This window comes from Pseudomonas plecoglossicida NBRC 103162 = DSM 15088, assembly GCF_000730665.1.
Taxonomy (GTDB): Bacteria; Pseudomonadota; Gammaproteobacteria; order Pseudomonadales; family Pseudomonadaceae; genus Aquipseudomonas; species Aquipseudomonas plecoglossicida.
This window is the reverse complement of record NZ_BBIV01000002.1, coordinates 112,366-227,708: the sequence shown is the minus strand read 5'-3', so window position 1 is coordinate 227,708 and position 115,343 is coordinate 112,366. Positions and strand designations below refer to the sequence as shown.

Genomic DNA, 115,343 nt, shown 5'->3' with positions numbered 1-115,343 from the left:
TCGCCTGTATGTAGCAAAGTGCCACGGTCGACCTTTGCCTTTTAGGGATGAGTTCATCGAGCGCAATTCTGCTTCCGACATAAGGGATCTGCAGCTGACCATCGCTGAGCGCGATCAAACGGTCGAGCGTCATCGAGGCATCGATCATGGTTGGCAAGTCCTTGACTGCGACCTCGAGCAAGCCTCGCGCGCGCGCAAGCAACGCGGCCTTCTGCGGCTGAGGTGCGGCTTCGTACGCGTCCATTGCCGGCCCAAACTGCCCGAAGCTTCCAAGGCTCACCGTCTCGTCGATGATGATCATTTCATAGGCGATCAGATTCTGTCGCAGTCCTACCAAGGTTTCGCGTTCGCTTTTAGCCCGCGATGGCGTCGGGATGTAGTTGGGGTTGTCGCGCAACGACACCAAGGCCTGCTCAGCGCCGAGGTGATCGCTTTCCAATTGCTTCACCAGTTCCAGCCGCTCACGGCGCTTGCTCAGGATGCGTTCTTCAAGTTGCGCCTGCTTGTCGCGGTAAAGCGTCTGGAGCTTGTCGAAACGCTCGCGCTCGACAGCCTGCAGTGGTGGTTCCTGCTCAAGCAGAGGCTGGAGCTTTCTCAGCGAAGCATGTAGTTCATTCAACTCGCTGGAAAGCGTTTCATAGCCCGCTTCCCGTTGCTTGATGGCCTCTATGTGGCGCTGCAAAGCTTTGAGCGGGCCGGTCACGTGCTGCTCAAGCTTGCGACTCAAACGCTCCCTCGCGCCCCTGCCACTGCCGCCGAACAGCCCGGTCTTGATTCGCCAGACGCCGTGCTCGCCTACCAGTGCCGGGCCGGCATTCCGGTCCCTGTCGATGATGCGCACGTCTTCCTCCTCGATCCCCACTTCGTACACATCGCCTTCCAGCTCCGCATAGAAACGCTCCCCTTGCTGATACAACTTCGCCCCACGGCTTGGGTGCACAGGCACCAGCCCGGCGAGTGAAACCTTCGCGCTGAGTTGGCGCAATCTGCCGCGCTGAGAGGGCGACAGTCCATTGATTCCGCCTACCCCGCGCCATGAAAAGTCCAGCACTGTGTCGGCCTTGGCCTGCAGCTCGTTCAGTGATGCGATTGCACCCGACGCAGGCGCTGGCAGCGGGCGCACGCCCGGGCTGTCGGCGCCTGGCAGTGCATCCAGCCAGGGCTGCAGGGACGGCCCCTTTCCTGCAACAGCGCTTACGGTCGGTACTTGCAGTTGAACCAAAGCCATCAGACTGCTGCTCAGCACATCGATGATCGCCTCAAGCGCTTGCTCACCACCTTCACTCAAGACTTGCACATCGCTGATCACCTGCTCGATACCGGCATACAACCAGATCACCGTTGCCAACGGCCCCGGCAATACAGGGGTGACAATGTGGAACAGGCTCCATGCAAATTTGCCAATCAGCCCCCAGCGTTCCTGGCTGTTACTCACGGCGCTGCGATCGGCGATCTCGAGCAACAACGACTGCCGAGCGTTGAACAGGCACGTGTCCAGCGCCTCGCCCCAATAGTCGAGTTGCAGCACCGCGGGTCCAGGCTTTTCCGAAGGGTTGAACGGGTCGAGGGACAAGTTCGGTAGATGCGGTTCCTCGAACCCACCATTGTCGTAAATCGACCGCATTGACTGGTCAAGCCACACCAGCACCGCATGCTGCAGTCTGCCGGGCTCACGGATGGCGACCAGCAAGGCTTCGGCATCCTCGAACTGGTAGAGGCTGTTCGGCAACAGCGGGCAATACAGCAATAAAGCCGGCACATCACGCAGTTCGATCACATACATGCCGTGCACACACTCGACCTGGTGGGAGGTCAGTGAGCGCTTGAATGCCAAGGGCGCGATCCTGACGTCGGCACCGTCGTCAGCACCCTGCCGGCAGAAGCGCCCGAGCGCGTGATAAGCGGCCTGATCGAGCTGATTGACCACCCGCGCGCGCAGAGCATCGAACAGTAGCGTCAAGCGCCAGTGACCGGCAAAGGTGGCGATGCGCTGCCCGCGTAGCGCTTCGTCATCCAGCAACCCTTTGACATGAAGCGGATAAGTACGGCCGATGTCGATCCGGCTCACCAATTCGCGTACGTAGCGCGTGTTCATCCAACCCATGATCAATTGATTTTCACGGTGCCCGATGTGGGTGATGACACCGTCATTGGTCGCCGTCAGCCGAGCGATGGCCAATTCGGTCAAGGTGATCGTCTTGCTTTCGATCTTTTGACCGATACCCAGGTCATGCAGATCGTTGGCGAACGTATCGATCGTCAGCAGCAGGTCATCGGAAAAATAGTTGGCATCCACCGGATGATCGGCAAGCATCTCTTCGCGCAAACGACGCGAGGCGTAGTCGTGCAGGTCTTCGACAAGCAGCCGGTCGTCACCAGGCTTGAACATCGACTGCAGCACAGTAAGGTCGATCAAGCCCTGGGCAAAGGCTGTTCGTACTTGTTGCTCAGCCATCGTGAGCTTGCTCGGGAAGCGCAAGGGTGGCATTGCCCTGGCCTCGGAGGCAAACGATGCAAAAAACCGTGCGGGCTCGCTGGCCTGGGCATAAAGCTGCTCCAACTGCGCAACCGTAGCTATCCGGCTGCGCCGCAACCGTGCCACATCTGCCAGCAGGCTTTCCAGCAGCAACGCACTCTGCAGCGCGAACGCATCACCATCACCGGCAAACAGGTCCCAGCTCATGCTGTCGAAGACGAAGCGCTGGCCCATCAGCCGCTGCAAGGCGGCCGCCCATTGGTCCAGGGACTCGAAACGGCGGATCTCGCCGGCCGGTGTACAGGCCAGGATCATCCTGCTCACTTCGTCACTGGCAGTGATCAGCAAATCGGGGAGGATCTCGCTATATTTCGTTGGCCCTGCGTACAAATGCACGCGCACGGCCTGCACGGTAATACCCGTCAGCCTGCCCAGCAATACATCCTGCAGGCAGGTGCGTGCGTTGGGCTCGAGGTTGGCGGTGCGCATGCCATCGAACAGGCTTGCACGCAACATCTGCTGCAGCCAGAGGTCCCGGTCGATGTCCTCGCCGCGACCATTCCAGAAGGCAATCTGCGCCTGGTAAAAATGCTCGGGCAGCAATGGCAGCAATTGATTGAGGCTGGCGGCAAGTACCTTCGGTTCGAGAACGACTTCCTCAGCCGGCCCAGCCTTGAAGCTGTAGCCGCCACCATCGACGCTGGAAAAATCCAGCGGCCTGCCATCGAGCATGGCTTGCAGCACGATATCCACCAAGGGCCGTGCAGGTGCGTTCGGCGCATGCAGCAGCAACGCCTCGGCCGAGGTCAATTGAGGCAGATGCCTGACGATCGACGGGTAGCGCGCCCGGATCAGTTTCACAAGTTGCAGGTCGACCACCTGGCGCAACGTCGGGCGGCTGGCGAACATGGCCCGGACACAGCCGCGAATGTCCACCTGCGGGGTGATGGGGTGATTCATGAGTGCAACTCCTCGTGCGTGGAAATGCACAAGGGTGGGGGTATTCGTACTTGCCTGGCGGTATCTATTTCAGTCGGGGTCAGCACAAATGGAATTGAAGGCAGGCCCCGCCTGATACAGGCGGGGCCGCTTTTCGAGTCTTGTCAGGTGAGGGAAATGATGCCCTGTATATCCTCGGCAGTCAGGCGCCCACGGTGCACCCGGTTGCCACTGGCCGCTTCGTACTGCCTGCCCAGATAGCGCTGGCTCCAGAGCTTCAGGTGCGCATACGTGAATGTATCGAGTGTCGAAGCCTGGCCTTCCAGGTGAAAGTGAGCCGCCCAGATGGCGCGCCCGTTTGCGGCGCCAGAGGCGTTGAGGCGGGTAATCCTGAACTCATCGAAAGGACTGCTCGCGACCGATGTGTCTCGCCGGGAGTAGTCGACCTTGATCAATCCTTGGTCGTGCAGGAAGCGCAAACCATGCGCAGTCGGGTAGTGGGTCTTGCTGTACAACTCGGTCAGCAGAAGGACCTGCCGGGCTTGCATGCTGGTGACTGCGGTGTCCAGCAGGTGGATTTGCTGCGCATCCGCGCCGTCCTTGGTCAGGGTCTTCATGGTTTCGCGCAAGCGTCTGATCTGCCGCTGTAACAGACGTTCCAGCACCTGGCCGTTCGCATCATCTCTGACATAGTCTTCGGCGATCGCCAACACGTCCTTGTTATCTTCGAGCAGCGCCTTGATCAGCGTGTCAGCCTCTGTGGCTCCCTGGTACACGGGCTCAGGCAAATCATCCTCACGCTGGACCCATTCGCCATCCTTCAGATCGAAAATCTGCAGGCTCTCCCTGCTGATAGGGTCTTGGACTTCCAGCCCTCCCCGGGCTTGGGTGGCGATCACCAGCAAACCGTCACGGTTGCGAATAGCCCGCTGCGGCGCGCTGCTTCTGGGATAGGGTACCCTCTTGCGGCCATCTTCCAGTCCATCCTCCTCTGCAAGCGCATCTACCAGAAGCCTGCCGGCGTCATCCTTGAGCAATTGAAGGTGCTTGCGGTAGCGCTCGAGCTTGGAAACTTCGACCAACTTGCCTCCTGTGCGCTCCAGGTGCAGCGCGTCGATGATCGCGACCGCGTAGGCGTCCCAGGCCTCCTGGAGGATGCTGATCCGATCGGCCACGCTCAGGTTCGCCATCAGCGACTCACCATGGGCCGTGCCGGCGCTCCTGAGCGCATCGCTGGCAAGCGCTTCCCGATACCTGAGCAACTTAGGGTTGCCGCCGTCCAGGTGCAACGCAAGGTCAGCCAAGTTCATGACATGATGAAAACGCAGGTCGACTGTGGTGAAAAGGCGCCCGGCAATCAACTGACCTACGGTACGAGGAGCGTTTGCCATGCTGATATCGAACGTATCCGGAACTTGCACCAGCACTTGATCCAGCCCGCCCTGGGCAACCAGCATCCGCTCTTGAAGCTCCACGGCGGTTTCAAGCTCACTGCGAAAAGCCCGGTACTGCCCATGCAACTGTGGCGTTACGCCGCCATCGAACTGAGCTGCCAGCTCTCGCATCCGGGGAAAGTTCGCCAGGTATTGCAGGTCTTCGATGATGAATTCGCTGTGACGTATCACACCAGCCATGAGCGTGTCCCACTGTTCCTGCAATGCCCTTTCGAATCCGGCCTTGCGGTAGGTCCCATACTTAGGCTCGAGCATCGACTGCAGGATCTCGCATTGTTCGCGATCCAGGGCTACCAAGCGTTCGGCCTGGGTTACCGCCTGCAGGCGCTTGGCATCCTGCGCGAGATCAAGATCAGCGATGCGCTTTTCGTAGGCGTCCATGATCTTGTCCGAGGCGGCCTTGTCGAACGCTTCATCCTTGTCCTGCTCGGCCTTCAGACGCCTGCCTTGTTCCGCAGCCTTGAGCGCGCCCAGCTGTTCGATCCTGGTTTCCATCTCGATTACCTCACGGCTGAGGGTGGAGAACGTGCCCTGCACTTCTTTAGCCTCAGCGGTCAAGCGGTCCGCACGCACTTCCATCTTCTTGTACTGTTGCTCCAGACGCACCTTGGGCGCCCCTCCCATCAGACGCAGACGGCTGTCGACCCGCCAGGCCCCCTGTTCACGGACAAGCCAAGGTCCCGACTTGCCGGCGGCATCGACTATCTGGACACCTTCCTCCGTTTCATTCACGGCAAACACTTCGCCAAGCAGGGTGATGTACTGCTGCCCGTCCCGCTCATACATACCGGATGGCGAAGGTTCCAGTCCCTCCAGAACGATATTCGAGCGCATCGCCCGCAACGCTTCGCGCTGAAACGGGGCAAGCCAATTGAAGCCTTGATTGCCGCGCCAACTGAAATCGAGTTCGACCTCGCCAGGCAGCTTCAGCGGCCCCGGTATCCCCACCTTGCCTTGCACCGGCTCGACCCAAGCGGAGGCAAAGCCACCGTCCTGGGCGAGCGGCCCATCGAAGGCGGCAGCGCGAGGCAATGCCTGTCCCTGAGCGCTTGTCACACCAGGCACATGCGCATGCAGCAGCGTCATGCCCAGGTTGACAATCAGATCGACAATGGCTGCCTCCCGCTCGAACTCACTGCCATGCGTCACACCCTCGCTCTGCAAGCTTTTTTCCACCTGCACCAGCCATGCGGCTGCGGCAATCGGGCCTCTTGCCAACAGCGAGACCGTGTTGAACAACAGCCAGGCACCTTTGCCGAGAATGGCCCAGCGACTCTCGGCATTCGATGTACTCTGCCGGTCAGCCAGTTCGATCAACAGATCCCGATTTGCCCCATACAGGCGCTCGTCCGTTTGCTTCAGCCACAGCTGCAGGTCGAGCTGCGCGGGTTCAGGCTTGTCAGGTATCTGATACGGATCCAGACCGATCTGGATGATATGAGGTTCAGCGAAACCACCATGGTCATACACCGAACGCACCCCTGTATCCATCCAGGTCAGAATGCTCTCCTGCAGGGCGCCAGGTAGGCGGATCGCTGCTATCGCGTCATCGAAACTGGAAAACTGCCGCAAAGGATCTGTCGGATAGAGAGGGCGATACAACAACACGACTGAAGGTTCCGTTGAAAACAAAAGGTACATCCCTTGGACCAGGTCATGCCGGGTACTTGTCGACGAGCGCTTGAAAGAAAGCGGTAACAGCCCACCGTCCTGTGGTGCCGCGAAGTTGCCTTTGCACAGGTCAACCACACATTGCAGACCGGCTTCGGTGATCTTCCTGTCGAGCTTCGCCTGCAAGGCGCTGAAACGTAGCGACTGTCGCCATTCCCGGGCAAAGAGCCGGCAGCGCTCGACGCGCCCCTGCGGATCATCGAAGGCATCAGCGACGTAGCGTGGGTAACGGCCACCGATATCGATCCGACTCACCAATGCCTTGATGTATTTGGCATCCAGCCAAGGCATGATCAACTGATCCTTGGAATGGCTGATACGCGTGATGATTTCACCATCAAGGGCGCTCAGGTTGGCGATCGCGAATTCGGTCAAGGTTTTCGTGCCTGTCGACACCAACGGCTCACCGCCACCGGTTCCGGTGCCGGCGCCACCCGGAATGCCCTGGGCGATATCGAGGTGCACGATCACGTCGTCGGGAAGATAGTTGGCCTCTGTCGGATAATCCTTCAACAATTGCTCGCGTAGCGCTTGGCGGGCATAGCTGTGCAGGTCAAGGATGCCGTCTAGCGCAGACTTACCGCCTGCATCAGCCTGATCCAGCGCCAAATCGAGTAGCGCATCCTGATAGGAAAAACTGTCGATCGGCTTGGCCGCGCCAATCCCGGGCGGCACGATTTGCCTGGCAGAGGGTTCAATGAAGTAGCCGGCGATCCACCATTGGGCAGGGTCGCTCAAGGTGTCGTACATCCCCTCGAACGCCTCGAGCGTCAGCCCCTTCAGGCGCAGCTGGCCAATCCGTTCGAGCATACCGTCAAGCAACAATGCGACCCACTGGGAGAAAGCATTGCCTTCCAGTTCGTATCGCTCCCAGCTCATGGCACTGAAATGGTAGCGAAGGGCAAGCTGATCACGTAACGCGCCGGCAAAATCATCCATGGAATCGAAAGCCAGGATCTGGCTGGAGGGCGAGCACCACAGAATGACTCCACGCTCGTCCCATTCGCCGGTCACCAGCAATCCAGACTGTGCCTCGGTAAACACCTGCTCGCCCCAGCTCAGCGTCGCCTGCACCACGAACACTGAAGGCTGGTCGCTGCCGCCACGGAGCAGCCCGCGAATGCAAGCTTGCTGTTGTTCGTCCAGGCTTTGCAAAGGCATGTTGCTGATCATGGCCATCTTCATCAGAAGTTGCAGCCATTGATCACGGCTCTTGCCGCTCGAACGCGACTGACCACGCCAATAGTTCACCTGAGCCTGATAGTAATGGCCTGGCAGTTGCGCGATCAGTCTGTTCAGCGCGGGCGAAACGCCCGTCAGCGAGCGCGTGTCCAGCTCGCTGTGCGAGCCGGCGAAACGGTGGGTGCTGACCAAGCCAAGGTTGTGGCTGCGCCCACCGCTGGTTTCCAGATCGAGAGGCATGCCTTCGAGCATCGCCTGCAGCACCACCTCCACCAACGGCGCGGTAGCCCAGTGGTCGGTACCCGCTACCGGGCTGTCCAGGATCAACGGATCCGCCGTTGTGAGCCTAGGCTCCACGAATGAAAGCCAAGACAGTTCCTTGATCAGCACCGACAGGAGCTGCTCGCTCACAACTTGACGCAACGTCGGTCGGTCAGCGAACTGCGCTGCGACGTCATACTTGAAATCGAGAATGGGGGTAGTGGGGTTTGCCATGGCACGCATCCGCTTGTTGACGAATGCGCACCATGTATTTGCCGCTCCCCCCACGGGTGTTAAACACTTATGCCATCAGCGACCGTAGTCATGGACCGATGCGGCAGCGCCCTGGCTCCAGGTCAGCTGTAAACGCGACCCAGCAACTGCCGGTGGCTTTCGAACTGGTCGAGCACGTCACGCACGATCTGCTCAGGCGCAAAGCCCATCAGGTCGTATTCCTGGCTACCATCGTGCAGGTACACCTCGGCACGGTAGAAGCGCTGGCGCACTTCGGGCTCGCCCTCGACCGGCGCCTCGCTCGGCGCGGCCATGTAGCCATCCAGGCTCACTTCGTAGACGAAGGGGTTGCCCTCTTCCATCATCACCCGCAGGCCCATCATGTTGCGCGACTGGCCAACGCGGCTTTCCACCTCGAAGCCCAGGGTCTGCAATTGCGCGGCAGCTTCTTTCAGCGCCGGGCTGACGTGCCTGTCCATGAAGCGCTGGACCACGGCCTGGGTCGGCTGCAGTTCCAGCTGGCTGAGGCGTTCGCTGAAGCCGCGGCGGCCACGGGCGGCCAGTTCGGCGCGCTCGCCTTCCACCGCCACGTCCTGCTTCATGGCCTTGTACAAGCCGAACATGAACAGCACCAGCACCACCGAGAACGGCAGGCCGGCCAGCACCACCATGGTCTGCATGGCTTCGAAGTTACCGGCGAACAGCAGGCCGATGGTGACCAGGGTGATGACCACCGACCAGAACACCACCATCCAGTGCGGGGCATCTTCGTCGACCTTGCCGCCTTTGCACGACAGGTTGGCCATCATCACAGCGCCCGAGTCGGCCGGGGTGAGGAACAGCACGAAGCCGACGAACACCGCCACACCGATCACGATCTTGGCCGCCGGGAAGTATTCCAGCAGCTGGTAGATCGACATCGACGGTTGTTCCAGCGCGGTCTTGCCCAGCTCCACGGCGCCCTGGTTGATCACCAGGTCCAGCGCGGTGTTGCCGAAGATCGACAGCCAGGCCAAGGTGAAGCCCAGCGGGATCAGCAGCACGCCGCTGACCAACTGGCGCACGGTGCGGCCCTTGGAGATACGGGCAATGAACATGCCGACGAACGGGCCCCAGGAAATCCACCACGCCCAGTAGAACACGGTCCACAGGCCCAGCCAGCGCTCGGACTTGCCGGCCTCGCCCTCATACACGTAGAGGTCGAAGGTCTTCAGCACGATGCCGTTGAGGTAGTCGCCGACGTTCTGCACGAAGCCGTTGAGCAGGTGCAGGGTCTCGCCGCCCAGCAGGACGAAGATCAGCAGGCCGCTGAACAGCATGATGTTCAGGTTGGACAGACGGCGGATGCCGTTTTCCACGCCCGACACCGCAGCCACGGTGGCCACGCCGGCCATGACCAGGATCACCACCAGCAGGTTGGTCTTGCTGTGGTCCATGCCGAACAGATACTCGAGGCCCGAGGACACCTGCATCGAGCCGATCCCCAGGTTGGTCACCAGGCCCAGCAGGGTGACGAACATGCCGAAGATGTCCACGGCATTGCCCGCGGCACCCTTGACCCAGCGCTCGCCGACCAGCGGGTACAGCGCCGAGCGCAGTGCCAGCGGCTGGTTGTGGCGGTAGGCGAAGTAACCCACGGCCAGGCCGACCAGGGCGTAGATCGCCCAGCCGTGCAGGCCCCAGTGCAGGAAGGTCAGCTGCAGGCCCTGGCGCGCAGCCTCGAGGCTGGCTGGGGAACCTTGCGGCGGGTTGAAGTAGTGGTCCAGCGGCTCGGACGCGCCGAAGTACAGCAGCGAAATGCCGATCCCGGAGGAGAACAGCATGCCGGCCCAGGCGCCGTAGCTGAAGTCAGGCTGGTCATCCTTGCCGCCAAGCTTGAGCTTGCCGTAGTCGGAGAAGGCCAGGTAGACGACGAACACCAGGTAACCGCAGATCACCAGCATGTAGTACCAGCCGAAGGTGCGCGTCAGCCACTTCTGGGCCACGCCCAGCACTTGGCCGGCGGTTTCGGGTACAGCGATCAGCAAGGCAGTCAGAACGAGGATCATCAGCGCGGAGGTGAGGAACACCACGCGGTTGACCCGTACCCTCTCGGCGGGGGGTTTGGTAAGGGAGGCAGAACTCATTGCACGAATGCTCCGGGCAGTACGGCTTTGGAGGCTAATCAGTCTTGTCCCGAGCAATTGGTGCAATAGCCCCACTGCTACAGGTGTTATAAAAGCACCCTGGAAACCGTGATCCCGAATCGAAACGTTGCAAGAATCCAGACAGGTGGTCTGCAGGCCAGCGCAAAAACCGTTCATGGTGCGCGCATTCGCCACAGAGCACCCCGCCCGCTCCAAGGGCCTGCCGCAGGGTCGGTGACCGTTCGGCAGAATCTGTATTTCGCATCGCTCTAGCCCGTCAACGCCTTGTATTCCGGGGGTTAGCACGATTTCCTGGGGTGTCGATTCGTGCTCGAAAAACAGCCTGAAAACTGTCAATGGCACAAATTGTCGCAGAGCTTATTCTTTATTGATTGAACGTTCAATCAAAACAAAATAGACTGGCCTTCGCCGAGTCAGCCGCCCGTCGTCTGCTCACAGGCCTGAGGAGATAGCAAGATGCCCAAGGTCGGTATGCAACCCATCCGCCGCCAGCAGTTGATCGAAGCCACATTGCAGGCGGTCGATCAGGTCGGACTGGGGGACGCCAGCATTGCGCTGATTGCCCGTTTGGCCGGGGTGTCGAACGGCATCATCAGTCACTACTTTCGGGACAAGAACGGCCTGATCGCAGCGACGATGGGTTACATCATGAGCATGCTCAACGAAGGCGTGAGGGCGCGTCGTCAGGCGCTGACCGACGACAGTCCGCGAGCCCACCTGAAAGTGATCATCGAGGGCAACTTCGATGCCAGCCAGGTGAATGGCCCGGCAATGAAAACCTGGTTGGCCTTCTGGGCTTCCAGCATGCACCAGCCCGATTTGCACAGGTTGCAGCGGATCAACGACCACCGCCTGTATTCCAACCTGTGCTGCCAGTTCCGCCGCGTCCTGCCGCATTACCATGCGCGCAAGGCAGCCCGCGGCCTGGCGGCCCTGATCGACGGCTTGTGGCTGCGTGGAGCGTTGTCGGGCGATGCGTTCGACACCGACCAGGCGATACGGATTGCTTACGAATACATGGATCTACAACTGGCTAAGCAGCACACCCTGGCAACAGACGACCAGGCTGCTGAACAATCGCGCACGGCGCTTGCCAACTCGGCAGGAACGTGACGCGCAAGCCAATCACACACTGCACTTGCGAGGACACTATGGCCCGTTTCGGAACGCAAAAACTCTACATTGATGGCGCTTACGTCGACGCTGGCACCGACGCCACCTTCGAAGCCATCAACCCGGCCACCGGCGAAGTCCTCGCCCACGTGCAACGCGCTACCCAGGCCGATGTCGAGAAAGCCGTCGAAAGCGCCGAGCGCGGCCAGAAGGTCTGGGCTGCGATGACCGCCATGCAGCGTTCGCGCATCCTGCGCCGCGCCGTCGACATCCTGCGCGAGCGCAACGACGAGCTGGCCATGCTGGAAACCCTGGACACCGGCAAGTCGTACTCGGAAACCCGCTACGTCGACATCGTCACCGGCGCCGACGTGCTGGAATACTACGCAGGCCTGGTGCCGGCCATCGAAGGCGAGCAGATCCCGCTGCGTGAATCCTCCTTCGTCTACACCCGTCGCGAGCCGCTGGGCGTGACCGTCGGTATTGGCGCGTGGAACTACCCGATCCAGATCGCCCTGTGGAAATCCGCCCCGGCCCTGGCCGCCGGCAACGCGATGATCTTCAAGCCTTCGGAAGTCACCTCGCTGACCACCCTGAAACTGGCCGAGATCTACACCGAAGCCGGCCTGCCGAACGGGGTGTTCAACGTCCTGACCGGCAGCGGCCGCGAAGTCGGCACCTGGCTGACCGAGCACCCGCGCATCGAGAAAGTCTCCTTCACCGGCGGCACCACCACCGGCAAGAAAGTCATGGCCAGCGCCTCCAGCTCCTCGCTGAAGGAAGTGACCATGGAACTGGGCGGCAAGTCGCCACTGATCATCTGCGCCGACGCCGACCTGGACAAGGCCGCCGACATCGCCATGATGGCCAACTTCTACAGCTCCGGTCAGGTCTGCACCAACGGCACCCGCGTGTTCATCCCGGTCGAGATGAAAGCCGCCTTCGAAGCCAAGATCGCCGAGCGCGTTGCCCGCATCCGCGTTGGCAACCCGGAAGACGAGAACACCAACTTCGGCCCGCTGGTCAGCTTCCAGCACATGGAAAGCGTGCTCGGCTACATCGCCAAGGGCAAGCAAGAAGGTGCTCGCGTGCTGTGCGGCGGCGAACGCCTGACCGCCGGTGACTTCGCCAACGGCGCCTTCGTGGCCCCGACCGTGTTCACCGACTGCAGCGACGACATGACCATCGTCAAGGAAGAGATCTTCGGCCCGGTGATGAGCATCCTCACCTACGAGACCGAAGAAGAAGTCATCCGCCGAGCCAACGATACCGACTACGGCCTGGCCGCCGGTGTCTGCACCAACGACATCACCCGCGCCCACCGCATCATCCACAAGCTCGAAGCCGGTATCTGCTGGATCAACGCCTGGGGCGAATCGCCGGCCGAAATGCCGGTCGGCGGCTACAAGCAGTCGGGCGTCGGCCGTGAGAACGGCGTCAGCTCGCTGGCTCAATACACTCGCATCAAGTCGGTCCAGGTCGAGCTGGGCGGCTACAACTCGGTCTTCTGACCGATAGCTTCAAGCCGCTAGCTGCAAGCTGCAAGAGAGAGCCGGTCGGCGTCATGCCACCGGCCCTTGCAGATCCCATCCATTCGCAAGCTTCGCACGACTGCTTTTTCTCGCAGCTTGTAGCTAGAAGCTTGCCGCTGCATTTCGGAGAAATGCCATGGAATACGATTACATCATCGTCGGAGCAGGCTCCGCCGGTAACACCCTGGCCACCCGCCTGACCGAAGACGCCGGCGTCACCGTCCTGCTGCTGGAAGCCGGTGGCCCCGACTACCGCTTCGACTTCCGCACCCAGATGCCAGCCGCCCTGGCCTTCCCGCTGCAAGGCCGCCGCTACAACTGGGCCTACGAGACCGACCCGGAGCCGCACATGGACGGCCGCCGCATGGAATGTGGCCGTGGCAAGGGCCTGGGTGGTTCTTCGCTGATCAACGGCATGTGCTACATCCGCGGTAACGCCATGGACTTCGACGGCTGGGCAGAACTGCCAGGCCTGGAAGACTGGACGTACCTGGACTGCCTGCCGTATTTCCGCAAGGCGGAAACCCGTGACATCGGCCCGAACGACTACCACGGTGGCGAAGGCCCGGTCAGCGTGACCACGCCCAAGGCCGGCAACAACCCGCTGTTCCACGCCATGGTCGAAGCCGGCGTACAGGCCGGCTACCCACGTACCGAAGACCTCAACGGCTACCAGCAGGAAGGCTTCGGTCCGATGGACCGTACCGTGACCAAGCAGGGCCGTCGCTCCAGCACCGCCCGTGGCTACCTGGACCAGTCCAAGAAACGCCCGAACCTGACCATCGTCACCCATGCCCTGTCTGACCGCGTGCTGTTCGACGGCAAGCGCGCCATCGGCGTGACCTACCTGGTTGGTGACAGCGAAGAGCGCGTCGAAGCCCGCGCCCGCAAGGAAGTCATCGTCAGCTCCGGCGCCATCGCTTCGCCGCAACTGCTGCAGCGCTCCGGCGTCGGCCCGCGCGCCCTGCTGGAAAGCCTCGACATCCCGGTGGTGCACGACCTGCCAGGCGTCGGCGAGAACCTGCAGGACCACCTGGAGCTGTACCTGCAGTACGCCTGCACCCAGCCCGTGTCCCTGTACCCGTCGCTGCTGTGGTGGAACCAGCCGGCCATCGGCGCCGAGTGGATGTTCAAAGGCACCGGCATCGGCGCCAGCAACCAGTTCGAGGCCGGTGGTTTCATCCGCACCCGCCCTGAGTTCGAATGGCCGAACATCCAGTACCACTTCCTGCCGGTAGCCATCAACTACAACGGCTCCAACGGCGTGAAGGAACACGGCTTCCAGGCGCACATGGGCTCGATGCGTTCGCCAAGCCGTGGTCGCATCCAGGCCAAGTCCAAGGACCCGCGCCAACACCCGAGCATCCTGTTCAACTACATGGCCACCGAGCAGGACTGGCAGGAATTCCGCGACGGCATCCGCCTGACCCGCGAGATCATGGCCCAGCCGGCGCTGGACCCGTACCGTGGTCGCGAGATCAGCCCGGGCGAGCACGTGCAGACCGATGAACAGCTGGACAAATTCATCCGCGAGCACGCCGAAACCGCGTTCCACCCGTCCTGCTCGTGCAAGATGGGCAGCGACGACATGGCGGTGGTCGACAACGAAGGCCGCGTGCATGGCATGAAGGGCCTGCGTGTGGTCGATGCGTCGATCATGCCGATCATCATCACCGGCAACCTCAACGCCACCACGATCATGATCGCCGAGAAGATCTCGGACAAGATCCGTGGCCGCAAGCCACTGGCGCGCAGCACTGCCAAGTACTACGTGGCCAATGGTGCACCGGTGAAGGGCAAGCCGATGCGGGAAGTGAAGCAAGGCTGACCTGCCCCGGGCTCATCGCCGGCAAGCCGGCGATGAGGCCCACCCAGGCACCACCTGAAAAGGCACCCACCCGGGTGCCTTTTGTACATCTGCAGAAACGCTTTACAGCCTGCCAATTCATCAGGTTAGAATCGATTGGCACGCGACCTGCTAGTTCATTCTCGCAAGTCCCTTTCCCCGCGATGTACCGGAGTACCTGCCTTTGGATGCCAGCACCATCAACAGCCTGTTCCTGATCGGCGCATTGCTGGTGGGCGCAAGCATCCTGGTCAGCTCGCTGTCGTCGCGCCTGGGCATTCCTATCCTGGTCATCATCCTCGCCGTCGGCATGGTCGCCGGGGTCGATGGTGGCGGCATCATCTTCAACAACTACCCGACCGCCTACCTGGTGGGCAACCTGGCACTGGCGGTGATCCTGCTCGACGGCGGCCTGCGCACGCGGGTGGCAAGCTTCCGCGTGGCGCTGTGGCCGGCCCTGTCGCTGGCCACCGTCGGCGTGATGATCACCACCGCCCTGACCGGCCTGGTCGCCGCCTGGCTGTTCAACCTGAGCCTGATCCAGGGCCTGCTGATCGGCGCCATCGTCGGCTCCACCGACGCCGCGGCAGTGTTTTCCCTGCTCGGCGGCAAGGGCCTGAACGAACGGGTAACGGCCACGCTGGAGATCGAGTCGGGCAGCAACGACCCGATGGCGGTGTTCCTCACCGTCACCCTGATCGACATGATCGCCAGCGGCCAGACCGGCCTGCACTGGAGCCTGCTGACCCATCTGCTGCGCGAGTTCGGCATTGGCGGCCTGCTGGGCCTGGGTGGAGGCTGGCTGATGCTGCAGCTGGTCAACCGGATCAACCTGGCCGGCGGCCTGTACCCGATCCTGGTGGTGGCCGGCGGCCTGGTGGTGTTCTCGCTGACCAACGCCCTGCACGGCAGCGGCTTCCTCGCCGTGTACCTGTGCGGCCTGGTGCTGGGCAACAAGCCGATCCGCAGCCGCCACGGCATCCTGCACATGCTCGACGGCATGGCCTGGCTGGCGCAGATCGGCATGTTCCTGGTGCTGGGGCTGCTGGTCACGCCCCACGACCTGCTGCCGATCGCCCTGCCGGCGCTGGGCCTGGCACTGTGGATGATCCTGGTCGCGCGGCCGCTGTCGGTGGTCGCCGCGCTGCTGCCGTTCAAGGCCTTCCATGGCCGCGAGAAGGGCTTCATTTCCTGGGTCGGGCTACGCGGCGCAGTACCGATCATCCTGGCGGTGTTCCCGCTGATGGCCGGCCTGCCGGATGCGCAGCTGTTCTTCAACCTGGCGTTCTTCATCGTGCTGGTGTCGCTGCTGGTGCAAGGCACCAGCCTGCCGTGGATGGCCAAGCTGCTGAAGGTCACGGTACCGCCGGACCCTGCGCCGATCTCGCGTTCTGCGCTGGAAGTGCACGTCACCAGCGAATGGGAGCTGTTCGTCTATCGCCTGGGCGCCGAGAAGTGGTGCATCGGCGCCGCCCTGCGCGAACTGAAGATGCCCGAAGGCACGCGCATCGCCGCCCTGTTCCGCGGCGAGCAGTTGCTGCACCCGTCCGGCAGTACCGTACTGGAAGTCGGCGACATGCTTTGCGTGATCGGCCACGAACACAACCTGCCGGCCTTGGGCAAGCTTTTCAGCCAGGCGCCCCAGCGCGGCCTGGACCTGCGTTTCTTCGGCGACTTCGTGCTCGAAGGCGATGCCGAACTCGGTGCGGTGGCAGCACTTTATGGCCTCAAACTGGACGGCCTGGACGCGAAAATGCCGCTGGCGCAGTTCATCCGACAGAAGGTCGGAGGCGCTCCAGTAGTAGGCGACCAGGTCGAATGGAACAGCACGATCTGGACCGTGGCGACCATGGACGGGAACAAGATCCAGAAAGTGGGCGTCAGATTCCCCGAAGGAACGCGACCCGGACCAGGATTGTTCCTCTAAACTGCGATTTCGCCCGAGTCTCAAGTAGTCTGCCTATGTCCCTGCGCGTGTACCTTCGCACAGCCCTGTTCGGGCTGTGCCTGTCCCTTTCGTTCGCGGCTGCCGCGACCGAAACTCCGACCACTGCCAGCATCCAGAACAGCCTCGACAAGATCGCCGAGCGCAAGCTGCCCGAAGCCGATCAGAAAGCCCTGCAGCAAGTGCTGGAGCAAACCCTCACGCTGCTTGCCAGCAAGGAAGACAGCGAGAAGAAACTCGCTGCGCTCAAGCAACAGCTGGCCACCGCCCCGAAGGAAACCAGCGACAGCCAGAAAGAGCTGGCCAAGCTCAAGGACAGCAAGCCGCAACCGGTCGCCCAGCGCTATGCCAACCTCAGCGTGCCGCAGCTGGAGCAGATGCTCAGCGAGCGCAACATCCAGCAGGGCGAGCTGCAAAAGGCGCTGTCGGAAGCCAACAGCCTGATCATCAACTCGCAGACCCGACCCGAGCGCGCCCAGGCCGAGATCAGCAACAACCAGACCCGCTCCCAGCAGATCAACAACATCCTCAAGAGCGGCAAGGACGGTGGCAAGGCGATCAATGCCGATCAGCGCAACCAGCTCGCCGCCGAGCTGGCCTCGCTCAACGCCCTGACCCTGCTGCGCCGCCAGGAGCTGGCCGGCAACGGCCTGCTGCAGGACCTCGGCAACGCCCGCCACGACCTGGTGATCGAACGCGCCGCGCGCCTGGAGCAGGAAATCCAGGACCTGCAGACGCTGATCAACGAGAAGCGCCTGGCCCAATCGCAGCAAACCGTCACCCAGCAGTCGATCGAAGCACAGAAGGCCGGCGGCAGTGCCCTACTGGCCAGCGAGAGCGCCGCCAACCTCAAGCTCTCCGACTACCTGCTCAAGAGCACCGACCGTCTCAACGAACTCACCCAGCAGAACCTGCGCACCAAGCAGCAGCTCGACAGCCTGACCCAGGCCGACCAAGCCCTGGACGAGCAGATCAGCGTGCTCAAGGGCAGCCTGCTGCTGTCGAAGATCCTCTACAAGCAGAAGCAGGCCCTGCCGCACCTGAAGCTCGACCGCGACCTGGCCGACCAGATCGCCGACATCCGCCTGTACCAGTTCGAGGTCAACCAGCAGCGCGAGCAGATGAGCAGCCCGGTGACCTACGTCGACAAATTGCTCGCCAACCAGCCCCAGGAAGACGTGACCCCGGCGCTGCGCAAGGCCTTGCTGGAAGTCGCCATCACCCGCAGCGACCTGCTCGAACGCCTGAACCGCGAGCTGTCGGCGCTGCTCAACGAATCGATCACCCTGCAGCTCAATCAGAAGCAGCTGCTGGGCACCGCCCAGGGCTTGCGCACCACCCTGGACGAGCAGATGTTCTGGATCCCCAGCAACAAGCCGCTGGACTGGGACTGGCTGCGCTATGTGCCAGAGCGCTTCGCCGCCCAGGTCGCCGACCTGCCCTGGGGCTCCGGCCTCAAGGAGCTGACCGACGGCCTGAGCCAGCGGCCGCTGCTGTTCCTGCCCCTGCTGCTGGTGATCGGCGCCCTGCTGTGGCGGCGCAAATACCTGTACCAGCGGCTGAGCAAGGTGCACCAGGACATCGGTCACTTCCGCCGCGACAGCCAGTGGCACACGCCCCAGGCCATCCTCATCAACATCCTGCTGGCGATGCCGGTCAGCCTGGGCCTTGCCCTGTGCAGCTACGCCTTGCAGATCGACGCCCGCGAGCAGAACGCCAACCTCGGCGCGGCATTGTGGCAACTGGCCCAGGCCTGGCTGGTGTTCTACACCGCCTACCGCATCCTCGCCCCCGGTGGCGTGGCGGAAATCCACTTCCGCTGGCACAAGCCCCAGGTCGAGTTCCTGCGCGGCTGGGTACGCCGGCTGGGCACCGTGGTGCTGGCGCTGGTCGGCGTGGTGGCGGTGGCCGAGCACCAGCCCTCGGCGCTGGCCGACGATGTGCTGGGCATCGGCGTGGTGCTGACCTGCTACGCACTGATGGCCTGGCTGCTCAGCCGGCTGTTGCTGAGCAGCCCGGCGCACCGTGACACTTCGCTGTTCCGCAGAGCCGTCGGGGTGGCCTTCACCGCCTTGCCGATCGCCTTGTTCGTGGCGGTCTGCTTCGGCTACTACTACACCGCGCTGAAGCTCACCGACCGGTTGATCTACACCCTGTACCTGCTGCTGTTCTGGCTGGTGATCGAGGCCGCGTTCGTGCGTGGCCTGTCGGTGGCGGCGCGGCGCCTGGCCTATCAGCGCGCTCTGAGCAAACGCGCGGCGGCCAAGGAGGGGCTGGATGGCGAGGTCATCACCGAAGAGCCGACGCTGGACATCGAACAGGTCAACCAGCAGTCGCTGCGCCTGATCCGCCTGGCCTTGCTCGGCGGCTTCATCGCCGGCCTGTACTGGGTATGGTCGGACCTGATCTCGGTGTTCGCCTACCTCAACAACTTCACCTTGTACGAGTACACCAGCGGCACCGGCAGCGCCGCCAGCATGGTGCCGATCAGCCTCGGCGACCTGCTCGGCGCACTGGTGATCGTCGGCATCACCTTCGCCCTCGCCCGCAACCTGCCGGGCTTGCTCGAAGTGCTGGTGCTGTCGCGGTTGAACCTGGCCCAGGGCAGCGCCTATGCCACCACCACACTGCTGTCGTACATCATCGTCGGCATCGGCATCGTCAGCACCCTGTCGACCCTCGGGGTGAGCTGGGACAAGCTGCAGTGGCTGGTGGCGGCGTTGTCGGTGGGCCTGGGCTTCGGCATGCAGGAAATCTTCGCCAACTTCATCTCCGGCATCATGATCCTGTTCGAGCGCCCGGTGCGCATCGGCGACACCATCACCATCGGCAACCTGTCGGGCACGGTGAGCAAGATCCGCATCCGCGCCACCACCATCACCGACTTCGACCGCAAGGACATCATTGTCCCCAACAAGACCTTCATCACCGGCCAGCTGATCAACTGGTCGCTGACCGACACGGTCACCCGGGTGACGCTGAAGCTGGGCATCGACTACGGCTCGGACCTTGACCTGGTGCGTGACCTGCTGCTCAAGGGGGCCCATGAAAACCCGCGGGTGCTCAAGGACCCGGAGCCGATCGTGTACTTCCTCAACTTCGGCGAGAGCTCGCTGGACCACGAATTGCGCATGCACGTGCGCGACCTGGGCGACCGCAACCCGACGCTGGACGAAATCAACCGCTACATCAACCGCGAGTTCAAGGCGCACGACATCAAGATCTCCGTGCGCCAGGTCGAGGTGTTCCTGATGGATGCCAAGGGCGGCAAGCAGCAGTTGATTCCGTTGGAGCCGCCGAAAACGGATGGCACTCAAGCGGTGTAAGTGGACTCCATAGGGCATGAACGCCCAGAATGCCTGCGAGGGCTTCGCCCTCGATCGCCGGCAAGCCGGCTCCTACAGGGACCGCGCTGGACCTTGTGGGAGCCGGCTTGCCGGCGATGGGCCGCAACGCGGCCCCAGTACTTCATGCCCAGGAGCCGGCCCCGTGAAAGCCCTCGACCAACTCAGCTTCGACAACCGCTTCGCCCGCCTGGGCGACGCGTTCTCCACCCAGGTGCTGCCCGAGCCCATCGCAGACCCTCGCCTGGTGGTCGCCAGCGAGTCGGCCATGGCCCTGCTCGACCTCGACTCGACCGAAGCCCAGCAGCCAATCTTCGCCGAGCTGTTCAGCGGACAGAAACTCTGGGAAGCAGCCGACCCTCGGGCAATGGTCTATTCCGGCCACCAGTTCGGTGCCTACAACCCCCGCCTCGGCGACGGACGCGGCCTGCTGCTGGCCGAAGTGCTGAACGACGCCGGCGAGCACTGGGACCTGCACCTCAAGGGCGCCGGCCAGACGCCCTACTCGCGCATGGGCGATGGCCGCGCCGTGCTGCGCTCGTCGATTCGTGAATTCCTCGCCTCAGAAGCCCTGCACGCACTGGGCATCCCGACCAGCCGGGCGCTGTGCGTGATCGGTTCGAGCACCCCAGTATGGCGGGAGACCCGCGAGAGCGCGGCGATGCTTACCCGCCTGGCACAGAGCCACGTGCGCTTCGGGCATTTCGAATACTTCTACTACACCAAGCAGCCCGAACAGCAGCGCGTGCTGATCGACCACGTGCTGGAGCAGCACTACCCCGAGTGCCGCGATGCCGAGCAGCCCTACCTGGCCATGTTCCGCACCATCGTCGAACGCAATGCCGAACTGATTGCCCGCTGGCAGGCCTACGGCTTCTGCCATGGGGTGATGAACACCGACAACATGTCGATCCTGGGCATCACCTTCGACTTCGGCCCCTACGCCTTCCTCGACGACTTCGACGCCAACTTCATCTGCAACCATTCCGATGACCGCGGCCGCTACAGCTACGCCAACCAGGTGCCGATCGCCCACTGGAACCTCAGTGCGCTGGCCCAGGCCCTGACCACGGTGATCGAGGTAGAGCCGCTCAAGGAAGCCCTGGGCCTGTTCCTGCCGCTGTACCAGGCGCATTATCTGGACCTGATGCGCCGGCGGCTGGGCCTGATCACGGGCGAAGACGACGACATGGCGCTGGTCGAGCGCCTGTTGCAGCGCATGCAGAGCGGCGGCGTGGACTACACCCTGTTCTTCCGCAAGCTGGGTGATCAACCGCTGGCAGCGGCCCTGAATGCGGTACGCGACGATTTCATCGACCTCGCCGGCTTCGATGCCTGGGCCACAGACTACCAGGCCCGCTGCGAGCGCGAAGCCGGCAACGCCGACGGGCGGCGCGAGCGCATGCATGCGGTGAACCCGCTCTACGTGCTGCGCAACTACCTGGCGCAGAACGCCATCCAGGCGGCCGAGGCGGGCGACTACAGTGAAGTGCGGCGGCTGCACCAGGTGTTGAGCCGGCCGTTCGACGAGCAGGCCGGGATGCAGGCCTATGCCGAGCGGCCGCCGGAGTGGGGCAAGCACCTGGAAATCAGCTGTTCTTCGTGATGGGAAAAGGGCCAAGCATCGGTTGGGGTACGATTGCAGGGCGGCAAGAGGGTACATGGCGGGAGGTTTTGACGTCCTTGAGATCGAGCGCCGCCCGCGCGGCGCTCGGTTTACGCCTCACCCAAGAAACCAAGCCGTACTCTAGGCGTTTTCTTCGAGCAGCGAATGCAACTCGACGAACTGCTGGGTCAGCTTGTGCCGCGGTTCCAGGTGGATCAGCGGCAAGTTGGCATGGTGCGACTCGCGCATCTTCACCGAGCTGCCCAGGTACACCGGTAGCACCGGCAAACCCTCGGCGAGCAACTCGTCCAGCATCTGCTGAGGCAGGCTGGCACGGGACTGGAACTGGTTGACCACGATGCCTTCGACCACCAGGTCTTCGTTATGGTCGTCCTTCAGTTCTTCGATTTCCGCCAGCAGGCCATACAGTGCCTGGCGCGAGAAGCTGTCGCAGTCGAAGGGAATCAGCACGCGATCTGCGGCGATCAGTGCAGAAACCGCATAGAAGTTCAGCGCCGGCGGCGTATCGATGTAGATCCGCTCATAGTCTTCGTCCAGCTCGTCGAGCAACTTGCGCAGCTTGTTGATCTTGTGCTTGGCCTCGAGCTTGGGCTGCAGGTCGGCCAGCTCTGCCGTGGCGGTGACCACATGCAGGTTGTCGAATGGGGTTTCGTAGATATCGACCTTGTTCTTCTTGCTGAACGGCCCACTGGACAGGCTCTGCTTGAAGAAGTCGGCAATGCCCATCGGGATGTCATCGCCGGTCAGCCCGGTCAGGTACTGGGTGGAGTTGGCCTGGGCATCCAGGTCGATGAGCAAGGTCCGATAGCCTTCGCTGGCGCTGACCGCCGCCAGGTTGCAAGCAATGCTCGACTTGCCCACACCACCCTTCTGATTGAACACCACGCGCCGCATGAGAGACCTCCGTGCATCAACGAATGACCGAGTATGTGGCGAGGCGACGGCAATGGCCAGCGGCATTTGCCGGACGTTGGCGGATACCGGCCGCTGTCGCTCAGCTGGCACCGGAAGTGGCATCGGTAACCAGTTCGGCGAATGCCTTGGCCATCGCCGAGCTGCCGCGCTCGCGTTGCACCAGCCACACGGCTGACGTCGCGCCCTCGTCGAGCAAGGTCCGGTAGACCACGCCCTCGATGCGCATGCGCTGGAACGAGGCCGGCAACACCGACACGCCCAGGCCCGCGGACACCAGCCCGATGATGGTCATCGCCTCGCCCGCTTCCTGGGTGAAGTGCGGGCTGAACCCTGCCTGGCGCGCCAGACTCAGCAGCTGGGCGTACAAACCGCTGCCGTAGCTGCGCGGGAAGAACACGAATGGCTCATGGGCCAACGCGGCCATGTGCACACCCTGCTCGGTACCGGCGGCCAGCGGATGCGATGCATTGATCACCGCTACCAAGGGCTCGCGGAACAGCTCGGTGGCGACCAGGCCTTCGGGCAGTGGCATTGGCCGCATCAGCCCGATTTCGATGGACTCGTCGAACACACCCTCTGCCACATCGCGGCTGCTCATTTCCTTGAGACTCAGGTGCACGGCAGGAAAACGCTGGCGAAACGCATGGATCGCCTTGGGAATCTTCGAGGTGAAGGGTGCCGATGCGGTAAAGCCGATCTTCATCTCGCCCAGCTCGCCCAATTGCGCACGGCGTGCCACGTCGGCCGCTTTCTCCACCTGCGCCAGCACCTGGCGTGCCTCGTCGAGAAACAACCTGCCCGCCTCGCTCAGCTCGACCCGACGATTGGTACGCTCGAAAAGACGTGCGCCCAGCTCCTGCTCCAACGCCTGGATCTGCTGGCTCAGCGGCGGCTGAGAGATGCCCAGTTGCTGGGCCGCACGGCCAAAGTGCAGCTCTTCGGCAACGGCGATGAAGTAACGCAAATGGCGCAGTTCCATGATCAGCTCCGAGTATGTCGCAAAACCTATCAAACAGGTCGAACAATATATTGGATCTAATCATTAGCCAGCTATAAGCTTTTTTCATTGCACCAGAGGTAGCCACCGTGAAAACTGCTGTAGCCCCCCTTCCGGCCGACCCCGAACCTGCCCCGCTTAACGACATCTGGATCGAAAAAGGCACCCCCGCCTTCATGAAGACCGTGCTGGCGCTGTTCAGCGGCGGCTTTGCCACCTTTGCCCTGCTCTACTGCGTACAGCCGATGATGCCGTTGCTGTCCCAGGAGTATTCGATCAATGCCGCGCAAAGCAGCCTGGTGCTGTCGGTTTCCACCGCCATGCTGGCGTTCGGGCTGTTGATCACCGGGCCGATTTCCGACCGCATCGGGCGCAAGCCGGTGATGGTGTGTGCCCTGCTCTGCGCAGCACTGTCGACCATGCTCAGCGCGGTCATGCCTACCTGGGAATGGGTACTGGCCACACGGGCGCTGGTCGGCCTGTCGCTCAGCGGCCTGGCAGCCGTTGCGATGACCTACCTGAGCGAAGAGATCCATCCCCAGCACATCGGCCTGGCCATGGGCCTGTACATTGGTGGCAATGCCATCGGTGGCATGAGCGGGCGCCTGATCACCGGCGTGCTGATCGATTTCGTCAGCTGGCACACGGCGCTGCTGACCATCGGCGGCCTGGCCCTCGTGGCAGCGCTGGTGTTCTGGAAAGTGCTGCCGGAATCGCGCAACTTCCGCTCGCAGTCGCTCAAACCGCGCAGGCTGCTCGATGGCTTCGTCATGCACTTCAAGGATGCCGGCCTGCCCTGGCTGTTCCTCGAAGCGTTCCTGCTGATGGGCGCCTTCGTCACGCTGTTCAACTACATCGGCTACCGCTTGCTGGCAGGGCCCTACCACATGAACCAGGCGCTGGTCGGCTTGCTGTCGGTGGTGTACCTGTCCGGCATCTACAGTTCGGCGCAGGTCGGCGCCCTGGCTGACAAGCTGGGCCGGCGCAAGGTGTTCTGGGCCAGTATCGTGGTGATGGCGGGCGGGTTGCTGATGACCTTGGCAACGCCGCTGGTACTGGTGATCTTCGGCATGCTGGTGTTCACCTTCGGCTTCTTTGGTGCCCATTCGGTGGCCAGCAGCTGGATCGGGCGGCGGGCACTGAAGGCCAAGGGGCAGGCCTCGTCGTTGTACCTGTTCTGCTATTACGCGGGGTCGAGTGTCGCCGGTACGGCGGGCGGGATGTTCTGGCACCACTGGGGCTGGAATGGCATCGGGCTGTTCATTGGCAGCTTGCTGGCGGTGGCGTTGATGGTGGCGCTGCACCTGAGCAGGCTTGAACCCAAGAAAGCCTGAGCGTTGGGGCTGCCTTGCAGCCCAATCGCCGGCAAGCCGGCTGCCACAGAGAGCAGCAGTGCACTTCCCCTGTGGGAGCCGGCTTGTCGTGGCGACGAACCGCGGCGATGAGGCCTTCGGATCAGTTCACGATCTCGACGATATCCACATCCACTTCACGGCTCATCAGGTGCTTCTCCACCTCGCCGGTCAGCTTGACCTTGGTCTTCTCGTTGAACGGCGTCGCCGGCAGGTCTTCGTTGTCGATCTCGACCGTGATGGTGCCAGTGTTGTCCTTGAACTCGTACTTGTCGTCGTTGTTGATCTTCTTGGTGACAAAGCCCTGCAGCACCACCGGCGTGTCGTCAGCAGCATCCTTGGCGGCAGAGACAGTGGTGACTGGCTGGGCACCCGGGCCGGTGTAGCCGACGGCCAAGGCAGCGGTGCTGAACAACGGGGCGAGGATCAGGGCGAGGTAACGTGCTTTCATGGGGATCGGGTCCTGTTTCGGTTTCGATGGGACCAGATTAACGACGATCGCTGAATTGAAACTTAATGCAAAAAAAACCCGGCGCAAGGCCGGGTTCTGGTGTCTGCCATCAGCTCACTGATGGTACTGCGCCGAGAGCTCGTGCACGGCGTTGATGAACACGCCCGCATGCTCTGGGTCGACTTCCGGGGTGATGCCATGGCCCAGGTTGAACACGTGCCCACTGCCTTTGCCGTAGCTGGCCAGGATGCGGCCGACTTCGGTGCGGATCGCTTCCGGCTTGGCATACAGCACGGTCGGGTCCATGTTGCCTTGCAGGGCCACCTTGTCACCGACGCGACGGCGCGCATCGCCGATATCGCAGGTCCAGTCCAGGCCCAGTGCATCGGCGCCGGCTTCGGCAATGCTCTCCAGCCACAGGCCGCCGTTCTTGGTGAACAGGATCACCGGCACCTTGCGGCCGTCATGCTCGCGGATCAGGCCACTGACGATCTTGCGCATGTAGGCCAGGGAGAATTCCTGGTAGGCCGCCGCCGACAGGTTGCCGCCCCAGGTGTCGAAGATCTGCACAGCCTGGGCGCCAGCGAGGATCTGGCCATTGAGGTAGCTGGTGACCGACTGGGCCAGCTTGTCCAGCAGCAGGTGCAAGGCTTGCGGGTTGTCGTAGGCCATCGCCTTGGTCTTGCGGAAGTCCTTGGACGAGCCGCCTTCGACCATGTAGGTGGCGAGGGTCCAGGGGCTGCCGGAGAAACCGATCAGCGGCACGCGGCCATTGAGCTCGCGGCGGATGGTGCTGACCGCGTCCATCACGTAGCCCAGGTCTTTCTGCGGGTCGGGGATCGGCAGCGCTTCGATGTCGGCCGGGGTGCTGATGACCTTCTTGAAACGCGGGCCTTCGCCGGTTTCGAAGTACAGGCCAAGGCCCATGGCATCAGGGATGGTGAGGATGTCCGAGAACAGGATCGCCGCGTCCAGCGGGTAGCGGTCCAGCGGCTGCAGGGTGACCTCGCAGGCGAACTGGGGGTTCATGCACAGGCTCATGAAGTCGCCGGCCTTGGCGCGGCTGGCGCGGTATTCCGGGAGGTAGCGGCCAGCCTGGCGCATCATCCACACCGGGGTGACGTCTACGGGTTGCTTGAGCAGTGCACGCAGGAAACGATCGTTCTTCAGGGCAGTCATGTCGGCATCCGGCAAAAAAGTGCGGGCATTTTCTCAGACGCCAGCGCAAAAGGCACGGATGTGACCATGCGTTTTGTCTATTGGATGCGTTGGATCAAGCGATTTTGTATACAACTCGGGGGGACAGGTTGTTGCGCAGGGCCTAATCGCCGGCAAGCCGGCTCCCACAAGTACCGCACAGAACCTGTGGGAGCCGGCTTGCCGGCGATGGGGCCGGTTCAGCCAAAATCAGACTTCCAGGTAGTCCAGGATCCCTTCGGCAGCGGTCCGCCCTTCAAAAATGGCAGTCACCACCAGGTCCGACCCACGCACCATGTCACCGCCGGCGAAGATCTTCGGGTTGCTGGTCTGGTGCTTGAACTTGCCCTTCTCCGGCGCGACCACGCGCCCCTGGCTGTCCATCTGGATACCGTACTGTTCGAACCATGGCGCCGGGCTCGGGCGGAAGCCGAAGGCGATCACCACGGCATCGGCCGGGAGGATCTCTTCAGAACCCGGGATCGGCTCGGGGCTGCGACGGCCACGGGCATCCGGCTCGCCGAGACGGGTCTCGACCACCTTCACGCCTTCGACCTTGTCTTCACCAACAATGGCGATCGGCTGGCGGTTGTAGAGGAACTTCACGCCTTCTTCCTTGGCGTTCTTCACCTCTTTGCGCGAACCCGGCATGTTGGCTTCGTCACGGCGATAGGCACAGGTCACCGATTTGGCGCCCTGGCGGATCGAGGTGCGGTTGCAGTCCATCGCGGTGTCGCCACCGCCCAGTACCACCACCTTCTTGCCCTGCATGTCGACGAAATCTTCCGGCGACTTCTCGAAGCCCAGGTTGCGGTTGACGTTGGCGATCAGGAAGTCCAGCGCATCATGCACGCCCGGCAGGTCCTCACCCGGGAAGCCACCTTTCATGTAGGTGTAGGTGCCCATGCCCATGAACACCGCGTCGTACTCGGCGAGCAGCTGTTCCAGGGTGATGTCCTTGCCCACCTCGGTGTTCAGGCGGAACTCGATGCCCATGCCGGTGAAGACTTCGCGGCGATTGCTCAGCACGGTCTTTTCCAGCTTGAACTCGGGGATACCGAAGGTCAGCAGGCCGCCGATCTCCGGGTTGCGGTCGAACACCACCGGCGTGACGCCAGCGCGCACCAGCACATCGGCACAACCCAGGCCAGCAGGGCCTGCACCGATGATCGCGACGCGCTTGCCGGTCGGCTTGACCTTGGACATGTCCGGGCGCCAGCCCATGGCGAACGCGGTGTCGGTGATGTACTTCTCCACCGAGCCGATGGTCACCGCGCCGAAGCCGTCGTTCAGGGTACAGGCACCCTCGCACAGACGGTCCTGCGGGCACACGCGGCCGCACACTTCCGGCAGGGTGTTGGTCTGGTGCGACAGCTCCGCCGCGGCCAGGATGTTGCCTTCGGACACCAGCTTCAACCAGTTGGGGATGAAGTTATGGACCGGGCACTTCCACTCGCAGTACGGGTTGCCGCAGCCCAGGCAGCGGTGCGCCTGCTCCACCGATTGCTGTGGCTTGAAGGGTTCGTAGATCTCCACGAACTCCTTCTTGCGCTGGCGCAGGAGCTTTTTCTTCGGGTCCTTGCGGCCCACTTCGATGAACTGGAAGTCGTTGTTCAGACGTTCAGCCATTTTTCAAAACCTCTTAACAGCAGCTGCAAGCTACAAGCTGCAAGCCGCAAGACGATCACTTAAGCCGGGCAAGCCTCGAACTGCTTTTTACTTGCAGCTTGAGGCTTGCCACTTGCAGCTGTTTTTACTGCGGGTTGGCACGGGTGCTGGACAGCAGTTGCTTGAGGTTGGCCGCCTTCGGCTTGACCAGCCAGAAGCGCCGCACGTAGTCGTCCAGGTTCTCCGAGAGCTCACGCCCCCACTCGCTGCCGGTCTCTTCCACGTACTCGGCAAGAACCCGCGCCAGGTGGCTGCGGTAGGCCTCCATCGCCTCACCACTGATGCGCTGGATTTCCACCAGCTCGTGGTTGAGTTTGTCGACGAAGGTGTTGTCCATGTCGAGCACGTAGGCGAAGCCGCCAGTCATGCCAGAACCGAAGTTGTAACCGGTCTTGCCCAGGACGCAGACAAAGCCACCGGTCATGTATTCACAGCAGTGATCGCCAGTACCCTCGACAACGGCGTGGGCCCCGGAGTTACGCACAGCGAAGCGCTCGCCCGCGGTGCCGGCGGCGAACAGCTTGCCGCCGGTGGCGCCATACAGGCAGGTGTTGCCGACGATGGCGCTGAGCTGGGTTTTGAACGGGCTGCCGGCGGGCGGCACGATGGTGAGCTTGCCACCGGTCATGCCTTTGCCGACGTAGTCGTTGGCGTCGCCTTCGAGCAGCAGGTTCAGGCCACCGGCGTTCCACACGCCGAAGCTCTGGCCCGCAGTGCCCTTGAAGCGGAAGGTGATCGGCTTGTCGGCCATGCCCTGGTTGCCGTACAGCCTGGCGATTTCACCAGAGATACGGGCACCGATGGAACGGTCGCAGTTGCAGATGTCGAGCGCGAACTCGCCACCGGCCTGGTCGCGAATGGCTGGCAGGGCCATCTCGACCATCTTCTCGGCCAGCTCGCCCTTGTCGAACGGCGGGTTCTTGTCGACTTCACAGAACTGCGGCTTGTCGGCCGGGATGTGCGAGCTGCCCAGCAGCGGCGTCAGGTCCAGGTACTGTTGGCGCTCGGTGTCGCCCGGCAGCACGTCGAGCAGGTCGGTGCGACCGATCAGCTCGCCCAGGCTGCGCACGCCCAGCTTGGCCAGCCACTCACGGGTTTCCTCGGCGACGAAGGTGAAGAAGTTGATCACCATGTCGACGGTGCCGATGTAATGGTCCTTGCGCAGCTTGTCGTTCTGGGTGGCCACGCCGGTGGCGCAGTTGTTCAGGTGGCAGATGCGCAGGTACTTGCAGCCCAGGGCAATCATCGGCGCGGTACCGAAGCCGAAGCTCTCGGCGCCGAGGATGGCCGCCTTGATCACGTCCAGGCCGGTCTTCAGGCCGCCGTCGGTCTGTACCCGCACTTTGCCGCGCAGGTCGTTGCCGCGCAGGGTCTGGTGGGTTTCGGCCAGGCCCAGTTCCCACGGGGCGCCGGCGTACTTGATCGAGGTCAGCGGCGAAGCGCCGGTGCCGCCGTCGTAGCCGGAAATGGTGATCAGGTCGGCGTAGGCCTTGGCCACGCCCGCGGCGATGGTACCAACGCCAGCCTCGGCAACCAGCTTGACCGATACCAGGGCCTGCGGGTTGACCTGCTTGAGGTCGTAGATCAGCTGCGCCAGGTCTTCGATCGAGTAGATGTCGTGGTGCGGCGGCGGCGAGATCAGGGTCACGCCCGGTACCGCATAGCGCAGCTTGGCGATCAGGCCATTGACCTTGCCGCCCGGCAACTGGCCGCCCTCACCGGGCTTGGCGCCCTGGGCGACCTTGATCTGCAGCACTTCGGCGTTGACCAGGTATTCCGGGGTGACGCCGAAGCGGCCGGTGGCCACCTGCTTGATCTTGGAGCTCTTGACGGTGCCGTAGCGCGACGGGTCTTCACCGCCCTCGCCGGAGTTGGAGCGCGCACCCAGGCGGTTCATGGCCTCGGCCAGGGCTTCGTGGGCTTCTGGCGACAGAGCACCCAGCGAGATGCCGGCGGAGTCGAAGCGCTTGAGGATCGCGTCCAGCGGCTCGATCTCATCCAGTGCCAGGGCCTGGTCGGCCACTTTCACTTTCAGCAGGTCGCGGATCATCGACACCGGGCGCTGGTCGACCAGCGTGGTGTATTCCTTGAACTTGGCGTAGTCGCCCTGCTGCACGGCAGCCTGCAGGGTGTTGACCACATCCGGGTTGTAGGCGTGGTATTCGCCGCCGTGGACGAACTTCAGCAGGCCACCTTGCTGGATCGGCTTGCGCGCGCTCCAGGCTTCGGCTGCCAGCAGCTTCTGGTCGCCTTCCAGGTCGACGAAGCGAGCACCCTTGATGCGGCTGGGCACGCCCTTGAAGCTCAGGCCCACCACTTCCTCGGCCAGACCCACGGCTTCGAACAGTTGCGCGCCGCGGTACGAGGCGATGGTGGAGATGCCCATCTTCGACAGGATCTTCAGCAGGCCCTTGGAGATGCCTTTGCGGTAGTACTTGAAGACTTCGTCCAGGTCGCCCAGCACTTCGCCGGTACGGATCAGGTCGGCCAGCACTTCATAGGCCAGGTACGGATAGACGGCCGAGGCACCGAAGCCCAGCAGCACGGCGAAGTGGTGCGGGTCACGGGCGGTGGCGGTTTCCACCAGGATGTTGCTGTCGCAGCGCAGGCCCTGCTCGGTCAGGCGGTGGTGTACCGCGCCGACGGCCAGCGAAGCGTGCACCGGCAGTTTGCCAGGGGCGATGTAGCGGTCGCTCAGCACCAGCTGGGTCTTGCCACTGCGCACCGCTTCTTCGGCCTGGTCGGCGATGTTGCGGATGGCCGCTTCCAGGCCCACGCCCTCTTCGTAGTTGAGGTCGATCAGTTGGCGGTCGAAGCCTTCGCGCTCCAGGTTCATCAGCGAGCGCCACTTGGCGGGCGAGATGACCGGCGAGCTGAGGATCACCCGCGAGGCGTGCTCCGGGGACTCCTGGAAGATGTTGCGCTCGGCACCCAGGCAGATCTCCAGCGACATGACGATCGCTTCGCGCAGCGGGTCGATCGGCGGGTTGGTGACCTGGGCGAACTGCTGGCGGAAGAAGTCGTAAGGCGAGCGCACGCGCTGGGACAGCACCGCCATCGGCGTGTCGTCACCCATCGAGCCCACCGCCTCCTGGCCCTGCTCGCCGAGCGGGCGCAGTACCTGGTCACGCTCTTCGAAGGTGACCTGGAACATCTTCATGTATTGCTTGAGCTGGTCAGCGTCATAGCTGGCCGCGCCCTGGTCGTCGGTCAGGGTCGCCTGGATGCGCAGGGCGTGCTGACGCAGCCAGCGCTTGTACGGATGGCGCGACTTGAGGCGGTCATCGATGGCATCGGTGTCGAGGATCTGGCCGGTCTCGGTGTCCACGGCAAGAATCTGGCCTGGGCCGACTCGGCCCTTGGCCAGGACGTCCTCAGGCTGGTAGCCCCACACGCCGATTTCCGAGGCGATGGTGATGTAGCCGTTGGTGGTGGTCACCCAACGCGCCGGGCGCAGGCCGTTGCGGTCGAGCAGGCACACCGCGTGGCGGCCTTCGGTCATGACGATACCGGCCGGGCCGTCCCACGGCTCCATGTGCATGGAGTTGTATTCGTAGAAGGCACGCAGGTCGGCGTCCATGGTCTCGACGTTCTGCCAGGCTGGCGGTACCAGCATGCGCACACCGCGGAACAGATCGATGCCACCGGTGACCATTAGCTCCAGCATGTTGTCCATGCTCGAGGAGTCGGAACCGACGCGGTTGACCAACGGGCCGAGCTCTTCGAGGTCGGGGATGAGGTCGTTGGCGAACTTGGTGCGACGGGCCATGGCCCAGTTGCGGTTGCCGGTGATGGTGTTGATCTCGCCGTTGTGGGCGAGGAAGCGGAACGGCTGCGCCAGCGGCCATTTCGGCAGGGTGTTGGTGGAGAAGCGCTGGTGGAACACGCAGATCGCGGTTTGCAGGCGCTCGTCACCCAGGTCTGGATAGAAGGCCGCGAGATCGCGCGGCATCATCAGGCCTTTATAGATGATGGTCTTGTGCGAGAAGCTGCAGATGTAGTGGTCGGCGTCGTGGGCGTTGGCCACGGACGAACGGCGACGGGCACTGAACAGCTTGATGGCGAATTCCTGGTCACTCAGGCCTTCACCGCCGATGAACACTTGTTCGATCTGCGGCAGGCGCTCCAGCGCCAGGCGGCCCAGCACGCTGGTGTCGATCGGGACTTTGCGCCAGCCCACCAGCTTGAGGCCGGCGTTGACGATCTCGCGGTCCATGTTGGCACGCGCGGCTTCGGCTTTGACCGGGTCCTGGTTGAAGAACACCATGCCGACGGCGTACTGCTTGGGCAGCTCGACGGCGAAGTGTTCCTGGGCCACGGCACGCAGGAATCGATCGGGCTTCTGCATGAGCAGACCGCAACCGTCACCGGTCTTGCCGTCGGCGTTGATGCCGCCGCGGTGGGTCATGCAGGTCAGCGCCTGCATGGCGGTTTGCAGAAGGTGGTGGCTCGGTTCGCCCGTCATGTGGGCGATCAGGCCAAAGCCACAGTTGTCCTTGAATTCTTCGGGATGGTACAGACCTGTTTTCATAGACACATTCTCACCAGGTTCACCTCTCAACGGAGGTAAATCTCTTTTTAGTACAACCACTTACCATCCACGCCGATCAAATGCCAGCTTTTTTGCGGTGGCCATGGAAAACCATTGTTGCACAGCGACAGCGACTCTCACAAATTTTCATGTCTCACCATTGAAAATTTATGTCGCATTTTTGAATGTTTTTGCGCCATGCGCCGTGATAGCGGCTCGGCTCGAGTCTGAAGCGTTTCAGCCATGACTGCAACAAGGGCTTGTGGCCGGCAGCCTGGGACAGAAAAGCCTGCCGCGCTCAGGCGCAGCAGGCTAGACGAAAGTCAGTAATCGCTCAGCAACTGGGCGGCGGGGTGATGCCGCCCGGAAGGTATCAGCGGGCCGAGGCCAGCTCTTGTTGGACGCTGGCGACGGTACGTGGCCAAGGTTTACCAGCCTGGACCTTCGCTGGCAAGTTCTTGATTGCAGCGACCGCTGCGTCACGGTTGGCGAAGCTGCCATAGGTGACCACGTACAGCGGCTTGCCCTGCAGGTTTTTCTTGAAGTAGCGATAGTCGCCACCCTGCGCCTTGACGAAGGCCTGGGCCGACGCTTCGGAGCTGGTGCCAAGGATCTGTACCACATAATTGCCTGGCTTCTGCCCTGCATACCAGCCACCGCCGCCAGTACCACCGGCTGCCGGCTTCTCGGCCGGTTTGGCGGCAGGCTTGGCTGTGGCGACCTGGGTCGGCGCAGGGGTGGGCTTGGCTGTCGCGACCGGTTTGGCCGGCTGGGTTGCGACAGGTTTCGGCGCAGGTGCAACTGGCTGCGAAGGTGCTACCGGCGTCGCCTGGGCCATGCCAGGCGTCGGCCCGGCCACTGCGCCTTGCGGTGGGGCGGTGGTGGTCACAGTCGGTGGCGGGTTGCCTGGTTGCAGCGCGGTATTGTCGGCCGGACCGCCTTCCTCGCCATCACCCATGCCTGCCGCCTGGGCCAGGGGCTCACGCATCACCGGCTGCGACTGGCCAACCAGCGGCAGCGGCATGGGCTGCGACTGGCCGGAGAATTCGATGGCCGGGTTGCCGTTGTTCGAGTTGTCGCCCAATGGCAGCTGGGCCTGGGCCGTTGGCGCCTCGGCAGGAGCCTTGTCGCCTTTCTTGGGCATGAGCACCGCGGCAGCGACGGCGACCACGACGACAGCGGACAGCGCGAGCACGTGTTTCTTTGGCATTTTGAACCCCATGGATGGTCGCTTGGCCGTAGTACGACTGGCGATCATGGCTTCGATCAAGGTATCGCGGGCGACCTGGTTGATGTTGCCAGGCCAACCGTCGGAGTTTTCATGGATATCGACGAGCTGCTCACGGGTGAACACCTCGATGCCTCGGCCGGCGCCTTCCAGGCGCTGCTCGAGGTACTCGCGGGTCTCTTCCTCGCTGTAGGGGGCAAGTTCGATGACATGGAAGCGCTCTTCCTCGACATGGATCTCGTCCAACCCGGCAATCAGCGACGGCTCACCGAACAGGAACACGTGCGGACGCCCTTCCGGGACACCTGCCGCCAGTTCCAGCAACGCTTGGAGTGCCGACTCGTCGAGTTGTTCCGCGTCGTCCACCAGCAAATAGACTTCCTGCCCTGTCAGGGCAAGCTGTACGACCTTGGAGAGAATCGCCTGGACTTCCGGCTGGGCCACTTCCAGCGACTGTGCCACCTGACCCAGGACACTGGCAGCATCGCTGGCGCCACGGGCGGAGACCACCACGCTCTGCACCGACTGCTTGTTGGTGCTGGCCACCAGTGCCTGGCGCAGCAAAGTCTTGCCGCTGCCGACAGGGCCGGTGACCACCAGCATCAGCTGGCTGTAACGAGCCAGGTGATGCAGCTGACCGAGCACAGGCTTGCGCTGGGCGGGGAAAAACTTGAAACCGGGCACACGCGGCGCGAACGGATCGTGGCTCAACTGGTAATGGTCGAGAAACGCCTCATCGGCATGCAAACTGGTCATTGCGCTGTCACAACCTCAAAGCTGGGCCACGATCGCGCGGTAGTCCGCCGACAGCGTGGCCTGAAGAATCTCTTTCGAATAGTCGTCGGTGACCACGGCTTCGCCCAACTGGCGCAACAGCACCAGCCGCAGGCGACCGTCGAGCACCTTCTTGTCGACCGCCATATGCTCCATGAAATGCGCCGGGGTCATTTCCTGTGGTGGCACCACCGGCAAACCTGCGTCCTGCAGCAGGCGGATTGCACGATCGCGCGCGGACTGGTCGATCCAGCCCAGGCGCATGGACATCTCCAGGGCCATCACCGTGCCAGCCGCCACGGCTTCGCCGTGCAACCAGACACCGTAGCCCATGTGCGTTTCGATGGCATGCCCGAAGGTATGGCCGAGGTTCAGTGTCGCCCGCACGCCGGACTCGCGCTCATCGGCGCCAACCACTGCGGCCTTGGCTGCGCACGAGCGGCGGATCGCTTCGGTCAGGGCCGCGGGTTCCAGGGCGCGCAGGGCCTGGATATTGTTTTCGAGCCAGCCGAGGAACGGCTTGTCGCAGATCAGGCCGTACTTGATCACTTCGGCCAGGCCCGCCGACAGTTCGCGCTGCGGCAGGGTCTTGAGCGTGGTGGTGTCGATCAGCACTGCGTTGGGCTGATAGAACGCACCGACCATGTTCTTGCCCAGCGGGTGGTTGATACCGGTCTTGCCGCCCACCGAGGAGTCGACCTGGGACAACAGCGTAGTGGGCACCTGGATGAAGTCGACACCGCGTTGGTAGCAGGCCGCGGCGAAACCGGCCATGTCACCGATGACCCCGCCGCCGAGGGCGACCACCGTCGTGCGGCGGTCATGCCGTGCAGTGAGCAGACCGTCGAAAATCAGTTGCAGGGTTTGCCAGTTCTTGTGGGCTTCGCCATCGGGCAGGATCACCGGCAGTACCGAATAGGCACCGAGGGTCTTGCCCAGGCGCTCGAGATACAAGGGTGCGACGGTCTCATTGGTAACGATGGCAACTTGCCGCCCAGCGATGTGCGGCGCCAGCAATTCGGGTTGCTCCAGCAGGCCTTCGCCAATGTAGATCGGGTAGCTGCGCTCGCCCAGGTCGACCTTTAGTGTCTGCATGTATCCCCACAATGTACTTGGACGCGGTGTCGACTGAACGACCCACGCGGTAACGTTGAACCTCGCCTCGACGCTGGCCGAGAATAGTCCCGGCCTATCGGGGCGGCAACTGCTGCAAGCGCTCGAGAATATCGAGCACCACCATGCGTGGTGGCCGTTCGTCGGTTTCCACCACCAGGTCGGCGATCTCGCGGTAGAGCGGGTCGCGCGCTTCCAGCAAGGCGCGCAGGGTCGCCTCCGGATTGGCGGTGCGCAGCAACGGACGGTTGCGATCGCGCGCGGTGCGCCCGACCTGCTGCTCCACCGAAGCGTGCAAATAGATCACCCGGCCGCCCTGGTGCAGTGCCTGGCGGTTTTCCGCACGCATGACTGCACCGCCACCGGTCGCCACGACCACGCCATCGAGCGCACAGAGCTCGGCGATCATCGCCTGCTCACGGTCACGGAAGCCCGGTTCGCCTTCCTTGTCGAAGATCCACGGGATATTGGCGCCGGTTCGCAGTTCGATTTCCTTGTCGGAATCCTTGAACAGCAGGCGCAGCTCTTTGGCCAACAGGCGCCCGATGGTGCTCTTTCCAGCGCCCATGGGCCCTACAAGTATCAAATTTCGCACAGAATCAACGACTCACAGCAATCGCCTGGTCACTCATGATACGCGGAGTCAGGAAGACCAGCAGCTCGGATTTTTTCTCTTGTAATGCATCGCGTCGAAACAGCCGCCCAACATACGGCAGATCGCCAAAAAATGGCACCTTGTCGACCACATTGTTTTGCGTGGTCGAGTACACGCCACCTATGACGATGGTTTCACCGTCGGCCACACGGACCTTGGCATTGACCTCGTTCTTGCGAATCGGTGGCACATCGTTCAAGGCATTGACGAAGTCCGGCTCGTCCTTGGTTACCCTGACCGTCATGATGACCTTGCCGTCCGGGGTAATCTGCGGGGTGACTTCGAGCGACAGCGAGGCCTCCCGAAAGGACACGGAGGTGGCGCCGCTCTTGCTGGTTTCCTGGTAAGGCACCTCGGTACCCTTGAGGATCCTGGCCGTCTCCTTGTCTGCGGTGACCACCTTGGGCTGGGAAATGATCTCGCCGTTGCCGCTCTTCTCCATGGCGCTGAGTTCAAGATCCAGCAGCACGCCGCCACGCAACAGGCCCAACCCCACCCCGGCGCCGGCACGCTCTACCCCAAGATCAATGAACACATCCTTGCCCAGCCGCGCGGCTTCCTCGTGCAGGGCACCTCCCCAGCGCACACCCAGGCTCTTTTCATAATCGACATTGGCCTCGACGATACGTGCCTCGATCGCCACCTGACGCACCGGCACATCCAGCTGCGCCACCAGTTTGCGCAACTCCGCCAGGCGGTCACCGGGCTGATGCACCACCAACGTATTGGTTCGAACGTCGACACTCAGGCTGCCCCGTCCGGTGAGGATGCCGTCGTCGGCCAGCGTCGCCAGCAATACGTCAGCCAGCTCCGCGGCATCGGCGTGGTGGATGGGCAACAATTCCCGGCGCAACGGTTGCAACTGAGCCTCGAGGGCATGCCCATACGACTGGCCGAGGGATTGCTCGACCAGTTCTCCCGCAGGCGCCACCAACAGCACGTTGCCTTCCTCCCGCCGCGCCAGCCCTTTGCTGCGCAACACCAGCGCCAGGGCCTGATCCCAGGGCACGTCCTGCAGACGCAAGGTGATGTTGCCTTGCACTTCGTCACCGACCACCAGGTTGATGCCTGCATAATCAGCCAGGATCTGGAGCACCGCACGCACCTCGACATCCTGAAAGTTCAGCGAAACAGGCTCGCCCTTATAGGGTGCCGCCAGCCCCCATTGAATCGGTATCAGCATCCCCGCCATCAGTATCGCCAGCCACTTCATGACCACCCGCCTCCCTGCCTGCGCCCTTCCTGAGCACCAAGAATGTGGTGCGCTCGTGCCACTCGCCGGCGACGAACAACCGTTCGCGCACCTCCACTTGCTGCTCGTCGATCCTCACCACCACGCCGTCGTCGCGCCCCAGCCGCTCGCCTCGGCGCACGCGATAAAGCCTGCCGGCAACTGCCAGCAGTGCTTCATGCTCCCCCCTGCGCGAAAGACTGCCGACCATTTCCAGTTGCGCCAGCGGGATCTCGCCAGGCCCTTTCAGGGCGGCGCGCCCCGACCAGTCGGCAAACGGGTCGAAATCTCCAACCTGAACCTGTGCCCGGGCGGGGATCTGTGCCAGCGAAGCGGGTTGCGGAACTTGCGCATCGGCCTGGTAGGCGTTCGCGCGCAACCGCAGCCGTACAAGCCCGGGACTGCCCTCGGCGCCCCCCCAATGCATCTGCTCGACACGCAACAAGCGAAGCTGCCCGAGCCAGTCGTCGAGCCACACGCGCAACGCCGGATAACGCCCAACCACTTGAACTTCCATGGGGGTTTGCCGATATCCAGGCCCTTGCACCTGCTCTAGCACATTCAAGTGCTCGAACCGCAGCCCCAGCGCATGCCCCGATAACGACAACTGCTCCAGCAGGTCACTCATGCGAGTACCTGCCGCCAACGCCCAGCGGGCGCCCTGCAACACCTGCTCTGCCCTGGCCAGGGCTTCACGGCCTTGGTCAAGGGTCTGTACCTGGCCGACCCTGGTTGCCAGCTCCGCCTCCAACGCCTCCTGCCTTGCCTGCTCCACCGCCTGAAGCTGCCTCCACTCAGGCAGGCGCACCAGGGTGCCGAGCGCAAATACCAGGCATGCCGTGAGCACGGGCAGCACACGCCAGGGAATGGGGGAGCGCTCGACGTAGTGCTGCCACGCAATCACGACCAGCCCGCTGACACTCGGGCCACCAACAGAAACTCTTCACCACCTGCAGTGCTTCTGAGGTGCTCGAGCTCAAGGTCGAGCAGGACGCTGGAGCGCTCGAGCTCGCGTATCAACTGCGCCACCACTGCGCCCGAGGCGGCCAGGCCGACAAGTCGAAGCTGCGAGCGCTCAAGCTTGAGTTCAGTCAGCTGAATGCCTTCCGGCAAAGCCCGCTCCAGGTCGGCGAGAAGCACACTCTCAACACCCTGGCCTACGCGCAGAGTGGCCAGCACAGCCGCCTGCGCTCGAACTGCCGCATGAGCCTGATCGACATGCGCGACCTGCTCCAGCTGCGCATCCAGTGCTGCGATGGCCGCCTGGCGATTGCTGCTGTCGACGGCCTGGCGTTGAGCACGCTCGCGCACCAGCTGATCCATCAGCAGCACCGCACAGAGCGCCAGGAACAGGCTGCCAAGCAGCATCAGTCGCAATCGCCGCAACGCCGCCAGGCGTTGCCGCTCGCGCCACGGCATCAGGTTCAGACGCACCATCATCGAAGCCCTCCCAGCGCCAGTGCGCAGGCCAGGCTGCTGTCACTGCAGTCGAGCCCCGCCACTGCTGGCAGAGGGCGGCACGGCACCGTCAACTGCTGGCTCAGCTCCATGAGCCGGCCGTGATCACCCCGCGCGGCGCCACAAACGAGCACGTCATCCACCTGCAGCTCGTCAACGACCCATTGCGCCAGGCGATCCACGCAGGCGTGCCCAGGCAAGTCGCGCCGCTGGGGCAGCCCATCCGGCATCCAGCCATGCAGGGTCATTGCGTCAGGCTCCACACGCAGCAGCGCCGAAGCGCCTGTGCCCTGCGGCGGCAACAGACGCCGCAGGGCGATGCTGTCGACTTCCACCGCGTCCAGCTGCAGCCCGGCCGCCTCGAACAACGCCTCGAGCGGCTGCAAGGTACTTTGTCGACAGGCGGCGACGATGACATCCCGATAGCCAGGCCGGCCCGTCGACGCGCCCATGGCATGGAAGTCGATCACCAGGTCGTCCAGGGGAAACGGGAACAAGGTGTCAGCGTCGGCCAGCAGTTGCGCCTCCATCTGCGCCGCCGTCTGGCTCGCGGGTAACTGGCAGCGTTTGCAGATCACCTGCGAGACGGGAAGCGCTACCGCCACTCGACGCTGGCGAGTGCCACTGCGTCGATACGCATCACGCAGGGCAAGCTCGACGCGCCCCGGGTCCTGCCACCAGTGCCCCGCAGCGAGCGGCTCGAAGGTCTCATGCACCCACGCCACCCGCTCGCAGCGCCCACCGCGCTTGCGCACCTGCAACATCTGTATCGAGTCGAGGGCAATCTCCACCCCCAGCAATGAACCGGCATCCCTGCCCCAGTGTCCCAGCATCCTTGCCCCCTCGTTTCAGTCAAAACCCGCGCGGTGCCAGTCATTGACGGCCAGGCGGTACAGTGGGCCGCCCGGCCGGTCACCCGGCAAGGCGAAAAATGCTTATAATGCCCAGCGTTTTTTCGTCCGCCGGTCCCGTGCGCAATTCACTTTTCAACCTGGACACCCAAAAGCCTTGATACGCCTGCTGAAGTTCTTCTGGTGGTCTTTCGTCGCCGTCATTTGCGCGCTCGTACTCGGTGTGAGCGGCGCGTTTCTGTATCTTAGCCCCAGCCTGCCGTCGGTCGATTCGCTCAGAAGCATCCAGTTGCAGATCCCCCTGAGGGTGTACAGCAGCGACGGCAAGTTGATTGCCGAGTTTGGCGAAATGCGCCGCTCGCCAATCCGCTTTGCGGAAATTCCCCCACAATTCATCCAGGCGCTTCTGTCTGCCGAGGACGACAATTTCCTCAACCACTATGGGGTCGATCCCAGCAGCCTGATGCGCGCCGCGACCCAGCTGGTGAAAACAGGTCACATCCAGACCGGCGGCAGCACCATCACCATGCAGGTGGCGAAGAACTTCTTCCTGACCAGCGAGCGCAGCTTCTCGCGCAAGACCAACGAAATCCTGCTGGCCCTGCAGATCGAACGTGAGCTGACCAAGGACGAGATCCTCGAGCTGTACGTCAACAAGATCTACCTGGGTAACCGCGCCTACGGTATCGACGCGGCGGCACAGGTCTACTACGGCAAGTCGATCCGCGATGTGAGCCTGGCGCAGATGGCGATGATCGCCGGCCTGCCCAAGGCGCCCTCGCGCTTCAACCCGCTGGCCAACCCGGTGCGGGCAAAGGAGCGCCGTGACTGGATCCTCGGCCGCATGTACAAGCTCGGCAAGATCGACGAAGCCAGCTACCAGGCCGCGTTGGCCGAACCGCTCAACGCCAGCTATCACGTGCCGACCCCGGAAGTGAACGCGCCCTACGTTGCCGAAATGGCCCGCGCCGAGATGGTCGGCCGCTATGGCAGCGATGCCTACACCGAAGGCTTCCGCGTGACCACGACGGTGCCGAGCGACATGCAGGAGATGGCCAACAAGGCCGTCCTCGACGGGCTTTCCGACTACGATGAGCGCCACGGCTATCGCGGCCCCGAAGCGCGCTTCCCAGGCAAGTCCCACGCGGCCTGGCTGCAGGAACTGAACAAGCAGCGCACCCTGGGCGGGCTGGAGCCGGCAATCGTCACCCAGGTCGAGAAGAGCGCAATCACGGTACTGACCCGCAGCGGCCAGGAAGAGCACGTGGCCTGGGACACCATGAAATGGGCCCGCCCGTTCATCAACAGCAACGCCCAGGGCCGTTCGCCGCAATCGCCGGCCGATGTGGTCCAACCTGGTGACCTTGTACGCCTGCAGCGCCTTGACGACGGCAAACTCAAGTTCAGCCAGGTTCCGGGGGCGCAGAGCGCACTGGTCACGCTTGACCCTTACAACGGTGCCATCCGCGCCCTGGTCGGCGGCTTCTCGTTCGAGCAGAGCAACTACAACCGCGCCATGCAGGCCAAGCGTCAGCCAGGCTCCAGCTTCAAGCCGTTCATCTACAGTGCTGCACTGGACAGTGGCTATACCGCCTCCAGCCTGGTGAACGATGCGCCGATCGTGTTCGTCGACGAGTACCTGGACAAGGTCTGGCGGCCGAAGAACGACACCAACACCTTCCTTGGCCCGATCCGCATGCGCGAAGCGTTGTACAAGTCGCGCAACCTGGTGTCGATCCGCTTGCTGCAGGCCATGGGCGTGGGCCGCACCATCGACTACATCACCAAGTTCGGCTTCAACAAGCAGGACCTGCCGCCAAACCTGTCCCTGGCGCTAGGCACCGCGACCCTGACGCCGATGGAGATCGCCACGGGCTGGAGCACCTTTGCCAACGGCGGCTACAAGATCAACCCGTATCTGATCGAGCGCATCGAAAGTCGCAGTGGCGAGACGCTGTTCACCGCCAACCCGGCGCGCGTGCCGCAAGGCAGCGAAGACCAGGCAGGCCTGGCTGCGCCGGAACAGCCGATCAGCACGGCGTCGCTGCCTGGCGAAGCGCCTTCGGCCTTTGGCCAGGTCGCACCTGCCCTGCAGGTACCAGTGACGGCCGAGCAGATCATCGACGGGCGCACCACCTACATCCTCACCAGCATGCTGCAGGACGTGATCAAGCGTGGCACCGGGCGTCGTGCACTGGCCCTGGGCCGCACCGACCTGGCGGGCAAGACCGGTACCACCAACGAGTCCAAGGACGCCTGGTTCTCCGGTTACAACGCCGACTACGTCACGACCGTGTGGGTCGGCTTCGACCAGCCGGAAACCCTCGGCCGCCGCGAATACGGTGGCACGGTGGCGCTGCCGATCTGGATGAGCTTCATGGGCGCGGCGCTCAAGGACAAGCCGAACCACCCGCCAGCCGAACCGGAAGGCATCCTCAGCCTGCGCGTGGACCCGATCAGTGGCCGCGCAGCTTCGCCGAGCACGCCGAATGCCTACTTCGAGCTGTTCAAGGCCGAGGACTCGCCGCCGTCGGTGGATGAGCTGGGCAATGGTGCGGCACCGGGCAGCCCGCTGCCGGCGGATGAAGCGGCGCCGATGGACCTGTTCTGACAGCGACCTTCCTGTAGGCCCTATCGCCGGCAAGCCGGCTCCCACAGGGGAGGGGCAGCGCTGTACTTGTGGGAGCCGGCTCGCCGGCGATAGGGCCGGTACAGCCCCCAAAAAAGGCAGGCAAACAAAAAGCCCCGACTCTCACGAGCCGGGGCTTTTTTGTGTCGCTACGGCTGGGCTCAGCCGTTGAACACTTCGTCCACACTCTTCAGCGGGTAGTGCTTCGGATACGGCAGGGTAGCTACGCCGGATTCGATGGCAGCCTTGGCAACGGCGTCGGAAACGACGGTGATCAGGCGAGCATCCAGTGGCTTCGGAATGATGTACTCACGACCGAACTCCAGACCCTCGACGCCGTAGGCATCGCACACTTCCTTCGGCACCGGCAGCTTGGCCAGGTCTTTCAGGGCGATGGCGGCAGCGATTTTCATCTCTTCGTTGATGCGCTTGGCGCGAACGTCCAGGGCACCACGGAAGATGAACGGGAAGCCCAGCACGTTGTTGACCTGGTTCGGGTAGTCGGAACGACCGGTGGCCATGATCACGTCGCTGCGAGTGGCGTGGGCCAGCTCAGGCGAAATTTCCGGGTCCGGGTTCGAGCAGGCGAACACGATCGGGTTGGCAGCCATCGACTTCAGGCCTTCCGGGCTCAGCAGGTTCGGGCCGGACAGGCCAACGAACACGTCTGCACCGTTCAGCGCATCGGCCAGGGTGCGCTTGTCGGTCGCGTGGGCGAACTGGGCCTTGTACTGGTTCAGGTCGTCGCGGCCAGCGTGGATCACGCCGCTGCGGTCGATCATGAAGATGTTCTCGACCTTGGCACCCATGCTCACCAGCAGCTTCATGCAGGAGATGGCGGCAGCGCCGGCGCCCAGGCAGACGATCTTGGCGTCTTCGAGTTTCTTGCCAGCGATTTCCAGGGCGTTGATCATGCCGGCCGCGGTCACGATCGCGGTGCCGTGCTGGTCATCGTGGAAGACCGGAATGTCGCACTGCTCGATCAGGGTGCGCTCGATTTCGAAGCACTCTGGTGCCTTGATGTCTTCGAGGTTGATGCCACCGAAGGTGATCGAAATGCGGCGAACGGTGTCGATGAAGGCCTGCGGGCTTTCCGACTCCACTTCGATGTCGAACACATCGATACCTGCGAAACGCTTGAACAGAACGCCCTTGCCTTCCATCACAGGCTTGGAGGCCAGTGGGCCGAGGTCACCCAGACCGAGGATGGCGGTGCCATCGGAAATCACCGCAACGAGGTTGCCCTTGCCGGTGTATTTGTAAGCCAGCTCTGGATCACGGCCGATTTCGCGCACGGGCTCGGCAACGCCTGGGCTGTAGGCCAGGGCGAGGTCACGGGCAGTGGCGGTGGGCTTGGAGAGTTCGACGCTCAGTTTCCCCGGACGAGGTTGGGCGTGATATTCGAGAGCGGCGGTTTTCAGGTCTGACATGGTGGGCATTCCGCTATTTACTGTTCTGACGGACCGCCGAGGATACGCAAAGAGCCGGGGAGCCACAAGACTGGTCGGTCACTTGTGTCAAGGCCTTTAGCCTACGACTTTACGCTATAACCCGCGGGGGCATTGGAATTGACAGTGTGTACAATCCAATAGCGAAATGTCTACATCTTTTCAGCCTGAAACGCGCTCCAGCATGCTTGGATCGGTCAACGGCAAGAGCCAGCGTCGCTGCCCAGGCTTGAGCCCACCCTTGCGGGAACGGTCCAGCACCCAGCCGCGCGCTTCAACCTGGCGTCCCTTGAGGTTATCGAAGAAGCTGGCGGGGAAGTTGCGTTGCAGACGAGCGGGAACCTGCAGCACCACGCCGCTATCCAGTTCCAGCCAGATGCCGGCGCGATTGCGCTCGATGTTGCCAACCCGGCCGCCGATCACGGCGAAGCCCGACTGCCTGACATCCGCGGCGCGCACCACCGGCGAACGCTGCCACAGTCCCAGCCCCGCCTGGCGCGCCGCTTGTTCGGCCGCTTGCTGGCAACCCGCCAGGCGCACATTGGGCGCCACTGCCACGCGGTAACCCAGCCCTTCACTGAGCAGCCGCGCCTCGAGATTGTCGCCATTTTCGCTATACACATGCGCCAGCGTGCGGCCGTACTTGTCTTTGCCCTCTTTGCCCGGCACCAGCCCGACGCGCCCATCGCTGGCCTTGACCAGGTCCTGCAGGCGACGCCTGGCCGCTTCGGCATACGGCTCGCTGGTACGACCCTTGCGGCCGATTTCAGGTGCATTGATGCCGATCATGCGCACGCTGCGGCCATCGCTCAGGCGCAGGGTGTCACCGTCCACCACCTGGCGCACGGCCACCGGTTGCGGCGTGTCCGGCAACGGGCAGAATGCCAGGGCCGGAATGTGCCAGATGGCGCCCACAAAAAAGGCGCCCACAAGGGGCGCCTTTTTCAGCAACAACGCGAAGCCCGAAGGATTCGCCATGCGCATGATTACTTCTTGGTACCGAACATGCCGAAGCGGTCGGCGAACTTCTGTACGCGACCACCGGTGTCCAGAACTTTCTGCTTACCGGTGTAGAACGGGTGGCACAGGTTGCAAACGTCGATCGCCAGGATGTTGCCCAGGGTCGAACGGGTTTCAAACTTGTTGCCGCAGCTGCAGGTGACTGCAACTACTTCGTAGTTCGGATGAATATCTGCTTTCATGGTCACTTCCTCGAGCTGCGTGCCGCCACCCAACACCAATTGTTGAATACCGCACGTAATTAGGCGGCGAATAATACCAGAGCATGAGGCCAACGCAAGTTGTCGCTTGCACCGACCGTCGTCTGCTAGGCTCGCCAGTCTTTGAAACGCCCTCCGAGATCTTCCGCGTGTCCGACGTCATCCTGCGCCTTGCCCTGCCCTCCCCCCTGCGTCGCCTGTTCGACTATCGGGCGCCGGCGGGCATGGCGCGCCAGGCTCTGGCACCGGGCATGCGGGTGCGCGTGCCGTTCGGTCGCCGCGAGATGATCGGCGTACTGGTGGAGGTGTGCGACCACAGCGAAGTCCCGGCCGACAAGCTCAAGCCGGCCATCGCCCTGCTCGACCCGGTGACGCCGATACCCGCCGCGCTGTTCAAGCTGTGCCTGTGGACCGCCCAGTACTACCAGCACAGCTTGGGCGACACCCTGAGCTGGGCGCTGCCGACCCTGCTGCGCCAGGGGGAACCGGCCGAGATGCGCCAGGAGCGTTTCTGGCACGTGACGCCCGGCGCCCGTCTGGATGACCCGCGCATCGCCCGTGCGCCGCGCCAGCGCGATGCCTTGAAGACGCTTTCCCAGCACCCCCATGGCGTGGCTCACAGCCTGCTGACCAAGCTCAACCTGAACAAGGACAGCCTCGACCTGCTGCTGGCCAAGGAGCTGGTGCAGGTGGAAGTCCGCCGCCAGCGGCCGGCAGCACGTCATGAGCACTGGCTGGCACAGCCGGAGCTGCCGCTCAACGAAGAGCAGCGCGACGCCTTCGATACGGTGCGCGAGGGCTTTGGCGGTTTCAGCGCCTTTCTCCTGGCTGGGGTCACCGGCAGCGGCAAGACCGAGGTGTACCTGCAGCTCATCCGCGAAACCCTCGAAGCCGGCAAGCAGGCACTGGTGCTGATTCCCGAGATCAACCTCGGCCCGCAGACCCTGGCGCGCTTCGAGCAGCGCTTCAACGCGCGCATTGCCCTGCTGCACTCGGCCGTGAACGATCGCGAGCGCCTCGATGCCTGGCTGGCGGCACGTGACGGCGAAGCCGACATCATCATCGGCACCCGTTCCGCGCTGTTCACGCCCATGAAAAACCCAGGCCTGATCATCATCGACGAGGAGCACGACGGCTCCTATAAACAGCAGGAAGGCCTGCGTTACCATGCCCGCGACCTGGCGCTGGTGCGCGCCCACCAGGAAAACATTCCGATCCTGCTAGGCTCCGCCACCCCGTCGCTGGAAACCCTGCACAATGCCCTGACCGGCCGCTACCGCCTGCTGCGCATGAACCAGCGCGCCGGTGGCGCACACCCACCACGCATGCTGCGCCTGGACGTGAAGAGCCTGCCGCTGGACAGCGGCATCAGCGGCCCGCTGCAACAGGCCATCCGCCAGACCCTGGAAGCCGGCCAGCAAGTGCTGGTGTTCCTCAACCGCCGTGGCTTCGCCCCGACCTTGCTGTGCCATGACTGTGGCTGGCTGTCCGAGTGCCCTCGTTGCGATGCACGCATGACCGTGCACCAACGCTCCGGCGTGCTGCGCTGCCACCACTGCGGCTACGACGAGCGCTTGCCGCATCAGTGTCCCAAGTGCAACCACGTGGACCTGCGCCCGGTCGGCGCTGGCACGGAACGCGCCGAAGAGCGCCTGAAGGTGTTGTTCCCCGACTATCCGATCCTGCGTGTCGATCGCGACAGCACCGCACGCAAGGACGCCATGCACACCCTGTTCAGCACCATCCAGCGCGGCCAGCCGAGCATCCTGGTCGGCACCCAGATGCTGGCCAAGGGGCACCACTTCCCGCGGGTAACGCTGGTGGCGATCCTCGATGCCGACGGCGGGCTGTTCTCCGGCGACTTTCGCGCCAGCGAGCGCATGGCCCAGCTGATCGTCCAGGTCGCCGGGCGTGCCGGTCGCGCCGAAGAGGCCGGCAAGGTCATCATCCAGACCCACCTCTCCGACCACCCACTGCTGGTGCAATTGACCGAGCAAGGTTACTTCGCCTTCGCCGAGCAGGCGCTGGACGAACGCCGCGCCGCCGGCCTGCCGCCGTACTCGCACCTGGCCCTGCTGCGCGCCGAAGCACACAAGCCTGGCCAGGCCGAAGGTTTCCTCGACGAAGCCTGCAGTGCGGCGGAGCGGCTGGTGGCGCAGCAACAGCTGGCGGGCATCGAACTGCTGGGGCCGGTACCCGCTCCGATGGAGCGCAAGGCCGGGCGTTTTCGTGCACAACTGTTGATCCAGGCCAACACCCGGGCACCCTTGCATCGACTGATCAGCGCCTGGTTGCTAGTGTTGGAACAGATACCGAGCGGGCGCCAGGTACGTTGGTCGCTGGATGTGGATCCGGTAGACCTGTACTGAAGTCACTGGCCCTATCGCCGGCAAAGGTTGGCAACCTGGCTCCAGCAACGGATAATGCCCAGTTTTTCCACCTGCGCATCCAGGCGCCCTACCGCGCTTGCGGTCGAAAAGAGATCCCCATGAAAGACACCATTCGCCAGCTGATCCAGCAAGCCCTCACCCAACTCGTCGCCGACGGTGTGCTGCCTGAAGGGCTGTCGCCGGCGATCCAGGTGGAAAACGCCCGGGACAAGACCCACGGCGATTTCGCCAGCAACATCGCCATGATGCTGGCCAAGCCGGCCGGCATGAAGCCGCGCGACCTGGCCGAGAAACTGATCAATGCCCTGCCGGCCAGCGCCGACATCAGCAAGGTCGAAATCGCCGGCCCAGGCTTCCTGAACTTCTTCCAGAACACCGAAGCCCTGGCCAACCGCCTGGACGCCGCCCTTGCCGACGCCCACCTGGGTGCGCGCAAGTCGAGCCCTGCGCAGAAAGTGGTGATCGACATGTCGGCACCGAACCTGGCCAAGGAAATGCACGTCGGCCACCTGCGTTCGACCATCATCGGTGACAGCGTCGCCCGCGTCCTGGAGTTCCTCGGCGACCAGGTCATCCGCCAGAACCACGTGGGCGACTGGGGCACCCAGTTCGGCATGCTGATGGCCTACCTGGAAGAGAACCCGATCACCAGCGACGAGCTGTCGGACCTGGAAAACTTCTACCGCGCGGCCAAGAAGCGCTTCGACGAGTCCGAGGAATTCGCCACCCGCGCCCGCGGCCTGGTGGTCAAGCTGCAGGCCGGCGACCCTGAGTGCCTGGCGCTGTGGACACGCTTCAAGGACATTTCGCTGTCGCACTGCCAGAAGACCTACGAGCTGCTCAACGTCAAGCTGACCATGGCCGACGTGATGGGCGAGAGCGCCTACAACGACGACCTCGCCAACGTGATCAACGACCTCAAGGCCAAGGGCCTGCTGGTCGAGGACCAGGGCGCCCAGTGCGTGTTCCTCGACGAGTTCAAGAACAGTGAAGGCGAGCCGCTGCCGGTGATCGTGCAGAAGGCCGACGGCGGCTACCTGTACGCCACCACCGACCTGGCAGCCGTGCGCTACCGCAGCAATGTGCTCAAGGCCGACCGCGCCCTGTACTTCGTCGACCAGCGCCAGGCACTGCACTTCAACCAGGTGTTCGAAGTGGCCCGCCGCGCCGGCTTCGTCGGCCATCCGATGCAGATGGAACACATGGGCTTCGGTACCATGAACGGCGCCGACGGCCGTCCGTTCAAGACCCGTGACGGCGGCACCGTCAAGCTGATCGACCTGCTCACCGAGGCCAAGGACCGCGCCTACGCGCTGGTCAAGGAAAAGAACCCGAGCCTGGCCGACGAAGAACTGCGCCACATCGGTGAAGTGGTCGGTATCGGCGCGGTAAAATACGCCGACCTGTCCAAGCACCGCACCAGCGACTACAGCTTCAACTTCGAGCTGATGCTCAATTTCGAAGGCAACACTGCGCCTTACCTGCTGTACGCCTACACCCGCGTGGCTGGCGTGTTCCGCAAGCTGGGCAAGGGCTTCGACGAAGTCGAAGGCAGCATTGTCCTGCAAGCGCCTCACGAACAGGACCTGGCCGCACGCCTGGCGCAGTTCGGCGAGATCCTCAACAACGTCGCCGATAAGGGCACGCCGCACGTGCTGTGCAGCTACCTGTACGACCTCGCCGGCCTGTTCTCCAGCTTCTACGAGAACTGCCCGATCCTCGCCGCCGAGACCCCGGAGCAGCAGCAGAGCCGTCTGCGCCTGGCTGCCCTGACCGGCCGCACCCTCAAGCAAGGTCTGGAGCTGCTCGGCCTGGAAACCCTGGAGCGTATGTAAGTTGGCTGCCAAGAAAAAACCAGCACCCAAGCGCGGCGCAAGCCGCACCCAGGCACCGGCCAAACAGCCGATTCCCGGCTGGGTATGGTTGGCGGTCGGCCTTACCGTCGGCGCCTTCATCGTCTTTCTGATGAAGCTCGAACCTGGCGGTGGCGACATCCAGCGCACCAAGCCCGAGCAGCAGAAACCGGAGAAGGTGACCGAGGCCAGCAAATCCACGCCTGCCACGCCACAGCAGCCGGTGAAGCCGAAGTACGACTTCTATACGCTGCTGCCGGAGTCCGAGGTCATTGTTCCGCCAGAGGCGGTACCTGAGAAAACGCCGCCCGTGCCAGCCCAACCGGTAACCCCGGTCACCCCGGCAGAAGCTGCGAAGATCGACACCGCCCGCGCCCAGGCTGCACTGCTGGGGCAGACGCCGCCTCCGGCACCACCGGTGATCAAGCCGGCGGCGACCACGCAGTTCTTCCTGCAGGCGGGTTCGTTCCGCAAGCAGGCGGATGCCGACAAGGTTCGTGCGCAGATCATCCTGCTTGGCCAGGCGGTAAAGGTCGAATCGGGGACGGTCAAGGATGAAACCTGGTACCGCGTGCTGGTCGGCCCGTTCAGCAACCGCGAACAGCTTACCGGTGCGCAAAAGCAGCTGGCAGGCGCAGGCTTCAGCAACTTGCTGCTGCAACAGCGACAAACCCGCCAGTAATGAAAAAGGCCTTGCCGCTCGATGCGACAAGGCCTTTTTTCTGCCTCAGCGGCGCTCGGCGTTGGCTTGGGAGACCTGTCCGTTCAGCGTCCAGAAGTCATACAGCACCCCCACCAGGAACAGGCCGCCGGTGAAGAAGTAGATGATCGCGCTGATCCATTTGCCCTGGTACAGCCGGTGCGCACCAAAGATGCCGAGAAAGGTCAGCAGGATCCAGGCGATGTTGTAGTCGATACGCCCTGACTGGAAACGCAGGTCAGCCTCGCGGTCCATCGACGGAATCAGGAACAGGTCGATCAGCCAGCCGATGCCGAGCAGGCCCAGGGTGAAGAACCAGATCGTTCCGGTGATGGGCTTGCCGTAGTAGAACCGGTGCGAGCCGGTGAACCCGAAGATCCACAGCAGGTAGCCGATCACCTTGCTGTGGGTGTCGTGATGCGGCACTCCTTGTTGATAACTGTTCATTCGTAGCCCTCTTGGGTTATCCAAAAATTTTCTAAAAAAAAATGTGACTTTTCTGGCGCCGACCGACGTATGGCAGCATGACAATCGACCAACGGATCAAAAAGTGATCAAAAAGCTGTTATAAAGTTGCCCGCCAACACACATAAAACATTCATAAAGAGCTTCATCTATGCCGCCTTTGTTCAAGACATGGCTGACCCTCTGTCTATTATTGCCCCTGGCCGCCCACGCCACCAACCGTGAGCAACGTCTTCCAAATGGTTTCACCGGCTACACCAGCAACACGCAGGTGAAACATGCACCGGTCAAACAGACCACGCTGCGCGCACGCCAGACCGCTTCGGCCAAGGCTCACAACCTGCCTGCCGTCGCCGCGATGTCGCCCAAGCAGAGCAGCGACGTGCTCAGCCGCGCCGTCAACGTGCTCGGCACCCCGTATGTCTGGGGGGGCAGCAGCCCGAAAAAGGGCTTCGACTGCAGCGGGCTGGTCAAGTACGCCTTCAACGACGTGGCTGACGTCGACTTGCCGCGCACCTCCAACGCCATGGCCCAGGGTCATGGGGTGAAGGTGGCCAAGAGCGATCTCAAGCCAGGCGACCTGATCTTCTTCAACATCAAGAGCCGACGGGTCAACCACGTTGCCATCTACCTGGGCAACGACCGCTTCATCCACGCACCGCGTCGCGGCAAGCGGGTGAGCATCGACAACCTGAGCAAGCCTTACTGGCAGAAGCATTATGTGGTTGCCAAGCGGGTGTTGCCGAAGGAACAGCAGCAGCTGGCGCTGGCCAAGCGCTGATCGCGCCGCCCCTATCGCCGGCAAGCCGGCTCCGACAGGGACCTGTAGGAGCCGGCTTGCCGGCGATAGGGCCAGCAGCCTTCACCCAAGCTCAATCAGCCCTTCGCTCTTCAGCTGTTTCATCGCCCCTTCCATCGTCAGCATCCCCTCCGCCGCCCCCGCCTGCATCACCGAACACAACTGCGCCATACGCCCCTCGCGAATCAGGTTGCGCACAGCCGGCGTCGCCACCAGCACTTCCCTCGCCGCCACCCGCCCACCACCCCCACGCTTGACCAGCACCTGCGCCACCACCATGCGCAGCGACTCCGCCAACATGGCCCGTACCAATGGCTTTTCCTCTGCCGCAAACACATCCACCAGACGGTCGATGCTGCTCACCGCCGAGCGCGTATGCACCGTTGCCAGCACCAGGTGCCCCGTTTCCGCCGCCCGCAGCGCCAGGCGTATCGTCTCGAGATCTCGCAACTCGCCGATCATGATCACATCCGGGTCCTGACGCAGCGCACTGCGCAAGCCCTGGGAAAAGTCCCGGCAGTGTCGGCCGATCTCGCGTTGGTTGACCAGGCTGCGCTGACCGCTGTGGATAACTTCCACAGGGTCTTCGAGGGTGATGATGTGCAGACAGCGCTCACGATTGAGCTGATCGATCAGGGCCGCCAAGGTGCTGGACTTGCCGCTGCCGGTTGGCCCCCCGATCAGGACCAGCCCATCGGTATACCGCGCAATAGCTCGATACACTTCTTCCAGTGCCAGCTCACCCAGTGTAGGGATGCGCCTGGGAATGAGGCGAAAGGTCGCCGCAGGGCCATTCAACTGGCGAAACAGATTGAGACGAAAGCGTCCCAATGGCGCCAGCTCCAGGGCCAGATCCTGCTCATCACCCTTTTCCCAGCACTGGCGCCGCCCCTCGTCGAGCAGAGGCGCCATGCCATCGTTCAACGCAGCAGGCTGCAGGCACGGCAGGTCCAGCCGCTGCAACTCGCCATCCAGGCGCAGCATCGGTATTTCGCCCGCAGCCAGGTGCAGGTCGCTCGCCCCTGCCTCCACAGCCCGGGCCAGCAGGTCGGTCACGTCCATGAGACTCCCCAAAGGCCATCAAGCAGGTAGAATGCCGCAGACCCCAGAGCCGACGGCATCGATCAATGTCCACCATAGCAGACAACCTTTCCGCCCTTTCTGCGCGCATCGACAGCGCGGCCCGGGCCGTTGGACGCGACCCGGCCAGCATCCAGTTGCTGGCGGTGAGCAAGACCAAACCGGCCAGCGCCATTCGCGAAATCCATGCCGCCGGCGTGCGCGATGTGGGTGAAAACTACCTGCAGGAAGCACTGGCCAAACAAGTCGAGCTGGTCGACCTGCCCTTGATCTGGCACTTCATCGGCCCCATTCAGTCGAACAAGACCAAAGCGATTGCCGAACATTTCGACTGGGTACATTCCGTGGACCGCCTGAAGATCGCCCAACGCCTGTCCGAACAGCGCCCCGCCGGGCTGCCCCCGCTGAACATCTGCCTTCAGGTGAATGTCAGCGGCGAAGACAGCAAGTCGGGCTGCGCGCCGGCCGACCTGCCGGCACTGGCCAACGCCGTGGCCGCACTGCCGAACCTGCGCCTGCGCGGGCTGATGGCGATTCCCGAGCCGACCGACGACCGTGCCGAGCAGGAAGCGGCCTTCGCCAGCCTGCGGCAGTTGCAGCAGGGCCTGAATCTCGGCCTGGACACCTTGTCCATGGGCATGAGCCACGACCTGGAAGCCGCGATTGCACAGGGCGCGACCTGGGTACGTATCGGTACCGCCCTGTTCGGTGCCCGCAACTACGGCCCCGTCTGATTCCATGCTTTACTCACTCTTTCCCTCAAGGACCTGACATGAGCAAGACACGTATTGCCTTTATCGGCGCCGGCAACATGGCCGCCAGCCTGATCGGCGGCCTGCGTGCCCAAGGCCTGGACGCAGCGCAGATCCGCGCCAGCGACCCGGGCGCCGAAGCCCGCGCCCGGGTGCAGGCCGAGCACGGAATCGAAGCGTTCGAAGACAATGCCAGCGCCATCGCCGATGCCGATGTGATCGTCCTGGCAGTCAAGCCGCAAGTGATGAAAGCCGTCTGCCAGGCCCTGCAGCCCAGCCTGCAGGACGGCCAGCTGATCGTTTCCATCGCCGCCGGCATCACCTGCGCCAGCCTGCAAGCCTGGCTCGGTGCCCGCCCGGTCGTGCGCTGCATGCCCAACACCCCGGCCCTGCTGCGCCAAGGCGTCAGCGGCCTGTACGCAACCGCCGAGGTTTCCGGCGAACAACGCCAGCAAGCCGAGCAATTGCTGTCGGCCGTCGGCACCGCCCTGTGGCTGGAACAGGAGCAACAGCTCGATGCCGTCACTGCTGTCTCCGGCAGCGGCCCGGCCTATTTCTTCCTGCTGATCGAAGCCATGACCGCTGCCGGTGAAAAGCTCGGCCTGCCGCGCGAAACCGCCTCGCAACTGACACTGCAGACGGCCTTGGGCGCTGCACACATGGCGGTGGCCAGCGACGTCGACGCCGCCGAGCTGCGCCGCCGCGTCACCTCGCCAGCCGGCACCACCGAGGCGGCGATCAAGTCGTTCCAGGGCAACGGATTCGAAGCCATCGTCGAGCAGGCGCTGGAGGCTGCGGCCAGGCGTTCTGCCGAGCTGGCCGAGCAATTGGGCAAATAAGGAGTTCTTGATGAATGCACTGTCAGGCGCCGCGATCTTCGTGGTGCAAACCCTGGTCAGCCTGTACCTGGTGATCGTCCTGCTGCGCTTCGTGCTGCAGCTGGTGAAGGCCAACTTCTACAACCCGCTGTGCCAGTTCGCCGTACGCGCCACCCAGCCACTGCTCAAGCCGATCCGCCGGATCATCCCCAGCGTGGGCGGCCTGGACACCTCGTCGCTGCTGCTGGCGGTCGTCATCCAGGCCCTGCTGATGGGCTTCGTGCTGATGGTCACCTACGGCACCTTCGGCGACATCCTGCACCTGCTGATGTGGGCAATCATCGGCATCACCTCGCTGTTCCTGAAGATTTTCTGGGTGGCGATGATCGTCATGGTGATCGTCTCCTGGGTCGCGCCGAACAGCCACAACCCGGCAGCGGAGCTTGCCTACCAGATCAGCGAACCGGTGCTGGCACCGTTCCGGCGCATTGTGCCGAACCTGGGCGGCATGGACATTTCGCCGATCTTCGCCTTCCTGGCGATCCAGGTGCTCCAGTCGTTCGTCATGCCACCGCTGGCCGCCTATGCCGGCATGCCACAGGAACTGTGGCGGATGATCTGACCCCGCTACCCCCAGCGGCAAGCCTTCGCTTGCCGCTGGGGGTAGCGCTCTTTAGACTTACGCCTCCGTCAAGCGTGAGCAGGGTCGATGTCCACTGTCCTTCCCGAAGATTCCGTCGGTCTGGTAACACCGCAAACTGCCCGGTTCGAAGAACCGCTGGCCCTGGCCTGTGGCCGCTCCCTGGCGAGCTACGAACTGGTCTACGAGACCTATGGCAGCCTGAATGCCAGCGCGAGCAATGCCGTGCTCATCTGCCATGCCCTGTCCGGCCATCACCATGCCGCAGGCTACCATGCCGCCACCGACCGCAAGCCGGGCTGGTGGGACAGCTGCATCGGCCCTGGCAAGCCGATCGACACCAACCGCTTCTTCGTGGTCAGCCTGAACAACCTCGGCGGCTGCAACGGCAGCACCGGTCCGAGCAGCATCAACCCAGCCACCGGTAAACCCTATGGCGCAGACTTCCCGGTACTGACCGTGGAAGACTGGGTGCGCAGCCAGGTGCGCCTGGCCGACCGTCTGGGTATCCAGCAGTGGGCCGCCGTGGTCGGTGGCAGCCTGGGCGGCATGCAGGCACTGCAGTGGACCATCACTTACCCGGACCGTGTGCGCCATTGCGTCGACATTGCCTCGGCCCCCAAGTTGTCGGCCCAGAACATCGCCTTCAACGAAGTGGCGCGCCAGGCCATCCTGACCGACCCGGAGTTCCACGGCGGCTCGTTCCAGGACCAGGGCGTGGTTCCCAAGCGCGGCCTGATGCTGGCGCGCATGGTCGGCCACATCACCTACCTGTCGGACGACTCGATGGGCGAGAAATTCGGCCGTGAGCTCAAGAGCGACAAGCTCAACTACGACTTCCACAGCGTCGAATTCCAGGTCGAGAGCTATTTGCGCTACCAGGGCGAAGAGTTTTCCGGCCGCTTCGACGCCAACACCTACCTGCTGATGACCAAGGCGCTGGACTACTTCGACCCGGCCGCGGCCAATGGCGGCGACCTTTCCGCGACCCTGGCCCACGTCACGGCAGACTACTGCATCATGTCCTTCACCACCGACTGGCGCTTCTCCCCGGCACGCTCGCGCGAGATCGTCGATGCGCTGATGGCCGCACGCAAGAACGTCTGTTATCTGGAGATCGACTCGCCCTACGGGCACGACGCCTTCCTGATCCCGACGCCTCGCTACGTGCAGGGCTTCTCGAACTACATGAACCGCATCGCCATCTGAGGACAGCATGAGAGCCGATCTGGAAATCATCCACGACTGGATTCCCGCCGGCAGCCGGGTACTCGACCTGGGCTGCGGCAGTGGCGAGCTGCTGGCTTCGCTGCGCGATCGCAAGCAGGTCACCGGCTACGGCCTGGAAATCGACGCCGACAATATCGCCGCCTGCGTGGCCAAGGGCGTCAACGTGATCGAGCAGGACCTCGACAAGGGCCTGGGCAACTTCGCCAGCAACAGCTTCGACGTGGTGATCATGACCCAGGCCCTGCAGGCCGTGGAGTACCCTGACCGCATTCTCGACGAGATGCTGCGGGTGGGTCGCCAGTGCATCATCACCTTCCCCAATTTTGGCCACTGGCGCTGCCGCTGGTACCTGGCGACCAAAGGCCGCATGCCGGTATCGGACTTCATGCCGTACACCTGGTACAACACGCCGAACATCCACTTCTGTACCTTTGCCGACTTCGAAGAGCTGTGCCACGAACGTCGCGCCAAGGTGCTCGACCGCCTGGCCGTCGACCACCTGCACCGGAACGGGTGGGGTGGCCGGCTTTGGCCTAATCTTCTAGGTGAAATCGGCATTTATCGCGTCAGCAGCCCTGGCCTGCAGGAGCACCAGCTCGCGGTCTGACGCCCACCGGAGGAATCGCACCATGCGTCGACTAGCCCTGTTCCTGATCAGCCTGTGCCTGGCCCTGCCAGTACTGGCTGCCGATGCCGCCAAGCCCGATCGCAAGGAAGTTTTCGGTGACGTGACGGTGCACTACAGCGCCTTCACCTCGAGCATGCTGCAACCGGATATCGCCGCCGCCACGGGGCTTACTCGCAGCAAGAACCAGGGTGTGCTCAATGTTGCCGTGCTCAAGGCCAGCAAACCCACCATGGCGGTGGTCAGCGGCACGGTAGAGGACCTCACCGGACGCAGTAGCCCGCTGTCGTTCAAGCAGATTTCCGACCAAGGGGCGATCTACTACATCGCCCAGTTCAAGATCGATCAGGCCGAGACGCTGACCTTCAACCTGAATGTCGAAACCGGCGGGGTCAGTAATAAACTCAGCTTCAACCAGGAAGTGTTCCCAGGCGAATGATGAATTTCCAGCAACTCGTATTGGCCAGCCACAACGCCGGCAAACTCAAGGAACTCCAGGCCATGCTCGGCCAGTCGGTGCAACTGCGCTCGATCGGCGAGTTCAGCCAGGTCGAGCCTGAAGAAACCGGCTTGTCGTTCGTCGAGAACGCGATTCTCAAGGCACGCAACGCGGCCCGCATTTCCGGCCTGCCGGCGCTGGCCGACGATTCGGGCCTGGCCGTGGACTTCCTGGGTGGCGCGCCGGGCATCTATTCGGCGCGCTATGCCAACGGCAAGGGCGATGCAGCGAACAATGCGAAGTTGCTCGAAGCGCTCAAGGATGTGCCGGAAGATCAACGCGGCGCCCAGTTCGTCTGCGTGCTGGCCCTGGTGCGGCATGCCGATGACCCGCTGCCGATTCTCTGCGAAGGCCTGTGGCAGGGGCGCATCCTGTTCGAAGCCAGCGGCGAACATGGCTTCGGCTACGACCCGCTGTTCTGGGTGCCTGAGCGCAACTGCTCCAGCGCCGACCTCGCGCCCCTGGACAAGAACCAGCTCAGCCACCGCGCCCGCGCCATGGCCCTGCTACGTCAACGTTTGGGCCTGGCATGATCGCAACGCTGTCTCAACCAGGCGCGGTAGCCTTGACCTCGCTGCCGCCCTTGGCGCTGTACATCCACATTCCGTGGTGCGTGCGCAAATGCCCTTACTGCGACTTCAATTCCCACGCCGCCGGCCCCGAGCTGCCGGAAGAGGCTTATGTCGACGCCCTGCTGACTGACCTCGACCAGGAACTGGCGGCCGTGCAGGGTCGGTCGATTTCGTCGATCTTCTTCGGTGGCGGTACGCCCAGCCTGTTCAGCGCCAATGCCCTCGGACGCCTGTTGCGCGGTGTGGAAACACGCATTCCGTTCGCTTCGGACATCGAAATCACGCTCGAAGCCAACCCCGGCACGTTCGAGCAGGAGAAGTTCAAGGCGTACCGGCAAACGGGCATCAATCGGCTGTCCATCGGCGTGCAGAGCTTCCAGCCTGCCAAGCTCGAGGCGCTGGGCCGCATCCACAATGGCGACGAGGCCATCCGCGCAGCGGCCATGGCGCGCGCCGCCGGCTTCGACAACTTCAACATGGACCTGATGCACGGCCTGACCGAGCAGTCGCTGGACGACGCTCTCGGCGACCTGCGCCAGGCCATCGACCTGGGGCCGACGCACCTGTCGTGGTACCAGCTGACCGTGGAACCGAACACGGTGTTCTGGAACCAGCCGCCGGAGCTTCCGGAAGACGACATCCTCTGGGACATCCAGGAAGCTGGCCAGGCCCTGATGGCCGAGCATGACTTCAAGCAGTACGAAGTGTCGGCCTACGCCCAGCCCGGCAGACCGGCACGGCACAACCTCAACTACTGGCGCTTCGGCGACTTCATCGGCATCGGCGCCGGTGCCCACGGCAAGCTGACCTTTGCCGATGGCCGCATCCTGCGCACCTGGAAGACCCGCCTGCCGAAGGACTACCTGAACCTGGCCAAGCCCTTCAAGGCTGGCGAGAAGCTGCTGCCGGTCGACGAGCTGCCGTTCGAGTTCCTGATGAACGCCCTGCGCCTCACCGAGGGGGTGGAAGCCGAGCTGTTCACCCAGCGTACCGGTCTGCCCCTGGCGCAACTGGCCGAAGCGCGCCGCGCCGCCGAACAAAAGGGCCTTCTGCAGGTCGAACCTGATCGGTTGGTGGCCACGCCGCGCGGCCAGCTGTTCCTCAATGACCTGCTGCAGTATTTCTTGACATAAGGATGACCCATGGATCTGGTACTTGATCTGCTGGCCACGGTTTCCCGCTGGAGCCGTAGCAACCTGTCGGAGATTTCCCTGGCCCTGGTAGGCTGCCTGCTGGTGCTGTTCGGCACCGATATCAAGGCCTGGGTGGAACAACGCCTGGGCGGCCTGGCAGGCGCCCTGCGCGTGCCGTTCATGGCCCTGCTGGTGATGATCGGCAGCGGTGCGGCGTTGATCTATGCCACGCCTTGGGTGGTGAAGGGGCTGAGCCAGTTCAACAACTATGCGCTGGCACCGGTGTTGTTGGTGGTACTGGTGTTGATTGGCGTGGTGGCCGATCGGCGGGGGTGAGATTGCTAAAAACTGCCCCGGAGAACCAGGGCAGCCCTACCACCTGACTAGCCCTTACTGGGTATCGTCGAAGTGATCGCGCATGAAGTCCCGAACGGTCTTGAGTACAAACAAGATCCGGATGAGTTTCCAAACGCGGCTCAGCGCATCAAGCAGACGCTTCATATGCCATGGCCTCCGTGTTGGCGGGCCAATCTTCCAGCATCTAACCGGTACTTCGATGCCTTCGAAAAATCGTGTGGATCTTTCAGTGAAGTGGCCGGGCTAATGGCCCTTCGAAAGCAATCACCGGCACGGTTCTCAAGCCGTGTCGAAGGGGCCGGAAAGCAAAATTCTTCTTCTAACCGGCCCATCACTGAACAGCTCCACACGTGAGCGGCGCACTGATACTGCGATTGGCGCTTTTAGACTGTTAACAGCGCCGACACACGTAATGCGACATGTTTCGGGACATTGACGCATCGCCTGACGCTACCTATGATCTCGACACCGTGTGGATCTTTCAGTGAAAGTCCGAAGCGAATGGCTCTCAACCTTTTCGCTTCAATAAAAAAACCGCCCTTCTCAAGGCGGTTTTTTTTCGCCTGCATTTCTGCAGGCTCTCGCGGCACGACGGGCTCAAACAGCCAATCAGTCCACCTTCTCGAACTTCAGATCCCAGACGCCATGCCCCAAGCGCTCACCACGGCGCTCGAACTTGGTGATCGGCCGTTCTTCCGGACGCGGCACGTAGGCCCCATCCGCCGCCTGGTTACGGTAACCCGGCGCAGCGCTCATCACTTCCAGCATGTACTCGGCATACGGCTCCCAGTCGGTCGCCATGTGGAACACGCCGCCCGGCTTGAGCTTGCGCCGTACCAGCTCGGCAAACGCCAGCTGCACGATGCGGCGCTTGTGATGGCGCGCCTTGTGCCACGGGTCGGGGAAGAACAGCATCAAGCGGTCGAGGCTGTTGTCGGCCACGCAGCGGTTGAGCACTTCGATGGCGTCGCAATCGTATACCCGCAGGTTCTTCAGACCCTGGGTCAGCACGCCGTTGAGCAGTGCGCCTACACCCGGACGGTGCACTTCGACACCGATGAAGTCCAGCTCCGGCGCGGCGGCGGCCATCTCCAGCAGGGAATGCCCCATGCCGAAACCGATCTCCAGGGTACGTGGCGCCGAACGGCCAAACACCTGGTCGTAGTCCACCGGGCTGTCGGCCAGCGGCAGGATGTACAGCGGGCCGCCCTGGTCCAGGCCGCGTTGCTGGCCTTCGGTCATGCGCCCTGCGCGCATCACGAAGCTCTTGATGCGGCGGTGAGGGCGCGCTTCGCCGTCAGGGGTGGTCGGCGTATCTTGCGGTTCAGTCATCGGGGGCTCTTACTTGATCAGACCATCCAGCGGCGAAGAGGCGCTGGCATAGAGTTTCTTCGGCATGCGCCCGGCCAGGTAGGCCATGCGGCCGGCAACGATGGCGTGCTTCATGGCCTCGGCCATCAGCACCGGCTGCTGGGCGTGGGCGATGGCCGAGTTCATCAGCACGGCTTCGCAGCCCATTTCCATGGCGATGGTGGCATCGGAGGCGGTACCTACACCGGCGTCGACCAGCACCGGCACCTTGGACTCTTCCAGGATGATCTGCAGGTTGTACGGGTTGCAGATACCCAGGCCGGTGCCGATCAGGCCGGCCAGCGGCATCACCGCAATGCAGCCGGCTTCGGCCAGCTGACGGGCAATGATCGGGTCATCGCTGGTGTAGACCATCACGTCGAAACCGTCCTTGACCAGCACTTCGGCAGCCTTGAGGGTTTCGATCACGTTGGGGAACAGGGTTTTCTGGTCGGCCAAAACTTCCAGCTTGACCAGGTTGTGGCCATCGAGCAGCTCACGGGCCAGGCGACAGGTGCGCACGGCTTCGACCGCGTCATAGCAGCCGGCGGTGTTCGGCAGGATGGTGTAGCGATCCGGCGGCAACACGTCGAGCAGGTTCGGCTCGCCTGGGTTCTGGCCGAGGTTGGTGCGGCGCACGGCGACGGTGACGATTTCAGCACCCGAGGCCTCGATGGCCAGGCGGGTTTCTTCCATGTCACGGTACTTGCCGGTGCCGACCAGCAGGCGCGACTGGAAAGTGCGTCCGGCCAGGGTAAAGGGCTTGTCGCTACGAACGTTGCTCATCGTTGTTCCTCGGGAAAAGGTTGCTGGGCTGCAGGTTAATCGCCGGGACGGAATCAACCGCCACCGATGGCGTGGACCACTTCGACCTGGTCGCCTTCGCTCAGCTGCGTGCTGTCGTGCTGGCTACGTGGCACGATGTCCAGGTTGAGTTCCACCGCGACCCGGCGCCCGGTCAGTTCCAGGCGCGTCAGCAAGGCCGCGACGCTTTCGCCAGCGGGCACTTCGTAAGGTTCACCGTTCAGTTGAATGCGCATGCGCACGGCCACCATTGTTCTTTGGGGCCCGCATTCTAGCGCCGATCAACGCGTTTACCCAAGGGTGGCGGGCGCCATTAGTCGCGATTGTGGACCGTTTGGTCAGCCCAGGCGCCAGGCTGCCAGCCCCAGGCACAACCAACCGGCAAGGAAGCACAGGCCGCCAATCGGGGTGATGATGCCCAACTTGCCAATGCTGCTGAGGGTCAGCAGGTACAGGCTGCCCGAGAACAGCACGATGCCCAGGGCGAACAGGCCGCCTGCCCAGCCCACCAGTCGCCCCGGCAGATGCGCTGCCAGCACCGCCACACCGAAGATCGCCAGGGCATGCACCAACTGGTAGGTGACACCGGTCTGAAAGATCGCCAGGTAGTCGGCTGACAGGCGGTTTTTCAACCCGTGCGCGGCGAACGCGCCCAAGGCGACACCGGTAAAACCAAAAAAGGCGGCGAGCATCAGGAAGCTGCGAAGCATGGGACGACTCCTTGGATCGGGTCTGTATAATGGCCCCTTCCACTGGTCCGGCCAAGCCATCACCATGCTTTCATCCCTCATTCGCCGCTTCGCCCGCGCCCTGCTCTGGTTCGCTGCCGGCAGCATCGTGCTGGTGCTGGTGTTTCGCTGGGTGCCGCCACCTGGCACGGCGTTGATGGTGGAGCGCAAGGTGCAGTCGTGGGTAAGCGGCGAATCGATCGACCTGCAGCGCGACTGGGAACCGTGGGAGAACATCTCCGACGAACTCAAGGTCGCGGTCATCGCCGGAGAGGACCAGAAATTCGCCTATCACTGGGGCTTCGACATCCCGGCCATCCAGGCCGCGCTGGCCTTCAACGAGCGCGGTGGCAGCATTCGCGGCGCCAGCACGCTGACCCAACAGGTGGCCAAGAACCTGTTCCTGTGGTCCGGGCGCAGCTGGTTGCGCAAGGGTCTGGAAGCCTGGTTCACGGCGCTGATCGAACTGTTGTGGTCGAAGGAGCGCATCCTCGAGGTCTACCTGAACAGTGCAGAGTGGGGCAAAGGGGTTTTCGGCGCCCAGGCTGCAGCGCGCTATCACTTCGGCATCGATGCCAGCCGGCTGAATCGACAGCAGGCGGCGCAATTGGCTGCCGTGCTGCCCAGCCCGATCAAGTGGAGCGCCAGCAAACCAAGCGCCTATGTGGCCAGCCGGGCAGGCTGGATTCGCCGGCAGATGAGCCAGCTGGGCGGGCCGAGCTACCTGGTGCAGTTGAATGCTTCGCGCAGGCCTTGAGCTGATTTTCTGATTGTTCTGGCCCTATCGCCGTGGCGACGAACCGCGGCGATAGGGCCAGTAAAGCCCATGCAAATAGAAAAGCCGCCAACCCTCTTCAGGCCAGCGGCTTCTCAGTACAGCCAAGCAGTGGTCAGATGGCAATCAACGCCTTGACCTTGTTCATCGCGTTCTTCTCCAGCTGACGAATACGCTCGGCCGAAACGCTGTACTTGTCCGCCAGCTCATGCAAAGTCGCTTTTTCCTCGGCCAACCAGCGCTGGTAGAGGATGTCACGGCTGCGGTCATCCAGCCCTTGCAGTGCTACATGCAGGTTGCTGGTGGAGTTGTCGCTCCAGTCGGCGTCTTCGAGCTGCACGGCCGGGTCGTAGCGATGGTCTTCCAGGTAGTGCGCAGGCGACTGGAAGGCGCTGTCGTCATCCGCTTCGGCTGCCGGGTCGAAGGCCATGTCCTGGCCGCTCAGGCGGCTTTCCATCTCGCGCACTTCACGTGGCTCGACGCCAAGGCTTTCCGCCACGCGATGTACTTCGTCATTGTTCAGCCAGGCCAGACGCTTCTTCTGGCTGCGCAGGTTGAAGAACAGCTTGCGCTGGGCCTTGGTGGTGGCCACCTTGACGATGCGCCAGTTGCGCAGGATGAACTCGTGAATTTCTGCCTTGATCCAGTGCACGGCGAAGGACACCAGGCGCACACCCATTTCCGGGTTGAAGCGCTTGACTGCCTTCATCAGGCCGACGTTGCCTTCCTGGATCAGGTCGGCCTGGGCCAGCCCGTAGCCTGCATAGCTACGCGCGATATGTACGACGAAACGCAGGTGGGCCATCACCATTTGCCGAGCGGCCTCGAGATCCTGCTCATAGTAGAGACGCTCGGCCAGATCACGCTCCTGCTCGACAGACAGCAGCGGGATGCTGTTGACCGTGTGCACGTAGGCTTCCAGGTTTGCACCAGGAACCAGGGCATAGGCAGGTTGCAACGATGTGGTCATTCAAGAACCTCCGACTTACAAAACTCGCACCTTGTGGGCGCTGCCAACATTGACCCGGAACGACGGTACAAGTTCCAAAATGAAAAAAATGTCAATGCTGGCACAGAAAAAACTATCGTGGTGCCAGTTCGTTCAAGTGACGGGCCACCGCGATCCATGCACCGATATACCCCAACAGCACCGCCCCGATCAAGAGCGACAGACCATCGGCTGCCGGCACCCCGGCCAGGGCGAAGTCGCTGTCATACAGCCCGGAAAGCCCTACCACGGCCTCGTTCAGCCAGTTCAGGCCAAACGCCAGGATACCCCAGGCCAGCACGCCCGCACCCAGGCCGTACAAGGCCCCCATGTACAGGAATGGCCGCCGTACGTAGCTGTCGGTGCCACCTACCAGCTTGATCACCTCGATCTCGACCCGGCGGTTTTCAATATGTAGACGAATTGTGTTACCGATTACTAACAGCAAGGCCGAAATCAGCATGACCGCGAGCCCGAACACGAACCGGTCGCCCAGTTTGAGGATCGCCGCCAGGCGCTCGACCCACACCAGGTCAAGTTGCGCATTCTCCACCCGCGGCAGTTCCGACAGGCGTTGGCGCAACGCATCGAGTGCCGGCTTGTCGACTTCGGTCGGTGTCACCACCACCACGCCTGGCAAGGGGTTGTCAGGCAGCTCGCGCAGGGCTTCGCCCAGTCCGGACTGCTGCTGGAACTCCTCGAGTGCCTGCTCGCGACTGACGTACTGGGCATCCGCCACACCCGGCATGCCCTTGATCTCTTCGCGCAGGGCCTCGCCTTCCTTGCTGCTCGCGTCGAGCTTCAGGTACAGCGATATCTGCGCCGCGCGCTGCCAGGAGCCGCCCAGCTTCTCGACGTTCTTCAGCAACAGCGACAAGCCCATGGGCATGCTCAAGGCGACCGCCATCACCAGACAGGTGAAGAAGCTGCCGATCGGCTGCTTGCCCAGGCGCCGCAGGCTATCGGCCAGGCTGGCGCGGTGGCTTTCCAGCCAGGCCTGCAAGAGGGTACGGAAGTCCGGACCGTCATCGTCATGTTCGCCGCGCTTTTTCTTCGCGGGCTGCACGTCGGCAGCCTTCGGCGCCACCCGTTCGGAGACTTTTGGTGTACGTGCATTGCTCATTGCCCGGCCTCCCCATCGCCGATCAGACGGCCGCGCTGCAAGGTCAGCATGCGGTGGCGCATGCGCGCGATCAGTGCCAGGTCGTGGCTGGCAATCAATACCGTGGTGCCCAGCCGGTTGATGTCTTCGAACACGCCCATGATTTCCGCGGCCAGGCGCGGGTCAAGGTTACCGGTGGGTTCGTCGGCCAACAGCAAGGCTGGCTGGTGCACGATGGCACGGGCGATACCGACCCGCTGCTGCTGCCCCGTGGACAGGTCGGCCGGGAACAGGTCGCCCTTGTCGGACAGCGAGACCCGCTCCAGGGCCGAGTCCACACGCTTGGCGATCTCGGCCTTGGACAGCCCGAGAATCTGCAGCGGCAAGGCAATGTTGTTGAACACCGTGCGGTCGAACAGCAGCTGATGGTTCTGGAACACCACCCCGATCTGCCGGCGCAGGAAGGGGATCTGCGCATTGCTGATCTGCCCCAGGTCCTGCCCGGCCAGCAGCAGCTTGCCGCTGGTCGGTCGTTCCATGGCCAGCAGCAGGCGCAGCAAGGTGCTCTTGCCGGCACCGGAATGGCCGGTGACGAACAGGAATTCGCCCCGGCGCGCCCGGAAACTCAGCTCATGCAAGCCGACATGGCCGTTGGGATAGCGCTTGGCAACCTGTTCGAATCGGATCATGGATGCTCTCGCTCGGCAAACAGAGCCTTGACGAACGGCTCGGCTTCAAAGGTGCGCAGGTCGTCAATGCCTTCACCGACACCGATGAAGCGGATCGGGATGTTGAACTGCTTGGCCAGGGCGAAGATCACGCCGCCCTTGGCGGTGCCGTCCAGCTTGGTCAGGGCCAGGCCGGTCAGCTCGACGCTCTGGTTGAAGTACTTGGCCTGGCTGATGGCGTTCTGCCCGGTACCGGCGTCGAGTACCAGCAGCACCTCGTGCGGCGCCTCGGCATCGAGCTTGCCGATCACCCGACGGACCTTCTTCAGCTCTTCCATCAAGTTGTCCTTGGTGTGCAGGCGACCGGCGGTGTCGGCGATCAGCACATCGACGCCACGGGCCTTGGCGGCCTGCACGGCATCGAAGATCACCGAAGCGGAGTCGGCGCCGGTGTGCTGGGCAATCACCGGGATGTGGTTGCGCTCGCCCCACACCTGCAGCTGCTCGACGGCGGCGGCACGGAAAGTGTCACCCGCAGCCAGCATGACCTTCTTGCCCTCGAGCTGCAGCTTCTTGGCCAGCTTGCCGATGGTGGTGGTCTTGCCAGCGCCGTTCACGCCTACCACGAGGATGACGTAAGGCTTGTTGGTTGCTTCGACTTTCAGCGGCTGCTCGACCGGGCGCAGCAATGCGGCCAGTTCTTCCTGCAGCGACTTGAAGAGGGCGTCAGCGTCGGCCAGTTGCTTGCGGGCGACCTTCTGGGTCAGGTTCTGGACGATGGCCGAGGTGGCTTCCACGCCGACGTCGGCTGTCAGCAGACGGGTCTCGATGTCGTCGAGCAGGTCGTCGTCGATGACTTTCTTGCCCAGGAACAGGCTGGCCATGCCTTCGCCGATGCTGGCACTGGTCTTCGACAGCCCTTGCTTGAGGCGGGCGAAGAAACCGGGCTTGGCCTGTTCGGCGGTGGCAGACGCTGCAACCACCGGGGTTGGCTCGGGCTCGACCACTGCCGGGGCTGGGGCTACGACAGCGACGGGCTCCGGCGCAGGACGCTCGGGGATCGCCGGCGGCGCCTTGGGCTCGAGGTCCGGCACCAGCGCGACAGGTTCCTCGGCAACCGGCAGGACCAGGTTGCTGACGGGAGGCTCGACCGGAGGGGCAACCGGGATTTCCGGGACCACAACGACCGGTGCCGGGGTCTCGACCTGTACCTGGACAGGTGCCGCTTGCGCGGGCAAGCCGGCGCCCACAGGGGCCTGCGGTACAGGCTCAAGGGGGGCGGCCGGCTCAGGGATGATGGCTGGCTCAGGCTCAGGGACCGCGAGCGGCTCAGGTTCAGCAATCGCGATCGGTTCAGGCTCGACAACCGCGACCGGTTCCGGCTCGGCACCACGCGGTGCCTCGGCGACAGCAGGCGCCTCAGGGGCCTGGGCAACCGGCGGCTCTGCCGGAGCGGCTGCGGGCTGCTCGACGGTGGGCTGCGCAACTACGGGCTCGGCAGCTTGAGCATCAGCTACGGGTGGCTGTTCGGCGACAGGTTGCTGCGGCTTCTTGCGAAACCAGCTGAACAGGCCTTTTTTCTCGCCAGCCTCGGCCGGCGCTTTTTTGTCGTCGTTGGAACCAAACATGGAAGACGGCTATCTCAGGGTAGCGATGGGCCAGCAGTGGCGCATCGGGAATTCTCTAAACGCAGAACAGACTATTTTGAATCCGGCTGGTTCATGCGCAATGTTTGTCTATATAGGCCTGGAGGCCAGAACGGCGACAGGCATGGTCGCCAGGCAACCGGATCAGTATCCTAGCACCTCCTGGCCCGCCGACGCTAAACCAGCGGGCCGCCGAACAGGTTAATCTCCGTATGAATGCTCTAGCCCGCCGCGCCGCTGGCCTGTTGTTCAGCACGCTCTGCCTGCCACTGATGGCCTTCGCCGCCGATGTGCAACCTACCCACGAGTTCATCCTCGACAACGGCCTCAAGGTGGTCGTGCGGGAGGATCACCGCGCGCCGGTGGTCGTTTCACAGATCTGGTACAAGGTCGGCTCCAGCTACGAGACGCCGGGCCAGACCGGCTTGTCCCACGCCCTCGAGCACATGATGTTCAAGGGTAGCGCCAAGATCGGCCCCGGCGAGGCCTCGCGCATCCTGCGCGACCTCGGCGCGGAAGAGAATGCCTTCACCAGCGACGACTACACCGCCTATTACCAGGTGCTGGCCCGCGACCGCCTGCCGGTGGCCTTCGAGCTCGAGGCCGACCGCCTGGCCAGCCTGCGCCTGCCGGCCGACGAATTCGCCCGCGAAATCGAGGTGATCAAGGAGGAGCGCCGCCTGCGCACCGACGATCAGCCCAGTTCGAAAGCTTTCGAGCTGTTCCGCGCCATGGCTTTTCCGGCCAGTGGCTACCACACGCCGACCATCGGCTGGATGGCTGACCTCGAACGCATGAAGGTCGAGGAGCTGCGCCATTGGTACGAGTCCTGGTATGCGCCGAACAACGCGACCCTGGTGGTGGTCGGCGATGTCACCGCCGACGAGGTCAAGGGCCTCGCGCAGAAGTACTTCGGTGCCATCCCCAAGCGCAGCGTGCCGCCGGCCAAGCTGCCGCTCGAACTCGCCGAACCGGGCCTGCGCCAGCTGACCCTGCACGTGCGCACCCAACTGCCGAGCCTGATCTACGGCTTCAACGCACCTGGCCTGGCCACGGCCAAGGACCCGCGCACCGTGCAAGCCCTGCGCCTGATCTCGGCGCTGCTCGACGGCGGCTACAGTGCCCGCCTGCCGGCACGCCTGGAGCGTGGCCAGGAACTGGTGGCCGGTGCTTCGTCCAGCTACAACGCCTTTACCCGTGGTGACAGCCTGTTCCTCATCTCGGCCACGCCGAACGTGCAGAAGCAGAAGACCCTGGCCGATGTCGAGAAAGGCGTCTGGCAACTGCTCGAAGAGCTCAAGACCACCCCGCCCAGCGCCGAAGAGCTGGAGCGCGTGCGCGCCCAGGTGATCGCCGGTCTGGTCTACGACCGTGACTCGATCAGCAGCCAGGCCACCACCATTGGCCAGCTGGAAACCGTCGGCCTGTCCTGGAAGCTGATCGACAGCGAGCTGGACGAACTCAAGCGCGTCACCCCCGAGGACATCCAGAACGCCGCACGCACCTACTTCACCCGCGAACGCCTGAGCGTTGCCCATGTACTGCCCGAGGAGTCCGCTCATGAGTGATCGCAGCGCACCACGCTACACCCTGATCGGCACAGGCATCATCGCACTGGTGGTGGCCGTGGCCGCGGTCCTCGCCCGCCCGGCCCATTCCGAGGCCGACAGCACTGCAGCGCGCCCGGCCAACACCCTGCAATCGCTGGCCGAGCTGGATGGCAAGGCGCCGAGCCGGCGCCAGCTGAACATCCAGAACTGGACCACCGCCGAAGGTGCCCGGGTACTGTTCGTCGAGGCCCGCGAGCTGCCGATGTTCGACCTGCGCGTGACCTTCGCCGCCGGCAGCAGCCAGGACGGCAACACGCCGGGCCTGGCCGCCCTGACCAACGCCATGCTCAATGAGGGCGTGGCCGGCAAGGACGTGACCGCCATCGCCGAAGGCTTCGAGGGCCTCGGTGCTGACTTTGGCAACGGCTCCTACCGCGACATGGCCGTGGCCTCGCTGCGCAGCCTGAGCGTCAAGGACAAGCGCGAGCCCGCGCTCAAGCTGTTCGCCGAGGTGGCCGGCAAGCCGACCTTCCCGGAGGACGCGCTCAAACGCATCAAGAACCAGCTGCTGGCCGGTTTCGAGTACGACAAGCAGAACCCTGGCAAGATCGCTGGCAAGGCGCTGTTCGCCAATCTCTATGGCAACCATCCCTACGGCCAGCCCAGCGATGGCAGTGCCGAAAGCATCCCGGGCATCACCCTGGAGCAACTGCGCGCCTTCCACGCCAAGGCCTATGCCGCTGGCAACGCCGTGATCGCCCTGGTCGGCGACCTCAGCCGCGAGGAAGCCGAAGCCGTCGCTGCCCAGGTGTCCGCCGCCCTGCCCAAAGGTCCGGCGCTGGCGAAACCCGCCCAGCCGGTCGAACCCAAGGCAGGCATCACCCACATCGACTTCCCGAGCAAGCAGACGCACCTGATGCTCGCCGAGCTCGGCATCGACCGCCAGGACCCGGACTGGCCTGCCCTGTCGCTGGGCAACCAGATTCTCGGCGGTGGCGCTTTCGGCACCCGCCTGATGAGCGAAGTACGGGAAAAGCGCGGCCTGACCTATGGCGTGTACTCGGTCTTCAGCCCGATGCAGGTACGCGGCCCGTTCATGATCAACCTGCAGACCCGCGCCGAACTCAGCGAAGGCACATTGAAGCTGGTTGAAGGTATTCTTGCCGACTACCTGAAAAGCGGCCCGACCCAGCAAGAGCTGGACGATGCCAAGCGCGAGCTGGCAGGCAGCTTCCCGCTGTCCAACGCCAGCAACGGCAGCATCGTCGGCCAACTGGGCGCCATCGGCTTCTACAACCTGCCGCTGACCTGGCTGGAAGACTTCATGCAGCAGTCCCAGGCGCTGACCGTCGAGCAGGTCAAGGACGCCATGAACAAGCACCTGGCAGCCGACAAGCTGGTGATCGTCACCGTTGGCCCGAGTGTGCCGCAGAAGCCACTGCCAGCCCCCACAGACAAACCCGCCGAGCAACCGCTTGGCGTACCGGAGCACTAATGCCTAGATCCACCCCTCCTGCCCGCCCGCAGCCGGGCCAAAGCAAGGGCCAGGGTCACCTGCGCATCATCGCCGGCGAGTGGCGCAGCCGCCGCCTGGCGGTACCTGAAGGCGAAGGGCTGCGACCGACGCCCGACCGTGTGCGCGAAACCCTGTTCAACTGGCTGGCGCCCTACATCGAAGGCGCCCGGGTGCTGGATGCCTTCACCGGCAGCGGCGCCCTGGTGCTGGAGGCGCTGTCCCGCGGCGCCGAGGATGCCGTGGCACTGGACAGCAACCCGGCAGCGATCGGCAACCTGAAGAACAACCTGGAACTGCTGCGCTGCCCGCGTGGGCAGATCCTGCAGACCGACGCCCTGCGTTACCTGCAAGGCCCGGCCAAGCAACAGTTCGACGTGGTCTTCCTCGACCCGCCGTTCCACCAGGACCTGCTGGCCAACACCTGCAACCTGCTGGAGCAGAACCAGTGGCTGCGCGAACAGGCCTGGATCTACACCGAAAGCGAAGCGGCGCCATCGACGCTGCAGTTGCCCGGCAACTGGCACCTGCACCGGGAAAAGAAAACCGGCCAGGTGTACTACGCCCTCTGGCAAAGGGGCTGACTCAATGGCTTGCCGGGAGACGTAAGTAACACAGACAGGCCTTGCGACTAACCGAAGCTGCTCCGGTTCATAACCCACCGGAGCACTTCGTTCATGCACACAAATGCTTCCTCACCGCTACAGCACTTCACACTCGACAACGGCCTTGCGGTCTACCTGCGTGAAGACCATCGGGCACCACTGGCGTCCGTCCAGCTTTGGTATCACGTCGGATCGAGTCAGGAGGCGACGGGGCAGTCCGGCCTTTGTCACCTGGTCGAGCACCTGATGTTCGAGGGCAGCAGCAAGCTTGCCCCTGGCCAGTACAGCAAGATGATGACCCGCCTGGGGGGTGATCCGAATGCGTTCACGGCACCTGACGCCACCTTCTTCCCGGTGACGCTACCGGCAGATCGCCTTGAGGTGGTGCTGGAAATCATGGCCGACTCCATGGTCAGCGCCACCTTGGGCGAAGCGGTCTTTGCCCGCGAGCTGGAGGTGGTCAAGGCCGAACGCCGCGAGCACGTCGCCAATATCCCGCTGAGCCTGGCCCGGGAACGCTCGACGATGCTCGCCAACAGCCGTTCTCCCTACGCCACGCCGACGATAGGCCATCCGGCTGACCTCGAGCACCTGGACATCGCTGCCGTGCGCGCCTGGTACAAGGATTGGTATCAGCCCAACAACGCCACGCTGGTCGTGGTTGGCGACAGCGACCTGCAAACCGTGCGCACGCTGGTCGAACGCCACTTCGGCTCGATTGCCCGCGCCAGCCTGCCCGAACGCTGGACTGCGCAGCGCAACACGCACTTCAGGCACCGTTGCCAGACCATCGCGGCGCCGGGCCTTCGGCCGGGCGCCATCCTGGCTTTCAACACCCCGAGTCTGGCCACTGCCGCCAGCCCCTCACAGGCACAGGCCCTGCGCTTGATTCCCCAGCTCCTGGCCAATGGCAGCAGCTCACGTTTGTACTTGCGCAAGGTGCGGGACGAAGCGCTGCTGCTGCATGTCCATGCGGACTATCAACCCTTGCAGCGTGGCGACAGCCTGCTGACGTTCGAGTTGGCTGCCAACCTCGAAAAAGCGACGACGCAATCGGCAGCTGAGGCAGTCCTGCAGGAAATCGAGCGCTTGCGTTCCAGTGCGCCAAGCGCAGAGGAACTCACGCGGGCAAAGAACCGCTTGCTGGCGGGCCTGGTATTCGATCGCGACGACATTGCCAAGCAAGCGCAAGCGATTGGCTGGCATGCGGTGACCGGCGTCGATCCACGCCTGATCGATCAGCAACCCCAGGAAATCGAGCAGGTCACCGCCGAAGACGTGCGTGCCGCGGCGCACGAGTTCCTCAATCACGAACGCCTGACCATCACCTACCTGCAAGACGAGCCAGCAAATCCGACACCTGCAGCCGAAATCATCCGGGATGATAGCCAGCCGGCCCTGGGCTCTCTGCAAGGACTCGACCTGACAAGGACCGTGTTGGCCGCACCCGCAGTGCAAGCCTGGCAAACCGACGAAGGCGCGCATGTCAGATTGGTCCAGGCGCACGGCGTGCCCATGGTCGACCTTGTCCTCAGCTTCGATGCCGGCAGCCGGCTGGACGCGGGCAAACCCGGGCTCGCCGCGCTGACGTTGTTCATGCTCGATGAAGGCACCCATGGCCTGGATGCAGGACAATTTGCCGAGCACATCGAGCAACTTGGCGCGATCTACAGGAAAGACATCAAGATCGATCGGGCGATCATCAGCTTGCGCAGCATGAAAGGGTCGGTACTGGAACCTGCCGTCGACCTGATTACCGACATGGTTGCACGACCGGCCATGAATGCGGCGCAGCTGATTGCACTCAAGGCCAACCTGCTGGCGTCCAACAGGCACCAGCAGGCATATCCGATACTGCGAGCCCGCCAGGCAGCGTTCGCCCACCTGTACGGCAATCATCCCTATGGTGCGCCCGTACGGGGAACGGCCGAAGGGATCGAGGCGATCTCCACGCAAGACCTGGCGGATTTTCACCAGAAAGCCTATTCGGCGAACAATCTGCAGATTTCGCTGGTTGGCGACCTGACACGCAACGAGGCCGAGGCACTTTGCCAGAGGATTTGCCAGGCTCTGCCGCAGCACTGGGCCTCCACGAAGCCGGCACACCTGCCCGCGTTCGAAAGTGCCCACCTTGCCCTGGAGCACAAGGGCCTCAGCGATACGCTGTTGATGCTGATGCCGGCAACTGCAATACCCGGCGATCCTGACCACCCGGCCCTGCTCCTGGCCAATCACGTGCTCGGGGAAGGCATCGATTCACGTCTTTACACTCGGCTGCGCCAACGCCAGGGACTGACCTATTCGATCACCTCCGGGCTTTCATCGTTGAACAAACTGCTCTACATCGAGTGGGAAGTCGCTGCGGGCCTGCAGGAAGCTTCACAGAAGCAGGTCGAGGAGGTACTCCACACCTACATGAGCGAAGGCCCAAGTGCTGCCGAACTTGATCTGGCCCGGCAAGCCGTGCTTGGTGAGCTGCGGCGCAAATTGGCGAGGAACGGGGCACTGGCGAAGCTCATCGCCGAGCACGGCCATCTCGGGCTGCCTGCCGACGCATTGCCCACTTACATTGACCAGCTGTTGGCCGTGACCCCGGAAATGGCACACGCGGCGTTCAAGTCCCATGTGGATCCTTCTCGAACACTCATCGTCAGCGTCGGACCGACTGCCGACCAATAGCGCAGGTACAGTGGCGGTGTTTCATGGCACTCTAGGCAGGCACAACACGAGTCGCCCAGCATGCCCAGCCTTACCGCCACATTCCGCCCGGCCATCGGCCTGTCCAATCCTCACCTGCAGACCCTGTGGGGCCCGCTGTGGCGCAAGCTGCCCGCCCTGGAGCGCAACCGCGAGCGTCTGTGGCTGGCCGATGGCGACTTCCTCGACCTCGACTGGCACGGCCCGCACCAGGCCGATGCTCCGCTGGTGCTGGTACTGCACGGCCTGACCGGCTCATCCCATTCACCCTATGTCAAAGGCTTGCAGCAGGCACTGCAGGCTCGCGGCTGGGCCAGTGTGGCGGTGAACTGGCGCGGCTGCTCGGGCGAGCCCAACCTGCTGGCGCGCAGCTACCATTCCGGCGCCAGCGAAGACCTGGCCGAAGTGGTCACCCACCTGCGTGCCGAGCGTCCGTTGGCACCGCTGTATGCGGTCGGCTATTCGCTAGGCGGCAATGTGCTGCTCAAGTACCTGGGTGAGAGCGGCGCGGCAAGCCAGCTGGAGGCAGCGGTGGCGGTTTCGGTGCCCTTTCGCCTGGACCAGTGCGCGGACCGCATCGGCCAAGGGTTTTCCAAGGTGTACCAAGCCCACTTCATGCGCGAAATGATGGCCTATGTGCAGGTGAAGCAACGGCACTTCCAGGACAAGGGGCATCATGAAGGGCTGGCCGCGCTCCACCGCCTGGGCCCCTTGCGCAACCTGAAGACCTTCTGGGATTTCGACGGCAGGATCACCGCGCCGCTCAATGGCTTCGACGACGCCCACGACTACTATCGCCGCTCGTCGAGCCGCTACTTCCTCGGGCAAAACCGGACGCCGACACTGATCATCCACTCCACCGACGACCCGTTCGTGCACGGCAACAGCCTGCCCGCCGCCAGTGAACTGGCGGCGCAGACGCACTTCGAGCTGCATCAGCGGGGCGGGCATGTGGGGTTTGTCGAGGGCAGCCTGCGAAATCCTGGGTATTACCTGGAGCGACGGATTCCGCAGTGGCTGATCGAGGGCGGCTAAACCATGACCGGCCTCATCGCCGGCAAGCCGGCTCCCACAGATGGACTGTGGGTGACCAGCCTGCTCACTCGCCTGTCGCTACACCATGTTTCGGATCATTGATCCACTCGCTCCATGAGCCGGCATACAGCCTGCCCAACGGATACCCGGCCAGCGCCAGGGCGAACAGGTTGTGGCAGGCCGTCACCCCCGACCCGCAATACGCGACCAACTGCTCAGGCGTGCGCCCGCCCAGCTTTTCGGCAAAGCGCTGCTCGAGCTGCGCCGGCGCCAGGAAACGCCCCTCGGCATCCAGGTTGTCGGTGAACGCCGCACATTGCGCGCCCGGGATATGCCCGGCCAGCGGGTCGATCGGCTCCACTTCACCGCGAAACCGCGGCAAGGCACGCGCATCGATCAAGGTCAGCTCAGGGCTGCCCAGACGCTTGACCAGGTGCTCGGCATCGATCAGCAACGTGGCGTCCGGCTCGCCGGTGAACGACCCCTCGCGCCTGATCGGTGCATCCAGGCTCAACGGCAGATGGGCCGCGTGCCAGGCCTTCAGACCGCCATCGAGAATGGCCACGCCGCTGCGCTTGCCCAGCCAGGCCAACAGCCACCAGGCACGTGCGGCAAAGGCGCCCGGGCCATCGTCGTAAAGCACGACCTCGCTGTCATTGTCCAGGCCCCACTCGCGCAAGCGCTCGACCAGGCGATGCGGATCGGGCAGCGGATGGCGCCCGGTCCGGCCCTTGGTCACAGGGCCGCTCAAATCCTTTTCCAGGTCGGCAAAATGCGCCCCGGCGATGTGCCCCAAGGCATAGCTGCGCTGGCCGTAATCCACATCTTCCAGGGCAAAACGACAATCCAGGATCACCAGTCCGGGCGAGTCCAGACGCTCGGCCAGCTGTTGCGGCGTGATCAACTGCGCAAGGGGCATGACAATCTCCTGATCGATGGCAAGAAGGCCCTGGGCTATTGCTCCAGAGCCTGGTTGAACGGTACGTGGAATTCCTGGCACAGCGCATCGACGGCGCTACGGGCGCCGCCGGTGACGAAACCGAGCTCCAGCACCAGCACCTGGTAGACGCCGCGCTTGAAGGCTTCTTCACCCAGATGGGCAGAATGCTCGCGGGTGGTGCTGAGAAAGCGTACCCATGAGGTCAATACGATCCAGGCGTTGATGGTCAGCGATTCGATCTGCGCGGGCTCCATGGCCAGGATTCCGGCATCGACAAAGCCGCGGTAGATCGCCTGGCCCTGGCGCAGGCAACGCTCGGAAAAACGCCGGTAGCGGGCAGCCAGTTCAGCATCGCTGTCCAGCAGGTGCTCCAGGTCGCGGTGCAGGAAACGGTAGTTCCACATCGCCGCCAGCAGCGCCTTGAGGTAGAAGCGCTTGTCTTCCACCGTGGCCGCGCGCCCCTGCGGCGGGCGCAGGAAACTGTCCACCAGGGCTTCGTACTGGCTGAACAGCAAGGCGATGATCGCTTGCTTGTTGGGGAAGTGGTAGTACAGGTTGCCGGGCGAGATTTCCATGAACGCGGCAATGTGGTTGGTGCTGACGCTGCGCTCACCCTGCTGGTTGAACAGCTCCAGGCTGTTCTGCACGATGCGTTCTCGGGTCTTGATGCGCGGTGCCATGCTCAGCTCTCGGTCTGCAGGCGTTCGATAAGGGCTCATCTTACGGCTTAACACGCCTCGGATGCACGGGCGGGCGGCAGGAAAAAAGTCCCACCACGGCGCGAATTAGAGTATAGGCTCTAGGGATTCTGAAATCAGAGGGTATGCCACCGTGACCTCGCCCATTGCCTTGCCTCCTGTGTACTCCGACACCGACCTGGCAGCGACGTTCGCCGCCCAGCGCGCGGCGTTCAGCGGCAACCCGATGCCACCGGCGGCGCAAAGGCTGCAGTGGCTGAAGAGCTTGCGCGAAGCGTTGCTGGAGGGGCAGCAGGGGCTGATCGAGGCGATCGATGCGGACTTTTCCGGGCGCAGCGCAGATGAAACCTTGCTCGCCGAGCTGCTGCCCTCGGTACAAGGTATCCGCCACGCCGAACGCCACCTGCGGCGCTGGATGCGCCCGGTGGCAAGAACCGTCGGCATGGCCTTCCAACCCGCCTGTGCACGTGTGTTGTATCAACCGTTAGGGGTGGTTGGCATCATTGTCCCCTGGAACTACCCATTGTTCCTCGCCATCGGCCCACTGACCTGCGCCCTGGCCGCCGGCAACCGGGTGATGCTCAAGCTCAGCGAGGCCACGCCAACCAGCGCCCAGGCGCTGAAATCGCTGCTCGAGCGCGTATTCCCGCAAGACCTGGTCAGCGTGGTGCTGGGGGAAGTCGAAGTGGGCCAGGCATTTGCCAGGCTACCTTTCGATCACCTGTTGTTCACCGGCGCCACCAGCGTCGGTCGCCAGGTCATGCTGGCTGCAGCGCAGAACCTCACCCCGGTGACCCTGGAGCTGGGCGGCAAGTCGCCCGCCATCGTTTCCGCCAGCGTGCCGCTGGACGCCGCCGCCGAGCGCATCGCCTTCGGCAAGACGCTCAACGCCGGCCAGACCTGCGTGGCCCCCGATTACGTGCTGGTACCCCGCGAGCGCCTGGAAGCCTTCAGCGACGCCTACACCAACGCCGTGCGCCGCTTCTACCCGCGGATCGCCGACAACCCCGACTACAGCGCCATCATCAACCCGCGGCAGTTGCAGCGGCTCCAGCAATTGCTGGATGACGCCCGCGCCAAGGGGGCGCGGGTCGTCGACCTGTACCCCGACGAGCCGCGCCAGGGCCGGCGCCTGCCGCCACACCTGCTGCAGCAGGTGAACGACGACATGCACGTGATGCAAGACGAGATCTTCGGCCCGCTGCTGCCGCTGGTGCCCTATGACAGCCTCGACGAGGCGCTGGCCTACATCAACCAGCGTCCGCGCCCGTTGGCGTTGTACTACTTCGGCTATGACCGAGCAGAGCAGCAGCATGTGTTGCAGCGCAGTCACTCCGGCGGCGTCTGCCTCAACGACACCCTGCTGCATGTGGCCCAGGACGACCTGCCCTTCGGCGGCATCGGCCCTTCCGGCATGGGCCATTATCACGGTCACGATGGCTTCCTGACCTTCAGCAAGGCCAAGGCGGTGCTTGCCAAGCAGCGCCTGAACGCTGCGCGACTGATCTACCCGCCATACGGCAAGGCCTTGCAGCGCCTGGTCTACAAACTGTTCATTCGCTGAGGCCTGGGCCATGCACCGCCGCGACTTGCTGCGTTTGGGCCTCGGCGCCAGTGCCTTCCTGGCCACCGCCAGCCTGGTCGGCTGCAGCCCCCAGGCACCAGCCAGTGGTTATCAAGTGCTACGCGCCGATGACCTGCCACTGCTAAAGGCCCTGATCCCGGTTGTCCTCGCCGGCACGGCGGCCAGCGACGCGCTGGTACTGCAGAGCCTGGACCACAAGCTGGCAGCGTTGTCCCCGGAAATGCTCAAGCTCACCCGGCAGCTGTTCGATGTGCTCGGCATGCCCCTGACCCGGGGCCCGCTGACGGGGGTCTGGGGTGCCTGGGAGCAGGCCGATGCCGGGCAAGTGACGGCGTTCCTGCAGCGCTGGCAGGACAGCTCGCTGAACCTGCTGCGCATGGGCCATGCCTCGCTGCTGCAACTGCTGCAGATGGCCTGGTACGAATGCCCGCAGGCCTGGGCCGCCTGTGGCTATCCCGGCCCACCGAAAATCTGACCCCCGACAAGAGCCTCTTCAATGCCTGTCATCGACCCGTTTCGCCAAGGCCTCGAGCGCGGCTGGATCACCCACGACGGTTCTCGGCTCGAGCAAGACCTCACCCTGCAGGCCGACATCGCCGTGATCGGCAGCGGCGCTGGCGGTGCCACCAGCGCGCAGCTGCTCAGCGCCGCCGGGTTCAAGGTGTTGCTGATCGAGGAAGGCCCGCTGAAGACCAGCAGCGACTTCAAGCTGCTTGAAAGCGAGGCCTACGCCAACCTGTACCAGGAGGGCCTCGGCAGGATGAGCAAGGATGGCGCCATCACGATCCTGCAGGGCCGGGCCGTGGGCGGCACGACCTTGGTCAACTGGACTTCGAGCTTTCGCACCCCCGCGCAGACCCTGGCGCACTGGGCCACCGTGCACGGTGTGAAAGACATGGGCGAAGCCGCCATGCGCCCCTGGTTCGAGCGCGTGGAACAGGAGCTGGGGATCACTCCCTGGGCCATGCCGCCCAACGCCAACAACGACGTGCTGCGCCGTGGCTGCGAACAACTGGGCTACCGCTGGGCAGTGATTCCCCGCAACGTGCGGGGTTGCTGGAACCTCGGCTATTGCGGCATGGGCTGCCCGGTCAATGCCAAGCAGTCGATGTTGGTGACGCGCATTCCCGCACTGCTCGAGAAGGGAGGTGAGCTGCTGTACCTGGCGCGGGCCGAGCGCTTCGAGCATGACGGCGAACGCATTGCCCAGCTGCACTGCCAGGCCCTCGATGCCCAAGGCATACAGCCAACGGGGCACAGCATCAAGGTGCGCGCCCGCCATTACATCCTTGCCGGTGGCGGCATCAACAGCCCCGCCCTGCTGCTTCGTTCCAAGGCCCCCGACCCTCACGACCGTCTGGGCAAGCGCACCTTCCTGCACCTGGTGAACTTCAGCGCGGCCCGTTTCGACGAACGTATCGACCCTTATTACGGCGCGCCGCAATCCATCTACAGCGACCACTTCCAGTGGCAGGACGGAGTCGATGGCGCAGTTGGCTACAAGCTCGAAGTACCGCCCCTGCACCCGGCCCTCGCCAGTACCCTGCTCGGTGGGCATGGCCACGACAATGCCCAGCGCATGGCCGAGCTGCCTAATACCCACGTGATGCTGGCACTGCTGCGCGACGGCTTCCACCCGCAAAGCCCTGGCGGCGCGGTGCAGTTGCGCGGCGACGGCTCGCCGGTGCTCGATTACCCGGTCAGCGATTACTTGCGCGACGGCCTGCGCCGGGCCTACCGCAGCATGGCGCAGATCCAGTTCGCGGCTGGCGCCACCCACGTGACCCCCGTGCACAGCGATGCACGCGCCGCGACCAGCCTGGCCCAGGCGCAAAGCATGATCGACGCCCTGCACCTGGCGCTGTTTCGCACACGATTGGGCAGCGCCCACGTCATGGGCGGCTGCGCCATGGGCGAAGACCCGCGCCAGGCGGTGTGCGACAGCCTGGGCCGCCACCACCAGCTGGAGAACCTGTCGATCCATGACGGTTCCCTGTTTCCCACCAGCATCGGCGCCAACCCACAGTTGTCGGTCTACGCCCTCAGCGCGAAGCTCAGCGATGCCCTGGTCGCCCGCCTGGCACACAGTGCATGACAACGAATACACCGCCTGTCTATAGTGCCATCAGCCGGCCGCATGACTTGGCCGGGCGCAATCGCTGCGCTACCATCCGACTCCCCAACGCACTCCAGCCAGGACGACGCGATGAACCGAGTGTTGTACCCGGGTACTTTCGACCCCATTACCAAAGGCCATGGCGACCTGGTCGAACGCGCCTCGCGGCTTTTCGACCACGTGATCATCGCGGTGGCGGCCAGCCCCAAGAAAAACCCCCTGTTCCCGCTGGAACAACGGGTGGCGCTGGCCCGTGAGGTCACCAAGCACCTGCCCAATGTCGAAGTCATCGGCTTCTCTTCGCTGCTGGCGCATTTCGCCAAGGAGCAAGGTGCCAATGTCTTCCTGCGTGGCCTGCGTGCAGTGTCGGACTTCGAGTACGAATTCCAGCTGGCGAACATGAACCGGCAACTGGCGCCCGACGTCGAGAGCCTGTTCCTCACGCCTTCGGAGCGTTATTCGTTCATTTCCTCGACACTAGTGCGGGAAATTGCCGCGTTAGGCGGCGATATCAGCAAGTTCGTCCACCCGATCGTGGCCGAGGCCTTGACCGAGCGGTTCAAGAAGTAAGCCTGCGCGCCTGATTATCGCGCCCGCGTGCACTGCGGGCGCGAATGCGGCACAATTGTGCCCATTGCGTTGAACATGCCCGGGCGCAGAGCCCCGGCCGGAGTCCCCATGTCCCTGATCATCACCGACGATTGCATCAACTGCGACGTCTGCGAACCCGAGTGCCCGAACGAGGCCATCTCCCAAGGCGAAGAGATCTACGTGATCGACCCGAACCTGTGCACCCAGTGCGTGGGTCACTACGATGAGCCGCAGTGCCAGCAGGTCTGCCCGGTCGACTGCATCCCGCTGGATGAAGCGCACCCGGAAACCCAGGATGAGCTGATGGCCAAGTACCGCCGGATTACCGGCAAGGGCTGATTTCAGCAGCGCCTTCATCGCCGGCACGCCGGCTCCCACATGGATCACACCGAACCCTGTGGGAGCCGGCTTGCCGGCGATAAGGCCCTCGAATTCAGCGCTGGCAGCGCGGGCAGTACACGCTGGCCCGCTGCCCCAGCTTCACCTCGCGCAAGGTCGTGCCGCACAGCTTGCACGGCATCCCGCCGCGCCCATAGGCGAACAGCTCCTGCTGGAAGTACCCCGGCTGCCCGTCGCCACCAATGAAATCGCGCAAGGTGGTGCCACCCTGCTCGATGGCTGCCGCCAGCACGCGCTTGATCTCGATGGCCAGCTTCAGATAGCGCGCCCGCGAAATGCCACCCGCCTCCCGCCGTGGGTCGATACCCGCCGCAAACAACGCTTCGGTCGCATAGATGTTGCCCACCCCCACCACCACCGCGTTGTCCATGATGAACGGCTTGACCGCCATCGACCGCCCGCGCGACAGCTGGAACAGGCGCTCGCCGTCGAACAGGTCGGTCAGCGGCTCGGGCCCCAGGCGCAGCAGCAGCTCATGGTTGAGCGGATCGAGGCTCCAGAGCATGGCGCCGAAACGCCGCGGGTCGGTGTAGCGCAGCATCAGCCCCGACTCCAGCTCGATGTCGACGTGCTCATGCTTGCCCGCCGGCAGCCCCACCTCGACCAGCCGCAAGTTGCCCGACATGCCCAGGTGGCTGATCAGCGTGCCCACTTCGGCATTGATCAACAGGTACTTGGCGCGCCGATCGACGCTCACGATGCGCTGCCCGGACAGGCGCACGTCCAGGTCCTCGGGGATCGGCCAGCGCAGGCGCCGGTCACGCACCACCACGCGGCTGACGCGCTGGCCTTGCAGGTGCGGCGCGATACCGCGCCGGGTAGTTTCGACTTCGGGTAGTTCTGGCATGGATCAGTGCCCGCCCAGCTCGCGAATGTTCTGTTTGAGGTTCTCGAAGTCGTACTCCGACAAGCCGATATAGTCGAGTACCAGCGGGCCGACCACTTGCCATTCACGGTCGACGCTCTGGTTGCCCAGCACGCGATACGAGGCGCAGATGTGCTCGGCCATCTTCAGCACCGCCAGCAGGTTCTTCAGCTGATTCTGGGTGTTGCGCGACGATTCCTCGCGGAACACGGCCAGTGCGTTGTGATGGTTGGCGATGGCTGCGCTGATGTGCTCCGGCAAGCGCCACGACTTGGCGGTGAAGTAGCCGACCACCGAATGATTGGTGTTGAAGACGCGGTTTTCGGTGTCGACTACCCGGGTCTGCTCGCCCGCATTGGCGTAGGCGTCTTCCAGCACCTGCATGTAGTCGGGAAAGCGCTTGAGCATCAGCGGCACGCCGCAATCATGGAACAGGCCGAGGGTGTAGGCCTCGTCCGCCGCCTGGATACCGGTGCGCTTGGCCAGGGTCAGGCAGGTCATGGCCACATCCTGGGCGGTGTCCCAGAAGCGGTTGAGGGTGACGATGGTCTCGTCGCTCATCTCGCCCTTGATCGACTGGGCGTTGATCAGGTTGATGATCGAGCGGCTGCCCAGCAAATTGACCGCCCGCTGGATCGAGCCGATCTTGTTGGCCAGGCCGAAGTGCGGCGAATTGACCAGCTTGAGCAATGCGCCAGACAGGCCGGGGTCCTGGGAAATCAGCCTGGCGATGGTTTCCAGGTCCGGGTCGGGCATGTACTGCTCGAACTGCAGGTCGACCATGATCTGCGGTTGCGGCGGAATGGTGATGCCTTGCAGGGCTTGCTGGATCTGTTCGGCGCTGAGTTCTTGGGACATGCGTGCACACTCCTTGAGGACGCGGGATTCTAGCATCGGTGAAGCCGTGGGAGCCGGCTTGCCGGCGATCAAGCCAGCACTTTGTCGAGCCCTGCCCCACTCCAGGGGCCAACCCGTTATACTCCCGCTCTTTTTTCCCGGAGCGACGTCATGTCCCTGCCCAGCCTTCGCCTCAAAGCCAATGCCGACCGCCGCCTGCGCGCCGGCCACTTGTGGGTCTACAGCAACGAAGTCGACGTCAGCGCGACCCCGCTGCAAGGCTTCCAGGCCGGCCAGCAGGCGATCCTCGAGACGGCCGGTGGCAAGCCGCTGGGCGTCGTGGCGCTGAGCCCGAACAACCTGATCTGCGCCCGCCTGCTGTCGCGCGACGTCAAGCTGCCGCTGGACAAGTCGCTGCTGGTGCACCGGCTCAACGTCGCCCTGTCGCTGCGCGAGCGCCTGTTCGACAAGCCGTGCTACCGCCTGGTCTACGGCGATTCCGACCTGCTGCCCGGCCTGGTGGTCGACCGCTTCTTCGACATCCTCGTGGTCCAGCTGGCCTCGGCCACCATGGAGCTGCACAAGGATGACGTGATCGCCGCCCTGGTCCAGGTACTCAAGCCAAGCGGTATCCTGTTCAAGAACGATTCCGCAGCTCGCGATGCCGAAGGCCTGCAGCGCTACGTCGAAACCGTCTACGGCGAAGTGCCGGACTGGGTGCCGCTGGAAGAGAACGGCGTGAAGTTCGAAGCGCCGGTCCGCGAAGGGCAGAAGACCGGCTGGTTCTACGACCACCGCATGAACCGCGCGCGCCTGGCGCCCTATGTCAAAGGCAAGCGCGTGCTCGACCTGTTCAGCTACATCGGGGGCTGGGGCGTGCAGGCCGGCGCATTCGGCGCCAGCGAAGTGTTCTGTGTCGACGCCTCGGGCTTCGCCCTGGACGGCGTCGAGCGTAACGCCGCGCTCAACGGTATCAGCGAGAAACTGACCTGCATCGAAGGCGACGTGTTCGAGGCCCTGCGCGAGCTGAAAGCGGCCGAAGAACGTTTCGACGTGATCATTGCCGACCCACCCGCCTTCATCAAGCGCAAGAAAGACCTGAAGAACGGTGAAGCGGCCTACCGTCGCCTCAACGAGCAGGCCATGCGCATGTTGAACAAGGACGGCATCCTGGTCAGCGCCTCGTGCTCGATGCACCTGCCTGAAGACGACCTGAACAACATTCTGCTGACCAGCGCTCGCCACCTGGACCGCAACCTGCAACTGCTCGAGCGCGGTGGCCAGGGCCCGGACCACCCAGTGCACCCGGCGATTGCCGAGACCCGCTACATCAAGAGCATCACCTGCCGCTTGCTGCCCAACAGCTGAGTCTTGGCCACGGGGCCGCTTTGCGGCCCAATCGCGGGCAAGCCCGCTCCTACAGGCCAGCGCACGCAATGAGACTTGCGCTGAACCTGTAGGAGCGGGCTTGCCCGCGATTGGGCTGCAAAGCGGCCCCATGGACACCTCAGATATCCAGCACGTACGAAGCGATCCCGAAGTACACCAGCACCCCCGCCGCATCGGCGATCGAGGTCACCAACGGCCCACTGGCTGTCGCAGGATCCAGTTTAAGCTTGGTAAACATGAACGGCAGGCTCATGCCGATCAGACTGCCCAGCAACACGATCACCAGCATGCTGCTGGCGACGATCACGGCAATTTCCGGCCCACCGCGCAGTGCCCCGAGCGATGCCACTGCCAGCGCCATGGTGCCACCCAGTGCCAACGCGACCCCGCACTCACGCCCCAGCATGCGCAGCCAGTCGCGCATCACCACTTCCCCCGTCGCCAGGCCGCGCACCATCAGCGTCGCCGACTGCGCCCCGGCATTGCCACCGCTGTCTACCAGCAGCGGCAGGAAGAACACCAGGACGATATGCGCAGCGATAGTCTCTTCGAACGCCGCGATTCCCGCCCCCGAGAACAGGTTGCCGAACACCAGCAGCACCAGCCACAGCACGCGCTTGCGGTACAGCAGACTGACCGTGGCATCGCGCAGGTTGCCGACATGATTGGTGATCGACGCACCCTTGTGGAAATCCTCGGTGGCTTCTTCCACCACCACGTCGAATGCTTCGTCGCAGGTGACAATGCCCACCAGGCGCCCTGCCTCATCCAGTACCGGCACGGCCAGCAGGTCATGCTCACGGATCTTGCGCGCCACCTCTTCCTGGCGGGTAGTGATGCAGACGCAGATGAGCTTGCGCACCATGATGCGCTCGATGGGTTCGTCCGGCGCTGCCAGGATGAGTTCCCGCAAGGACAGCGTGCCAAGCAGGTTGCGCTGCCCGTCGAGCACGTAGGACTGATAGATGGTTTCGGCATCCGCCGCCTCCCGGCGCAGCATGTCGATGGCCTGGCTGGCGGTCAGGCCGGCGTCGAGGCTCGAGTACTCGCTGGTCATCAGACTGCCAGCCGTACCTTCGCCGTAGCCGTCCGGGTGCAGGAAATCATCGCGCCGGGCCTGGGCGGCCTGGCGCAGGGCCTGTGGGGTATCACGGAAATCGGAAACGTGTTGCATGAGGTTCTCCAGGCGCCGACGCAGGCGCCCACAGACCTCAGTCACATCGACTCAAGCCCTCGGTAGCCCTGGCGGCGGCGTGCTCAGTGCCAGATTGTGGGTTCATGTCGAACCAAAAACTGGGAAGGTCCATTAAGGGTGCTTCTCGTCAAGCCGCACATGCGGCGCGGGTATAATAGGCAAGGTTGCAAGTGGCGTCAGCTGGGAAAGCGGCAGGTAAAGGCTTTTCAGAGCCTTCCTACAAATCACTTCCCTAAATCATGCAAAACGTGATGGTTGTTGGCGATGATGTTGGCAATCAGCGACTCTCCCGGGAAGTCCGCCATGATAATGCCTACGGTTCTTTTGCTCGTTCCCCATGCATTGAGACCCTTCAGGTCATCCCGTGTCAGAACGTTGGTTCCTTCGAAGGAAATGGTGCATAGCCCGAGCACGCAGGTCGTCCGCGGAAAGCTCGTGTACCAGGCCACGTTATCTACGGAAACCAGCCCGGTAGAGAGCCTGGGTGCATCCGTGGCAGGCGACACATGCCCACTGGCGACGAAGTAGGGAAAAGCCCCCCCACTTCCTGACAGATAATTCACGTAGAACCTGTTCGGATCCCCCGCTGCCGCCCGATACAGCTGGTGCATGACCTTGATGTACTTGTCGTGCAAGTCCCAGTTGGTAGTCAGCGCGTAGGCATCCTGAACGTCGAAGTTGCCATAGCTGAGCCCGTAGGGGTTCAGGTTGGACACATTGGATAGCACCACGAACTTCCCACGTGCCTCACCCAGCGTGACATTGCTGCGCGGGGCCTTCAGGTGGGTACTGGAAAACTGCTTCATGTAGCGGTCGAACACGTCCACCAGACTGGCAGTTACATTGCTGTCCGCCTGGTGTTCCTCCCTGACCCTGAACAGCACTGTTTCACTGGGGTTGGCCTGGAGAAACCGTTCGATCGAGCGCAAGGCCGAGCCAAACATCTTGTCGAGATAGACCGGGCCGTGATGCAGGGCCAGGGCATCGCCGGTTCGCCTCAAGCGCAGGTCGAGCACCCTGATGCCATAGTTGAGCTGTTCGTCGAAGTTGAGTGACTGCGTGACGACGATGTCGTCGACGATGGGGAACAAGTGCTTGTCGAACGTTGCCGAGTCGTGGGTGCCCGGCATCGCCAACTCACTCAGTTGCACATCGTCACGTATCGACGCCATCCAGTCGTTCTTGCGGGTGAAGGGATCATTGGCATCGTGGGAGTAGGCACCATCCAAGTGAGGATAGGCCTGAACCGTGAGGCACAACAGCAGACCGCCAAGGCCGAGAAGTGTGCAGAAGGCTCGCATGATGAAGTTCTCCAAAGGGCGATTGACCTTCGCTACGTTAAAGACCGGGCTCTGCACATGGCGCTAGATAGTTAGCGGAGCCAGACGACCGCACCTCGGGTTACATGCGCTTACTCATTCCCTCGCCGCGCCAGCGGTGTAGAATCGGGCTATTCATCGCCAGTCATCCCCCGGCGGGTTTATGAGCTCTGGCCAAGCATGCGGCGATCCCGTAGTGTCTTGGGCCCCCATACGTGCCAGTGGCAACCGGCCTGCGGTGCAAAGGACAAGAGAAGCTCACTTCCCTTTTTGTGACCTGATTCAGCCGCCAGGAGCGCTTCATGCCTGATTATCGTTCCAAGACCTCCACCCAAGGCCGCAACATGGCCGGCGCCCGTGCACTGTGGCGCGCAACCGGGATGAAGGACGAAGATTTCAAGAAACCGATCATCGCCATCGCCAACTCGTTCACCCAGTTCGTCCCGGGGCATGTGCACCTGAAGGACCTGGGCCAGCTGGTCGCCCGCGAGATCGAACGCGCCGGTGGCGTGGCCAAGGAATTCAACACCATCGCGGTCGACGACGGCATCGCCATGGGCCATGACGGCATGCTCTATTCCCTGCCGAGCCGCGAGATCATCGCCGACGCCGTGGAGTACATGGTCAACGCCCACTGCGCCGACGCCATCGTCTGCATCTCCAACTGCGACAAGATCACCCCCGGCATGCTGATGGCCGCCCTGCGCCTGAACATTCCGGTGATCTTCGTCTCCGGTGGCCCGATGGAAGCCGGCAAGACCAAGCTCGCCAGCCACGGCCTGGACCTGGTAGACGCCATGGTCATCGCCGCCGACTCCACGGCTTCCGACGAAAAAGTCGCCGAGTACGAGCGCAGCGCCTGCCCGACCTGCGGTTCCTGCTCCGGCATGTTCACCGCCAACTCGATGAACTGCCTGACCGAAGCCCTGGGCCTGGCCCTGCCGGGCAACGGTTCGACTCTGGCCACCCACGCCGACCGTGAACAGCTGTTCCTCACCGCCGGCCGCACCATTGTCGAGCTGTGCAAGCGTTACTACGGCGAGAACGACGAGTCGGTGCTGCCGCGCAGCATCGCCAACTTCAAGGCGTTCGAGAACGCCATGATGCTCGACATCGCCATGGGCGGTTCCACCAACACCATCCTGCACCTGCTCGCCGCAGCCCAGGAAGGCGAGGTAGCGTTCGACCTGCGCGACATCGACCGCCTGTCGCGCAAGGTGCCGCAGCTGTGCAAGGTGGCGCCGAACATCCAGAAGTACCACATGGAGGACGTCCACCGCGCCGGTGGCATCTTCAGCATCCTCGGCTCGCTGGCCCGTGGCGGCCTGTTGCACACCGACCTGCCGACCGTGCACAGCCGCAGCATGGAAGAAGCCATCGCCAAATGGGACATCACCCAGACCGATGACGAAGCGGTGCACACCTTCTTCAAGGCCGGCCCCGCGGGCATCCCGACCCAGACCGCGTTCAGCCAGTCGACCCGTTGGGAAACCCTCGACGACGACCGCGAGAACGGCTGCATCCGCAGCTTCGAGCACGCCTACTCGCAAGAAGGCGGCCTGGCCGTGCTGTACGGCAACATCGCCCTCGACGGTTGCGTGGTGAAGACCGCCGGTGTCGACGAGTCGATCCACGTGTTCGAAGGCAACGCGAAGATCTTCGAAAGCCAGGACAGCGCCGTGCGCGGCATCCTCGCCGATGAAGTGAAGGCCGGTGACATCGTCATCATCCGCTACGAAGGCCCGAAAGGCGGCCCGGGCATGCAAGAGATGCTCTACCCGACCTCGTACCTGAAATCCAAGGGCCTGGGCAAGGCTTGCGCCCTGCTCACCGACGGCCGCTTCTCGGGCGGGACCTCGGGCCTGTCCATCGGCCACGCTTCGCCGGAAGCGGCCGCTGGCGGCGCCATCGGCCTGGTGCGCGACGGCGACAAGGTGCTGATCGACATCCCTAACCGCTCGATCAACCTGCAAGTCAGTGATGAAGAGCTGGCGGCGCGGCGCGTCGAGCAGGACAAGAAGGGCTGGAAGCCGGCCGAAGTGCGTCCGCGCAAGGTCACTACCGCGCTGAAAGCCTATGCGCTGCTGGCGACCAGTGCCGACAAGGGTGCTGTACGCAACAAGGCGATGCTGGAAGGGCTGTGAGGCCCTGAAGGAGTAAAAACCGGCGCCTGGTGCGCCGGTTTTTTTTGCTCATTGATATTCAATGAAGTGAAGCGGCAGGATCCGAACGAAACATTGATAACTTCTCAAGAGCGATCCCAAGAGAATCATCATCGAACAATTTGCTTTTCCGGGCTGCGGCCCCCGCACCTCCAGGCCAATTCTTCAAATGCTCTCGAACAGCAGGGACTGTCGGCTCAACACCATCTTCATGCAATAGCCAATCAACAGTGGCAAGCAGCTCCATCCCAAAGGGAGATTCAAAGCCATCGATCAAATCAGCGGTGAACTCCAATGCAGGCAAATGAACCTTGGCCTCACTGTTCAAATATGCCTGTACAAATGCCTTGCGCCCCTCATCGAACCAGATTACGTCCAGAGGGCCTGCATCGCTGATCCGTTTCCCACAGTGCAAATAACTGCCATCAAGATTGTCTAGAAGGTGGTCCAACCGGTTGGCATAAGGGCCATATTTGTAAGCGACAAACTTCAAGTCCAATGGGTTGACGCCCGGCGTGAACCTCTCGATTGATCGCTCCAAAAACCAGGCGAGCTTTTGAACTTCGAGCAAGCTGCACTCCATCCCCAACACCCAATAGCGGCGTATCAGCTCTGCAATCAGCGCACGAGCAGGCGTCAGGTTCTCAACACCGCTGCGCTTGGAAACGTTTTGATAATTTGCAGTAGGCTCATAAACGAGAATATCCGCATCCAAATCTTTCAGAATGCTTTCAATCTGCTCTCGTACAGCAGTCCAAGGCAACCCTCCATTACCAGCACCAAGTGGAGGGATAGCAATCGAAACTACTTGATTCTCAATAATAAAGCTGCGCAGATCATGGAGCCCATCGACGATCCAGCCAATTTGTGAAGGTGAGCGCCAATGCCGCTTGGTTGGAAAATTCACAATCCAGCGCGGCCCATCCAGCTCACGCACTTCAGTAACAAACATCTTCCCAGTAACTACTTCTTTCGCTTTGCAGGCAGCAGCGTACTGGCGATAGTTCTCGGTAAAGCGCTCCTTGAACATCAGCGCAATGCCTTTCCCCATCACCCCTACGGTGTTGACTGTATTAACCAGCGCGTCGGCCTTGGCCTCCAGCAGGTTACCTTGCATGAAGCGAATCATCAGAAGTACCACCCAGGGCGAGCATGCACGGGGAGGCTCAGTTGACGTTGCTGAACCTCCTTGACGACACGACTCTTCAAAGCTTCGTTGTAGCAGACAATTCCCAGAAGACCAGCGACCGGGACATGTCCATGGATAAGGGCTTCAGCCTGATAACGCTCCATTTTTCGAGGATCATCAGGATCACGTTTGAAGTCCCTGCGCTGCAAAATCTCCCAATCGATTTTGTCCAACTGCGCGAGATCGCTGTAGTAGCCGGTCCAATGCGGGTAGGCATGGGCATCCGTGAAGACAAAACGCAGACCTAGCGACTGCGCATGGTACAGGCTGGAGACAAGAATCACGATCTCTTCGTTCCGCCGCTGCTGCACACTCCACCCCGAATGAATGTTCTTCATCATCACTGAGAACGGAGTGAAGTAAAAAGGCACATAATCTGCAAGGGTTCCGTTGGGCTCTATAGGCACATCGCGTTGAGCTCGCTTGCTGATCAGCTCTGGATTGCCGATCCCGACGTAGGTACTGGACATCCTTCCTGAAGAGACCGCGTGCAGCCCATGATCCAGCAGCCACGGCAGATTATCGCGGTGCACAATTCGCCAGATGAGCGCCTTGGATGGGTTGAGACTGGAGTAGATCATCTAGGTGGGAACATATTGGGATTTGAGTCGATCCATAGATTGCCCATCCCCGCTCCCCTAGCCTCCCTCGCTACGGACTGCTGGATTTCAGGGGACGGCGTATAGATTTTTGCAAACTCAACCGCAGGTACTGGTCCTGGAGCCAAACATTCAGCCATACAGACATGCTTGCACAGGGGGTCACGATACTCTCGTCGCTCCATCATATCCCAGTCAATCGCTCCAAACCCTGCTTCATAATCCAGCAACTCAAGAGCGCCACCTGCCAACGGATGCCTCGGTATCACGCGCCAGTTGGACTGACGAGCATGATCTCTGGCCACGGCAATCAACACGAACCGTTCGCCTGGTCGATCCTGATGCACTCTGCCATCAAAGGGGTTTTTCGCAAACCAGTGAAATGGCACAAACTGTTCCAGAGCCTCACCTCGTCGACCTTCGATAATCTCAGGATCAGCGATGTCGGTGAAGTCTGCGTCCAACCGGGCTCTAGGAAGCAGACCACGACGAATGATGGAAGGAACATTTTCGACGCTTGTCAGGTGATAGATATATTGCTTATCTCGAATGGCCACCGGGAACCTCTGGCAGAAATGATATCCATGTGCCACCAACGATAGTCAGCGATTCCACGTCTGCCAGGTATATAGCCAAAACAAATCCTTACTGAATCTGCTCCGGCGTCACGATCACCCAGTTCTTGTCCGCCGTCACCGGCAACCCTTCCTTGGCCTGGGCCGCCGCGTGCTTGGCGATCATCCCGTTGAGCTGGTCCATGTACTTGGCCTTGCGGTTTATCCACAAGTGGATGCCGCCCTTGTCCACATCCACGCCATGGAACTGCATGTAGCCATCGCTGGTTGGCGTGTCCCCGCCCACCAGCACCGGCTTCTTCCATTCATCGATATAAGTGAGGATCGCCGCCTGTTTGCCGGCCATCCAGGTGGCAGGCGTCCACAGGTAGGGCGTCAGCTCCAGGCCTTCGTTGGCCTTGGCATCGTACTGCCCGGCACTGATCTGCTTGCGCGCCGTGGTCAGCTGGCCGTTGGCGCGGTCCTTGAGCAGCAGGCTGACGCCAATCACATGCTCGGGCTTCACGTTGTAGCCGTACCTGGGATCCGAGGCGACCATGCGCACCAGCTCTTCCGAGGCAGCCGAGATCACGTAGACCTCGATCCCGTTCTCCATCAGCTTGTTGTACAGCTCGGCCTGGCCGGTGAAGACCTTGGGCGGTTGAACCTCGATCGGCTTGACCTGGTCACCCTCGAAATAAGTGCTGGGCACCGGCTTGCCCGATGCCATCAGTTCGTCGACCTGGGCCTTCAGCTCCTTGAGGGTGAAGCCGGAGAACACCTGGGCCACCCATGGGTAGCAGACCATGTCGTCGATTTCGCACAGGCGATAGTAATAGCTGAACAGGCTTTCCTTGTGCTCGGCGGTGTCCTTGAACGGGATCAGCTTGAGCGAGGGATCGAGCTTGTTACGGGTCAGCAGTCCCTTGTTCTCCATGAACGGCAGCAGCGACTCCTCAAGGTCGTAGCGGTAGCTGGTGTTGTCCATGTCGAATACCGCGTAGTTACCCTTGTTGGCATTGGCGGCGATCATGGCATCGAGCTGCCTGGCCGCCTCGGGGGGCCAATGCTTGAGCTCGGTGGCCCAGGTTTCGACACTGAACAGCAGGGACAAGCCCACCACCAAGGCTTTCGGAGCGAACTTCATGTACGAATCTCCTGAAGTAAACTGGAAAAACTAGTTCAGGAACCCCCACCCAGCGCCCCCCATAACGACCTTTGTGAAGCCGTAAACGCCGTGTTCATTGCTATTTCCGACAACTCGTTATTCCATTAACGACTATGCAAATTACTTTTGGGTATAAATTCGTTTCTTTTCAGGCTGTTAGCATTTCCGTTCGCAATCGCTCACAGAGGCGATGCCTCTTCTGCTTTTTCCTGGAGCTTCAATGAACCTGCCGTTGTCTCTCAACCTGCTGGCGTTCCTGGCCTTGCTGCTGGGCCTGGCGCAAACTCGCCGTACCGACTGGAGCCTGGCCAAGAAGGTCTTGCTCGGCCTGGTGCTGGGCGTGGTCTTCGGCCTGGTGCTGCATACCCTCTATGGCGCCGGCCATCCGGTACTGAAGGCCACCATCACCTGGCTCGACCTGGTCGGCAACGGCTATGTGGGGCTGCTGCAGATGATCGTCATGCCGCTGATCTTCGCCTCGATCCTGAGCGCCGTTTCCCGCCTGCACAATGCCTCCTCGCTGGGCCGCATCAGCGTGCTGAGCATCGGCACGCTGCTGCTGACCACCGCCATCGCCGCGCTGATCGGCGTGGCCCTGACCAACCTGTTCGGCCTGAGCGCCGATGGCTTGGTGGCCGGGGTCCAGGAAAGCGCGCGCCTGCAGGTCATTCACAGTGATTACGCTGGCAAGGTCGCCGACCTCAACATCCCGCAGCTGCTGCTGTCGTTCGTTCCGAGCAACCCGGTGGGCGACCTGGCCCGGGCCAAGCCGACCTCGATCATCAGCGTGGTGATCTTCGCCGTGTTCGTCGGCCTGGCCGCGCTGCAGCTGATCAAGGACGACGCCGAGAAAGGCGCCCGCGCGCTGTCGGCCATCGACACCCTGCAAGCCTGGGTGATGCGCCTGGTTCGCCTGGTGATGAAGCTGACCCCTTACGGCGTGCTGGCGCTGATGACCAAGGTGGTGGCCAGCTCCAACCTGGACGACATCCTCAAGCTGGGCAGTTTCGTGGTGGTGTCGTACATCGGCCTGGGTCTGATGTTCGTGGTGCACGGCATCATCCTCGCCGTCACCGGCGTCAGCCCGCTGCGCTTCTTCCGCAAGGTCTGGCCGGTGCTGACCTTCGCCTTTACCAGCCGCTCCAGCGCGGCCAGCATCCCGCTGAACATCGAGGCGCAGACACGCCGCCTGGGCGTGCCGCAATCGATCGCCAGCTTCAGTGCCTCGTTCGGCGCCACCATCGGCCAGAACGGCTGCGCCGGCCTGTACCCGGCGATGTTGGCAGTGATGGTAGCGCCAGCGGTAGGTATCGACACGTTCGACCCGCTGTGGATCGCGACGCTGGTGGCGATCGTCACCCTGAGTTCGGCCGGTGTCGCCGGGGTGGGTGGTGGGGCGACCTTCGCCGCACTGATCGTGCTGCCGGCCATGGGCTTGCCGGTGGAGCTGGTGGCGCTGCTGATTTCGGTCGAGCCGCTGATCGACATGGGTCGCACGGCGCTGAACGTGAACGGCTCGATGACTGCGGGCGTGGTGACCAGCCAGTTGCTGAAAGAGACCGACAAGGGCGTGCTGGCCGATGACGAGCACGCCGAGTTGAGCCATAGCTGAGAATAGACAGGGGCTGCACATGCAGCCCCTGCTCTTTCAAACCTTTTCCCACACCTCAAAGTGATACGCAGGCTTATCCCCCTCGACCTGCGCCTCAGTCGATACCCGCCGCCACTGGGCCTGGTCGAACTCCGGGAACCACGCATCCCCGTCCGGCGCCAACTCCACGCGCGTCAGGTACATGCGGCTGACCAGCCCCTTCTCCAGCGCCTGTGCGTACAGCTGCGCGCCGCCAATCAGCATCAACTCGTCGACGCCCTGCTCCCGCGCCCACTGCTCGGCACGCACCAGCGCCGCCTCCAGGGAAGCGAACACCTCGGCACCGGCCAGTTGCAGCCCCGGCTGACGGCTGACCACGATGTTCAAGCGCCCCGGCAGCGGCCGCCCCAGGGAATCCCAGGTCTTGCGACCCATGATGATCGGCTTGCCCAGGGTGGTGGCCTTGAAGTACTTGAAATCCCCCGGCAGGTGCCAGGGCATGGAGTTGTCGATGCCGATCACGCGGTTCTCGGCATGGGCCGCGATCAGGCTGAGGGGGAGTGATGTATTCATGCCCGCGAGGATAGCACCCGGCGTGTGGGTTATGCTTCTGCCCTGAACCGTGCAATGGAAGACCTTGTGACTGCACCGACTCCCCTGGACAAACGCTGGCTCACCGAAGCGGTGCGCCTGCGCGAGGAACACGCCGGCCCCCTGGAGGACCAGGAAGCCAACCGCCATGCCCGCCAGCGCGGTGGCGACCTGTCGGCGCGCATCGAGGCTCGGGCGCTGTTTCTCGCCGAACGTGACGGCATGGCCAGCGCCCTGCGCCACTGGAAACAGGGCGCACGCCTGGCGCTGCTGGCGTTGCTGCTGATGGCCGTGCTCAGCGGCGCCGGCCTGGCCTTCGCCGCCCTCGGCGACGGGCTGCGACCGGTCAACGTGTTCTGGGCCCTGGGCAGCCTGCTCGGATTGAACGTGTTGATGCTGCTGGGATGGGCGGCCGGGCTGGCACTGAGCGGCGAAAGTGGCGCCAGCCTGGGGCGCCTGTGGTTATGGCTGAGCGAGCGCTTTGCCCGCGACGCCAAGGCCGTGCACCTGGCGCCAGCGCTGCTGGTACTGCTGCAGCGTCAACGCTTGAACCGCTGGCTGCTCGGTGTGCTGGTGCATGGCCTGTGGCTGCTGGCGATGCTCAGTGCGCTGGTGCTGTTGCTGGCCTTGCTCGCCACCCGGCGCTATGGCTTCGTCTGGGAAACCACCTTGCTCGCCGCCGAGCCTTTCATCCAGCTGACCCATGCACTCGGCGCCCTGCCCTCACTACTGGGCTTCGCGGTGCCGGACGAAACCATGATCCGCGCCAGCGGCGACACCCTGCCAGCGCTGGACCTGGCCCGCCAGGCCTGGGCCAGCTGGCTGCTGGGCGTGGTCCTGGTCTATGGCTTGCTGCCGCGCCTGCTGCTGTTCGGCTTGTGCCTATGGCGCTGGCACCAGGGCCGTCGGCGCCTGGCCCTGGACCTGAGCCTGCCGGGCTATGCGCAACTGCGCGAAACCCTCATGCCGCGTAGCGAACGCATTGGCGTGCAGGACGCCGCACCCGAGGCCTTGCCGCAGTTCCAGGCCGGCCAGGCGGACACCAGCAGCAGCGCTGCCGTGCTGGTCGGCCTCGAACTGGACGAAGCGCATCCCTGGCCACCCGCCTTGCCCAAGACGGTGACCGACGCCGGTGTGCTCGACAGTCGCGAGTCGCGCAACACGCTGCTCGAACAGCTCAGCCGCTTCCCCCCCGCGCGCCTGGCGATTGCCTGCGACCCGCGCCGCTCGCCCGACCGCGGCAGCCTGGCACTGCTCGCGGAGCTCGCTCGCAATGCTGGCGCCACCCGCATCTGGCTGCTCCAGGCTGCACCGGGCCAGGCCCTGGATGCCGAACGCCTGGGCGACTGGCACGAAGCCCTGGATCGCCTCGGCCTGCCCCACGCCGACACCTCGCCGCTGACCTGGTTGGAGCATGGCCATGACTGAGCCGCTGAAACTGGCCGTGGTCGGCCACACCAACGTCGGCAAGACCTCGCTGCTGCGCACCCTCACCCGCGACGTGGGCTTCGGCGAGGTGTCCCATCGGCCCAGCACCACCCGCCACGTGGAGGGCGCCCGCCTGTCGGTGGACGGCGAGCCGCTGCTGGAGCTCTACGACACGCCCGGCCTGGAAGACGCCATTGCCCTGCTCGACTACCTGGAGCGCCTGGAACGACCGGGCGAGCGCCTGGACGGTCCGGCCCGCCTCGAACGCTTTCTGCAAGGCAGCGAAGCGCGCCAGCGTTTCGAGCAAGAGGCCAAGGTGCTGCGCCAGTTGCTGGCGAGCAATGCCGGGCTTTATGTGATCGACGCACGCGAGCCGGTGCTGGCCAAGTACCGTGACGAACTGGAAGTGCTGGCCAGTTGCGGCAAGCCGCTGCTGCCGGTGCTCAACTTCGTCGCCAGCAGCCAGCACCGCGAGCCGCAATGGCGCGAAGCGCTGGCCCGCCTCGGCCTGCATGCGCTGGTGCGCTTCGACAGCGTGGCGCCCCCTGAAGATGGTGAACGCCGGCTGTACGAAAGCCTTGCCCTGTTGCTGGAAGAGGCCCGTCCGGCCTTGCAACGCCTGATCGACGACCAGCAGGCGCAGCGCCTGGCCCGCCAGCAGGGCGGCAAGCGCCTGATCGCCGAGCTGCTGCTCGACTGCGCCGCCTGCCGACGCAGCGTCGCCGCCGAGCCGGCCGCCGAAGCCCAGGCCATCGAGGCGCTGCGCCGGGATGTCCGCCAGCGCGAACAGCGCTGCGTCGAGGCGTTGCTCAAGCTTTATGCGTTCCGTCGCGAGGATGCCAATGCCGGTGACCTGCCGCTGCTCGACGGGCGCTGGGGCGATGACCTGTTCAACCCCGAGACCTTGAAGCTGCTGGGCGTGCGCCTGGGCAGCGGCGTGGCGGCCGGGGCGGCGGCAGGCGCGGGAGTCGACCTGCTGGTCGGTGGCCTGACCCTCGGCGCCGCCGCCCTGGCTGGCGCCATTGCCGGTGGTGCGCTGCAGACCGCGCGCAATTACGGCTCGCGGTTGATGGGCAAGCTCAAGGGCCAGCGCGAGCTGACCGTGGACGACAACGTGCTGCGCCTGCTCGCCTTGCGTCAGCAGCAGTTGATGGTGGCGCTGGATAATCGTGGGCATGCGGCGCAGGACAGGATTCGCCTGGGGCCGCTGGATGAGAAGGCCTGGCGCGAGGGCAAGCTGCCCGAGGCCTTGAGCAAGGCCCGGGCGCACCCGCAGTGGTCGACGCTCAACCCTGGGGCGCGGGTGAATCAGGCGGAGCGGCAGGAGCAATTGGAGGCGCTGGTTCTGCAGATTTGAGCTTGGCTGTGCTGGCCTCATCGCGGCTAAAGCCGCTCCTACAGGATCTGCGCAACCCTGTAGGAGCGGCTTTAGCCGCGATGAGGCCAGCACAGACACCCGACAACTCAGAGCAACGCCAACGCCTTGCCCTTCAGCACCGCCAGATCGATCACCGGCACGCCCACCTCCTTGGCCTGCTCATCCCACTCGCGCATCCGCAAACTCACCCTGAACAGCGGCCCCTGTTCGAACGCATCCGCCTCGGCCTCCGTCATCACCCCGCCCTGATACTCCAGGGTCCGCCGGCTGGCCTCGCTCAGCCGTGCGTAATACCCAGGCTGGCGCAACGTCAGGTAACGCTTGGCCTCCACGTGATACTGCACCAGCAGCGCCATGCGCTCACTGAACCCACAGCGACGCAGGTATTGGGCACCGATGCGTTCATGGCTGACCACGCCATAGCCGCCCATGTCCCCCTCGCCGCCACACAGGTGGCCGATATCGTGGAAGAACGCGGCCAGTACCACTTCGTCGTCGAAGCCTTCGGCCATGGCCAGTTGCGCGGCCTGGGACATGTGTTCGAGCTGGGTGATGGCTTCGCCGATGTAGTCGTCGCTGCCGTGGCGTTCATAGAGGGCGAAGGTGTTGTCGATGACCTGGTCGGGGGTGAGCATCGATTGGATTTCCTCAGGTGAAATTCAAGGTGTCCCTATCGCCGGTAAGCCGGCTGCCACAGGGATAGCGTAGGCCAACGCTGTTCCTGTGGCAGCCGGCTTGCCGGCGATCGAGGCCGAAGGCCTCGCAGCGCTTACTGCTGCGCCACTTTCTCCGACTTGCCGTCATAGCGCTTGCGCCACTCGGTCAGAATCTCGTCACGGTTTTTCGAAGCCCAGGCAAAGTCGTTCTTGATCAGGCGCCGCTCATAGTCAGCCGGCAATTCCGTCTGCGGCTTGGCGATGCCGGGCGCTGCGAGTACGGCGAAGTTCTCCTTGTACAGCTCCATGGCCGCCGGGCTGGCCGAGAAGTCGGCCAGGCGCTTGGCCGCATCGGCCTTCGGCGAACCCTTGATCACCGCGGTGGCCTCGATCTCCCAGCCCAGGCCTTCCTTGGGCAGCACGATCTCCAGCGGCGCGCCCTGGCGCTTGAGCTGCACGGCCGGGTACTCGAACGAAATGCCGATCGGGAACTCGCCGGCCGCCGCCAGCTTGCAGGGCTTGGAGCCGGAATGAACGTACTGGCCGATGTTCTGGTGCAGGGCGTCCATGTAGGCCCAGCCCTGGGGTTCGCCGAAGGTCTGCAACCACGCGCTCACATCCAGGAAACCGGTGCCGGACGATGCCGGGTTGGGCATCACGATCTTGCCCTTGTATTCAGGCTTGGTCAGGTCCTGCCAGCTCATCGGCTTGCTCAGGCCCTGCTTCTCGGCCTCGATGGTGTTGAAGCAGATGGTCGCGGCCCACACGTCCATGCCGACCCAGGCCGGCGGATTGGCGGCATCGCGGTAGTTGGCGGAGATCTTGCCCAGGTCCTTCGGTGCATAGGCTTCGAGCATGCCGTTCTGGTCAAGGATGGCCAGGCTGGAGGCGGCCAGGCCCCAGACCGCATCGGCCTGCGGGCGGTCTTTCTCGGCCAGCAGCTTGGCGGTGATGATGCCGGTGGAGTCACGCACCCACTTGATCTCGATATCGGGGTTGGCCTTTTCGAACGCCTGCTTGTAACTCTTCAGCTGCTCGGCCTCCAGGGCGGTGTAGACCGTGAGCTGGGTGCCGGCGGCCGAGGCCTGCAGGCTGAAAACGGCGGATACGGCAGCGGCAAGTGCGAGTGGCTTGAACATGATGCGGTTCCTATCAGTGTGGGCAGTCGGTCAATGGCCGGCAGCGCGTTGGCGCCAGGCCTGGGAGCGGCGCAGCAGGCCGCGGGAAGCTGCGGCCAGCACCACGGACGCGGCGGCGCTGGTCAGCAGGATCAGGGTCGACATGGCAGCAGCGCCACCGACGTTGCCGGCATCGTCCATGTTCAGCACGGCGACAGCGGCAAGGATGGTGTCAGGGCTGTACAGGAAGATGGCCGCCGAGACGGTGGTCATCGCCGAGACGAACAGGTAGCGGATGATGTCCAGCAGCGCCGGCAGGCAGATTGGCACGGTGACGCGCACGAAGTGCTTGTACAGCGGCGCCTTGAGCGACAGCGCGGCCGCCTCGAATTCGCCGTCGAGCTGGCGCAGCGCGGTGGTCGCGGTCATCTGCGCGGTGGTCAGGTAATGGGCGATGGTGCACACCACCAGCAGCGCCATGCTGCCGTAGAACACATGCAGCGGGTTGCCGCTGAGGTTGAAGAAGAAGACATAGCCCAGGCCAAGCACCAGCCCCGGCACCGCCATGGGAATGAAGCTGAGCAGGCGCAATGCCTGGTTGAGCAGGCGCTGGCCTTGGGTTTTTTCCATCAGGTAGGCACCGGTGAAGATCACCAGGCTGCCGATCAGCGCGGTGGCGACCGCCATGGTCACGCTGTTCTGATAGGCCAGCCAGCCGCCGCCCGCCGTGTCCTCGAACATGTAGTGCTTGAACGACAAGGTCATGTTGTAGGGCCAGAAGGTCACCAGCGACGAATACACCGCCATGCCGATCACCCCCACCAGCACAGTGCTCACCAGCAGCACGATGGCCAGGTAGCAGGCATCTCGGCCACGCGAGGGCTTGGGCTCGAACACCTGGGCACGGCCGCTCATGGCATCGCCCTGGCGGCGGCGCAACCAGGCATCGACCGCAAAGCTCAGCAACGCCGGCACCAGCAGCACCATGCCGATCAAGGCTCCACGGCCGAACTGCTGCTGCCCCACCACCGCCTTGTACGCCTCCAGCGCCAGCACCTGGTAATCGCCACCGACCACGACCGGCACGCCAAAATCAGTGATGGTCAGGGTGAACACCAGGCAAAAGGCCGCGAACACCGCCTGGCGGGTGGCCGGCCAGGTGATGCTGCGAAACGCCCGCCAGGGCCCGGCACCCATGCTCGAAGCCGCGTCGAACAGCCTGGCATCGGCCAGCGACAACGCCGAAAGCAGGATCATCAGCGCATGCGGAAAGGTGTAGATGGCCTCACCCAGGACGATGCCCCAGAAGCCATAGATGTTGTCGTTGAGCAGCCCGCGCAGCAGGCCCTGGTTGCCGAACAGATAGACCAGGGCAATGGCCGGCAGCATCGACGGCGCCAGCAGTGGCAGCAGCGAAATGCCCCGCCACAGGCCCTTGGCCGGGATCAGCGTGCGTTGCAGGGCGTAGGCGAACAGGTACGCCAGCGGGACCACGATGGCGGCCACTGTGAAAGCCACCGACAGGCTGTTGCCGAGCAGCCAGTGGAAGTTGTCGCTGGCGAACAGTTCCTGCGCCGCAAGCAGGCCACCTCCCTGGCCGGCATCACCGCTGAAGCCGCGCCAGAAGATCGCCAGCAACGGCATCAGTACGGCCAACAGCAGAAGGATCAGCAGCAGGCTCTTGCCACCGACGACGAACAGGCGATCACCCAGGGCGACATCATTGCCGGGGGCGCGCTTGGCCTGGGTGAGCGGCAGGGACATTGGCGCGGCCATCTCAGGCGAACACCTGCAGGCTCTGAGGCGGCAGCGCCACCCAGATGTCCTGCGAACCCAGGCGCGGCATGGCTTCCGGCGCCAGCTCGGCGAGCAGGGCATGGCCTGGCAAGGCCTTGAGTTCGAAGCTCATGCGGCAGCGGTTGCCGAGGAAGGTGATTTCGCGCACTTTCGCCGGGAACAGGTTTTCTTCGTGCACCACCGGATTGACCATGATCGCTTCCGGGCGGCAGAACAACCGGCCGCTGCTGGCCCGTCGCGCGCCAGCGGCCAGGCGCATGTTCATGGCGCCGACCTGGGCATGGCTGTCACCGTTGCGCTGGAACGGCAGCCAGTTGCCCTGGCCGACGAACTCGGCGACGAACGGCGTGGCTGGCTGGTCGTAGATCTCCTGAGGGGTGGCGTACTGCTCGACCTGACCGTTGTTCATCACAGCGATGCGGTCGGCCATGAGCATGGCTTCATCCTGGTTGTGGGTGACCATCAGCGTGGTGATGCCCAGTTGGCGCTGCAGTTGGCGCAGCTCGGTGCACAGGTGCTCGCGCACCCGGGCATCCAGCGCCGACATCGGTTCATCCAGCAGCAACAGCGACGGCGCCGGGGCCAGTGCGCGAGCCAGGGCCACCCGTTGCTGCTGGCCGCCGGAGAGCTGGCCGGGGTATTTCTTTTCGCTGCCGGCCAGGCCCACCAGTTCGAGCATCTCGGCCACGCGCTGGCGGCTCTCCTCGCGGCTGCCGGTCAGGCCGTAGGCGATGTTGGCTTCGACCGTGAGGTTGGGGAACAGCGCATAGGACTGGAACAGGATGCCGTAGTCACGGGCCTGGGGCGGCAGCTGGGAGATATCGCGCTCGCCGATGTACAGCGTGCCGCGGTCCTGGCGCTCGAGGCCGGCGATGCAGCGCAGCAGGGTGGTCTTGCCACAGCCGGAAGGGCCGAGCAGGCAGACCAGCTCGCCGGCGGCGATGTCCAGGGAGACGTCGTTCAGTGCGGTGAAGGCGCCGAAGCGCTTGTGGATACCGCGCACTTTCATCTGTGCGCCCGGGGTGGCATGGTTCATGGCGAGGCCTCATCGAAGAGATGGGGCCATGCTAGGAAGGCTGTGCGAAGGTTCTGTGGCTGTAGGGCAAAAGCGGTCGATAGTGGTATAGGCAGATTTTGTAGTGGCTTTGCGGGCCCTTCTGTGGGAGCCGGCTTGCCGGCGATAGGGCCGGTACAGCCACTAGAGCACCGTCAGAACTGCGAACCCACCACTTCCTGCGCCACTCCAAGGAAAGCCGCCGGCAAGCGCGCCTGACGCCGCTCTTTGAGGCAATACAGGTACTCATGCATCACCGGCGCATTCTCCAGCATCAGCACCCGCAATTCGGGATTGTGCGGCACCTCATGGCGGGCAATCACGCTGATGCCGATATTGCGCAGCACCGCCTCGCGGATCGACTCGCGGCTGCCGATCTCCAGCAAGGCCCCGGCCTTCACCCCGGCCTCCTGCAGCATCTGCTCGGTCAACTTGCGGGTGGTCGAGCCCTTCTCCCGCATCAGCAGGCAATGCCCGGCCACCACGTCGATGGACACCACCTGGCGGTGCGCCAACGGGTGATTGCGGTGCACCGCCACCACCAGCGGGTCGGTGCCCAGCACCCGCCGCACCAGGCGGGCATCTTCGAGCAACTGCGACGAGGCGGCGATATCGACGCGGTAGTCCTCGAGCATCTCCAGCACCTGCTGGGAGTTGCCGATTTCCACCGCCACTTCCACCTGCGGCAGACGCTCGCGGAAGATCTTCACCAGATCGAGGATGTAGTACGGCGCGGTGGCGGCAATGCGCAGGCTGCCCTGGGCATGGCTGCTGTTGCGCAATTCGAACTCGATGTCGGCCTCCTGCTGCAGCAGCGCCTTGACCATCGGCAGCAGGCGTACGCCCTCTTCGCTCAGCACCAGGCGCCGGCCGCCACGGTAGAACAGCTCCACCGCGTACTGGCTCTCCAGGTTGCGAATCTGCGTGGTCACCGTCGGCTGGCTGAGCCCGAGCTTCTTGGCCGCCAGGGTGATGCTGCCCAGGCGGGCCACCATGTAGAAGGCTTTGAGCTCGGCGCTCAGCATTGCCTGGCTCCGCAGCCACTAGCTGTAAGCCGCAAGCCGCAAGCAAAAGCATCTCTGTGTAGCGTCATCAATCTCACTTCCACCTCAATCAGCTTGTAGCTTGTAGCTTGTAGCTTGTAGCTTGATGCTCGCAGCTGCTACTTGCGCAGCAGGCGCAGACCGTTGAATACCACCAGCAGGCTCACGCCCATGTCGGCGAATACGGCCATCCACAGGGTGGCCATGCCGGCGAAGGTGATCGCCAGGAATATCGCCTTGATGCCCAGCGCCAGAACGATGTTCTGCGTCAGGATCGCCGCACTTTGGCGCGACAGCCTGACGAACGCCGGGATTTTGCGCAAGTCGTCATCCATCAACGCCACATCGGCAGTCTCGATCGCCGTGTCGGTACCGGCAGCGGCCATGGCGAAGCCGATTTCGGCGCGGGCCAGGGCGGGAGCATCGTTGATCCCGTCGCCGACCATGCCGACCCGGTGGCCTTGGGCATACAGCTGCTCGATGGTGGCCAGCTTGTCGGCAGGCAGCAGGTTGCCTTCGGCGCGGTCGATGCCCACCTGGGCGGCGATGGCCTGGGCAGTGTGTGGATTGTCGCCGGTAAGCATGACGGTCTTGATGCCCAGTGCATGCAATTCGGCGATGGCCTGGCGGCTGCTGTCCTTGACCGTGTCGGCCACGGCGAACAGCGCCAGCGGGCCGGAACGGTCGAGCAGCAGCACCACGGTCTTGCCTTGGCGCTCCAGTTCATCGAGTTGCGCTTCGAGCTCAGGCGAGCACAGCCCCAGCTCTTCGACCAGACGGTGGTTGCCCAGATGGTAGCTTTCGCCGTCGACGTCACCGCGCACGCCACGGCCGGCCAGGGCCGCGAATCCGCTCACCTCGCTCAGCGGCAGGTTCTGCGCCTTGGCGAACTGGGCAATGGCGCCGGACACCGGGTGATCGGAGCGTGCGGCCAGGCTTGCCGCCAAGGCCTGGGCACGGCCCTCGAACAGCGGATCGAGCACCTTGGCGTCGGTTTGCACGGGTTTGCCGTGGGTGATGGTGCCGGTCTTGTCCAGGGCCAGGTAGTCGATCTTGCGGCCCCCTTCGAGGTAGACCCCGCCCTTGATCAGGATCCCCTTGCGCGCCGCCGCAGCCAGGCCGCTGACGATGGTCACGGGGGTCGAGATCACCAGTGCACATGGGCAGGCCACCACCAGCAGCACCAGGGCCCGGTAGACCCAGTCGAACCAGGCGCCGGCCATGAACAACGGCGGGATGAGCGCCACGGCCAGGGCCAGGACGAACACCACGGGGGTGTAGATACGCGAGAAGGTATCGACGAAGCGCTGGGTCGGCGCACGTGCGCCCTGGGCCTCCTCGACCGCCTTGATGATACGCGCCAGGGTGGATTGACCGGCCGCGGCCGTGACCTGGTACTCCAGGGCGCCAGCCTGGTTGATGGTACCGGCGAACAGTTTGTCGCCGACCGCTTTCTCGACGGGCAGGCTTTCCCCGGTGATCGGCGCCTGATCGACGCTGGATTGCCCACTGATCACTTCGCCATCGAGGCCGATGCGCTCACCCGGGCGCACCCGCACGCGAGCACCGATAGCCACGTCGCGTACCTCGACCTCCTGCCATTGGCCGTCGGCCTGCTGCACCGTGGCCATGTCCGGGGTCAGCTGCATCAGACCGCCGATGGCGTTGCGCGCCCGATCCAGGGAACGGGCTTCGATCAGTTCGGCGATGGTGAACAGCACCATGACCATGGCCGCTTCCGGCCACTGGCCGATCAACACTGCGCCGGTCACGGCAATGCTCATCAGCGCATTGATGTTGAGGTTGCGGTTCTTCAGGGCAATCCAGCCCTTCTTGTAGGTACCCAAGCCGCAACCCAGGATCGCCGCCAGTGCCAGCGCGGCCACGAACCATTCGGGTGCCAGCGCTGCAAAATGCACGATTTCGGCGGCGATCGCGGCAGTACCCGACAAGGCCAACGGCAACCAGCGCGTCTTGTGCGGCTGCGGCGCAGCAGCGCTGCCAGCGTCCTCGGTAACCAACGGTTCGGCCTTCATGCCCAGGCTTTCGATGGCCCGCTCGATCTCGGCGGTATCGGCAAAGGTATGGCGCACGCCCAGCACCCGGTTGATCAGGTTGAATTCCAGCTGCTCGATGCCCGCCAGCTTGCCCAGCTTGTCCTGGATCAGGGTCTGCTCGGTGGGGCAGTCCATGGCCTGGATGCGAAAGCGGCTGAGCTGCGCATTGCCACTGGCCTTCTCGGTGAGTTGCACCAGGGCTGGCGCGGCTTTGCTGCCGCAGCAGCTGTGCGCGTGGTCATGGTCGTGCTTGTGTTCGTGGCTGACAGGCTGGTTCATGGGGTCGTCCTTAATGTGCGCCTGTTGCCAAGTGAACACCCTGTAGCCACTATAGGGTCAAGCCACCTGTTGGAGAAATCGTCATGAAGATCGGAGAACTGGCCAAGGCCACCGACTGCGCCGTGGAGACGATCCGCTATTACGAACGTGAGCACCTGCTGCCGGAGCCGGCACGTACCGAGGGCAACTATCGGCTCTACACCCAGGCCCACGTCGAACGGCTGACCTTCATCCGCAACTGCCGCACGCTGGACATGACCCTGGATGAAATCCGCAGCCTGCTACGTCTGCGCGACAGTCCCGATGGGTCGTGCGGCAGCGTCAATGCGTTGATCGACGAGCATATCGAGCATGTGCAGGCGCGGATCGATGGCTTGGTGGCGCTGCAGGCGCAGCTGGTGGAGCTGCGTCAGCGTTGCAATGCGCAAGGGGGAGATTGCGCGATCTTGCAGCAGCTCGAGGTGAATGGCGCGGTATCGGTGCCGGATACCGAGCATTCGCATGTGGGGCGTAGTCACGGGCATTGATCCAGTGGCCTCATCGCCGGCAAGCCGGCGATGAGGCCAATGAAATCAGACCGCCATCGGCGCCGTCATCGGTGCATGGTGCTCGTACCCTTCCAGGCTGAAATCGCTCGGCTCGATCTTCTCCAGCCACTCCGGCTCGTACTTGCCGGTCTTGGCGAACTCAGGCACGCGATCACTGATGACCAGCTTCGGCGCCTCCAGTGGCTCGCGCTTGAGCTGCTCATTGAGCATGTCCAGGTGGTTTTCATACACATGGGCATCGCCGATGAAGTAGGTGAACCAGCGCGGGGTGTAGCCGGTGAGGCGGCCGAACAGCGACAGCAGCGCCGCGCCTTCGGTGAGGTTGAACGGCGTGCCCAGGAAGCTCCTCCCCCCACATTACTGCACATTACGCTGACTTGTAATGCCTTCCAAGCAACTTGGTGTATGTGCATTATATCTTTTGCACATTACCTGCGCAACCCCTGATACTGGATAAACCACCAGTTTTTAAGCTTTGTCCAAAGCTCATCCTCTCCTGAAGACCCCGAAATACGGTGCCTGTAGCCAAAAATTTGATTCATCCTGGCAATGTGCTATCCATGAGGTCGGGGGAATCTATCTCTCCAGGATCAGCTCCAGCGCTTCCGCAGGCGCTCAGACGCAAGCAACAGGGAGTATCGATGCGCCTAGATCAAATGCCATACCACTCAATGCCCACCTTGGCCGTCCTTCCGTTCCGGCAATTCCGCATCGGATGGTCGTGGCAGCTGCGGGCACTCAAGCTCTTCCCCGACTCCCAGTTGTCCTGGAAGCGCTACTTTTACGATAACGGCAGTGGTCATGCGAGGGTGGCTGTTTTCACCTCCTACGAGGAGGCCATGGAAGCTGCGGACGAATTCAACAGCCGCACCAGTGAACTGGTCGTTCAGGCGGTATCGGATCCTGTGCTTCAGAGCTCGACCACCCTGAAAGTCGAGAAAGCACTGAAGGCGGCGCGCCGTATCCAGGGAGAAGAGGAGCTCATGGAGCGCGAGGCGATCAGGCGAAATGCCCATCTACCCCGTCCCTCCATGCAGGAGTTAGAACTGCACAATACGATGGAGAGCTTGCGCCAACCGCTTCACGAGGAGCTTGAACGCGCACCCTATGTGGATGTGGTGGCCCTGCCGCGATTCAATGCGTGCCTTGGCCGTATCGATGACCGGACATGGGAACACATAGGCGCCCTGACTCCCAAGCGCTCGCAAATCTGTCTGCGCGAAGTGACAGCCAAAGGGTATGGTCTTTCGGGAGCAGACCACTGGGGGAGAACCAAAGCAGAGATACGCGCACGGCTACTTCCGCGAGCCAATCAGCTGCTGCAGTTAGCGAGCGTCAAGCAGATGCTCGCCGAGGCCAGGATGCGTGGCCAGAGGGTATTGGTCTGCGGTGGCTTCGTGTTCTGGTATGAGGACGATGGGGTGCCTCAGTGGGTCTTAAAAAACACTGGGAGCGAGTCGAGCAGCGATGAAGGGAAGACCTTGTGGCACGAGGGAACGATCCTTTCTAAGAACCATGGCCGGATCGTCGTGCTCCCCTATATCAAGGAGAGCGGCGAGAAGGTTCAAGGTCACACTAAGAACGCACCACACGATGGAAAGGCGCTACCTCGCCATCGAGATCAATACGTCACACTACCTTTTGAGGTGCTCGAAGGGGATCTCATGATTGGGTTGTTCGGTGAGCTGCACTACGAATGAAATCCGACTGCAGCTCAATACGTCGTTGGTCAAGAAGACACACGTTCCCCAGGTGCCACGCATGCACGCCTGGGGTAACCACCCTCGGGTGTCTATGCCTTCCGACCTTCCGATGAACGAATCCTCGCCAAAGCACGGTTGATCGGAGGATTATCGACCCCCGCTGGGATCAACACATCGTCATCAGGTTGAAGCGCTGAAATCTCTAGGTGGTTATCATCAATTTCCCAAGCGTTTATAACCACAAGCCCTGAAGTTGATAAATGATGTGTAGGTCTCCCCTTTGCATCCACCGTGACGACATAGCACCTTTTGTAGTTTTTATAATCGCTCAGGAACCTATCAAGATTCTCAGAGGAGTCCGGCGTGACCGTAAGAATTCTGGACAAGGCCGAATGAATACTCGATGAGTCATCTTCCCGGTCAAGGTTACTTGTAACCACGACTCGATAGTGCGCCGGGTTATGCTTGTCAATACCGCGTATCAGCGCGATACGTAGCGTATTGTTAGGATCTTTATCGCCAACAGTCTTAGCAATGTTTGAAAAAATCCTTTCCCCAACTACCGGATTTTCAAAGAGGAATACGATAGCAGGCATCCGCCCTCCACCTCCTTGAAAACCTACGCCCCTCCAACCGGCTTGATCCCACAGGCTGACCTGAATGAGAGATGAAATCTTCAACTCTCTATGTTTAAGAGTTGAGAATTGGAACGGATGTTTTGGTCGCTCCTCGGAAACATCGGTTTCAGGTCGCGACTCCACTGGCTCAATGTTGTGATGCTCATACCAAGTCACGCTACGAGTTGGCTTGTGCAACTCTAGGGACGCGTCCTGATGAGATGCAATTCCAGGTACAGCATCACGCCCCATGAAATAGCTGTCCAATCCAATATTACAGTTGAAGACAACGGCTCGCTCCAAGGCTTTATCATCTCGAAGCATCTCTTCCAATCTCGACCAGCCAATCTGAGGGCAGATGATGGTGACAAAACGGAGGCAGAATTCACTGTAGAAATTCTTAATTGCATCTCGTTGCTCGTCAGTTAAATTGGCGATACTGAACGGCGAGCAGAGGATTTCAGCAGAAGTTACCTGTGCAGCAGTATCGAAACTGTGCTGCAGTATGAAGTCGTCCTCATATTCCAACGAGATATTAATATTTACGGCAGGCAATGTAGACGCTAGATGGTCTGCCATCATCGGCGCGCAGAAGCTTTCCAGCACAGCCAGCAATTGCTGCGCTAGCTCCATGCAAGGGGACTTCACGGGGAAGGACACGGACACCTTACAACCCAGAATGTAGGAGCTTATGTTCGTCCAGCGGTCTAGATAAAGGTCGAGTGGGGCCACCGGAGCGCCCATATCAATGCTGCGCCACATATTTATAAATTGAAGGTCAATAGGCTCACCTTCGGGCCCTGCTTTATCTTCATGGCCTAAGCAAATCATTAGCGCATCGGCACTGAGCCATAAATCTAACTGATTTAGTTTGTCCGGCAGCCAGGCTAGTCTTTCAATATCTGAGAAATTGGCATTAAGAAATAACTTACCAATGAGAGCCTCATAACTCATTTTCTGATTTTCTGTCCACAGATCTTCATCCAGTGTTTGAGAGATCAGTTGAGCCAGGTGGTACCAAGTTAATGACTGACCCAAGCGACCCAGCTGACCTTCAATCCACATGAGTTGCTGGTAAATAGCCGCTTGCCGAGCACTGCTCCGCTGCTCCTTTAGTGCATCTGTGGTAACAAGGTAAGCCGCCATCAGCGCAGCACCTCGCGCAGCCCAGAGCAGGCCCTGCTTCTCGTACGCATGGGACAACATATAAAGGGCAGCGAACATTTCCGTCTTGCTTTCACTGCTATACAACCCATACAGAGACAACCCGAAGCACTTGATTGCCCTGTAGTAATCCTTTTTGTCGCTACTCAGTGCTCCTCGCCTCAGGTACTTATCCGCCTTTATCCGACTGTTCTCCCGTGCACCAGCATCATCAATGAGCTTATCCATCAGGTCTTCGTAAGCTTTGAGATCTCCGAAGGCCACATCGAGAGCTTCCAGTAAGTTGACGAGCCGAGCCATGGGGTACCCAATCAGCTTATGAGCGCTATCAGCGATGGTGCCCAAAGACCTGAAGGTATTGTTGACCTGTTCCTCGCTTTTAGCAGCCAACAGATCCAGGAGCGCCAATGACGTCTTAGCTTGCAATGCGCCGCTAATCATATCCGCGTCGTCGGCTATCGAGTTCAACTTCTCACGAATGGTGGCTTCTATGGATGCCACATTGAGGGTGCACTTGCCGTCTCGATGAGTGGTGACAACCAGATTAAACAACGTTGCGACTTTTTCCCAGACCTCAACGTTGTCGGTCTCTTGAGCCACGGCAAGTGCTTTCTCAAAGGTGTCCTCGAAGAGCTCGACATTTTCCAGCCACCAATACGCGGCCCAAGTCAGCTGATAAAGGGAATCGAAATGCTGCCTCTGAGTGCCAAACTTTTTCGCTGTCCGCACAGCGAGATTGAACTGGTGCTCAACAGCGACGGCATCCCGCTCCAGCTCTTTGTAGATGATGGCACGCTTGGTGTAGAGATCGACCTGGGAGAGCGTTAAACGGCCTGGATCTTCAATCTGTTCGATCTGGCGCTCGATGTCTGCTAGCTGGATCTGCTTGTCAGCGTCGAATGGGCCGATCTGAATTTTGCTCTCAATGCTGCCTGTAAGACCTAGGTAATCGATGGCAAGCTGCTGATTCTTGGGCTGCAGTGTTTTATCAAGCAGCCAGGTTCGATCGAGGATTGTGACCTTGACGCCATGCTTTTCCGAAAGGTCATCCTGAAGCTGCGCCCTCAGGCTGTTCTTGATGAATCGACTGGAGACACAGAAGATGCGTGAGTACCCACGCCCGGTGGACATGATGCTCTCGACATCCTTCGTACATTTTGTCTTCCAGTCTTTCTGGGTGCTAACACCGAATGCCCATCGCTCAGACTCCGGAGCCTCGTTTAATCCCCAGAAAAAGGCGATTTGGCTGGCTACAGGGTACGTTTCGGTATCGGTTTTACCGTCTCCACCCGCAGTCGGGCCGGTCTGGGCAACCAGGTTGGGACAGATTTCTCGCTCACAAAGCTTGCGTACGAATATCTCGAACTCAAGCTCTTGGCTTCGGTTGTTCAGGGTCTCGAAGTGGTACTCCAGCATGGAGCGATCGATAGTCGACTCCTGTAGCTTTACCGAGTCCGAAAACTGCTCCGGACGTCTAGCTCGCAGAAAGTCTTGCGGCTTAGGCCCATTGATCTTGGTAGCCGATTGTTCCTTGTCCATCATCCACTCCTGAAATGACCAATGGCATCGCCCGGCTACGCTCAACGCTCTAGCCCTAGGTCAACGCAGGCCTCGACGTCATCTTTATGGTGTGCGGTTCACGGTGCTGCGGGACGCCCGCGCAGACTTGGTGACCGGATGATCGTTTACACCAGCCACCGGCACCGAAGCTGATGGCTTGCCCAATTTATAATGCCGGCCTCTCGGGCTGCCAAAAATTGCAGCTGAAATTATTCAAGCCCCCGCCGTAGGGACTAGGCCTTACTGCGAACACCTCAGGCACAGCATCCCCATCGCCGCCCTCGCGGAAGAACTCTCTCATAGAGAACAGCGCCTGAGCCTTCAAGCGCTCCCATTCTCGGTACAGGCTGCCTTCGAGATCCCTCGCTGCCTGAGCAGCGCTGGGTTTGCGCTTGGGCTGCGGCAGGGTGTAGCTGGGTTGAGGGGAGAAATCGTAGACGAACGTCAGGTGACCGTGCTTCCAGTCCGCAGACGGCGACGCTCGCCAGCGGAATGACACTTGCACTGATAGTCGCTTGCTGAGATGGAAGGTCGGCCTGATCTGATCATCGATGAAGAATAGCTCCCCCTCTTGACGCTCAGTTTCGAGCCGGCCCTTCATTTGCTGCACCGCGTGAACGAGGTCACTGCCAGCGCGCAGCGCATCTTGCCGAGTCCGTTCGCGCTTGGCATGGGCCTTAGCCTTGCTGTACTCAGCGACCGCTTGTTGGAACGCGTGAAGCTTGGTACCCACGTATGAGCCACAGTCACTGAGCCCAAGGCCATGAATCGGCCCTATACGCTCTTCATCCAGGCACTTGCGCACTGCGGCCCGAAGCGTCGCCTCATCAACGTCGCTGATTGCAGCTTGCTGATTACTGGGCAAGTTAATGCATGTCATGACCAAAACTATCCTTGTGAAATGGGCCTGGCTACTCCCTCGTCCAACGCCGGACTGATAGCAGCATGGCATCATACAACATGGCTGCAGGGCGACGCGAAGCCTCCCCTTTGAAGGGGCCAGTGGCTCCAAAGCCAATGCACAGTAGAGGATCTATGAACAGCGCAACGTTCGCGAAAAAGATGTGTGGCTACGGGATCACCAGCATCTGAGTATGAACCTGGAGTTAGTGATAGGAGTGCAATCAGGCGGAATCTGCGTCTAAGAGCGACGCAGGAAGACAGGGGCCCATTTAGCGTCAAGCTTCCCACAGAGAAGCCTCAACTTGAGCAACCACCCCATCAACAATAAAAACCTCTTGTGACTAATAGTTTGCAGGCGCAGGGGTGTGAATGGCAGCACAACTGCCGCAAGGCCGAGCGTACCAGCCGATAGCATCGAGGACGATACTCAGCGCACGCTCGGGCGGATACTCCAACTCGTTCAACCAACGAGAGCAGGAAATTGGTTACGGGAAAAGACGGGGCGCTCCTCGTCAACAGACCAGGGGGCGGCCCGCCTTCCACTTAAGGCTCTACTGATACCTTCAGCCAATATCTGTCCACCGTACTGCGTGCCACTCCCAGCTCACGCACGATCTGCATCTTCGCCATCCCGTCCGCTTGGAGCTTGCGCACTGCCTCGCAGGTTTCTCCGGCGCGCATCCCTCGAACACCCCGGGAAGCATTGCTCTGCACTTCTGAGCTCAACCGACCTGTGTGTATGAGCTCTTCCAACTGCTCGCCCCACTCATGCTTCCGGCTTTGCAACGTTATACCGGCCAGCCTCGCTTCCAGGGCATAAAACACCATGCTTGGGCTAACCCCGAGCAGCTCGCAAAGTGCTTGAAGCTTTCCTGTCGTAATGCCCTGCTTGCCCTGTTCAACCCTGGCCAGGTGGTCTCGACTCAAAACCTCGGAACACGCCTCACGAGTAAGGCCGCCGCTTACGCGCAGTTCCTTCAAAAGCTGCCCCAAGGTTTGCTGATAATCCATCTCTTCGCCAGATTGAGAAAAGAAAGGATAAAGCCACGCTTTGACGCCTCGCATCGTGGGCGTATACCATTCATTGATAGTGCGAAATGGGCGAATCAATTTATAGGCAAATCGGCGGCATGAGACTGGTCGTGATGTCCGATCGCCACATTGAATTCCACGCGATGCAGCTGCTAAATCCGTGCGGCTACGACGTGGCGAGTCTCGCTGGTGACATCCACACGCAAGTGAGCCGACATACGTGCGAAATACGTCTGCTGAGATCGCAAGCAGACGCAACGAAACGCCCCATGAGTATGGGTGGAACTGATTTAGTGCCAGTCGGGTTGATCGCAGGCGCAGGGCAACGAGGGTGGGCTATTGCAAACGGTTGAAATGCAGCGAGACGACCACTTGGTCTCGGAGCTGCTGTACGGGCAGGCACAGCCATTGTGCGGCTCAGGGTTGGATGACGCGAGTCTGATCCAAATCGCTAAAACGGAGTTCGCTGACCGCGCGTTTTGTATCGTGAGGAACTGGATGATTTTGGACATCATGCTCCCCGACAACGAGCTGCAAGAGGTGGTCGCTGCGGGGCAACATCCCATTGTGTTGCTCGCACATGAGGTTACCTATGACAGCCAACCATCCCAACCATGCCGGGCGCCGTTGGTGACCAGTTATGGAGAAGACCTTTACGGTTGTTTTTTCGAGGCTGGGCCAAAGATGTATGTGCTGGCCGGTCGGGGGGCGCGTCGCTATGCCGCTAAGCCTGCGTTGGTCGCGCTTGTGCAAATCACGACTGAGGCCTATGCGTATGGATAACATCCTGCACAGCATTTTGTGCCGGTCGGGTCAAGACCGATCTGGTTTGAACAATTGCGCCGAAGCTCGGGCACTGCTAGCCGAACACTTTACTGATAAACCCTACAGCCTCGTAGAGGAATGGGTGTTTCGACGAAGACAAAGTAAGTCTTGGCGAATCTGGGCCGGTTTGGTGGCATGACGGTGCGCAGGATTTCAATCGGCACATCGTGACCAGCAACCCTTAATGCGGGTGGTTTGAGCAACTGAAGCAGGAGCAAGACGGTGAATGGCCCAAGAAGCCCTAACACTGAGCAGGGTGGCCAGGTCGAAGTGCGCCGTTGGGGCAGCCCCCGGCAGTTTGACTTTGAGATCAAAAGCCACGCCGTTCTTGGCGAGGAATGTGGAGGGTTGAGTTTCCTTGCCGCCGCCAAGTTATCTGGCCCACGCTTTGTTAATTTGCGCGGGCCGATCGCTCGCATGAGTCGCGCCTTGGGGCAGTTCGTCCTCAATGTGCAAACGGAAGAGCATGGCTACGAGGAGCACTATGCTCCGTGCCTGTTAAAGGCCGAGATGCTGGATAGCACCGGCCAGTTATCGGACTTTGAAGATGATCTCTTCAAGACCAGCCATCAAAACGGGGCCGATCTCTACCTGACGCCCTCTGCCGAACTGTCGCTGATCAACATGGTGGCCTGCCTGGCTCTTGATGGAGACCAGCTACCGATCAAGATGGTCATGCTTACGCCATGCTTCCGTAGCGAAGCGGGTGGCGCGGGCGCTGATACTTTTGTGACCGTCAGGCAGCGGCAGTACGACGAAGTTGGCTTGATACAGGTAGTTACTCCATCCGAGTTGGGGACTGTCCATGAGGCTGTGATATCGCATGTCGAGTACGTGATGAGGTTGCTCGGAATTCCGTACCGCGTCATGGCACGACGGGTGAATGATCTGGGTATCGACGCGGTATATTCCTATGTCTTGGAGGTTTGGATACCTAGTCGGGGCAGTTACCGCACGATTAGCTCCTGCATGGCAAGCGACTTCCAGTCTCGGCGCATCCAAGCACGACTGGTAGGCCCCAACCATTGCCAGGTAACCCTGGCATATGCAGTGAGCTACAACCTCGCCGTGAATCTTTTGTTGTTTGCGGTACTTGAAAATTATCAGCAGGCTGACGGTTCGATTCGCGTCCCAGAGGTACTCCGGTCTTACATGAGCGGAGTTTCAATTGCTGAGGGCTGCCTGATCGCCCACCGCCTGGAGACGCCATGATCAACTCCTTCCGGAGCCCCGATCGATACGACTCACGACGTCGTAGTCGGGCTGAACGATGACCCGAGGCCATGTTAGGGGGGGGACATATGGGTTATCAGACTCCGATTATCAACCAGGCTGAGAGAGTGTTTGCCGACAAAGATAAGGCCGCCCTGTGGATGTCTCAGCCGCGTGCAGCCTTTGGAAACAGAACTGCGCTTGAGCTTGTTTGCGACCGTGCGGGCTATCTGAAGGCTCGGGAGGAATTGATGCGTATCAAGCACGGATTTGGCTGCTGAGGGTAACCAAGCCGCCCGCAACCTCCAGGCCGATGCG

The 115,343-nt window shown here is 62.7% G+C and carries 92 protein-coding genes and 1 pseudogene (2 of these 93 only partly in view); 43 read left to right on the top strand and 50 right to left on the bottom strand.

All coding sequences use genetic code 11. The annotated features are described in order from the left end of the window. From PPL01S_RS01105 to PPL01S_RS01095, 3 genes are all read right to left on the bottom strand, one after another. Positions 1–3,385, bottom strand: partial view of a dermonecrotic toxin domain-containing protein gene (locus tag PPL01S_RS01105; RefSeq protein ID WP_248694060.1) — the 5' portion only. 1,190 nt of this gene lie to the left of the window's left edge; only the first 3,385 of its 4,575 coding nucleotides appear in the window; the start codon lies at positions 3,383–3,385; its stop codon lies off the left edge, out of view. A gap of 194 nt (positions 3,386–3,579) precedes the next feature. Continuing rightward, a complete protein-coding gene (locus PPL01S_RS01100; protein WP_028625085.1) occupies positions 3,580–8,217 on the bottom strand; it encodes a dermonecrotic toxin domain-containing protein in 4,638 nt (1,545 codons plus the stop codon). A 122-nt stretch (positions 8,218–8,339) separates the two neighbouring features. Continuing rightward, positions 8,340–10,343 carry a BCCT family transporter gene (locus tag PPL01S_RS01095; protein ID WP_016395412.1) on the bottom strand — a complete coding sequence of 668 codons (2,004 nt, stop codon included), beginning with the start codon at positions 10,341–10,343 and terminating at the stop codon, positions 8,340–8,342. A 477-nt stretch (positions 10,344–10,820) separates the two neighbouring features. Here PPL01S_RS01095 and betI point away from each other — a divergent pair, with 477 nt between their 5' ends. The 6 genes from betI to selO all read left to right on the top strand — a co-directional run bounded on the left by betI (position 10,821) and on the right by selO (position 21,750). Continuing rightward, complete coding sequence (gene betI / locus PPL01S_RS01090) at positions 10,821–11,477, top strand: transcriptional regulator BetI (protein WP_028625084.1); 657 nt, start codon at positions 10,821–10,823, stop codon at positions 11,475–11,477. Between the two features lie 38 nt (positions 11,478–11,515). Then, complete coding sequence (gene betB / locus PPL01S_RS01085; RefSeq protein WP_016395414.1) at positions 11,516–12,988, top strand: betaine-aldehyde dehydrogenase; 1,473 nt, start codon at positions 11,516–11,518, stop codon at positions 12,986–12,988. A gap of 157 nt (positions 12,989–13,145) precedes the next feature. Then, the gene (gene betA, locus PPL01S_RS01080) at positions 13,146–14,837 is read left to right on the top strand and encodes a choline dehydrogenase (RefSeq protein ID WP_016395415.1); all 1,692 of its coding nucleotides are present in this window, start codon (positions 13,146–13,148) and stop codon (positions 14,835–14,837) included. A gap of 202 nt (positions 14,838–15,039) precedes the next feature. Further along, positions 15,040–16,782 (top strand): potassium/proton antiporter, encoded by a 1,743-nt coding sequence (locus tag PPL01S_RS01075; RefSeq protein ID WP_016395416.1) that lies wholly within the window; start codon positions 15,040–15,042, stop codon positions 16,780–16,782. Positions 16,783–16,817: 35 nt separating this feature from the next. Next, positions 16,818–20,126: a mechanosensitive channel MscK gene (gene mscK, locus PPL01S_RS01070; RefSeq protein WP_016395417.1), complete on the top strand. Its 3,309-nt coding sequence runs from the start codon at positions 16,818–16,820 to the stop codon at positions 20,124–20,126. Between the two features lie 163 nt (positions 20,127–20,289). Beyond that, the gene (gene selO / locus PPL01S_RS01065) at positions 20,290–21,750 is read left to right on the top strand and encodes a protein adenylyltransferase SelO (protein WP_028625083.1); all 1,461 of its coding nucleotides are present in this window, start codon (positions 20,290–20,292) and stop codon (positions 21,748–21,750) included. Positions 21,751–21,891: 141 nt separating this feature from the next. Here the strand turns inward: selO and PPL01S_RS01060 are convergent, their stop codons facing one another. Together PPL01S_RS01060 and PPL01S_RS01055 are read right to left on the bottom strand one after the other, a co-directional pair. Then, positions 21,892–22,665, bottom strand: coding sequence for a ParA family protein (locus tag PPL01S_RS01060; protein ID WP_016395419.1), 774 nt, complete (start codon positions 22,663–22,665; stop codon positions 21,892–21,894). A gap of 100 nt (positions 22,666–22,765) precedes the next feature. Then, on the bottom strand, positions 22,766–23,665 hold the full coding sequence (locus PPL01S_RS01055) for a LysR family transcriptional regulator (RefSeq protein ID WP_016395420.1): 900 nt from the start codon (positions 23,663–23,665) through the stop codon (positions 22,766–22,768). A gap of 107 nt (positions 23,666–23,772) precedes the next feature. Between PPL01S_RS01055 and PPL01S_RS01050 the strand changes: the two genes are divergently transcribed. Further along, positions 23,773–25,017, top strand: a complete 1,245-nt coding sequence (locus PPL01S_RS01050) for an MFS transporter (RefSeq protein ID WP_028625082.1) — start codon at positions 23,773–23,775, stop codon at positions 25,015–25,017. A gap of 121 nt (positions 25,018–25,138) precedes the next feature. On the opposite strand, the gene PPL01S_RS01045 is transcribed toward PPL01S_RS01050, so the two are convergent. From PPL01S_RS01045 to pilM, 11 genes are all read right to left on the bottom strand, one after another. After that, positions 25,139–25,486, bottom strand: a complete 348-nt coding sequence (locus tag PPL01S_RS01045) for a YgiW/YdeI family stress tolerance OB fold protein (protein ID WP_016393388.1) — start codon at positions 25,484–25,486, stop codon at positions 25,139–25,141. A gap of 114 nt (positions 25,487–25,600) precedes the next feature. Further along, entirely contained in the window at positions 25,601–26,665 is a 1,065-nt protein-coding gene (gene hemE / locus PPL01S_RS01040) for a uroporphyrinogen decarboxylase (RefSeq protein ID WP_016393387.1), read from the bottom strand. Positions 26,666–26,893: 228 nt separating this feature from the next. Next, complete coding sequence (locus PPL01S_RS01035) at positions 26,894–28,312, bottom strand: FAD-dependent oxidoreductase (protein WP_016393386.1); 1,419 nt, start codon at positions 28,310–28,312, stop codon at positions 26,894–26,896. 124 nt (positions 28,313–28,436) lie between these two features. Further along, positions 28,437–32,882, bottom strand: a complete 4,446-nt coding sequence (gene gltB / locus PPL01S_RS01030; RefSeq protein WP_016393385.1) for a glutamate synthase large subunit — start codon at positions 32,880–32,882, stop codon at positions 28,437–28,439. A gap of 373 nt (positions 32,883–33,255) precedes the next feature. Next, complete coding sequence (locus PPL01S_RS01025) at positions 33,256–34,866, bottom strand: AAA family ATPase (RefSeq protein ID WP_016393384.1); 1,611 nt, start codon at positions 34,864–34,866, stop codon at positions 33,256–33,258. A 15-nt stretch (positions 34,867–34,881) separates the two neighbouring features. Further along, entirely contained in the window at positions 34,882–35,979 is a 1,098-nt protein-coding gene (gene aroB / locus PPL01S_RS01020) for a 3-dehydroquinate synthase (RefSeq protein WP_016393383.1), read from the bottom strand. A gap of 94 nt (positions 35,980–36,073) precedes the next feature. Continuing rightward, positions 36,074–36,592 carry a shikimate kinase AroK gene (aroK, locus tag PPL01S_RS01015; RefSeq protein ID WP_016393382.1) on the bottom strand — a complete coding sequence of 173 codons (519 nt, stop codon included), beginning with the start codon at positions 36,590–36,592 and terminating at the stop codon, positions 36,074–36,076. Positions 36,593–36,596: 4 nt separating this feature from the next. Then, the gene (locus tag PPL01S_RS01010) at positions 36,597–37,865 is read right to left on the bottom strand and encodes a type IV pilus secretin PilQ (protein WP_042155141.1); all 1,269 of its coding nucleotides are present in this window, start codon (positions 37,863–37,865) and stop codon (positions 36,597–36,599) included. Beyond that, positions 37,795–38,787 carry a pilus assembly protein PilP gene (locus PPL01S_RS01005; protein WP_016393380.1) on the bottom strand — a complete coding sequence of 331 codons (993 nt, stop codon included), beginning with the start codon at positions 38,785–38,787 and terminating at the stop codon, positions 37,795–37,797. Before PPL01S_RS01005 ends, PPL01S_RS01010 begins: the two co-directional genes overlap by 71 nt. Next, positions 38,784–39,320, bottom strand: coding sequence for a PilN domain-containing protein (locus PPL01S_RS01000; RefSeq protein ID WP_028625080.1), 537 nt, complete (start codon positions 39,318–39,320; stop codon positions 38,784–38,786). Before PPL01S_RS01000 ends, PPL01S_RS01005 begins: the two co-directional genes overlap by 4 nt. Then, entirely contained in the window at positions 39,320–40,174 is an 855-nt protein-coding gene (gene pilM, locus PPL01S_RS00995) for a type IV pilus biogenesis protein PilM (RefSeq protein WP_028625079.1), read from the bottom strand. The genes PPL01S_RS01000 and pilM overlap by 1 nt, the downstream gene beginning before the upstream one ends. A 178-nt stretch (positions 40,175–40,352) precedes the next feature. On the opposite strand from pilM, the gene PPL01S_RS00990 reads away from it, so the two are divergent. Further along, positions 40,353–42,803 (top strand): penicillin-binding protein 1A, encoded by a 2,451-nt coding sequence (locus PPL01S_RS00990; RefSeq protein ID WP_415639474.1) that lies wholly within the window; start codon positions 40,353–40,355, stop codon positions 42,801–42,803. Positions 42,804–42,982: 179 nt separating this feature from the next. On the opposite strand, the gene PPL01S_RS00985 is transcribed toward PPL01S_RS00990, so the two are convergent. The 3 genes from PPL01S_RS00985 to rpmE form a co-directional block, all read right to left on the bottom strand. After that, entirely contained in the window at positions 42,983–44,251 is a 1,269-nt protein-coding gene (locus tag PPL01S_RS00985; protein WP_028625077.1) for a malic enzyme-like NAD(P)-binding protein, read from the bottom strand. 180 nt (positions 44,252–44,431) lie between these two features. After that, the gene (locus PPL01S_RS00980) at positions 44,432–45,253 is read right to left on the bottom strand and encodes a thermonuclease family protein (RefSeq protein ID WP_016393375.1); all 822 of its coding nucleotides are present in this window, start codon (positions 45,251–45,253) and stop codon (positions 44,432–44,434) included. A gap of 2 nt (positions 45,254–45,255) precedes the next feature. Beyond that, positions 45,256–45,471, bottom strand: a complete 216-nt coding sequence (gene rpmE, locus PPL01S_RS00975) for a 50S ribosomal protein L31 (RefSeq protein ID WP_016393374.1) — start codon at positions 45,469–45,471, stop codon at positions 45,256–45,258. Positions 45,472–45,638: 167 nt separating this feature from the next. On the opposite strand from rpmE, the gene PPL01S_RS00970 reads away from it, so the two are divergent. The 3 genes from PPL01S_RS00970 (at position 45,639) to PPL01S_RS00960 (ending at position 50,414) form a co-directional block, all read left to right on the top strand. Beyond that, positions 45,639–47,858: a primosomal protein N' gene (locus PPL01S_RS00970; RefSeq protein WP_028625076.1), complete on the top strand. Its 2,220-nt coding sequence runs from the start codon at positions 45,639–45,641 to the stop codon at positions 47,856–47,858. Between the two features lie 119 nt (positions 47,859–47,977). Then, entirely contained in the window at positions 47,978–49,714 is a 1,737-nt protein-coding gene (gene argS, locus PPL01S_RS00965) for an arginine--tRNA ligase (protein WP_016393372.1), read from the top strand. Between the two features lies 1 nt (position 49,715). Next, entirely contained in the window at positions 49,716–50,414 is a 699-nt protein-coding gene (locus tag PPL01S_RS00960; RefSeq protein ID WP_016393371.1) for an SPOR domain-containing protein, read from the top strand. Positions 50,415–50,459: 45 nt separating this feature from the next. Here the strand turns inward: PPL01S_RS00960 and PPL01S_RS00955 are convergent, their stop codons facing one another. Then, positions 50,460–50,879, bottom strand: coding sequence for an NINE protein (locus PPL01S_RS00955; RefSeq protein ID WP_016393370.1), 420 nt, complete (start codon positions 50,877–50,879; stop codon positions 50,460–50,462). Between the two features lie 169 nt (positions 50,880–51,048). Between PPL01S_RS00955 and PPL01S_RS00950 the strand changes: the two genes are divergently transcribed. Beyond that, the gene (locus PPL01S_RS00950; RefSeq protein WP_016393369.1) at positions 51,049–51,678 is read left to right on the top strand and encodes a C40 family peptidase; all 630 of its coding nucleotides are present in this window, start codon (positions 51,049–51,051) and stop codon (positions 51,676–51,678) included. Between the two features lie 81 nt (positions 51,679–51,759). Here the strand turns inward: PPL01S_RS00950 and PPL01S_RS00945 are convergent, their stop codons facing one another. Next, complete coding sequence (locus PPL01S_RS00945) at positions 51,760–52,758, bottom strand: type IV pilus twitching motility protein PilT (RefSeq protein WP_016393368.1); 999 nt, start codon at positions 52,756–52,758, stop codon at positions 51,760–51,762. A 65-nt stretch (positions 52,759–52,823) separates the two neighbouring features. Here PPL01S_RS00945 and PPL01S_RS00940 point away from each other — a divergent pair, with 65 nt between their 5' ends. The 9 genes from PPL01S_RS00940 (at position 52,824) to PPL01S_RS00900 (ending at position 59,381) form a co-directional block, all read left to right on the top strand. Next, positions 52,824–53,510, top strand: a complete 687-nt coding sequence (locus PPL01S_RS00940; protein ID WP_016393367.1) for a YggS family pyridoxal phosphate-dependent enzyme — start codon at positions 52,824–52,826, stop codon at positions 53,508–53,510. 38 nt (positions 53,511–53,548) lie between these two features. After that, positions 53,549–54,367 carry a pyrroline-5-carboxylate reductase gene (proC, locus tag PPL01S_RS00935; RefSeq protein ID WP_028625075.1) on the top strand — a complete coding sequence of 273 codons (819 nt, stop codon included), beginning with the start codon at positions 53,549–53,551 and terminating at the stop codon, positions 54,365–54,367. 10 nt (positions 54,368–54,377) lie between these two features. After that, a complete protein-coding gene (locus PPL01S_RS00930) occupies positions 54,378–54,968 on the top strand; it encodes a YggT family protein (RefSeq protein WP_016393365.1) in 591 nt (196 codons plus the stop codon). Positions 54,969–55,055: 87 nt separating this feature from the next. Continuing rightward, entirely contained in the window at positions 55,056–56,195 is a 1,140-nt protein-coding gene (gene metX, locus PPL01S_RS00925; RefSeq protein ID WP_016393364.1) for a homoserine O-succinyltransferase MetX, read from the top strand. A gap of 7 nt (positions 56,196–56,202) precedes the next feature. Next, positions 56,203–56,823, top strand: coding sequence for a methionine biosynthesis protein MetW (gene metW / locus PPL01S_RS00920; RefSeq protein WP_015272149.1), 621 nt, complete (start codon positions 56,203–56,205; stop codon positions 56,821–56,823). 22 nt (positions 56,824–56,845) lie between these two features. Next, positions 56,846–57,280 carry a DUF4426 domain-containing protein gene (locus PPL01S_RS00915; protein ID WP_016393363.1) on the top strand — a complete coding sequence of 145 codons (435 nt, stop codon included), beginning with the start codon at positions 56,846–56,848 and terminating at the stop codon, positions 57,278–57,280. Next, complete coding sequence (rdgB, locus tag PPL01S_RS00910) at positions 57,277–57,873, top strand: RdgB/HAM1 family non-canonical purine NTP pyrophosphatase (protein ID WP_028625074.1); 597 nt, start codon at positions 57,277–57,279, stop codon at positions 57,871–57,873. The genes PPL01S_RS00915 and rdgB overlap by 4 nt, the downstream gene beginning before the upstream one ends. Further along, complete coding sequence (gene hemW / locus PPL01S_RS00905; protein WP_028625073.1) at positions 57,870–59,045, top strand: radical SAM family heme chaperone HemW; 1,176 nt, start codon at positions 57,870–57,872, stop codon at positions 59,043–59,045. Before rdgB ends, hemW begins: the two co-directional genes overlap by 4 nt. A gap of 9 nt (positions 59,046–59,054) precedes the next feature. Beyond that, the gene (locus tag PPL01S_RS00900; protein ID WP_016393360.1) at positions 59,055–59,381 is read left to right on the top strand and encodes a DUF3392 domain-containing protein; all 327 of its coding nucleotides are present in this window, start codon (positions 59,055–59,057) and stop codon (positions 59,379–59,381) included. Positions 59,382–60,011: 630 nt separating this feature from the next. Here PPL01S_RS00900 and trmB read toward each other — a convergent pair. The 4 genes from trmB to PPL01S_RS00880 form a co-directional block, all read right to left on the bottom strand. Then, positions 60,012–60,734 (bottom strand): tRNA (guanosine(46)-N7)-methyltransferase TrmB, encoded by a 723-nt coding sequence (gene trmB / locus PPL01S_RS00895; protein WP_016393359.1) that lies wholly within the window; start codon positions 60,732–60,734, stop codon positions 60,012–60,014. A 9-nt stretch (positions 60,735–60,743) separates the two neighbouring features. After that, a complete protein-coding gene (locus PPL01S_RS00890) occupies positions 60,744–61,538 on the bottom strand; it encodes a thiazole synthase (RefSeq protein WP_008092966.1) in 795 nt (264 codons plus the stop codon). Between the two features lie 53 nt (positions 61,539–61,591). After that, entirely contained in the window at positions 61,592–61,792 is a 201-nt protein-coding gene (gene thiS, locus PPL01S_RS00885; protein WP_016393358.1) for a sulfur carrier protein ThiS, read from the bottom strand. A gap of 102 nt (positions 61,793–61,894) precedes the next feature. Continuing rightward, a complete protein-coding gene (locus tag PPL01S_RS00880; RefSeq protein ID WP_016393357.1) occupies positions 61,895–62,266 on the bottom strand; it encodes a DUF423 domain-containing protein in 372 nt (123 codons plus the stop codon). 64 nt (positions 62,267–62,330) lie between these two features. Between PPL01S_RS00880 and mtgA the strand changes: the two genes are divergently transcribed. Continuing rightward, positions 62,331–63,041 (top strand): monofunctional biosynthetic peptidoglycan transglycosylase, encoded by a 711-nt coding sequence (gene mtgA / locus PPL01S_RS00875; protein WP_016393356.1) that lies wholly within the window; start codon positions 62,331–62,333, stop codon positions 63,039–63,041. A 133-nt stretch (positions 63,042–63,174) separates the two neighbouring features. Here the strand turns inward: mtgA and rpoH are convergent, their stop codons facing one another. The 4 genes from rpoH to ftsY all read right to left on the bottom strand — a co-directional run bounded on the left by rpoH (position 63,175) and on the right by ftsY (position 67,445). Beyond that, on the bottom strand, positions 63,175–64,029 hold the full coding sequence (gene rpoH / locus PPL01S_RS00870) for an RNA polymerase sigma factor RpoH (RefSeq protein ID WP_016393355.1): 855 nt from the start codon (positions 64,027–64,029) through the stop codon (positions 63,175–63,177). A gap of 112 nt (positions 64,030–64,141) precedes the next feature. Beyond that, positions 64,142–65,170: a permease-like cell division protein FtsX gene (ftsX, locus tag PPL01S_RS00865; RefSeq protein WP_016393354.1), complete on the bottom strand. Its 1,029-nt coding sequence runs from the start codon at positions 65,168–65,170 to the stop codon at positions 64,142–64,144. Further along, positions 65,167–65,838 (bottom strand): cell division ATP-binding protein FtsE, encoded by a 672-nt coding sequence (gene ftsE, locus PPL01S_RS00860; protein ID WP_016393353.1) that lies wholly within the window; start codon positions 65,836–65,838, stop codon positions 65,167–65,169. Before ftsE ends, ftsX begins: the two co-directional genes overlap by 4 nt. After that, positions 65,835–67,445, bottom strand: coding sequence for a signal recognition particle-docking protein FtsY (gene ftsY, locus PPL01S_RS00855; RefSeq protein WP_016393352.1), 1,611 nt, complete (start codon positions 67,443–67,445; stop codon positions 65,835–65,837). The genes ftsE and ftsY overlap by 4 nt, the downstream gene beginning before the upstream one ends. 230 nt (positions 67,446–67,675) lie before the next feature. On the opposite strand from ftsY, the gene PPL01S_RS00850 reads away from it, so the two are divergent. The 5 genes from PPL01S_RS00850 (at position 67,676) to PPL01S_RS00825 (ending at position 74,863) form a co-directional block, all read left to right on the top strand. Further along, positions 67,676–69,031: a M16 family metallopeptidase gene (locus PPL01S_RS00850; RefSeq protein WP_016393351.1), complete on the top strand. Its 1,356-nt coding sequence runs from the start codon at positions 67,676–67,678 to the stop codon at positions 69,029–69,031. Beyond that, positions 69,024–70,508: a M16 family metallopeptidase gene (locus PPL01S_RS00845; protein WP_016393350.1), complete on the top strand. Its 1,485-nt coding sequence runs from the start codon at positions 69,024–69,026 to the stop codon at positions 70,506–70,508. The genes PPL01S_RS00850 and PPL01S_RS00845 overlap by 8 nt, the downstream gene beginning before the upstream one ends. Beyond that, complete coding sequence (rsmD, locus tag PPL01S_RS00840; RefSeq protein ID WP_016393349.1) at positions 70,508–71,110, top strand: 16S rRNA (guanine(966)-N(2))-methyltransferase RsmD; 603 nt, start codon at positions 70,508–70,510, stop codon at positions 71,108–71,110. The genes PPL01S_RS00845 and rsmD overlap by 1 nt, the downstream gene beginning before the upstream one ends. 93 nt (positions 71,111–71,203) lie before the next feature. Continuing rightward, positions 71,204–73,810 (top strand): M16 family metallopeptidase, encoded by a 2,607-nt coding sequence (locus PPL01S_RS25885; RefSeq protein ID WP_081663535.1) that lies wholly within the window; start codon positions 71,204–71,206, stop codon positions 73,808–73,810. A gap of 60 nt (positions 73,811–73,870) precedes the next feature. Further along, positions 73,871–74,863 carry a hydrolase gene (locus PPL01S_RS00825; protein WP_028625071.1) on the top strand — a complete coding sequence of 331 codons (993 nt, stop codon included), beginning with the start codon at positions 73,871–73,873 and terminating at the stop codon, positions 74,861–74,863. Between the two features lie 64 nt (positions 74,864–74,927). Here the strand turns inward: PPL01S_RS00825 and PPL01S_RS00820 are convergent, their stop codons facing one another. Both PPL01S_RS00820 and PPL01S_RS00815 read right to left on the bottom strand, forming a co-directional pair. Next, positions 74,928–75,782, bottom strand: coding sequence for a sulfurtransferase (locus PPL01S_RS00820; protein WP_016393346.1), 855 nt, complete (start codon positions 75,780–75,782; stop codon positions 74,928–74,930). Between the two features lie 35 nt (positions 75,783–75,817). Further along, complete coding sequence (locus PPL01S_RS00815) at positions 75,818–76,483, bottom strand: TetR/AcrR family transcriptional regulator (protein ID WP_016393345.1); 666 nt, start codon at positions 76,481–76,483, stop codon at positions 75,818–75,820. A 151-nt stretch (positions 76,484–76,634) separates the two neighbouring features. On the opposite strand from PPL01S_RS00815, the gene PPL01S_RS00810 reads away from it, so the two are divergent. The 5 genes from PPL01S_RS00810 (at position 76,635) to PPL01S_RS00790 (ending at position 81,132) form a co-directional block, all read left to right on the top strand. Beyond that, positions 76,635–78,065 carry a coniferyl aldehyde dehydrogenase gene (locus PPL01S_RS00810; protein ID WP_028625070.1) on the top strand — a complete coding sequence of 477 codons (1,431 nt, stop codon included), beginning with the start codon at positions 76,635–76,637 and terminating at the stop codon, positions 78,063–78,065. 10 nt (positions 78,066–78,075) lie between these two features. Continuing rightward, a complete protein-coding gene (locus PPL01S_RS00805) occupies positions 78,076–78,561 on the top strand; it encodes a hypothetical protein (RefSeq protein WP_016393343.1) in 486 nt (161 codons plus the stop codon). 21 nt (positions 78,562–78,582) lie between these two features. Beyond that, entirely contained in the window at positions 78,583–80,181 is a 1,599-nt protein-coding gene (locus PPL01S_RS00800; RefSeq protein WP_016393342.1) for a GMC family oxidoreductase, read from the top strand. 111 nt (positions 80,182–80,292) lie between these two features. After that, positions 80,293–80,772, top strand: a complete 480-nt coding sequence (gene coaD / locus PPL01S_RS00795; protein ID WP_016393341.1) for a pantetheine-phosphate adenylyltransferase — start codon at positions 80,293–80,295, stop codon at positions 80,770–80,772. Between the two features lie 108 nt (positions 80,773–80,880). Further along, positions 80,881–81,132, top strand: a complete 252-nt coding sequence (locus PPL01S_RS00790; protein ID WP_016393340.1) for a YfhL family 4Fe-4S dicluster ferredoxin — start codon at positions 80,881–80,883, stop codon at positions 81,130–81,132. A gap of 94 nt (positions 81,133–81,226) precedes the next feature. On the opposite strand, the gene mutM is transcribed toward PPL01S_RS00790, so the two are convergent. Then, on the bottom strand, positions 81,227–82,039 hold the full coding sequence (gene mutM / locus PPL01S_RS00785; protein ID WP_016393339.1) for a bifunctional DNA-formamidopyrimidine glycosylase/DNA-(apurinic or apyrimidinic site) lyase: 813 nt from the start codon (positions 82,037–82,039) through the stop codon (positions 81,227–81,229). Between the two features lie 3 nt (positions 82,040–82,042). After that, positions 82,043–82,861: an HDOD domain-containing protein gene (locus PPL01S_RS00780; protein WP_174435900.1), complete on the bottom strand. Its 819-nt coding sequence runs from the start codon at positions 82,859–82,861 to the stop codon at positions 82,043–82,045. Positions 82,862–83,065: 204 nt separating this feature from the next. On the opposite strand from PPL01S_RS00780, the gene PPL01S_RS00775 reads away from it, so the two are divergent. Beyond that, positions 83,066–84,262: a class I SAM-dependent rRNA methyltransferase gene (locus PPL01S_RS00775; RefSeq protein WP_016393337.1), complete on the top strand. Its 1,197-nt coding sequence runs from the start codon at positions 83,066–83,068 to the stop codon at positions 84,260–84,262. A gap of 139 nt (positions 84,263–84,401) precedes the next feature. Here the strand turns inward: PPL01S_RS00775 and mgtE are convergent, their stop codons facing one another. Then, a complete protein-coding gene (gene mgtE / locus PPL01S_RS00770; protein WP_016393336.1) occupies positions 84,402–85,457 on the bottom strand; it encodes a magnesium transporter in 1,056 nt (351 codons plus the stop codon). Positions 85,458–85,702: 245 nt separating this feature from the next. Next, the gene (locus tag PPL01S_RS00765; protein ID WP_028625068.1) at positions 85,703–86,794 is read right to left on the bottom strand and encodes a phosphatidylinositol-specific phospholipase C; all 1,092 of its coding nucleotides are present in this window, start codon (positions 86,792–86,794) and stop codon (positions 85,703–85,705) included. Positions 86,795–87,099: 305 nt separating this feature from the next. Between PPL01S_RS00765 and ilvD the strand changes: the two genes are divergently transcribed. Further along, the gene (ilvD, locus tag PPL01S_RS00760) at positions 87,100–88,941 is read left to right on the top strand and encodes a dihydroxy-acid dehydratase (RefSeq protein ID WP_016393334.1); all 1,842 of its coding nucleotides are present in this window, start codon (positions 87,100–87,102) and stop codon (positions 88,939–88,941) included. A gap of 58 nt (positions 88,942–88,999) precedes the next feature. Here the strand turns inward: ilvD and darG are convergent, their stop codons facing one another. The 4 genes from darG to PPL01S_RS00740 all read right to left on the bottom strand — a co-directional run bounded on the left by darG (position 89,000) and on the right by PPL01S_RS00740 (position 92,448). Continuing rightward, positions 89,000–90,088: a type II toxin-antitoxin system antitoxin DNA ADP-ribosyl glycohydrolase DarG gene (gene darG, locus PPL01S_RS00755; RefSeq protein WP_016393333.1), complete on the bottom strand. Its 1,089-nt coding sequence runs from the start codon at positions 90,086–90,088 to the stop codon at positions 89,000–89,002. Continuing rightward, the gene (gene darT / locus PPL01S_RS00750) at positions 90,088–90,729 is read right to left on the bottom strand and encodes a type II toxin-antitoxin system toxin DNA ADP-ribosyl transferase DarT (protein ID WP_028625067.1); all 642 of its coding nucleotides are present in this window, start codon (positions 90,727–90,729) and stop codon (positions 90,088–90,090) included. The genes darG and darT overlap by 1 nt, the downstream gene beginning before the upstream one ends. Further along, positions 90,726–91,304 carry a DarT ssDNA thymidine ADP-ribosyltransferase family protein gene (locus PPL01S_RS24410; RefSeq protein ID WP_016393331.1) on the bottom strand — a complete coding sequence of 193 codons (579 nt, stop codon included), beginning with the start codon at positions 91,302–91,304 and terminating at the stop codon, positions 90,726–90,728. Before PPL01S_RS24410 ends, darT begins: the two co-directional genes overlap by 4 nt. Positions 91,305–91,392: 88 nt before the next feature. Beyond that, entirely contained in the window at positions 91,393–92,448 is a 1,056-nt protein-coding gene (locus PPL01S_RS00740; RefSeq protein WP_028625065.1) for an HAD family hydrolase, read from the bottom strand. Positions 92,449–92,689: 241 nt separating this feature from the next. Here PPL01S_RS00740 and PPL01S_RS00735 point away from each other — a divergent pair, with 241 nt between their 5' ends. Then, positions 92,690–94,081 carry an L-cystine transporter gene (locus PPL01S_RS00735; RefSeq protein WP_016393329.1) on the top strand — a complete coding sequence of 464 codons (1,392 nt, stop codon included), beginning with the start codon at positions 92,690–92,692 and terminating at the stop codon, positions 94,079–94,081. Between the two features lie 36 nt (positions 94,082–94,117). Here the strand turns inward: PPL01S_RS00735 and PPL01S_RS00730 are convergent, their stop codons facing one another. Then, positions 94,118–94,633 carry a dihydrofolate reductase gene (locus PPL01S_RS00730; protein ID WP_016393328.1) on the bottom strand — a complete coding sequence of 172 codons (516 nt, stop codon included), beginning with the start codon at positions 94,631–94,633 and terminating at the stop codon, positions 94,118–94,120. A gap of 54 nt (positions 94,634–94,687) precedes the next feature. Between PPL01S_RS00730 and PPL01S_RS00725 the strand changes: the two genes are divergently transcribed. Beyond that, positions 94,688–96,079 (top strand): DUF2868 domain-containing protein, encoded by a 1,392-nt coding sequence (locus tag PPL01S_RS00725; protein ID WP_028625064.1) that lies wholly within the window; start codon positions 94,688–94,690, stop codon positions 96,077–96,079. Then, positions 96,072–97,436 carry a GTPase/DUF3482 domain-containing protein gene (locus PPL01S_RS00720; RefSeq protein ID WP_028625063.1) on the top strand — a complete coding sequence of 455 codons (1,365 nt, stop codon included), beginning with the start codon at positions 96,072–96,074 and terminating at the stop codon, positions 97,434–97,436. The genes PPL01S_RS00725 and PPL01S_RS00720 overlap by 8 nt, the downstream gene beginning before the upstream one ends. Positions 97,437–97,543: 107 nt before the next feature. Here PPL01S_RS00720 and PPL01S_RS00715 read toward each other — a convergent pair whose 3' ends face one another. The 6 genes from PPL01S_RS00715 to PPL01S_RS00690 all read right to left on the bottom strand — a co-directional run bounded on the left by PPL01S_RS00715 (position 97,544) and on the right by PPL01S_RS00690 (position 105,461). Continuing rightward, positions 97,544–98,092, bottom strand: coding sequence for a phosphonate degradation HD-domain oxygenase (locus tag PPL01S_RS00715; protein WP_016393325.1), 549 nt, complete (start codon positions 98,090–98,092; stop codon positions 97,544–97,546). A 134-nt stretch (positions 98,093–98,226) separates the two neighbouring features. Continuing rightward, positions 98,227–99,252, bottom strand: coding sequence for a putative 2-aminoethylphosphonate ABC transporter substrate-binding protein (locus PPL01S_RS00710; protein ID WP_016393324.1), 1,026 nt, complete (start codon positions 99,250–99,252; stop codon positions 98,227–98,229). 30 nt (positions 99,253–99,282) lie between these two features. Continuing rightward, positions 99,283–101,007 carry a putative 2-aminoethylphosphonate ABC transporter permease subunit gene (locus PPL01S_RS00705; RefSeq protein WP_016393323.1) on the bottom strand — a complete coding sequence of 575 codons (1,725 nt, stop codon included), beginning with the start codon at positions 101,005–101,007 and terminating at the stop codon, positions 99,283–99,285. A 1-nt stretch (position 101,008) separates the two neighbouring features. Beyond that, positions 101,009–102,064: a putative 2-aminoethylphosphonate ABC transporter ATP-binding protein gene (locus PPL01S_RS00700; RefSeq protein ID WP_028625062.1), complete on the bottom strand. Its 1,056-nt coding sequence runs from the start codon at positions 102,062–102,064 to the stop codon at positions 101,009–101,011. A gap of 173 nt (positions 102,065–102,237) precedes the next feature. Then, on the bottom strand, positions 102,238–103,107 hold the full coding sequence (locus PPL01S_RS00695) for a LysR family transcriptional regulator (protein ID WP_016393321.1): 870 nt from the start codon (positions 103,105–103,107) through the stop codon (positions 102,238–102,240). A 137-nt stretch (positions 103,108–103,244) separates the two neighbouring features. Beyond that, positions 103,245–105,461 (bottom strand): heavy metal translocating P-type ATPase, encoded by a 2,217-nt coding sequence (locus tag PPL01S_RS00690; RefSeq protein WP_016393320.1) that lies wholly within the window; start codon positions 105,459–105,461, stop codon positions 103,245–103,247. An 83-nt stretch (positions 105,462–105,544) separates the two neighbouring features. On the opposite strand from PPL01S_RS00690, the gene cadR reads away from it, so the two are divergent. Continuing rightward, positions 105,545–105,988: a cadmium resistance transcriptional regulator CadR gene (cadR, locus tag PPL01S_RS00685; protein WP_016393319.1), complete on the top strand. Its 444-nt coding sequence runs from the start codon at positions 105,545–105,547 to the stop codon at positions 105,986–105,988. Between the two features lie 45 nt (positions 105,989–106,033). Here cadR and PPL01S_RS00680 read toward each other — a convergent pair. After that, positions 106,034–106,348 (bottom strand): annotated as a pseudogene (locus tag PPL01S_RS00680) (thymidylate synthase); the annotation flags it as partial. A gap of 302 nt (positions 106,349–106,650) precedes the next feature. On the opposite strand from PPL01S_RS00680, the gene PPL01S_RS00675 reads away from it, so the two are divergent. After that, positions 106,651–107,709: a hypothetical protein gene (locus tag PPL01S_RS00675; protein ID WP_028625061.1), complete on the top strand. Its 1,059-nt coding sequence runs from the start codon at positions 106,651–106,653 to the stop codon at positions 107,707–107,709. 92 nt (positions 107,710–107,801) lie between these two features. On the opposite strand, the gene PPL01S_RS00670 is transcribed toward PPL01S_RS00675, so the two are convergent. From PPL01S_RS00670 to PPL01S_RS00660, 3 genes are all read right to left on the bottom strand, one after another. Next, complete coding sequence (locus PPL01S_RS00670; RefSeq protein ID WP_028625060.1) at positions 107,802–111,032, bottom strand: hypothetical protein; 3,231 nt, start codon at positions 111,030–111,032, stop codon at positions 107,802–107,804. 187 nt (positions 111,033–111,219) lie between these two features. Next, the gene (locus PPL01S_RS00665; protein WP_028625059.1) at positions 111,220–111,933 is read right to left on the bottom strand and encodes a hypothetical protein; all 714 of its coding nucleotides are present in this window, start codon (positions 111,931–111,933) and stop codon (positions 111,220–111,222) included. Positions 111,934–112,499: 566 nt separating this feature from the next. Next, the gene (locus PPL01S_RS00660) at positions 112,500–113,021 is read right to left on the bottom strand and encodes a transcriptional regulator (protein ID WP_081833286.1); all 522 of its coding nucleotides are present in this window, start codon (positions 113,019–113,021) and stop codon (positions 112,500–112,502) included. Positions 113,022–113,327: 306 nt separating this feature from the next. Here PPL01S_RS00660 and PPL01S_RS00650 point away from each other — a divergent pair, with 306 nt between their 5' ends. From PPL01S_RS00650 to PPL01S_RS00635, 4 genes are all read left to right on the top strand, one after another. After that, positions 113,328–113,771 (top strand): DUF6957 family protein, encoded by a 444-nt coding sequence (locus PPL01S_RS00650; protein ID WP_016393313.1) that lies wholly within the window; start codon positions 113,328–113,330, stop codon positions 113,769–113,771. Positions 113,772–114,035: 264 nt separating this feature from the next. Further along, on the top strand, positions 114,036–115,025 hold the full coding sequence (locus PPL01S_RS00645; RefSeq protein ID WP_050483643.1) for an aminoacyl--tRNA ligase-related protein: 990 nt from the start codon (positions 114,036–114,038) through the stop codon (positions 115,023–115,025). A gap of 71 nt (positions 115,026–115,096) precedes the next feature. Then, positions 115,097–115,306: an antitoxin Xre/MbcA/ParS toxin-binding domain-containing protein gene (locus tag PPL01S_RS00640; protein ID WP_345940127.1), complete on the top strand. Its 210-nt coding sequence runs from the start codon at positions 115,097–115,099 to the stop codon at positions 115,304–115,306. After that, positions 115,296–115,343, top strand: the beginning of a protein-coding gene (locus PPL01S_RS00635) for an alkyl sulfatase C-terminal domain-containing protein (RefSeq protein WP_028625056.1). 477 nt of this gene lie beyond the right edge of the window; only the first 48 of its 525 coding nucleotides appear in the window; it begins with the start codon at positions 115,296–115,298; its stop codon lies off the right edge, out of view. The genes PPL01S_RS00640 and PPL01S_RS00635 overlap by 11 nt, the downstream gene beginning before the upstream one ends.

What these genes read in the sequence shown, in the direction of transcription:
- PPL01S_RS00670 (WP_028625060.1), bottom strand. Translation starts at nt 111,032, where the DNA reads ATGGACAAGGAACAATCGGCTACCAAGATCAATGGGCCTAAGCCGCAA.
- darT (WP_028625067.1), bottom strand. Translation starts at nt 90,729, where the DNA reads ATGATCTACTCCAGTCTCAACCCATCCAAGGCGCTCATCTGGCGAATT.
- PPL01S_RS00985 (WP_028625077.1), bottom strand. Translation starts at nt 44,251, where the DNA reads ATGTCAGACCTGAAAACCGCCGCTCTCGAATATCACGCCCAACCTCGT.
- rpmE (WP_016393374.1), bottom strand. Translation starts at nt 45,471, where the DNA reads ATGAAAGCAGATATTCATCCGAACTACGAAGTAGTTGCAGTCACCTGC.
- proC (WP_028625075.1), top strand. Translation starts at nt 53,549, where the DNA reads ATGAGCAAGACACGTATTGCCTTTATCGGCGCCGGCAACATGGCCGCC.
- PPL01S_RS00890 (WP_008092966.1), bottom strand. Translation starts at nt 61,538, where the DNA reads ATGAGCAACGTTCGTAGCGACAAGCCCTTTACCCTGGCCGGACGCACT.
- PPL01S_RS00675 (WP_028625061.1), top strand. Translation starts at nt 106,651, where the DNA reads ATGCGCCTAGATCAAATGCCATACCACTCAATGCCCACCTTGGCCGTC.
- PPL01S_RS00775 (WP_016393337.1), top strand. Translation starts at nt 83,066, where the DNA reads ATGTCCCTGCCCAGCCTTCGCCTCAAAGCCAATGCCGACCGCCGCCTG.
- PPL01S_RS01025 (WP_016393384.1), bottom strand. Translation starts at nt 34,866, where the DNA reads ATGACCAGTTTGCATGCCGATGAGGCGTTTCTCGACCATTACCAGTTG.
- trmB (WP_016393359.1), bottom strand. Translation starts at nt 60,734, where the DNA reads ATGACTGAACCGCAAGATACGCCGACCACCCCTGACGGCGAAGCGCGC.
- PPL01S_RS25885 (WP_081663535.1), top strand. Translation starts at nt 71,204, where the DNA reads ATGCACACAAATGCTTCCTCACCGCTACAGCACTTCACACTCGACAAC.
- argS (WP_016393372.1), top strand. Translation starts at nt 47,978, where the DNA reads ATGAAAGACACCATTCGCCAGCTGATCCAGCAAGCCCTCACCCAACTC.
- ftsY (WP_016393352.1), bottom strand. Translation starts at nt 67,445, where the DNA reads ATGTTTGGTTCCAACGACGACAAAAAAGCGCCGGCCGAGGCTGGCGAG.
- betA (WP_016395415.1), top strand. Translation starts at nt 13,146, where the DNA reads ATGGAATACGATTACATCATCGTCGGAGCAGGCTCCGCCGGTAACACC.
- betB (WP_016395414.1), top strand. Translation starts at nt 11,516, where the DNA reads ATGGCCCGTTTCGGAACGCAAAAACTCTACATTGATGGCGCTTACGTC.
- aroB (WP_016393383.1), bottom strand. Translation starts at nt 35,979, where the DNA reads ATGCAGACACTAAAGGTCGACCTGGGCGAGCGCAGCTACCCGATCTAC.
- PPL01S_RS00940 (WP_016393367.1), top strand. Translation starts at nt 52,824, where the DNA reads ATGTCCACCATAGCAGACAACCTTTCCGCCCTTTCTGCGCGCATCGAC.
- thiS (WP_016393358.1), bottom strand. Translation starts at nt 61,792, where the DNA reads ATGCGCATTCAACTGAACGGTGAACCTTACGAAGTGCCCGCTGGCGAA.
- rpoH (WP_016393355.1), bottom strand. Translation starts at nt 64,029, where the DNA reads ATGACCACATCGTTGCAACCTGCCTATGCCCTGGTTCCTGGTGCAAAC.
- PPL01S_RS00805 (WP_016393343.1), top strand. Translation starts at nt 78,076, where the DNA reads ATGCACCGCCGCGACTTGCTGCGTTTGGGCCTCGGCGCCAGTGCCTTC.
- PPL01S_RS01000 (WP_028625080.1), bottom strand. Translation starts at nt 39,320, where the DNA reads ATGGTGCGTCTGAACCTGATGCCGTGGCGCGAGCGGCAACGCCTGGCG.
- PPL01S_RS00710 (WP_016393324.1), bottom strand. Translation starts at nt 99,252, where the DNA reads ATGTTCAAGCCACTCGCACTTGCCGCTGCCGTATCCGCCGTTTTCAGC.
- PPL01S_RS00790 (WP_016393340.1), top strand. Translation starts at nt 80,881, where the DNA reads ATGTCCCTGATCATCACCGACGATTGCATCAACTGCGACGTCTGCGAA.
- PPL01S_RS00700 (WP_028625062.1), bottom strand. Translation starts at nt 102,064, where the DNA reads ATGAACCATGCCACCCCGGGCGCACAGATGAAAGTGCGCGGTATCCAC.
- ilvD (WP_016393334.1), top strand. Translation starts at nt 87,100, where the DNA reads ATGCCTGATTATCGTTCCAAGACCTCCACCCAAGGCCGCAACATGGCC.
- darG (WP_016393333.1), bottom strand. Translation starts at nt 90,088, where the DNA reads ATGATTCGCTTCATGCAAGGTAACCTGCTGGAGGCCAAGGCCGACGCG.
- hemE (WP_016393387.1), bottom strand. Translation starts at nt 26,665, where the DNA reads ATGACTGCCCTGAAGAACGATCGTTTCCTGCGTGCACTGCTCAAGCAA.
- mgtE (WP_016393336.1), bottom strand. Translation starts at nt 85,457, where the DNA reads ATGCAACACGTTTCCGATTTCCGTGATACCCCACAGGCCCTGCGCCAG.
- PPL01S_RS00665 (WP_028625059.1), bottom strand. Translation starts at nt 111,933, where the DNA reads ATGACATGCATTAACTTGCCCAGTAATCAGCAAGCTGCAATCAGCGAC.
- PPL01S_RS00915 (WP_016393363.1), top strand. Translation starts at nt 56,846, where the DNA reads ATGCGTCGACTAGCCCTGTTCCTGATCAGCCTGTGCCTGGCCCTGCCA.
- PPL01S_RS01010 (WP_042155141.1), bottom strand. Translation starts at nt 37,865, where the DNA reads ATGAAGTGGCTGGCGATACTGATGGCGGGGATGCTGATACCGATTCAA.
- PPL01S_RS00695 (WP_016393321.1), bottom strand. Translation starts at nt 103,107, where the DNA reads ATGCTGAGCGCCGAGCTCAAAGCCTTCTACATGGTGGCCCGCCTGGGC.
- PPL01S_RS00825 (WP_028625071.1), top strand. Translation starts at nt 73,871, where the DNA reads ATGCCCAGCCTTACCGCCACATTCCGCCCGGCCATCGGCCTGTCCAAT.
- pilM (WP_028625079.1), bottom strand. Translation starts at nt 40,174, where the DNA reads ATGCTGGGACACTGGGGCAGGGATGCCGGTTCATTGCTGGGGGTGGAG.
- PPL01S_RS00815 (WP_016393345.1), bottom strand. Translation starts at nt 76,483, where the DNA reads ATGGCACCGCGCATCAAGACCCGAGAACGCATCGTGCAGAACAGCCTG.
- PPL01S_RS00640 (WP_345940127.1), top strand. Translation starts at nt 115,097, where the DNA reads ATGTTAGGGGGGGGACATATGGGTTATCAGACTCCGATTATCAACCAG.
- rsmD (WP_016393349.1), top strand. Translation starts at nt 70,508, where the DNA reads ATGCCTAGATCCACCCCTCCTGCCCGCCCGCAGCCGGGCCAAAGCAAG.
- betI (WP_028625084.1), top strand. Translation starts at nt 10,821, where the DNA reads ATGCCCAAGGTCGGTATGCAACCCATCCGCCGCCAGCAGTTGATCGAA.
- mscK (WP_016395417.1), top strand. Translation starts at nt 16,818, where the DNA reads ATGTCCCTGCGCGTGTACCTTCGCACAGCCCTGTTCGGGCTGTGCCTG.
- PPL01S_RS00930 (WP_016393365.1), top strand. Translation starts at nt 54,378, where the DNA reads ATGAATGCACTGTCAGGCGCCGCGATCTTCGTGGTGCAAACCCTGGTC.
- PPL01S_RS00820 (WP_016393346.1), bottom strand. Translation starts at nt 75,782, where the DNA reads ATGCCCCTTGCGCAGTTGATCACGCCGCAACAGCTGGCCGAGCGTCTG.
- PPL01S_RS01045 (WP_016393388.1), bottom strand. Translation starts at nt 25,486, where the DNA reads ATGAAAGCACGTTACCTCGCCCTGATCCTCGCCCCGTTGTTCAGCACC.
- ftsE (WP_016393353.1), bottom strand. Translation starts at nt 65,838, where the DNA reads ATGATCCGATTCGAACAGGTTGCCAAGCGCTATCCCAACGGCCATGTC.
- PPL01S_RS01035 (WP_016393386.1), bottom strand. Translation starts at nt 28,312, where the DNA reads ATGGCTGAACGTCTGAACAACGACTTCCAGTTCATCGAAGTGGGCCGC.
- PPL01S_RS01100 (WP_028625085.1), bottom strand. Translation starts at nt 8,217, where the DNA reads ATGGCAAACCCCACTACCCCCATTCTCGATTTCAAGTATGACGTCGCA.
- PPL01S_RS00800 (WP_016393342.1), top strand. Translation starts at nt 78,583, where the DNA reads ATGCCTGTCATCGACCCGTTTCGCCAAGGCCTCGAGCGCGGCTGGATC.
- PPL01S_RS00950 (WP_016393369.1), top strand. Translation starts at nt 51,049, where the DNA reads ATGCCGCCTTTGTTCAAGACATGGCTGACCCTCTGTCTATTATTGCCC.
- PPL01S_RS00690 (WP_016393320.1), bottom strand. Translation starts at nt 105,461, where the DNA reads ATGAACCAGCCTGTCAGCCACGAACACAAGCACGACCATGACCACGCG.
- PPL01S_RS00715 (WP_016393325.1), bottom strand. Translation starts at nt 98,092, where the DNA reads ATGCTCACCCCCGACCAGGTCATCGACAACACCTTCGCCCTCTATGAA.
- metX (WP_016393364.1), top strand. Translation starts at nt 55,056, where the DNA reads ATGTCCACTGTCCTTCCCGAAGATTCCGTCGGTCTGGTAACACCGCAA.
- hemW (WP_028625073.1), top strand. Translation starts at nt 57,870, where the DNA reads ATGATCGCAACGCTGTCTCAACCAGGCGCGGTAGCCTTGACCTCGCTG.
- PPL01S_RS00845 (WP_016393350.1), top strand. Translation starts at nt 69,024, where the DNA reads ATGAGTGATCGCAGCGCACCACGCTACACCCTGATCGGCACAGGCATC.
- PPL01S_RS01060 (WP_016395419.1), bottom strand. Translation starts at nt 22,665, where the DNA reads ATGCGGCGCGTGGTGTTCAATCAGAAGGGTGGTGTGGGCAAGTCGAGC.
- PPL01S_RS00660 (WP_081833286.1), bottom strand. Translation starts at nt 113,021, where the DNA reads ATGCGAGGCGTCAAAGCGTGGCTTTATCCTTTCTTTTCTCAATCTGGC.
- ftsX (WP_016393354.1), bottom strand. Translation starts at nt 65,170, where the DNA reads ATGAGCAATGCACGTACACCAAAAGTCTCCGAACGGGTGGCGCCGAAG.
- PPL01S_RS00955 (WP_016393370.1), bottom strand. Translation starts at nt 50,879, where the DNA reads ATGAACAGTTATCAACAAGGAGTGCCGCATCACGACACCCACAGCAAG.
- PPL01S_RS00725 (WP_028625064.1), top strand. Translation starts at nt 94,688, where the DNA reads ATGGAAGACCTTGTGACTGCACCGACTCCCCTGGACAAACGCTGGCTC.
- PPL01S_RS00880 (WP_016393357.1), bottom strand. Translation starts at nt 62,266, where the DNA reads ATGCTTCGCAGCTTCCTGATGCTCGCCGCCTTTTTTGGTTTTACCGGT.
- PPL01S_RS00730 (WP_016393328.1), bottom strand. Translation starts at nt 94,633, where the DNA reads ATGAATACATCACTCCCCCTCAGCCTGATCGCGGCCCATGCCGAGAAC.
- rdgB (WP_028625074.1), top strand. Translation starts at nt 57,277, where the DNA reads ATGATGAATTTCCAGCAACTCGTATTGGCCAGCCACAACGCCGGCAAA.
- PPL01S_RS00850 (WP_016393351.1), top strand. Translation starts at nt 67,676, where the DNA reads ATGAATGCTCTAGCCCGCCGCGCCGCTGGCCTGTTGTTCAGCACGCTC.
- PPL01S_RS01095 (WP_016395412.1), bottom strand. Translation starts at nt 10,343, where the DNA reads ATGAGTTCTGCCTCCCTTACCAAACCCCCCGCCGAGAGGGTACGGGTC.
- cadR (WP_016393319.1), top strand. Translation starts at nt 105,545, where the DNA reads ATGAAGATCGGAGAACTGGCCAAGGCCACCGACTGCGCCGTGGAGACG.
- PPL01S_RS00720 (WP_028625063.1), top strand. Translation starts at nt 96,072, where the DNA reads ATGACTGAGCCGCTGAAACTGGCCGTGGTCGGCCACACCAACGTCGGC.
- PPL01S_RS01055 (WP_016395420.1), bottom strand. Translation starts at nt 23,665, where the DNA reads ATGGAACTGCGCCATTTGCGTTACTTCATCGCCGTTGCCGAAGAGCTG.
- PPL01S_RS00705 (WP_016393323.1), bottom strand. Translation starts at nt 101,007, where the DNA reads ATGGCCGCGCCAATGTCCCTGCCGCTCACCCAGGCCAAGCGCGCCCCC.
- mutM (WP_016393339.1), bottom strand. Translation starts at nt 82,039, where the DNA reads ATGCCAGAACTACCCGAAGTCGAAACTACCCGGCGCGGTATCGCGCCG.
- metW (WP_015272149.1), top strand. Translation starts at nt 56,203, where the DNA reads ATGAGAGCCGATCTGGAAATCATCCACGACTGGATTCCCGCCGGCAGC.
- PPL01S_RS00740 (WP_028625065.1), bottom strand. Translation starts at nt 92,448, where the DNA reads ATGAAGTTCGCTCCGAAAGCCTTGGTGGTGGGCTTGTCCCTGCTGTTC.
- gltB (WP_016393385.1), bottom strand. Translation starts at nt 32,882, where the DNA reads ATGAAAACAGGTCTGTACCATCCCGAAGAATTCAAGGACAACTGTGGC.
- mtgA (WP_016393356.1), top strand. Translation starts at nt 62,331, where the DNA reads ATGCTTTCATCCCTCATTCGCCGCTTCGCCCGCGCCCTGCTCTGGTTC.
- coaD (WP_016393341.1), top strand. Translation starts at nt 80,293, where the DNA reads ATGAACCGAGTGTTGTACCCGGGTACTTTCGACCCCATTACCAAAGGC.
- PPL01S_RS00980 (WP_016393375.1), bottom strand. Translation starts at nt 45,253, where the DNA reads ATGCGCATGGCGAATCCTTCGGGCTTCGCGTTGTTGCTGAAAAAGGCG.
- PPL01S_RS00735 (WP_016393329.1), top strand. Translation starts at nt 92,690, where the DNA reads ATGAACCTGCCGTTGTCTCTCAACCTGCTGGCGTTCCTGGCCTTGCTG.
- PPL01S_RS00900 (WP_016393360.1), top strand. Translation starts at nt 59,055, where the DNA reads ATGGATCTGGTACTTGATCTGCTGGCCACGGTTTCCCGCTGGAGCCGT.
- PPL01S_RS00945 (WP_016393368.1), bottom strand. Translation starts at nt 52,758, where the DNA reads ATGGACGTGACCGACCTGCTGGCCCGGGCTGTGGAGGCAGGGGCGAGC.